Origin of the sequence: Streptomyces sp. NPDC058751 (assembly GCF_042746485.1) — a bacterium.
Classification (GTDB): domain Bacteria; phylum Actinomycetota; class Actinomycetes; order Streptomycetales; family Streptomycetaceae; genus Streptomyces.
In genome coordinates, this window is sequence record NZ_JBHYPZ010000041.1 from 1 (window position 1) to 87,315 (window position 87,315).

The 87,315-nt window shown below is 72.3% G+C and carries 63 protein-coding genes, 2 tRNA genes and 3 pseudogenes; 44 read left to right on the forward strand and 24 right to left on the reverse strand.

Going from position 1 to position 87,315, the window contains the following annotated elements; all coding sequences use genetic code 11:
- Positions 1 to 57 precede the first annotated feature (57 nt).
- The 3 genes from ACFW6B_RS31140 to ACFW6B_RS31150 form a co-directional block, all read right to left on the reverse strand.
- Positions 58 to 134, reverse strand: a tRNA-Met gene (locus tag ACFW6B_RS31140).
- 106 nt (positions 135 to 240) lie between these two features.
- Positions 241 to 933, reverse strand: a complete 693-nt coding sequence (locus ACFW6B_RS31145) for a hypothetical protein (RefSeq protein ID WP_386601232.1) — start codon at positions 931 to 933, stop codon at positions 241 to 243.
- Between the two features lie 464 nt (positions 934 to 1,397).
- Positions 1,398 to 2,039, reverse strand: coding sequence for a uridine kinase (locus ACFW6B_RS31150; protein ID WP_386601234.1), 642 nt, complete (start codon positions 2,037 to 2,039; stop codon positions 1,398 to 1,400).
- Between the two features lie 1,035 nt (positions 2,040 to 3,074).
- Here ACFW6B_RS31150 and ACFW6B_RS31155 point away from each other — a divergent pair.
- Together ACFW6B_RS31155 and ACFW6B_RS31160 are read left to right on the forward strand one after the other, a co-directional pair.
- Positions 3,075 to 3,572, forward strand: coding sequence for a hypothetical protein (locus ACFW6B_RS31155; protein ID WP_386601236.1), 498 nt, complete (start codon positions 3,075 to 3,077; stop codon positions 3,570 to 3,572).
- 284 nt (positions 3,573 to 3,856) lie between these two features.
- Positions 3,857 to 4,153 (forward strand): hypothetical protein, encoded by a 297-nt coding sequence (locus ACFW6B_RS31160; protein ID WP_386601238.1) that lies wholly within the window; start codon positions 3,857 to 3,859, stop codon positions 4,151 to 4,153.
- Positions 4,154 to 4,550: 397 nt separating this feature from the next.
- Here the strand turns inward: ACFW6B_RS31160 and ACFW6B_RS31165 are convergent.
- Positions 4,551 to 4,673: pseudogene (locus ACFW6B_RS31165) on the reverse strand (IS5/IS1182 family transposase); the annotation flags it as partial.
- Between the two features lie 340 nt (positions 4,674 to 5,013).
- On the opposite strand from ACFW6B_RS31165, the gene ACFW6B_RS31170 reads away from it, so the two are divergent.
- Positions 5,014 to 5,790, forward strand: coding sequence for an MBL fold metallo-hydrolase (locus ACFW6B_RS31170; RefSeq protein ID WP_386601240.1), 777 nt, complete (start codon positions 5,014 to 5,016; stop codon positions 5,788 to 5,790).
- A gap of 92 nt (positions 5,791 to 5,882) precedes the next feature.
- Positions 5,883 to 6,323 (forward strand): DUF4259 domain-containing protein, encoded by a 441-nt coding sequence (locus ACFW6B_RS31175; RefSeq protein WP_386601242.1) that lies wholly within the window; start codon positions 5,883 to 5,885, stop codon positions 6,321 to 6,323.
- Positions 6,324 to 6,346: 23 nt separating this feature from the next.
- Here the strand turns inward: ACFW6B_RS31175 and ACFW6B_RS31180 are convergent, their stop codons facing one another.
- A complete protein-coding gene (locus ACFW6B_RS31180) occupies positions 6,347 to 7,492 on the reverse strand; it encodes an MFS transporter (RefSeq protein ID WP_386601352.1) in 1,146 nt (381 codons plus the stop codon).
- Positions 7,493 to 7,530: 38 nt separating this feature from the next.
- On the reverse strand, positions 7,531 to 8,097 hold the full coding sequence (locus tag ACFW6B_RS31185; protein WP_386601244.1) for a Chromate resistance protein ChrB: 567 nt from the start codon (positions 8,095 to 8,097) through the stop codon (positions 7,531 to 7,533).
- Positions 8,098 to 8,276: 179 nt separating this feature from the next.
- Here ACFW6B_RS31185 and ACFW6B_RS31190 point away from each other — a divergent pair, with 179 nt between their 5' ends.
- From ACFW6B_RS31190 to ACFW6B_RS31205, 4 genes are all read left to right on the forward strand, one after another.
- The gene (locus tag ACFW6B_RS31190; RefSeq protein ID WP_386601246.1) at positions 8,277 to 8,828 is read left to right on the forward strand and encodes a YciI family protein; all 552 of its coding nucleotides are present in this window, start codon (positions 8,277 to 8,279) and stop codon (positions 8,826 to 8,828) included.
- Between the two features lie 207 nt (positions 8,829 to 9,035).
- The gene (locus ACFW6B_RS31195; protein ID WP_386601248.1) at positions 9,036 to 9,260 is read left to right on the forward strand and encodes a hypothetical protein; all 225 of its coding nucleotides are present in this window, start codon (positions 9,036 to 9,038) and stop codon (positions 9,258 to 9,260) included.
- Positions 9,257 to 9,433: a hypothetical protein gene (locus ACFW6B_RS31200; protein WP_386601250.1), complete on the forward strand. Its 177-nt coding sequence runs from the start codon at positions 9,257 to 9,259 to the stop codon at positions 9,431 to 9,433. The genes ACFW6B_RS31195 and ACFW6B_RS31200 overlap by 4 nt, the downstream gene beginning before the upstream one ends.
- On the forward strand, positions 9,397 to 9,702 hold the full coding sequence (locus ACFW6B_RS31205; RefSeq protein ID WP_386601251.1) for a hypothetical protein: 306 nt from the start codon (positions 9,397 to 9,399) through the stop codon (positions 9,700 to 9,702). Before ACFW6B_RS31200 ends, ACFW6B_RS31205 begins: the two co-directional genes overlap by 37 nt.
- Before the next feature lie 18 nt (positions 9,703 to 9,720).
- On the opposite strand, the gene ACFW6B_RS31210 is transcribed toward ACFW6B_RS31205, so the two are convergent.
- A complete protein-coding gene (locus ACFW6B_RS31210) occupies positions 9,721 to 10,581 on the reverse strand; it encodes a S1 RNA-binding domain-containing protein (RefSeq protein WP_386601253.1) in 861 nt (286 codons plus the stop codon).
- Between the two features lie 102 nt (positions 10,582 to 10,683).
- Between ACFW6B_RS31210 and ACFW6B_RS31215 the strand changes: the two genes are divergently transcribed.
- The 4 genes from ACFW6B_RS31215 to ACFW6B_RS31230 all read left to right on the forward strand — a co-directional run bounded on the left by ACFW6B_RS31215 (position 10,684) and on the right by ACFW6B_RS31230 (position 15,637).
- A complete protein-coding gene (locus ACFW6B_RS31215; RefSeq protein ID WP_386601255.1) occupies positions 10,684 to 11,268 on the forward strand; it encodes a hypothetical protein in 585 nt (194 codons plus the stop codon).
- A gap of 68 nt (positions 11,269 to 11,336) precedes the next feature.
- Complete coding sequence (locus ACFW6B_RS31220) at positions 11,337 to 12,164, forward strand: SAM-dependent methyltransferase (protein WP_386601257.1); 828 nt, start codon at positions 11,337 to 11,339, stop codon at positions 12,162 to 12,164.
- Positions 12,165 to 12,308: 144 nt separating this feature from the next.
- A complete protein-coding gene (locus tag ACFW6B_RS31225; protein ID WP_386601259.1) occupies positions 12,309 to 13,145 on the forward strand; it encodes an ABC transporter ATP-binding protein in 837 nt (278 codons plus the stop codon).
- The gene (locus tag ACFW6B_RS31230; RefSeq protein ID WP_386601261.1) at positions 13,142 to 15,637 is read left to right on the forward strand and encodes an FtsX-like permease family protein; all 2,496 of its coding nucleotides are present in this window, start codon (positions 13,142 to 13,144) and stop codon (positions 15,635 to 15,637) included. The genes ACFW6B_RS31225 and ACFW6B_RS31230 overlap by 4 nt, the downstream gene beginning before the upstream one ends.
- A 170-nt stretch (positions 15,638 to 15,807) precedes the next feature.
- On the opposite strand, the gene ACFW6B_RS31235 is transcribed toward ACFW6B_RS31230, so the two are convergent.
- Complete coding sequence (locus ACFW6B_RS31235; RefSeq protein WP_386601263.1) at positions 15,808 to 17,334, reverse strand: FG-GAP repeat protein; 1,527 nt, start codon at positions 17,332 to 17,334, stop codon at positions 15,808 to 15,810.
- Positions 17,335 to 17,583: 249 nt separating this feature from the next.
- On the opposite strand from ACFW6B_RS31235, the gene ACFW6B_RS31240 reads away from it, so the two are divergent.
- On the forward strand, positions 17,584 to 18,315 hold the full coding sequence (locus ACFW6B_RS31240; RefSeq protein WP_386601265.1) for a DUF6193 family natural product biosynthesis protein: 732 nt from the start codon (positions 17,584 to 17,586) through the stop codon (positions 18,313 to 18,315).
- Between the two features lie 89 nt (positions 18,316 to 18,404).
- Here ACFW6B_RS31240 and ACFW6B_RS31245 read toward each other — a convergent pair whose 3' ends face one another.
- Positions 18,405 to 20,675 (reverse strand): Dyp-type peroxidase, encoded by a 2,271-nt coding sequence (locus ACFW6B_RS31245; RefSeq protein ID WP_386601267.1) that lies wholly within the window; start codon positions 20,673 to 20,675, stop codon positions 18,405 to 18,407.
- A gap of 384 nt (positions 20,676 to 21,059) precedes the next feature.
- Between ACFW6B_RS31245 and ACFW6B_RS31250 the strand changes: the two genes are divergently transcribed.
- Both ACFW6B_RS31250 and ACFW6B_RS31255 read left to right on the forward strand, forming a co-directional pair.
- Positions 21,060 to 22,967, forward strand: coding sequence for a galactose oxidase-like domain-containing protein (locus ACFW6B_RS31250; protein WP_386601269.1), 1,908 nt, complete (start codon positions 21,060 to 21,062; stop codon positions 22,965 to 22,967).
- A 298-nt stretch (positions 22,968 to 23,265) separates the two neighbouring features.
- The gene (locus tag ACFW6B_RS31255; RefSeq protein ID WP_386601271.1) at positions 23,266 to 27,963 is read left to right on the forward strand and encodes a glycosyl hydrolase family 18 protein; all 4,698 of its coding nucleotides are present in this window, start codon (positions 23,266 to 23,268) and stop codon (positions 27,961 to 27,963) included.
- 265 nt (positions 27,964 to 28,228) lie between these two features.
- Here ACFW6B_RS31255 and ACFW6B_RS31260 read toward each other — a convergent pair whose 3' ends face one another.
- Entirely contained in the window at positions 28,229 to 28,825 is a 597-nt protein-coding gene (locus tag ACFW6B_RS31260) for a dihydrofolate reductase family protein (protein WP_386601272.1), read from the reverse strand.
- A gap of 224 nt (positions 28,826 to 29,049) precedes the next feature.
- On the reverse strand, positions 29,050 to 29,406 hold the full coding sequence (locus tag ACFW6B_RS31265; RefSeq protein WP_386601274.1) for a hypothetical protein: 357 nt from the start codon (positions 29,404 to 29,406) through the stop codon (positions 29,050 to 29,052).
- Between the two features lie 172 nt (positions 29,407 to 29,578).
- On the opposite strand from ACFW6B_RS31265, the gene ACFW6B_RS31270 reads away from it, so the two are divergent.
- Entirely contained in the window at positions 29,579 to 30,451 is an 873-nt protein-coding gene (locus ACFW6B_RS31270) for a hypothetical protein (protein ID WP_386601276.1), read from the forward strand.
- Between the two features lie 36 nt (positions 30,452 to 30,487).
- On the opposite strand, the gene ACFW6B_RS31275 is transcribed toward ACFW6B_RS31270, so the two are convergent.
- The gene (locus ACFW6B_RS31275) at positions 30,488 to 31,117 is read right to left on the reverse strand and encodes a cutinase family protein (protein ID WP_386601278.1); all 630 of its coding nucleotides are present in this window, start codon (positions 31,115 to 31,117) and stop codon (positions 30,488 to 30,490) included.
- A 350-nt stretch (positions 31,118 to 31,467) separates the two neighbouring features.
- Between ACFW6B_RS31275 and ACFW6B_RS31280 the strand changes: the two genes are divergently transcribed.
- Together ACFW6B_RS31280 and ACFW6B_RS31285 are read left to right on the forward strand one after the other, a co-directional pair.
- The gene (locus tag ACFW6B_RS31280; RefSeq protein ID WP_386601280.1) at positions 31,468 to 32,958 is read left to right on the forward strand and encodes a LuxR C-terminal-related transcriptional regulator; all 1,491 of its coding nucleotides are present in this window, start codon (positions 31,468 to 31,470) and stop codon (positions 32,956 to 32,958) included.
- Positions 32,959 to 33,204: 246 nt separating this feature from the next.
- On the forward strand, positions 33,205 to 34,116 hold the full coding sequence (locus ACFW6B_RS31285) for a hypothetical protein (RefSeq protein WP_386601282.1): 912 nt from the start codon (positions 33,205 to 33,207) through the stop codon (positions 34,114 to 34,116).
- A 176-nt stretch (positions 34,117 to 34,292) separates the two neighbouring features.
- On the opposite strand, the gene ACFW6B_RS31290 is transcribed toward ACFW6B_RS31285, so the two are convergent.
- Positions 34,293 to 34,769: a DUF6924 domain-containing protein gene (locus ACFW6B_RS31290; protein ID WP_386601283.1), complete on the reverse strand. Its 477-nt coding sequence runs from the start codon at positions 34,767 to 34,769 to the stop codon at positions 34,293 to 34,295.
- Positions 34,770 to 35,245: 476 nt separating this feature from the next.
- Here ACFW6B_RS31290 and ACFW6B_RS31295 point away from each other — a divergent pair, with 476 nt between their 5' ends.
- The 5 genes from ACFW6B_RS31295 (at position 35,246) to ACFW6B_RS31315 (ending at position 56,114) form a co-directional block, all read left to right on the forward strand.
- The gene (locus ACFW6B_RS31295; protein WP_386601286.1) at positions 35,246 to 36,991 is read left to right on the forward strand and encodes a fatty acyl-AMP ligase; all 1,746 of its coding nucleotides are present in this window, start codon (positions 35,246 to 35,248) and stop codon (positions 36,989 to 36,991) included.
- Positions 36,992 to 37,226: 235 nt separating this feature from the next.
- Positions 37,227 to 51,395: an SDR family NAD(P)-dependent oxidoreductase gene (locus tag ACFW6B_RS31300; RefSeq protein ID WP_386601288.1), complete on the forward strand. Its 14,169-nt coding sequence runs from the start codon at positions 37,227 to 37,229 to the stop codon at positions 51,393 to 51,395.
- 63 nt (positions 51,396 to 51,458) lie between these two features.
- A complete protein-coding gene (locus ACFW6B_RS31305) occupies positions 51,459 to 54,140 on the forward strand; it encodes a thioester reductase domain-containing protein (RefSeq protein WP_386601290.1) in 2,682 nt (893 codons plus the stop codon).
- Entirely contained in the window at positions 54,137 to 55,273 is a 1,137-nt protein-coding gene (locus tag ACFW6B_RS31310; protein ID WP_386601292.1) for an alpha/beta hydrolase, read from the forward strand. Before ACFW6B_RS31305 ends, ACFW6B_RS31310 begins: the two co-directional genes overlap by 4 nt.
- 61 nt (positions 55,274 to 55,334) lie before the next feature.
- On the forward strand, positions 55,335 to 56,114 hold the full coding sequence (locus ACFW6B_RS31315) for an alpha/beta fold hydrolase (protein WP_386601294.1): 780 nt from the start codon (positions 55,335 to 55,337) through the stop codon (positions 56,112 to 56,114).
- Positions 56,115 to 56,162: 48 nt separating this feature from the next.
- Here the strand turns inward: ACFW6B_RS31315 and ACFW6B_RS31320 are convergent, their stop codons facing one another.
- On the reverse strand, positions 56,163 to 56,555 hold the full coding sequence (locus tag ACFW6B_RS31320; RefSeq protein ID WP_386601297.1) for a hypothetical protein: 393 nt from the start codon (positions 56,553 to 56,555) through the stop codon (positions 56,163 to 56,165).
- A 134-nt stretch (positions 56,556 to 56,689) separates the two neighbouring features.
- Between ACFW6B_RS31320 and ACFW6B_RS31325 the strand changes: the two genes are divergently transcribed.
- The 9 genes from ACFW6B_RS31325 (at position 56,690) to ACFW6B_RS31365 (ending at position 66,574) form a co-directional block, all read left to right on the forward strand.
- Positions 56,690 to 56,765, forward strand: a tRNA-Arg gene (locus ACFW6B_RS31325).
- Between the two features lie 106 nt (positions 56,766 to 56,871).
- Complete coding sequence (locus tag ACFW6B_RS31330; protein ID WP_386601299.1) at positions 56,872 to 58,005, forward strand: gala protein; 1,134 nt, start codon at positions 56,872 to 56,874, stop codon at positions 58,003 to 58,005.
- Positions 58,002 to 59,915, forward strand: coding sequence for an ankyrin repeat domain-containing protein (locus ACFW6B_RS31335; protein WP_386601301.1), 1,914 nt, complete (start codon positions 58,002 to 58,004; stop codon positions 59,913 to 59,915). The genes ACFW6B_RS31330 and ACFW6B_RS31335 overlap by 4 nt, the downstream gene beginning before the upstream one ends.
- On the forward strand, positions 59,912 to 61,123 hold the full coding sequence (locus ACFW6B_RS31340) for an AAA family ATPase (RefSeq protein WP_386601303.1): 1,212 nt from the start codon (positions 59,912 to 59,914) through the stop codon (positions 61,121 to 61,123). Before ACFW6B_RS31335 ends, ACFW6B_RS31340 begins: the two co-directional genes overlap by 4 nt.
- Before the next feature lie 41 nt (positions 61,124 to 61,164).
- On the forward strand, positions 61,165 to 62,325 hold the full coding sequence (locus ACFW6B_RS31345) for a VWA-like domain-containing protein (RefSeq protein ID WP_386601304.1): 1,161 nt from the start codon (positions 61,165 to 61,167) through the stop codon (positions 62,323 to 62,325).
- A 244-nt stretch (positions 62,326 to 62,569) separates the two neighbouring features.
- Positions 62,570 to 63,346, forward strand: coding sequence for a polysaccharide deacetylase family protein (locus ACFW6B_RS31350; protein WP_386601305.1), 777 nt, complete (start codon positions 62,570 to 62,572; stop codon positions 63,344 to 63,346).
- 239 nt (positions 63,347 to 63,585) lie between these two features.
- Positions 63,586 to 64,179, forward strand: a complete 594-nt coding sequence (locus tag ACFW6B_RS31355; RefSeq protein WP_386601307.1) for a VOC family protein — start codon at positions 63,586 to 63,588, stop codon at positions 64,177 to 64,179.
- Positions 64,180 to 64,319: 140 nt separating this feature from the next.
- On the forward strand, positions 64,320 to 65,264 hold the full coding sequence (locus ACFW6B_RS31360; protein ID WP_386601309.1) for an RNA polymerase sigma-70 factor: 945 nt from the start codon (positions 64,320 to 64,322) through the stop codon (positions 65,262 to 65,264).
- Between the two features lie 113 nt (positions 65,265 to 65,377).
- Positions 65,378 to 66,574: an NAD(P)/FAD-dependent oxidoreductase gene (locus ACFW6B_RS31365; protein WP_386601311.1), complete on the forward strand. Its 1,197-nt coding sequence runs from the start codon at positions 65,378 to 65,380 to the stop codon at positions 66,572 to 66,574.
- A 113-nt stretch (positions 66,575 to 66,687) separates the two neighbouring features.
- On the opposite strand, the gene ACFW6B_RS31370 is transcribed toward ACFW6B_RS31365, so the two are convergent.
- Entirely contained in the window at positions 66,688 to 67,902 is a 1,215-nt protein-coding gene (locus tag ACFW6B_RS31370; RefSeq protein WP_386601313.1) for an MFS transporter, read from the reverse strand.
- A gap of 90 nt (positions 67,903 to 67,992) precedes the next feature.
- On the opposite strand from ACFW6B_RS31370, the gene ACFW6B_RS31375 reads away from it, so the two are divergent.
- Entirely contained in the window at positions 67,993 to 68,754 is a 762-nt protein-coding gene (locus ACFW6B_RS31375; RefSeq protein ID WP_386601315.1) for a DeoR/GlpR family DNA-binding transcription regulator, read from the forward strand.
- A gap of 56 nt (positions 68,755 to 68,810) precedes the next feature.
- Here the strand turns inward: ACFW6B_RS31375 and ACFW6B_RS31380 are convergent, their stop codons facing one another.
- The 4 genes from ACFW6B_RS31380 to ACFW6B_RS31395 all read right to left on the reverse strand — a co-directional run bounded on the left by ACFW6B_RS31380 (position 68,811) and on the right by ACFW6B_RS31395 (position 72,971).
- A complete protein-coding gene (locus ACFW6B_RS31380) occupies positions 68,811 to 70,433 on the reverse strand; it encodes a hypothetical protein (RefSeq protein WP_386601317.1) in 1,623 nt (540 codons plus the stop codon).
- Between the two features lie 331 nt (positions 70,434 to 70,764).
- Positions 70,765 to 71,001: a hypothetical protein gene (locus ACFW6B_RS31385; RefSeq protein ID WP_386601319.1), complete on the reverse strand. Its 237-nt coding sequence runs from the start codon at positions 70,999 to 71,001 to the stop codon at positions 70,765 to 70,767.
- An 88-nt stretch (positions 71,002 to 71,089) separates the two neighbouring features.
- A complete protein-coding gene (locus ACFW6B_RS31390; protein ID WP_386601321.1) occupies positions 71,090 to 72,160 on the reverse strand; it encodes a TerC family protein in 1,071 nt (356 codons plus the stop codon).
- Positions 72,161 to 72,443: 283 nt separating this feature from the next.
- Complete coding sequence (locus tag ACFW6B_RS31395) at positions 72,444 to 72,971, reverse strand: hypothetical protein (protein WP_386601323.1); 528 nt, start codon at positions 72,969 to 72,971, stop codon at positions 72,444 to 72,446.
- A gap of 249 nt (positions 72,972 to 73,220) precedes the next feature.
- On the opposite strand from ACFW6B_RS31395, the gene ACFW6B_RS31400 reads away from it, so the two are divergent.
- Complete coding sequence (locus tag ACFW6B_RS31400; protein ID WP_386601325.1) at positions 73,221 to 73,721, forward strand: hypothetical protein; 501 nt, start codon at positions 73,221 to 73,223, stop codon at positions 73,719 to 73,721.
- 142 nt (positions 73,722 to 73,863) lie between these two features.
- Positions 73,864 to 74,313: a DUF5959 family protein gene (locus tag ACFW6B_RS31405; RefSeq protein ID WP_386601327.1), complete on the forward strand. Its 450-nt coding sequence runs from the start codon at positions 73,864 to 73,866 to the stop codon at positions 74,311 to 74,313.
- A gap of 175 nt (positions 74,314 to 74,488) precedes the next feature.
- Here ACFW6B_RS31405 and ACFW6B_RS31410 read toward each other — a convergent pair whose 3' ends face one another.
- The gene (locus ACFW6B_RS31410; RefSeq protein WP_386601329.1) at positions 74,489 to 75,817 is read right to left on the reverse strand and encodes an MFS transporter; all 1,329 of its coding nucleotides are present in this window, start codon (positions 75,815 to 75,817) and stop codon (positions 74,489 to 74,491) included.
- 194 nt (positions 75,818 to 76,011) lie between these two features.
- On the opposite strand from ACFW6B_RS31410, the gene ACFW6B_RS31415 reads away from it, so the two are divergent.
- Positions 76,012 to 76,599, forward strand: coding sequence for a hypothetical protein (locus tag ACFW6B_RS31415; RefSeq protein ID WP_386601331.1), 588 nt, complete (start codon positions 76,012 to 76,014; stop codon positions 76,597 to 76,599).
- Positions 76,600 to 76,852: 253 nt separating this feature from the next.
- Positions 76,853 to 77,071, forward strand: a pseudogene (locus tag ACFW6B_RS31420) (IS5/IS1182 family transposase); the annotation flags it as partial.
- Between the two features lie 33 nt (positions 77,072 to 77,104).
- On the opposite strand, the gene ACFW6B_RS31425 reads toward ACFW6B_RS31420, so the two are convergent.
- Both ACFW6B_RS31425 and ACFW6B_RS31430 read right to left on the reverse strand, forming a co-directional pair.
- Positions 77,105 to 77,830 (reverse strand): hypothetical protein, encoded by a 726-nt coding sequence (locus tag ACFW6B_RS31425; RefSeq protein ID WP_386601332.1) that lies wholly within the window; start codon positions 77,828 to 77,830, stop codon positions 77,105 to 77,107.
- A gap of 75 nt (positions 77,831 to 77,905) precedes the next feature.
- Positions 77,906 to 79,042 (reverse strand): FAD-dependent oxidoreductase, encoded by a 1,137-nt coding sequence (locus tag ACFW6B_RS31430; protein WP_386601334.1) that lies wholly within the window; start codon positions 79,040 to 79,042, stop codon positions 77,906 to 77,908.
- A gap of 586 nt (positions 79,043 to 79,628) precedes the next feature.
- On the opposite strand from ACFW6B_RS31430, the gene ACFW6B_RS31435 reads away from it, so the two are divergent.
- From ACFW6B_RS31435 to ACFW6B_RS31460, 6 genes and pseudogenes are all read left to right on the forward strand, one after another.
- Positions 79,629 to 80,237 carry a TetR/AcrR family transcriptional regulator gene (locus ACFW6B_RS31435; RefSeq protein WP_386601336.1) on the forward strand — a complete coding sequence of 203 codons (609 nt, stop codon included), beginning with the start codon at positions 79,629 to 79,631 and terminating at the stop codon, positions 80,235 to 80,237.
- A gap of 148 nt (positions 80,238 to 80,385) precedes the next feature.
- Positions 80,386 to 80,585: pseudogene (locus tag ACFW6B_RS31440) on the forward strand (transposase); the annotation flags it as partial.
- Between the two features lie 515 nt (positions 80,586 to 81,100).
- Positions 81,101 to 81,565, forward strand: a complete 465-nt coding sequence (locus tag ACFW6B_RS31445; protein ID WP_386601338.1) for a hypothetical protein — start codon at positions 81,101 to 81,103, stop codon at positions 81,563 to 81,565.
- A 116-nt stretch (positions 81,566 to 81,681) separates the two neighbouring features.
- On the forward strand, positions 81,682 to 82,455 hold the full coding sequence (locus tag ACFW6B_RS31450; protein ID WP_386601340.1) for a hypothetical protein: 774 nt from the start codon (positions 81,682 to 81,684) through the stop codon (positions 82,453 to 82,455).
- A 68-nt stretch (positions 82,456 to 82,523) separates the two neighbouring features.
- Complete coding sequence (locus ACFW6B_RS31455) at positions 82,524 to 83,018, forward strand: hypothetical protein (RefSeq protein ID WP_386601342.1); 495 nt, start codon at positions 82,524 to 82,526, stop codon at positions 83,016 to 83,018.
- Between the two features lie 153 nt (positions 83,019 to 83,171).
- On the forward strand, positions 83,172 to 83,810 hold the full coding sequence (locus ACFW6B_RS31460) for a hypothetical protein (protein WP_386601344.1): 639 nt from the start codon (positions 83,172 to 83,174) through the stop codon (positions 83,808 to 83,810).
- Here the strand turns inward: ACFW6B_RS31460 and ACFW6B_RS31465 are convergent.
- Positions 83,710 to 84,345 carry a TetR/AcrR family transcriptional regulator gene (locus ACFW6B_RS31465; protein ID WP_386601346.1) on the reverse strand — a complete coding sequence of 212 codons (636 nt, stop codon included), beginning with the start codon at positions 84,343 to 84,345 and terminating at the stop codon, positions 83,710 to 83,712. The genes ACFW6B_RS31460 and ACFW6B_RS31465 overlap by 101 nt on opposite strands.
- A gap of 39 nt (positions 84,346 to 84,384) precedes the next feature.
- Entirely contained in the window at positions 84,385 to 85,944 is a 1,560-nt protein-coding gene (locus ACFW6B_RS31470; protein WP_386601348.1) for an acyl-CoA synthetase, read from the reverse strand.
- A gap of 237 nt (positions 85,945 to 86,181) precedes the next feature.
- Between ACFW6B_RS31470 and ACFW6B_RS31475 the strand changes: the two genes are divergently transcribed.
- A complete protein-coding gene (locus ACFW6B_RS31475; RefSeq protein ID WP_386601350.1) occupies positions 86,182 to 87,216 on the forward strand; it encodes a porin PorA family protein in 1,035 nt (344 codons plus the stop codon).
- The last annotated feature ends 99 nt before the right edge of the window (positions 87,217 to 87,315 follow it).

Consider the following 87,315-nt stretch of genomic DNA (forward strand, 5'->3'; position numbering starts at 1 on the left):
CATTTGTTCCGGGCCCGTTGGGCGGGGGCTTGACGCCTCCACCCTGGGGGCCGGTTTTGGTAGCGGGGACAGGATTTGAACCTGCGACCTCTGGGTTATGAGCCCAGCGAGCTACCGAGCTGCTCCACCCCGCGTCGGTATGTCCATCCTATGGCATCGGCGGACCCCGGGCGTACCACCCAAGGCCGACGGCCGCCCCGTCCCCGGAAGCCGTAAGGCGGACGCCTCGCAGCCCCCGGGCTACGGAATGACGTCAGTTGCGGGGGCCTCGGCCATGATCCGGAGGACGAACTGCCGGACGAGTTCCCCGAGGGGTTGTTGACCGGTCACGAGCAGTTCGCGGACCATGACCTCTCCTGGTGTCCACGGAACATCGCGACGACCCAAGCGCACCGTTACACGTGCGGGCTCCGTGCGTTCGGGAGTCACAGCGATCACGGTACGGTCCGCGCCCTTGGGGCTTGCCTGGTCGGCGAGTTCTCCGGCCAGCAGCCGGGCGGCGGTGTCCACGGGTTCTTCCCAGCTGGTGTCCGCGCCTGCCCTGGTCAGTTCGGCGTCGTACCGGGCCGCGTCGAAGTGCACCTCGGCGGGGACCGGAACCCGGGTGTCGTGGGTGTTTTCCCAGGATGTCCAGAGCACCCGGTCGCCCTGGCGCCGGATCGTGACGAAGGTGCCTCCGCAGCAGTCGGTGACGCAGTCGTTGTTGGACAGCTCGACCCGGCGCGGCTCGTTCGGGGCCGCGAAGGGCCAATTCGCGGCGGGACCGAGCAAATGCCGACTTGAGCAGCTTGACGTGCCACCTGGGTGGATTTCCGCCAGCAGATCCCGGCCGTCGACGAACGGACGTACCTCCGCCCACTGCTCGATCGCATAGGGGTCCTGCGGTATGACGAATCGCAGCCCGAAAGTGCTGATGGGTACGGGACGGTCCATGAAGACAATGATCGCCTGGCTGGTTGCCGGGCCGGTCCCCTTGCCTTGCAGCGGGTGCACCGCGTCGGAGCCGGTGCAGCGGTGGTGGAGACGTGTGTGTTCGTGGGCGGCATGGTGGCGCCAGCAGGCGTTTTCGCCCTCTTCCGCACAGTTGATTCGGGGGTGCCTCTATGCCCTTCATCAAGGCTGAGTGGTCTGCGGTGGCTGTTCCGGTGGTCCGTGGTTCGTGGAAGGCGCCGTCGCGGAGCATCCCGGAGAGCACGCCCACGCGGTGCCGGGCGAAGCGGAAGAGGGCCTGCATGCGGGTCTTCCCCTGATCCCGCCCTATGCCGCCCCTGCAGTTCACCTGGCTTGCAGGTGAACTGCATCGGTCGTGATCCGCCTGAGAGCCCGCCGGGCTCGGGCTGTGCTGCCGGAAGCGTGATCACGCGGCGTCCTTCGCCGGGGCCGGTGCCCCGGGCACGTCACAGGGCGAAAGCCGGGACCCCGGGGGTACGGGTCACACCGCGCACCCCCCGTGTCCGCGAGGGCGCCGCGGCCGGCGGCGCGAGGGCCGGCCCGATCAGCGGCATGACGGCCGCCAGCATCTCCGCCTCGCTCGCGGTCCCGTCCACGACCAGATCGGCCGCTGCCCGGGAGGGCGCGACGTGGGCTGCGTGGCGGTCCCTGCCGGTCTGCAGATAGTTGCGCAGGGACAGTCGGGGGTCCTGCCGCTGCACCTCGATCTTCCGGAGGATCTTGCGGGCCAGCCGTATGTCGTCGGGGGTGTCGACGTACACCCGCCACGCCGCCCGCCGGACCACGGACGGCAGTGACAGCGCGAACAGGCCCTCGACCACCACCAGCAGTACGCCGGGGCGCAGCAGTGCCGCGTCGATGGCGTGTGTCACCGCTGTCTCGTCGATCGACCCCGGATGGTTCCAGTCGAGGACGGCGTGCCCATCGGCACTGACCGTCCACACACCTCTCAAGGGGTCGTGCGCGGGCACGTAGTAGTCGTCCAGATGGACGAGCGCCACGCTCTCGGGACACTGCAGCGACAGGGCTTCGGCAAGGGTGGACTTGCCGGATGCGGTGCCGCCTGCGACCGCCAGTACACCCGTCATACCGGGCGCTCCTCATGTGCTCAAAGGGGGATAGACGAAGCGGCCGGACTAGCCGGGTGCAGGGACTGTACGGCGGCGTGATCGCCCATGGCAAGCAGGGAAACGCGACCCGGCTCAGCGGAGGCCGGGGCCGCGACCTTCGGTCGACCTGCGCACCGGTCTCGGCGATGCCGCGGACCTTCAGCGTGGCGTAACGGTCCTTGGATGCGGGTGTGACGTTGGCGCGCGGGAACGAGTAGTCGTCGAGGCAGCGCATCTGCGACCTGCGGCGTAGCTGTTGTGCCTGCGGGGAACTCCTAACGAAACGATCTTTGAGGTGGTTGGATCGCTCCGGGACCGATGATCCGGGGGCGGGGTGGCTCAGCCGCAGGGGACCAACCCGCGAGCCCGGCAGACCTCGGTGACCTTCGTGCCCACGGTTCGCGTCGAGGGGGTCTGGGGAGAGGCGGCCTCATGGTTCGCTGGCCGCTCAGGCCCCCTTGGCGGCTCCCCTGGCACTACATCGTTCGTCAAAGGCTGTCCGCGGTCGGCGCGGCGAAAGACGGCCATCTCCGTCGTCCTTCTCGCCCCGCATCCTGAAAGGCGATTCACCGGTCGTACCGAGACGGTCGAACGTCCTGTGGAGGGTCAGGCGATTCCCCGGGCTGCCATCCCGTCGTCCGGAGGGGTGTCCGAGGCCGGCGTGCCTGAAGGCGGCCCGAACCACCGCCCTGAGCGGAGGCCGTGCGAATTCACATGACAGTTGTGGGCCAGTTCCTTGATCATTGGCCGATGGCCATGAGACCGGACCTTCTCAGTCTGAGCATCGCGTGCCCTCCGCCCGACGAGGGCGCCATAGAGGTCCGCCCGATCGTCAATGGCCGGGATCTCCTGGCCGAGGTCGTCCCCGGTAGCGTGGGAGGCTCCAGGTACCTGGGAGTAAGCCCCAGGTACCTGCTGGGTCGGGACGGACTGTCGCGTGCCACGGCGACGCCCCACGAGGTTCGTCTCGCTTTGTCCGGGTGCGGTGTGGAGGAGTGCTGTGGCGCGCTGTACATGACGGTCACGCGTGACGGGGATCATGTCGTCTGGACGGGCTGGCGCGACCCGGCCAATCAGGGCTTCGACCTGCCGGAGCTTCGGTTCGCCGCAGGTCAGTACGAGGCCGAGGTCCTGCGCGCCGGAGAGGACCGCAGTTGGGAGTGGTCGGCAGGAGCGGTTGCGCGGCTGCTCGAGGCGGGGCTGAGGGGGCGTGGGGACTGGCTCGCCCGGTGGGACTGCGAGTTGGAAGGCGTCTGGGCCTCCCGAAAGGAACCCGATCGGATCCACGTCGTCCTGATGCATCCCCGTGACCGGGCCGATGCAGATCTGCCCTGGCTCCAGTTCGGGATGACCCTCCCGATCTCCGCGGACACCCCATCGGACCAGGCCGAGCGCTTTGAAGCGCGGCTGACCGCAGGCGATCCCCGTGCCACCGCCGAGGTCTGGGGAGGTTCGCATGATGCCGAGCAACTGGGCTACCCATGGCCGCCGGTCGACCCGCTGTCCATGTGAAGGGCAGGAAGAGGCGGGGCTGGGCCTTCCCCTGCCGTTGGGCGTCCACTCGCAACCGCCATCCCATGGGGAAGCGTGACCGTGCGGGTGGGAATCATATGGCGCCGATCATGTGGATCGTCGGGGAAGCGTGACCACTGCCGAGCAGGCCGCGCAGAAGGCCGGCGGCCGGCTTCCCGCTTTCGTGCCCGGTCCGGGCGGTCCGCGGCGACCGGTCACGCGGGCGGGCCCGCAGTGGCCCTGGGCGGGCCCGTGTTGTCGGTGGTGGCTGCGAAGCTGATCGGATGAACGGTGACGAGCAGCTGCTGAACGGCCGGGTCTACGGTGCGGACCACGAGGACCCCAATCCCGGCCCGCTTCCGCAGCGGACCTATGCCGAACTGGTCGGCGGGCCGCTGGACGGTCTGCTGCTGGACATCCACGGGTGGCGGACCGAGGAGGTCGACGACGGAGTGGCCCTGCCCACCGAGTTGTCGCGGTGGCCCGGCGGCCGCGCCCTGTACGACCCCCGCCCCGGCGAACCCCGCACACAGGGGCCCGGCGTCGCGTGCCGCTTGTACCACTCCGGCGACACACCCTGACCACAGGACCGGCCATGGCGCTTCTCGCCGAGCGCAACGTCACCACAACCCAGGCCGCCGCGTCCTGGAGGTCTACGACGCGGACGCCTTCCTCGGCGACTCAGCCGCCCTGGACACCGCCCAGCTTCCCGACGACGCCTCCGACGCTTGGCTCACCGAAGCCTGGAACAGCTGTCCGGTCACCGAACGGTACGTCCTGGACCTCGCCTACATGCGAGAACCCGAACCCGATGACGAGGAGTGGGCCCAGGCCGTTTCGTTCGGATCAGGCGGTGGGCTCCGAAGGGATGGAGAGTGAAGGAACATCTGACAGCAGGATGATCTCTCCCCAGTCTCCCCGGACCTGATAGGTGCCCTGGACCCCGTTCAGAGCGTCGACCGATCCGAAGTCCACCGTGCCATCGGGGTCGGCGGGAACGGGAATCACGACGCGGATGCCGCGGCGCCGCAGGTGCTCACGGATCGCCCGGGACGAATACGTCTTGTCCGCCAGGACCACGTCCGGCCTGGTGCGTGGCCGTCTGCGGAGCCGGTGATCCCTCCAGCGGCCACCCCGCACCGGAGTCCGGTCCGGTAGCAGCGGCTCGATCCGCGCCGGCCCGAAGCGGCAACGCTCACGGCCTGTCCGATCGGTCTGCCAGAGAGCGAGAGAGGGGTGGATGCTCTGTCCGGCCGCCGCTGACTCCGTTACCTGAGGTGCCGTCCAGGCCACAGGCTGATCAACGTTCGCGGAGTGTGGCCCAGTCAGCCAGTCAGCCAGTCAGCCAGTCAGCCAGTTCGGCGAGTTGGCGAGAGCCGTGGCGGTGAGGGCATCGAGGGTGGTCCTCGGGGCGGCGTGCCGGTCGTTCTAAGATCCCGGGATGAGCGACGAGTCCCTTCACCTCACGGTCCTGGGCAGCGCGACGCCTTACCCGAGCGCGGACAACCCGTGCTCCGGGTATCTGGTGGCCAGCGGGGACACCCGGATCTGGGTGGACGCGGGCAGCGGCACGCTCGGCCCGCTCCAGCGTCATGTACGGCTGGACGAGCTCGACGCGATCTGGATCTCGCACCTGCACGCCGACCACAGCGCGGACCTGCTCACCGCGTACTACGGTGCCCTGTACGCGGACATCGACCTCGCGGCGCCGATCCCCCTCTACGGTCCGCCCGGCACCGCCGACCGGCTGGCGGGTTTCCTGACCAACACCCCGGCGCGCAGCCCGATCGAATCCGCCTTCGCGGTCACCGAGTTGTACGACGGACACCAGGTCACCGTCGGCTCGCTCCAGCTGATCAGCCGGGCGGTGTCGCACGGCATACCGGCCTTCGCCGTGCGCATCGAGGCGGCGGGCGCGTCGCTGGTGTACTCCGGGGACACCGCACCGTGCCCGAGCCTCACCGAGCTGGCCGAGGGATGCGACGCGCTGTTGTGCGAAGCCGAGAGCGCGCAGGCGCCGGCCGAGGGCGAACAGGTGCACCACACACCCGAGGACACCGGGGAAACGGCCGACGGGGCCGGGGCGGGCCGGCTGATCGTCACGCACGTCGGCCGCTTCCTCACACCGCAGCAGGCGGTGGCGCGAGCGTCGACGCGGTTCGACGGTCCCGTCGACTACGCCGCCCCCGACGCCGTCTTCTCGATCGGCGGGTCCTAGCCTCCTGGGCCCGGTACCGGCGGCCGGTGCGAGCCGGGCCCGTTGTCAGTGGTCGGTGCGAGGATTTCCGAAGCGCACCGTTGGGAGGTCACATGGGCACCTGGGACGTCGGCCCCTTCGACAACGACACGGCCGCCGACTTCGCCGGCGACCTGGACGAGGCTGCCGAGGGCGAACGCGAGCGAATGATCCGCAGAGTCCTCGAGCGGGTCGCCGACGCAGAGGACCGTCTGGACACGCCCGATGCCGAGCGGGCCGTCGCCGCGGCGGCCCTGGTCGTCGCCCAGCACCCCGACGGCGAGCCCGCCTGTTCGGTCTACGGCCCGTCGGAGCCGCTGCCCGAGTTCCCGGCCGACTTCCGAACGCTCGCCGTCGAAGCCTTGGACCAGGTGATCGCCGAGCCGTCCGAACTCGCCGAACTGTGGGGCGAGGCCCAGGACGGACCGAAGTGGCGCCAGGGCGTCGTCCGCCTCCGCGGGATCCTCGCCCCCTCGCTCCCGCCCCAGGAGGAAACGCTCTTCGAGATCCACTGACGATCGCCCTTCGGACGTTCGGGCTACTCCGCCGCGGGTGCCGTACGGGGGCGGAGCGCCAGGGCGAGCAGTGGGCCGACCGCGAGCAGGGCGGCGAGGGCCGCGTAGCCGGTGGTGAGGGTCGAGACGGTGGCGACGCCGGCGACGAGCAGGGGGCCGCCCGCGTCGCCGAGTTCGCGGCCGAGTTCGGCCGATCCCATGGTCTGGCCCATGCGTTCCTCGGGGGTCGAGGCTGCCAGGGCGGCGAAACCGAGCGGGGTGATGAGCCCTGTGCCGAATCCGATGAGAGCGGCGGCGAGCAGGACACCGGCCGGGCCGGGCAGCATGGCGGCCACGAGGCCGGCGGCGGTGACGAACAGTCCGCCGAGCAGTCCCGTACGGGTGGTCAGGCGTCCGGCGTCGAGGGCGCGGCCGGCCTTGGGCTGGACGACGGCGGCGGTGGCCGCGAGGACGGAGACGGCGGCACCGGTGGCGATGGTGCCGAGTCCGGCCGCGGCACCGGAGACCGGAAGGAAGCCCACACCGACGGAGAGCGCGGCGGTGGCGGCGGCGAGGGCCGCGGTGGGCGCGAGGAAGGAACGGTCGGCCAGACGGCGGGCGAGGTCGGCGACGGTCTGTCGCTCGCGGGGCAGCGGCGGCACCGCGGGCACGGCGAGAACGGCCCAGAGAGCGACGGCGGCCGCGCACAGGGCCATGACCGTGAACAGCAGGCGCAGGCCTCCGGCCCACACGAGAAGGCCGCCGAGGAGCGGGCCGAGGGTGTAGCCGATGGACTTGTAGAAGCCGTAGGAGCCGAAGGCGCGTCCGCGCTTGGCGGCCGGATTGAGGCGGGCGACCATCGCGGAGGCTGAAGGGGAGAAGGCGGAGGCGGCGGCACCCTGGCCGAGGCGCGCGGCCCACAGCCATCCGGGACTGTCGGCGATCGCGTACAGGGCGGAGGCGGCGGCGAAGGCGATGAGGCCGCCGAGGAGTACGGGCTTGCCCCCGATGCGGTCGGCGAGCGAGCCGAAGACGGGCTTGAGGACGACTTCGGCACCGTCGTAGAGGGCGAGCAGTCCGCCCAGGACGAGCAGAGAGGTGACGGCGTCCTCCGAGAAGCCGCCGAGGTTGGCGGCGATCCCGTGGGCGCCGAAGGCGGTGGTGAACCCGGCGGCGTACAGGGGCCACATGGCTCGTCCCGGGGCGGCCGGGACCACGGGCCGGGAGGTCACGAAGGGTCCTCGTCGGTGGTGTGCAGCGCGTCGAAGACGCGCTCCGCGTAGTCCTCGCACGTGGCGGCGCACTGCTTGAGCCGCAGGCCGGCCTCGGCCGCTTCGGGAGCGCCGAAGACGTCCCGCGCGGTCAGGTCGCGGTGCCAGCGGCGGAGCCTCTCCAGGCTCTGCTCCTCTTCCTCCAGCTCGGCCAGGGTGAACTTGGCGATCCGGACCTCCTTGGCGATCTCCTCCTCGAACTTGGCGCAGTCCGCGAGGAATTCGGTCCAGTCCGCGGAGCGGGCGGCGGTGAACATCTCCCGGAAGCGGGCCGCGTCCTGGTCGGAGCGGCCGGACGCCTGGAGCGTCACTGCCTGGCCGCCGGAGTTGTCGGTGAGGTCGAGGGCCCGCCGGACCCCGTCGGTGAAGGCGGGCACTTCCGGCACCGCCCAGATGCCCTGCCCCAGGGAGAGGGCGCCGATCTTGCGCAGCTCCCGCCACACCGCCACTCGGTGCCGGGACGGGTCCGCGGGCAGTTTGATCACCAGGATCAGCCACCGGAAAGACTGCTCAATGCTCGTCACAGCAAAAAATGTATCAGGCGTTACATGTGCATGGGTCCTCGTGCGCGGCAATGCGTGAGCTCTCCTGGGCACCGCCGTGCCGCGCGGACTCCGCGCGGTCCCCGCCGCAGCAGGCCGGTGAGCGGCCCTCGCGGTGAAACCCGCTCGACCTGGTCACCTGCCTGAAGAGATCCTTGGGCATGGATTTCCTCTGCTACCACCGCGATCGGGCAGGTTCCCTGCCGCTGCGTGACGAGCTGCTGGAAGAGCATTGGTCCTACATGGACCGGTACGCGAAGGAGATGATCGCCCGGGGTCCGACCTTCGCCGACGACGGCGACACACCCACCGGGAGCGTGCACATCGTCGACCTGCCCGATCCCGCCGCCGCCCGCGCGTTCGCCTTCGACGAGCCGAACCACCAGGCCGGCGTCTACCGGGACGTGCTGCTGCGGCGGTGGCGCAACACGCTGGGGCGCACCATGTGGGACTTCCCCGGCGGCCGGACCGGCGGCAACCGGTACCTGGTGCTCGGCCTCGGCGCGGGACAGGCCGTCGACCTCGCGGTGCCCGCCGACCGGGACGGGCTGATCGCCTACGGGCCGCTGCTGTCCGACGACGGTGCCACCTGGCTGGGCACGGCGGCGCTGCTCCGAGCGCCGGACCCGGACGCGGCGCGCGCCGTCCTGACCCCGGACGGGTACGCCGACATCGAGGTGCACAACTGGCAGTTCGGCGGGCGTCCGTCATAGCCGAGGGCGTCCTGGTGGTCACCGGTGGCGGGTGGCGGCCAGGACGTCCCGAGGCCGGTCGGTTCGGTCCCGGAACCCGCGGCCTCGGCGGCTTATCACCGAACGGCCGGTGACATCCCGGCTTCCGCTGTTTTGATCTTCCTCGGTTCCTCCCCTCGAAAGACTTCGGACGCGGGCGCGTCGCGGTGCGCCGCTCCGGCACGCGCCGTGACGCGGGTGAGGTGCACCGCGCCCGGCCGCCACCGCGATGCGGTCTCCGCGGGACATGCCGGACTCGCCGGTCTGGCGGTCACGCGCAACGAGACCGGCCAGGTGCTCTCCCACCTCGATGCCGCCGTGACGGCCGGGTACAACGACTGCGTGGCGCTCCACATGGCCGCCCTGCGCCCGCTGCACGGCGATCCCCGATTCCGCTCCTGTACCAGCGGATGAGCGTCACCCCGGCCGACCTCGACGAGCCCTTCTGGCTGCACCAGGAGATCCAGGTCATGTCACGGGACGCCCGGCGGGCGAGCGTCGACAACATCGGCCGCCGCGACGTCGGGGTGTCGCTGCTGCCCCAGCCCCCATGCCGACCCGTACGCCGGACACCGCCGGTGTCCTGATCGCCCGCATCGATCTCGCCGCGGCCCGGACCGCGCTGCAACAGGCCGCCATGAAGTCGGACATGCAGCGCAGCTCCGGAAACGCCGGCCTCAGCATCATCGACGACTCGTGGGACCGGGGGCGTGCGAGACGCGACGCCTGGCAGGCCGACGAGCTGGAATCCCAGCGACGGCAGGCCGCCGCGGCCCGGGCGTTCGTCGAACGCCCCGGTGCCGGCACCTCGCTCGGCCCCTGCCCGCCGCTGGGCTCGATCTCGTACCCGGGCTGAAGACCGGCCCACCGGCGGTCACCCCGCCGCGCGAGGCGGTCCGGCGTCCGTGACCGGACCGGCCTCCGCCTGCCGCAGGGAGAGGGACAACGTGCGTCGCTCCCGGTTGATCTCCGTGATGACGACCGTGATCCCGTCGCCGACCTGGACCACCTCGTCCGGGGCTTCGACAGCGCTCCAGGAGAGTTCCTGCAGATGGACCAGTCCCACGATGTCCTCGGTGACCTGGACGAAAGCGCCGAACGGGACCAGCTCGGTCACCCGCCCCCGCAGTGTCCGTCCTGCCGCGGCGCTCTCGGCGAAGGTCTGGAACGGATCAGGCTGCGTGGCCCGCAGGGACAGCCTGGCCTCTCCGTTCGTGGTGTCGAAGTGGAGGAACTCGCACGAGACGCGCTGTCCCACCTGGACGACGTCCGAAGCCGTCTCGAAGTGGCGCCAGGAGAGTTCGGGAACGGTGATGAACCCGACGCCGGGGAAGACCGGGTGATCGGGGCCGTCGTCCAACGCCACGAAAACGCCGAACCGTTCGATCGACGCGATCCTGCCGGACAGGATCTCACCGCCGCGTCGGGACTTCAGGAACGCCCAGAGTTCGGGGTGCCGCGTAGCGGCCAGGGACAGCCGGACCCGGCGCTCGTCCAGGTCGACGGCGGTCACTTCGGCTGTGACGCGCCGCCCCACTTCCACCGCCGAGGTCGGCCATGTGTCCCACGACAGGTCCAACGTCCCCACGAACCCCAGAGGTTGTTCCGGGAAGTCGTCCAGGGTCACCAGCACCCCCCGCCGCGACACCTCCGCCACGTTCCCGCCGCAGAGATCGCCGACCCGGAGCGTGGTCAGGAACCTCCGGGAGGACTCGTTCTCCAGGACCCCACCCATGCGGCCCACCGTCTCACGGGAACCGCTCCTCGGTCGAGAGCTCGACACCCCCGCGCCGAAACTCGTTCGACCTGCTCGTTCCCGTGGCGAGATCATGGGCGGATGTCGTCGACCGAGTCAGCAGCCCGTGAGCCATCGACCGAGCACGCAGCCCGTGAGCTCCAGGACCGCGCCGTTCTCTGGGCGATGGGCGAGAACCGCGCGGCCGACGTCGTCGTCGCCGCCTGTGACGCACTCGTCGCCGGTCTCGACAGCCCTGCCCTGAGGATCCTGGCCGCGTGCACGCGTGCGGAGGCAGATGACGACGTCCCCGATCTCCTTCCCCCGGCACTCGACGAGTTGGGCCTGATCTTCTACCCGGTCGGCAGTACCGCCGGAGAGGAAGCCGTCGCGCGAGCACTTGCCGCCCGGATGCTGGCCGGTGAACTGACCCCGCGCGAACTGACCCTGAGGATCCATCAGCGCTTCGGGCACGGACTGCCCCCGGTCGAGCGACTGGCCCTGCTGGACGACGAGTACGACGTCCTCGAGTACGGCGACAGAACGCGGGCCCAGCTCGACGCCGAGGTCACGGCCGAAGCGCTTCGTCTGGTCCGGCCGCAGGACGCTCCGACCGGACCCGGGGACGGACCGGTCCGGAGCGGCCGTGCGAACGCTGTAGGCCCTGACCGTCGGCTTTCGGGGTGAACTGCGAAGCGGGAGTGGCCGGTTCGATGCTCCGAAGTGCTGGGCATCGGGCTCCCCCGCAGGAGAGGATGGGTGTCATGACGAGCGAAGGCACCTCGATCGACGCCACCAAGCCCAGTATCGCGCGCGTTTACGACTATCTGCTGGGCGGCAAGGACAACTACGCCGTGGACCGGGAGATCGGCGACGTGTTCAAGCGCGACCTCCCCGGCTCGGTGGCGATCGCCTTCGCCAACCGCTCGGCGCTGACCCGGGCGGTCGCGGAGATCGCGACGACCACCGGCGTGACCCAGTTCATCGACCTGGGCAGCGGGCTGCCGACCGCCGACAACGTCCACCAGGTCGCGCAACGCCATGACCCGGAGTCCCGCGTGGTGTACGTCGACATAGACCCCCAAGTACTCGTCCACGGACGTGCCTTGCTGGAGGAGAACGACAGGACCCGGGTCATCGAGGCCGATGTCCGCGACCCCGAGGCCGTCTACAGCCACCCCGAGACCCGGGAGATGATCGACTTCGAACGCCCGGTGGCCGTCGTGTTCAGCGCCATCCTCCACCACGTCAACGACGAGGAGGACCCCGCCGGGATCGTCCGCTACTGGCGCGACCGCGTGCCCTCCGGCAGCTACTTCTTCGTCAGCCACTTCCGCTCCGGCAACAACCCGGAGACCACCGAGGCGGAGAAGGTCCTCCAGAAGACGTTCGGCCGTGGCCGCTGGCGCACCGACGAGGAGATCGCGTCCCTCCTGGACGGTCTGGAGATCCTCGACCCCGGAGTCGTCCCCGCCTCCCTGTGGCGCCCCGCGGTGGTCGACAACCCCTGGAGCGACGGCGCGCGAAGGGAACTCACCGTCTGGGAACACCTCATCGCCGCGGGACTGGCCCGCAAGGCCTGAACGCGGGAGGGGACGAGCGGTTCGCGGCCGCCCGGTCTCGGGTTAACCCCACCCCCGATCCGCCAGCAGCCGCCATGGTTCCCGGGCGGCCACGATCCGTAGCGTCGAGGTATCGCTTCGCGAAGATCGTGAGAGGGCGGAACCTTGAGGCTGCGCGGGAACAGGAAACAGAAGCGCGGGAACGGGAAACAGGAGGCGGACGACAGACCGGAGGTCCAGGACGCGTCCGGTCCCGCCGTCGAACTGCGCGGCGTCCGGCGGCAGTACGGCCGCGGTGGCGGCGCCGTGCACGCCCTCGCCGGCATCGACCTCGCCCTGTCCCGAGGTACCTTCACCGCCGTCATGGGCCCCTCGGGCTCCGGCAAGTCCACCTTCCTGCAGTGCGCCGCCGGCCTCGACCGGCCGTCGGCCGGATCCGTGCGCCTCGGCGGTACGGAGATCACGGGGATGCGGGAGAACCGGCTCACCGAGCTGCGCCGCAGCCGCCTCGGATTCGTCTTCCAGGCGTTCAACCTGCTGCCGTCCCTCACCGTCGAGCAGAACGTGCTGCTCCCCATGCGCCTGGCCGGACAGCGCCGGGACCGCCACCGCGCCGCCGAGGTGCTGGCACAGGTCGGGCTCGCCGACAAGGCCGGACGCCGGCCCGGTGAGCTCTCCGGCGGCCAGCAGCAGCGCGTCGCGATCGCCCGGGCACTCGTCACCCGCCCCGATGTGATCTTCGCCGACGAGCCCACCGGTGCCCTCGACAGCAACACCGCCGCCGAGGTCCTCGGCCTGCTCCGGCACGCCGTGGACGCGCTCGGCGCCACGGTCGTCATGGTCACCCACGACCCGGCCGCGGCCGCCTGGGCCGACCGCGTGCTCTTCCTCGCCGACGGCGTCTTCGCCGGCGGCCTCGACCGCGGTTCGCCGGAGCGGATCGCGGCGCGGATGGCGGCCCTCACCTCCCGGACGGGGCCGATGGCGAGGGCCGCCGCGTGAGGAGACCCGCCCCCAACGGCCTCGCCCGCGCGGCCGTGCGCTTCAGACCCGCCTCGTTCGCGGGCACGTTCGTCGCGCTGATGATGTCGGCGCTGATCGTCGCCGCCTGCGGCATCCTCCTGGAGACGGGCGCCCGCGCCTCGGTGCCGGCCGAGCGCTATGCGAACGCGCCGGTCGTCGTGGCGGCCGACCAGTACGCCCACCTGGTCACGGGCAGCGGCGACAGCCGGTCGGACTCCCCGGGACCGCTGCCCGACCTGGCGCGCCTGAAGGCCGCGCTGGCGGACGACGCGGCCCGCGTTCCCGGCGTGAAGGCGGCGGTGCCGGACTTCACGTTCCCGGTGCGCCGGGGCGACGGCGCGCTGACCGGGCACGGCTGGGGATCGCACGTCTTCACCGGCGCCGCGCTCGTCTCCGGGACCCCTCCCCGTCACGGCGAGGTCGTGCTCGACACGGCGGCAGCCAGGGCCGCGAAAGCCGGCGCCGGCGGCACCGTCGCACTCGAAACCGCCACCGGGCGTGCCGACTTCCGCGTCTCCGGGCTCGCGAGGCCTGGATCCGGGGACGCCGCCGGGGAGGCCACGGCCTGGTTCGCCGACGCCCGGGCCCCCGCGCTCGCCGGGCATCCGGGCAGGGCCGACGCCATCGCCGTACTGGCGAGGACCGGGGCGGACACCGGCACCCTGGCCACCCGTGTGGGAAAGGCGCTCGCCGGCTCCGGCGCCGAGGTGTACACCGGCGAGGACCGCGGCGCCGTCGAGGAGCGCGGGCTCGGCTACGCCAAGGAGACACTCACCGGCCTCGGTGGCTCCTTCGGCGGGATCGCCACCGTGGTCGCCGTCTTCACCGCAGCCGGTACGGTCGCGCTGTCCGTCGCCCAGCGTGCCCGTGAATTCGCGCTGCTGCGCGCCGTCGGGGCCACCCCGCGGCAGATCCGCCGCGCGGTCGCCGCCGAAGCGCTGCTCGTCGCCCCCACCGCGGGGCTGGTCGGCTGTCTGCCCGGGATCGGCCTCGCGCACTGGTGGTTCGGACAGCTGAAGGACCGCGGAGCCGTCCCCGATGCCGTGGACCTGCACGTGTCCTTCATCCCGCTCGTCGTCGCCGTCGGCACGGGACTGCTGACCGCGCTCACGGCCGGCTGGGCGGCCGGCCGCAGGCCCGCGAGGACCAAGCCGGGGCAGGCGCTCACCGACGCCTCGGTGGAGCGGCTGCGGCCGGGCGTGATCCGTACCGGTCTCGGCATCGGCGCCCTCGTGGGCGGCGGGTTCCTCACCGGCCTCGCCGCCCGTTCGGCCGGGGACGACGCCGCCAACGCGGCCCTCGGCGTCGTCATGCTCTTCATGCTCGCCGTCGCGCTCCTCGGCCCTTCGGTGGCGCGGCTGTGTGCCGAGCTGTTCGGACTCGCGCTGCGCGGAGCCGGCGCCGAGGCCTCGCTCGCGGTCGCCAACTCCCGTACGAACGCCCGCCGACTGGCGTCCGCGATCACCCCGATCGTGCTGGCCATGGCGTTCGCCTCGACGCTCGTCTTCATGCACACGAGCGAGAGCCACGTGGCCGCGAAACAGCTGCGTGCCGGCCTCACCGCGGACCACGTGGTCACGGATCCGGCCGGACTGCCCGCCGACGCGGTCGAGAGGGCCGCTCGCGCGCCCGGCGTCGACGCGGCCGTGGGCCTTCTCGTCACCCAGGTGCTCGTGCCCGTCGGCTCCGGCGGCGACCGGTGGCTCCAGGGCGCGGCGACCCAGGGCGTCTCCGGCTCCGGCGCGCGGCTCGCGAAGGTGCAGGACCTCGACGTGCGCGACGGCAGCCTGGACCGGGTCGGCCGGGGCCGGATCGCCATCGACCGGACGCTCGCCACGTCGGCGAGGGTCGAGGTCGGCGACAGGCTGCCGCTCCACCTCCCGGACGGCACCGAAGCCGCCCCCGAAGTCGTCGCCGTGTACGGCCGCGGTCTCGGCCTCGCGACGGTGACCATGGACCGGGCCTCCCTGGCCGCCCACGTCACCTCGGGTTTCGACAGCGTGCTGCTGGTACGCGGCGGCGACGCCAGAACCCTGGCTCCCCTGGGCGAGGTCACCGACGCCTCCGGCTACGCCGTCGAGCGGGACACCGAGCGCGAGCTCAACGCCTGGGCCAACTACACGATGGCCGGCGTCCTGGGCGGTTTCGCGGCCGTCGCCGCCGCCAACACGCTCGTGATGACCGTCCTCGACCGGCGCCGTGAACTGGACATGCTCCGTCTCGTCGGCGCCACGCGGCTCCAGGTCATGCGGATGCTGCGCTGGGAGGGACTGCTCGTGGCGGTGGCGGGTGTGGTCCTGGGCTCGGCCATCGCCGCGGCCACGCTGATGCCGATGGCACGCGGTCTGACGGGGGAGTCCCCCTACGTGCCCCCGCTGCTCTACGGGGCGTTCGCCGCGGCCGCGACGGCCCTCGGCCTGCTCGCCGTCAGCCTCCCCGCACGCGCCGTACTGCGTGAGGGGCCCGCCTGAGGCCACGGGTCCGCAAGCCTCGTGCGAACGGGTCCGAGACCCGCACCCGTGCCCGCCTCCTGACCTGACCAACGGGCCGGTGCGTACCCCGCACCGGCCCGTAAGAGTCTTCCGGAAAGCTTGAGTTCTGGCGCGTTTCCGTGAACTCGCAGGCTTTCCTGGGGTGTTCGCTACTCGTCGATCGCCGCACCGAACCGTGCGTCGGCCGTCGGGGCGCCGAGGCGCGCTCCGTCGTAGGTCCACGAATCCCTGGCGGTGAGTCCCGACGGCGACGCGGGAACGACCCAGACGAAGCCGTCTCCGGTGTTCTCACCCGGTGCCGCCGCCAGCAGACCGAAGCGGCCGTCGTTGTTCGCGTCGATCAGCCGCACCTGGCCGCCCCAGCGGTCCGAGGCCTCCGCCGTGCCGGGGACACCGGAGGAGTTCTGGTCGAAGCCGCGCGCTCCGGCCGCCGTCAGGCCGCCCGGCGCGCCGCGCAGCGTCCAGACCGCACCCGCGTCGGACACCGAACCCACGTCCTCCCCGGGCGCCCCGACGGCGAGATCCGGGCGGCCGTCGCCGTCGGTGTCACCGGAGGACAGCTCGGCACCCCACCGGTCGCCGGCCTCGGCCTTGCCGGGGACACCGGGGGAGTCCTGCGTCCACGTCTGCGCGGGGGTCCGGCCGAGGCCGGAGAGGTCGCCCTTGCCCAGGTAGACGGAGACGGAGCCGCCGAGGGGCGAGCCGGCCCCCGTGTCGCCGATGGCCAGGTCGTCCTGGCCGTCGTGGTTGAAGTCGCTGGAGACGACCGCGGGACCACCGTCGAACGCGCCTCCGTCGTCCAGCGCCTCCGCGTCGGGTGCGCCGTGGAGCACCTGGGTGGCGCCGATGCCGGGCTGGTTGCCCGTGGTCACACCCGAGATCGCCAGGTCGGCCCAGGAGTCCTCGTTGTAGTTGCCGTGGCTGAGGCTCCGGAAGGCGAAACCGGTGTCCAGCGGGCTCACGTCCCGGGCCCGGACTCCCGTGTCCACCGCGCTCAGCCGGCGCGCCGCCGCCGCCGCCGTCGTCGTCGGCGTCGGCGTCGGCGCGGAGGCGAAGAACAGCAGCGCGTCGTTCTCCAGGACGGCGATGCTGTCGCGCGGGTCGGCGTCCGGGCGCGCCGGGTCCGGGGCGAAGTACCGGGCCGCCTCGATCGCCCGGCCGAAGTTCGCGCCGGCCCGGGTCCGCCCGGTGTCCTCCAGCCAGCTGCTGTCGGAACCGTGCAGGCCGCTCGGCGAGCCCCAGAGGACGACGGCGCCGCCCGCGTCGGACAGTCCGGCCAGGTCCTCGCCGGGGATGCCCACGATCGCGTCGTCGTAGCCGTCGTTGTCCAGGTCGCCGGAGGCCACCGCGCTGCCGAAGCCGTCGCCCGCCTCGGCGGCGCCCGGAACGCCGGAGGAGTTCTGGTGGAGGACGCTCTTCCTGGTGGTGCTGAGACCGCCCGACGAGCTGTACTGCACGGAGACGTAACCGGCGGCCTTGGCGCCGCTCACCGTGGCGCCCGGGGCGCCGGTCAGCACGTCGTCGAACCCGTTGCCGTCGAAGTCGCAGTTGTGCTGCTGCCAGCCGATGGACGGGAAGGGGGCCACGGCCTGGGCCGCGGGGGCCGCGATCACCGCGCCGCCACCGAGGGCGAAGAGCGCAGTGGCCGTAAGGACCGCACTGCTGATGTGACGCACAGGAGCGAACCTCCTAGGGTTCCTGGACCGCCCGCGGCGCCCTGCTCGGCCGAGGCGGACGGGGGAGGGGGCACGACGGCACCACGCCCGCCGTGAAGCGGCACGGAGTCGTACGAGGCCCCTTGTCGGACAGCGCGGCGAGAACGAAGCCTCCTTCCGCTCACCCAGAAGACACCCGAGGTTCGTCCATGGTTGTAGTCGCCGCGCGAGACGCTCTCTCCGGTACGGAACCCTGGCAGAATCGGTCGCGTGTCCGAACAGCCCTCCGGCGCGGTGCCGGACGATCCGATGCACGAGTACACGACGCTCTATCCCGAGGTGGTGCGGGCGGGTTCGCTGCGGAACGCCCTGCGGGAGGAGGCCGGTCGCGCGGGCTACGGGTTCGAGGTCGAGCTGACCTCCTCTCCGGGGTGGCGGCACGTGGCGGCACGGGCGGAGGAGCAGGGCCGCTCGGCCAATGTCCTGATGGCACTGCGGGAACGCGGTTTCAGCGTGGACTGCTGGGCCGGAGAGGTCCACATGGCCACCGGCTGGGCCGAGGACCTGTCCCAGGTCGCCGGGGCGGTGGACACCTGGCTGAGGGCACCGCGGGTACGCGAACTCGTGGAGCGGTGGCCCTTCTTGCGCACCTGGGAGCTGGCCGAGGCCCACGAGCGTGGCGAGGCCGTGCCGGTGCGATGGCGCCAACTGCGCGAAGCGGCCGTACGCAGGCAGGCCGCCGACTGGCACGAACTCGTCGAGGCCGCCTTCGAGCAGCCGCTCCTGCGGGCCCTGTCACCGGGGCGGAGCATGTACTGGCTCACCTTCAGCCGCCGGGCCGCGCCACCGATCTGCCGTGACCTGCCGGGGGCCATGCCGATCGGGAACGGCCGCTACCGGGTGCGGTTCACCGACGGCCGACTGCTGGAAGCGGACGGCGCCGCACAGGCCGTCGCGGCGATCCTGGCCGCCCTCCCCGACGACGCCGTTCCCCGGTCCTAGGGCTGCAACGGTGCTAGGTGCGGTATCCCGGCTCGGGCGCTGCCCGGGCCGGGATTCCTCGTTCGGCGGGTGCGACGGTGGGGCGGGCCTCAGGCGGTCAGGGACTTCCACAGGGTGATCGGGCGGTCCTCGACCGTGACCTGGTCGCTGTGCCCGGGGCCGTCGGCGATGCAGATGATCCGGTACTTCTGCTGGTGGAACACCCAGAACAGGCTCAGCCCGTTGATGCGCTGCATGTCCGGCACGGCGAGGAACTCGTCCACGCGGGAGACGCCGGCCAGTGACTGCCACAGGGCGAGCGAACGGTCGCCGCGTTCGATGACGTCGTGGTGCGCGGAGCCGTCGGCGATCGAGATCAGCCGGTAGACCTGCTGACCCAGGGAGGAGTGGAAGAGCCAGTAGTGGCTCTTGCCGTTCTGGCGTTGCATGTCGGGCACCGGCAGGAAGGCGTCCACCTGCGTGATCCCGTTGAACGAGGCCCAGGCCGAGATCGGCCGGTCGGGCCGGTCGACGGCGGCCGCCGCCTCGGGGGCGAGCCCGGACTCCGCTCCGTCGGCGACCGAGATCAGCCGGTAGACCTGGCGGCCTTCCACGGTGTGGAACAGCCAGTACCGGCTCCGGCCGCCCACGCGCTGCTCGTCCGGCACCGGCAGGATCGCGTCCACCTTCGACACGCCGTCGTAGCACGGCCAGGTGGACAGGGGCCGGTCGGGGCGCTCGACGACGTCCTTGTGTTCGTCGCCGTCGGCGATGGAGAGGGTGCGGCAGACCGGTCCGTCGCCGCCGGTCCCGTAGGCCCAGTACCAGCTCTTGCCCTGCTGCCGCTGACGGTCGGGGATGGGCAGGAAGGCGTCGGTGGGCCGGACCGTGTCCGGGAGCCTGTCGGTGAGGCGGCCCTCGCCCAGCAGCCGCAGCGTGGTGAGCGAGGGGACGAAGGCGTAGACCGAGCCCTCGGTGGTGACGAACTGGTGGAAGCCCAGCCCGGTCGTCGCGGCGGGGGTCTCGAAGGAGACCTCGCCCGTGGGGCCGACCATCGGGTCGGGGCCGGGCTCCGCGGGGCGGTTCGGCGGGAAGTCGACGTTGTTGATCCAGCTCTTCTGGATGAACTCGAACTGCTCGACCAGGTCGGACTGGTAGCAGACGAAGAGCAGCCCGCGCGGATGGTCGGGGCCGCCGGGGCCGTCCGAGGCCGGGTCGAAGGGCGCGCCGTAGGGGGCGCCGCGGCGGATGATCCGGCGCCGGTCCATGACCGGGTTCTCGGGGAAGGGGTCGGTGCCGGGCCTCTCCTGGAGGCCGTCCCGGGGGTTGGTCTTGCGCAGGTGGGAGAAGAGCGGGGTGGTGAACCCCTCCGGGTCGTTGCGGTAGCCGAAGTCGTTGTCCTGACCCGCGAGGGCGTTGTCCGGCATGTCGGCGTGCGGGCACTTGGCCACGGGAGTGCCCGAGCGCCAGCGGCCCACCAGCCGGGCGGCCAGCCATTCGGCGGTCGCCTCGTCCGGCACCACCTTGGCCTTCCTGAGGACCTTCAGCCGCGCGGTGACCTGGGCCCACCAGCCCGGCACGTCCTGACCGAGCCGGCGCACCACCTGGAAGCTGCCGTTGTTCGCCCACTCGGGCATCTCGTCGTACGGGATCCCGCCGACCCGGTCGTGTCCGATGACGAACTCGCCGGGCGGGATCAGCCGGGTGCCCGGGTGGTCCTTGACGTACTCCGGCTGCTTCGGGTCGGGCTCGTCGAAGCCGATGACCCCCGGCTCGCTGACCCCGTCCTTGAAGCCGAAGTGCTCCTTTCCGCGGCGGGTGCCCGGCAGCGTGGCGCCGTTCTGCTGGAAGACGATCACGATCTTGGCCTGTGCGGCCGCCTCGCGCTGGGCGGTCAACGCGTCCTGGAGCCCCTCGGCGGTGTCGGAGGCGACGGTGATCACGGCGTGCACGGTCTGGCCCTTGCCGTCCCCGAACAGCCAGTTCTCGGGTGAGCTGTCGCCCGTGTCGCCCAGCGAGCGTTTGTGGGACCCCTCCTTGAACGCCTCCAGGGTGCCGCCCTTCGGCACCGAGGGCAGGGGGTCCTTGCCGCCGATGAGGACCTTCAGGCCCTCGTAGGTGAGGCTGACGTTCGTCCAGGTGGCCTTCAGCGTCTGCGGGTCGTCGCCGCCGGTGGCCTGTCTGGCCTTGCTGAACGCCGTGTTGAAGGTGGCCACCTGTCGGGTGGTGGAGATCTGGGGGGCGAGTCGTTTCACCCAGGTGCGCGCCCGCGCGGGGTCCTCGAACTTGAGGAAGAGCAACGCCATGCGGTCCTTCTTGAAGCCCGCGATCACATCGCCCTGAATGTCGTCGCTCTGGCGCAGCTTGAGAGCTTCCGTCACGCTTCCTCCTTGCCATTCGCATATGCCGTTGAATCGTCACGATAATTGCGAAACTACGCTATGTGATCAAGGTGGAAGTCGGGGCATTCCCGGGGTGGCCGCTTCGTGCTCCTGTGGCGTAGTGCAGAACCCTTGTCTGGTAAGGGCTTTGACTCGCTTGGCCGTCGGATGATCACCCGCCTGCCCGGCATGGCGCGACAGTTACTGTTCGACGAGCGAACACTGAGGGTAATCATTTTCCCGTGTCGTGCGCCCGCACCGCATTCCTTCGTCATGTGCCCATGTCATGTGCCCACCGCCGAGGCGACGGCACGACCGAACCGATGACACGACGCGGTCACGACCCCACCGCAGCGCGCCCCGCCCTCTCTCGCAAGGAGCCCCATGTCCCCCAGGAACCTGCCCGGCCCGTCGTCCAGACGGATGCTGTACGCGGCGATCTCCGTGTGCGCCGCCTCCGCGCTGACGCTCACCGGGCTGTCGTCCGGCCCGGCCGCCGCCCACGGACACGACGGTGACGCCCACTCGGCCGACCGGGCGCAGGCCGACCCGGACGAGGCGAAGGTCATCGGCAAGGAGCACGCCGAGGAACACGCCATGACCAGGAAGGCCCTCAAGGCCGTCGGCGATTACCCGCAGACCACCCGCACCGAGCGGCTCAAGGCGCTCGCCGCCTCCCAGGCCAAGGTCAACGCGGACTTCGACGCGCTGGACGCCGGCAGGTTCCGGGAGTACTTCCAGTCCCCGGACTTCGCCGCGCACATCGCCATGCTGCCCACCGGCAAGGTGCTGCTGTTCTCCTTCGAGCGCATCGAGACCAACCCCCAGAAGGAACCGGCCCCGACCGACACCATCGGCAAGGAGAACGCCGGCCGCGCCTACCTGTGGGATCCGGCCAAGGGCACAGGACCGGACTCGTTCACCAAGGTCACACCGCCCGTGATCAACATGCCGGACGGGCTCAACCAGCCCCGCCCGGCGCCGTTCTTCTGCGCCGGCCACTCCTACCTGCCCAACGGGATGCTCGGCGTCTTCGGCGGCAACCTCGGTGGCAACGGCGGTTCCGGCGCCAAGCTCTCCCTCGTCTTCGACCCCTGGGAGGAGAAGTGGTACCTGAACCAGGACATGGCGGTCGGCCGGTGGTACCCGACGGTGGTGACCGGCGCGGACGGACGGCAGCTGATCATGTCCGGCCAGTCGGAGCTCGGCTGGGGCACCCCCACCGAGATCGTCGAGCGCTTCCCCGCCCTGAACAAGCCCGTGCCCACGGCCAGGACGGACAAGCCTGAGGGCTGGTCGGTGGAACGGTTCAAGGCCGACGCCCCGTTCAAGCGGGACTACCCGCACCTGTTCTCCCTGCGTGACGGCAAGGTCTACGGCCTGGGCCGGGACCCCGAGCAGCAGTGGCTGTTCGACCCCGTCGCGGAGACCCGCAAGGACCTGGCGCCCCGCCCGGACAACATGCCGCGCAACTACGGATCCGCCGTGCCGCTGCCCGCCGGCTTCCGGGGCCCCGACTCGGTGCTGGTCCTCGGCGGGGACCGCAACGACCCGAACACCTACCAGCTGGTCGGCGGCAAGTGGAGCAAGGAGAAGGCGAGAGCCTTCGGCCGCACCCAGGACGACACCCTGCTCATGCCGGACGGGACCCTGATGACCGTCAACGGCGCCTTCGACATCCGTGACTACGGCAACGGCCCGTACAACCCCAACTCGGACCTGAAGTACCGCCAGATCGAACTGCGCGACGAGAACGGCAACTGGAAGCTCGGCCCGGCCCAGCGGCTGCCGCGCGGCTACCATTCCAACGCCGTGGTGCTCCCGGACGGCCGGGTGATGGTCACCGGTGACGAACTCCAGCAGCTCGCCAACGACCCCGACATCACCGACGACATGAACGGCAGCATCGAGATCTACGAGCCGGCCTACCTCCAGCAGGGCGGCCGCCCCCACCTCGGTACCGTGTTCAACCCGTCCGTCGGGTACAACGACAAGATCACGGTGAGCAGCAACACCGCCTCCGAGGTGACCCGCGCGGTCCTGCTGGCGCCGACCACGGCGACCCACTCGGTCAACACCAGCCAGCGCCACCTCGACCTGCGGATCAAGAGCCGCAGCGGCAGCTTCCTCGAACTCCAGGCGCCGCCGTCGGCCAACGCCGCCCCTCCCGGCTACTACATGCTCTTCCTCCTGAACGAGGAGGGCGTGCCCAGCACCGCCGGCTGGGTCCAGATCAAGCCGGCCTCGGGCGGCCAGACCTCGAAGGCGAAGCCCTCGAAGGCGAAGCGGTGACCACCCGACCCTGAGGGGCCTGCCGCGCGTCCCGCCGGAGCCCGGCTCGGAACACGTCCGAGCCGGGCTCCTTCCGAGCGCCCACCCGACGCGACAGCCGGACGCCCGACCTGCCGTGAGTCCTAAGTCACCACCAACACCCACCGCAAAGGCTTCGTAAGCTGACAGGTCCTCATGAACGATCGAGGCTCACAGCAGAGAAACCAACTAACCTCCAACGATTCGGTCGTTCCCGATCTGTTGGACGTGAGAGACGGGGAAGCTTTTGTTCCGCCGATTAATCGCCGCGGTGGCGGTGATGGCCGGGCTGACAGCGTCAGTTGTCGTTCCGGCCGCCGCCACCGACTTCCCGGCGGCCACCACGACCTTGATCTCCTGGAACATGCAGGGGTCCAACAACGAGGCGGTGACCGGCAGCAAGTGGACCAACACGGTCAAGTTGTTGGCGATGGACTCGCCGATCGTGATGATTCAGGAGGCCGGCCCGGAACCGCCTCCGGGCAGCACCGAACAGCCCAGCCAGACCTTCACCACGACCGACAGCCAGGGCGTCACGCATCAGCACACCCTGCTGCGCCACACCTGGGTCGTCGGCAGCAGTTCCCATGCCATCCCGACCCGTGAGGTCTACTTCCTGCAGACCGACGACGACGCGCAGAACCCGCGCCGAATCGGCGGCCGGGTCAACATCGCGCTCGTCCTGGCCGAGGGGCCCGACGAGCTGCTTGTTGTCGGTAACCCGGTCGACGCCGGCCGGAACGCGCTCGGTGCGCGGTTCGGCAACGAGTGGTACTTCACCGTGCACGGCCTGTCCGGCGGTGGCGGTGACTCCGCGGCGCTGGTGGATGCCATCGACGACCAGATCGATCTCCTTGAGATCCGGCGTGGCGTCTCCTACCACGTGACGATCGGTGGCGACTTCAACGTCGACCCGGCGATCCTCGGCGACCGGAGGCACTTCCCGCCGAACATGCGGATCAACAGCTCGGGTCAGGCGACCCACCAGAGGGGTGGTGAGCTGGACTACTTCGTCACCACCCACACCGACCGCGCGCTGCCGGTCACGGTCCGGTCCGAGGGCGACTCCGACCACCGACCGGTCCAGTCCGGCCGGCTCGCCGCGGCCGGCGCCGACCCGTCGCCCAGCCCCAGCCCGTCGCCCAGCGCCCACCCGGTGATCGACGAACTCCGGGTGATGCCGACCGGTGACGGGATCACGGCCGGTGTGCACAGCACCGACGACGGTGGCTTCCGGGACTACCTGCACGGCATCGTGAAGGGTCTGACCACCATTGTGGTGGTCGGTGGCGCGACGGTGGCCACTGCCCTCTTCAAACGCACGGACTTCGTCGGCGAGCAGAAGAACGGCAAGCGCGGCGACCCCGACCACATGGGGTTCGACGGCAAGGGCATCGACGACATCAAGGCCCAGTCGGTCCCCGCGCTGAAGACGCTGCGGCCGAACATGATGACCCTGGTCGCGGGCACGGCCGACCTGGCCGGCGGCGCCGACGGTACGGCGACGGCCGGGAAGATGAAGAGCTTCCTGGACGCGATCCACCGGGCCTCGCCGACGACCACGGTCCTGCTCGGGACCCTGCCGCCGTCGACGAACCCGACGTACCAGGCCCGGATCGACGCCTACAACAGCGCGCTCCGCACGATCGCCCAGGCCAAGATCAAGGACGGCGTACGGCTGGTGCTGGTCGATCTGGGCTCGGTCACCCCGCAGGACGTCACCCACGAGATCTACCCGACCGACGCCGGCCACCAGAAGATCGCGAAGGCCTTCGGCGAAGGCACCCAGATCGCGGTCCAGCAGCGCATGATCAGCGGCCGCTCGTACGTCTGGGAGCCGATCGGCAAGATCCGGGACGCCGCCACGACCGGTTCGAAGATCGGGTTCCCCGACCTGAACGGCGACGGCAAGGCCGACTACGCGGTGGTCGGTACGGACGGCAAGGTCACCGGCTGGCGCAACGACGACCCGCGCAAGGACGCGGTCCCGCTGGGTGACATCAGCCCGGCCGACCGCGGGAACAACCCGGAGCTGGTCCACTTCGCCGACCTGGACGGTGACGGCAAGGACGACTACATCCGGATCCTGCCGGCGGCCGACTCGCCGACCGGCGTCATGGCGATGCGGATGTCGCGGAACACCAGCAGCGGCGTCGGGGTCAGATGGGACAGCGCGACGATCGTCGCGAACAACCTCGGCTACCCGCCGGAGCTGTACTTCACCGACCTCGACGGTGACGGCCGCGACGACCTGATCACGGTGGACCGGATGGGCTTCCCGACCGCCTGGCAGAACAAGGGCACGGGAATGCCGACCCCGGGCGGCTGGAACAAGGTCGAGGGCTTCGCCACTCCGGGGGAGGCGCGCGGCGCGCAGGTCGCCTTCGCCGACATCACCGGTGACGGCAAGTCCGACACGGTCCGGGTCGAGTTCACCACCGGCGAGGTCCGGGCCTGGGAGAACACCGGCGCTCCGTGGAACGTCACCGCCGGCTGGAAGTCGCTGGGCGTGATCCGCGCCGACGATCCGTTCCAGGGCACCTACGGGACCTTCGCCGACCTGAACGGCGACGGGATCAAGGACTTCGCCCTGACCCGCACCGCTACGACGGCGAAGACTGCCAAGACCGCCGTCAGGGCGGCCGTGGCGAGCGCTGCCGGTGACATCGAGGGCTGGCTGGTGCCGAGCTACGGCGACAACAGCCGCAGCGACGGCGGTGCCGGTGATCTCGGTGTCAACGGTGGTGTCGGCGACCCGATGGAGTCGCACCCCGGTGGCGACGACGGTGGTCCGCGTCCGGACGCGTCCGGCGACTGCCGGCCGGACGGTCTGGCGACCACGCCGGGCGTGGCGACGCCGTACTGCAAGGTCTACCAGAGTGACGGCCGGGAATGGCTCGGCCAGGGCCGGGGCCGCCGGGTCGTGGGCTACTTCAACGGTGGCCGCACGGGCGCCGACGGCACGCCGCACTACCTGGTGAAGAACATCCCGTGGTCGAAGGTGACCCACCTCAACTACGCGTTCGCGTCGGTGCAGAACAACCAGATCGTGGTCGACTCGAACGCCACCCGGAAGGAGTGGCCCGGCGAGGCCGGCGCCGAGATGGATCCCTCGTTGCCCTACAAGGGGCACTTCAACCTGCTGACGAAGTACAAACGCCTGCACCCGAGGGTGAAGACGCTGATCTCGGTCGGTGGCTGGGCCGGTTCCGGCGGCTTCTACGCGATGACCACCAACGCCGACGGCTCGGTCAACCAGGGCGGGATCGACACCTTCTCGAACTCGGTGGTGGGCTTCCTGCGGACCTACGGGTTCGACGGGGTCGACATCGACTTCGAGTACCCCACGGTCCTCGAGGACACCGGCAACCCGACCGACTGGGCGGTGTCGAACCCGCGTCGCAAGGGCCTGCCCACGACGTACGCCGCGTTGATGAAGACGCTGCGGGACACGCTGAACCGGGCTTCGGTCGCGGACAACAAGTACTACCTGCTCACCTCGGCGTCGACGGCCTCCGGCTACCTGACCCGCGGGATGGCGAACCAGACCGCGCTGGACCACCAGGACTTCACCAACCTGATGGCCTACGACTACCACGGCACCTGGAACGAGGTCGTGGGTCCGAACGCGGCGCTGTTCGACGACGGCAAGGACCCGGAACTGGCCGACCAGTACGCCACTCCGGAGTACGGGAAGCTCGGGTACTTCAACACCAGTTGGGCGATGAAGTACATGCGTGGCGCGATGCAGGCCGGGCGCGTCAACATCGGTGTGCCCTACTACACGCGCGGCTGGCAGAACGTCACCGGCGGTACGAACGGTCTGTGGGGCACGTCGCAGAAGCCGAGCGGCTGCCAGCCGGGTACGGGCGTCAAGCGGCCGTGCGGTGACGGCGCCTTCGGCATCGACAACATCTGGCACGACGAGACCGGCAACGGCAGCGAGCTCGGCTCCGGGACGAACCCGCTGTGGCACACCAAGAACCTGGAGAAGAACATCACGCCGGTCTACGCCCGCAGCGTCGGGCTGAAGCCGGACACCGACATCACCGACCGGCGCACGGGCCGGTACACCCGGTACTGGGACGACACCACCAAGACCTCGTGGCTGTGGAACGCCGAGAAGAAGGTGTTCCTGTCGACCGAGGACGAGCAGGGCATCGACGCGGTCACCGATCTGGTCAAGTCGACCGGCGCGGGCGGCGTGATGATGTGGGAGCTCGGCGGCGACTACTCCTGCCCGGCGGACGTCCAGCCGGACACCCCGTGCGGGATGGGGTACACGCTGACCACCCGGCTGAACGAGAAGCTGGGCAACATCGGCGCCTACGACAACAGTCTGCGTACCGGCAGCAGTGGTGTCGCGCCGACGGTGACCGCCAACCTGAGCGTCGAGATGGTCAACTACCCGACCGCCACGGCGAACCTGTGGCCGTTGCAGCCGACCGTCCGGATCACCAACAACACCGGGCGCACGCTCGGCGGTGGCAAGGACACGAAGCTGTCGTTCGACATTCCGGCCTCGACGTCATGGCTGGTCAAGGACGGCAACTGGCAGACCCATGCCCAAGGCGGCCAGTGGAAACTGGAGCCCGGTGTGACGCTCCACCGGATCAGCACGACGCTGGACTACTGCCAGATCATCCCGGCCGGGAAGTCGCTCGACCTGCCGATCATCTACTACCTCCCGATCACCGGTCCGGTGAACACGAGTCTGTCGATCGGCGGTACGGCGTACGCGCCGGCGACCGACAACCTCAAGGGACTCGGTGCGGCGACCCCGCCGGCCGGTGGCTGCAGTGCAGGGAGCTGGGACGCGACCAAGGTCTACTCCCCGGCGAGCCAGCCGATCGAGCAGACCACGGTCAAGTACAACGGCAAGGTCTGGAAGGCCAAGTGGGAGACGAAGGGCAGTGCCCCGGGCACCGGGGCCGACGCCGACCACGAGCCCTGGAAGCTGATCGGCACCGCCGGCTGAGCGTTCCCGGCCACCCGGCCTGACGCTCCACGCCTTGATCAAATAAATGGAGAGTGCTTCTGACCCGAGACGACGGGACTCGCCCAAGGCCCTGTCGGCTGCGCGGAAGGAAGCACTCTCCAGGTGAGCGAGCGCATCGGGTCGTACCCGCGTGTTCGGCCGGGTGGCGTCCGTCAGGTCAGGCAGCTTCCGTCACGGTCTTCTGCATCCGATCAGCCACGGTCCCGAGCCCGCGAGGTACGAGCACCGCCGGCCCGGCGCGGGTTCAGTCGCCGACGCGCGTGTAGGTGAGGAACACCGCGCCGCCCTTGAGGACGGTGTGGTCCTCGAGGGCCCAGGCGCGCGGGTCGAAGGCGGCCTTTCGGGAGAACAGCGGGATCCCGTCGCCCACCGTCACCGGGCCGACCTTCAGGATCAGGGTGTCGATCTCGGCGTACAGGGAGCCCGCGAGCTCGGCGCCGCCGAGCAGCCAGATGTCCTTGCCGTCCTGCCGCTTGAGCTCGCGCACGGTCGCCACCGGGTCGTCGGCGACCAGTTCGACGGCCGGGGCCGGGCTCTCCGTCAGGGTCCGGGAGAACACCAGGTGGCGCAGGTGGGGGTAGGCGTCGGGGATTCCGGCCGCGAGACCGATCTCGTAGCTGCGCCGCCCCTCGAGAACGGTGTCGAAGTGCGTGCCCTCCGCCGTCACGGACAGCGCCTGCCGGGCCTGGACGGGCAGCGTCTCGGGGTACTCGGCCACGAGATGCTCTATGTAGTCCGCCGATATGGGCCAGAAACCGTCGGGACCGGTGGGGTCGCCGCCGTCGGGGCCGGCGATGAAGCCGTCGAGGGTGGTGGCGATGTAGTGGACGAGTTTGCGCATGCGGGTTCCTTCCGCTCGTTACGACGTCACGGCGCGGCCCGTGGCCACCGGAGGACGTGCCCGGGGCGCGGGGCCACCGAATGATCATGGCATCCGGCGAAGGCATGGGTGCCGTGTCACCGAATTTCATGAACTCTCGCCGTACCGTGCGTACTTCGCCCTGCCGCGTGGTGTGCGGCACGAGGCCCGGACATCCGGGTCCCGGAGCAGAGCCGGAGGAGGCCCTAGCCTCCCATGGTGACCAGACGCCGCCAGCGGGGTTGCTCGGCGATCAGGCTGGCGGCGGCCAGTACCGTCGCGGTGACGGCGGCCCACGTCGGCCAGACCGCCCAGGAGGAGACGACGGCCGCGACCAGGTGGAGCAGCATCACGGCGACGACCACCGCACCAGGGACGGGCACGAGGATCTTCTCCCGCTCCATACCCTGGTCGCCCGGCGTGGCGAGGACGGCCACCAGGACGAGCAGCAGGACCACGGACACCACGGCGAGCGGCACGGAATGCGGCGCGAGGGCCCAGGGGGTGGCGATCCAGGCGACGAGCATGCTGAGAAAGCGGAGCGGGTCCGCCAGACTTGTCACGCGCCGACCCTCTCACAGCGCATGGCGGTGCGGGCCGGTTCCGGGCAGAGGACCGGCGGGACCGGACACGCGGACACCACGGTCCCGGATCCGGCCCGCCGAGGCCAAGGGACCGTGCCGCGACCGGACTTGCCACGGCATGCGCTCACACGAACCCGTAAGGTCGCACGGCGTGGAGTTCTTACAGAGGAAGACCGGCTCGTCCAAAAGCGCCGGGCTCGGCATTTCGCGGGCGCAGGCGGCGGTCTTCGGCCGCTTCCTGGACCAGCTCGCGAGGGGTGAGTACGAAGAGGTGGAGGCCCGGGCCCAGGCTCTCGCGGCCCGGCCGCGGCGCGTTTGGGACCGGCGTCCCGAGGCGGTGTGGATGGCGAGGACGTTCGTTCTCTCGGTCGCGGTGCTGCATGGGCGCAGAGAGCATGTGATGCCCGAACTGGATGCTCTGGCAGAGGAGTTGGAGCACACGAGTGGCGGCAATCGGGCCATACTGCTGGCGGTGAGGCTCAGTCGCGCGGTCGTTCTCCTCGGTGAGGAGCGGTACGGGAAGGCGGAGTCCGAGGCCGACGGCATCCTGCGGGAGACGGCCCGCCTGGCACACCTCATCCGGGTCGCGGACATCGAGCTGGCCGCTCTGGCGTGCCTGGCGGAAGCCCTGTGCGGACAGGGCCGGTTCGAGGAGGCGGAGGCGGTCGCGCGCGGCAATCTCCCCCGTGCGACCGGGAACAGAGCCGCCTCCTTGCGGTGTCTGCTGGTGTGGAGCCTGAACGGGCAGGGCCGGTACGAGGAGGCGCTCGCCGAGGCCCGACAGCCGATGCCGTCCGTGCCCCGGGCCGGGAGCGGGCGGCCGGCCATCGTCACCGCCACGGCCCTGTACGGCCTGGGCCGCAGGGAGGAAGCCGAAATGACGGCTCGTCAGGCGCTGGACGAGTGCGAGCGGTTCCTCCATCCCGCCCATCCCCGCCTCCGTGAGGCACGGGAGTTGCTGGCCCGTCTCACCGCCGGGGACGCTCCTCCCGGGACACCGGACGCGGACGCCGGGACTTCGTAGGAGGCCGGTCGGGGAGGTGTGCCCCGGCCGGCAGGCTCAGCTCCGGCCGATCCGGTCGGCGGCGAACCGTGCCCCCTGCTCCACACTGCCGTTGAGGTGATAGGTCAGGTGCGCGGCGGTGTTGCGGCCGTTGCCGCAGACCGGGTCGCCGGTGTTGCAGAACTCCTTGGCCTTGGCGCCGAACGGGCTGCCGGACGAGGCGATGGTGCGGCCCGACAGCCGCAGGGGGTTGCCGAACACGACGACCGCCTTCACGCGGGTGGCGAGCCCCGCGGGGATGGCGCGACCGGTGCCCAGCCGCGTCGGTATCCCCAGGGCGATGTCGGTGACGCTGCCTCCCTGCGAGTAACCGCCCAGCACGAACGACGTGTCGGGGCAGTTGGCCGCGGTTGCCCTGACGCGGTCCGTCATGTCCGTGGCGCCGGGTCCGGCACTCGTCTGGGAGAAGTTCGCCGCGTAGTCGACGGCGTACGACGACACGGTCCTGCCCGGGAGGGCACTCTTGATGTTCCTCACGAGCGGGGCTCCCGTGATGCCGAGCCCCGGGGCCTCTCCGGTGCCGCGGGCGAAGACGACCTCGACGTCGGAGCACGGGGCCGCGGACGCCATGGAGGGCAGCAGGGTGAGGCCGGCCGCGCCGAGGGCGCCGACGCCTGCGAGGGACACGAGAGTGAGACGACGCCGTGACGCATGACGGGACATGGGGTTCCTCTTTCTCGAGCGGTGGTACGAGCGCTCGTGACGGGGTCCGTCGGTGAGCACCACAGCACCGTAGGAAGCGGCGCGCCCCACGCGTATCGGTGGAATCACCGGTCGGCCACCGGTGCGGTCCTGGTGGACGGACGGCCGGCGGCGCCCGGTGAGGGAACCCGTGCCGCCGGTCGTTCGTTGGCATCGGCACGGCAAGAGCACAGAGAACGGTGGTGCGCGTGGGGCATGAGGCGACCGGCACTGAACCCGGCCGGCAGGAGGTTCCCGCTGCGCGAGCCGAGCAACCGCCGCCCGCACAGGAGGAGATGGCGCTCGGCCTGCGGCTGCTGCGCGACGGCCCCGTCTCCGACGCCCACAACCTTCTCCTCCTCGCCTCCAGGGCCCTGCGGACGACGGACGCGGCCCGCTCGCGCGAGGCGGCCGTCCACGCTTCCCTGGCGGCATGGTCGGGAGGTGACCGCGACGGCTACCTCACGGCGCTCGACGCGTTGTGCCCTCCGGCCGTAGCCCCCGACGGGGGACGGTCCGGGGAAGCCGGGAACGACCCGGTCGAGGTCTTCTGGCGTGCTTACCGAGACGGCATGCACAGCACCCTGCACGGCGACTTCGAACGCGCGAACGCGCTGCTCGGCCCCGTACTGAACGTACTGCGGGCGCAGCAGGACGCCTCCCGCCTCCTGTCCGCGGGCACGATCGCGCTCATGCTGGGCGACCTCGCGGCGGCACGGCAGGTCCTCGGTCTCGCGCTGGCCACCGCCCGCTCCGAGGCGACGCCGACGATCCTTCCCCGCGTCCTGGAACACCTCGCCTACGCCGAACTGCGCGAGGGCAGGTACCACCAGGCCCGTGTGCACGCGGAGGCCGGTCTGGAGGCCTCCGCGGAGCACCCGCAGAGCAACGTGACGGCCGGCCTGTCCGCGGTCCTGGCCCTGGCCGCCTCCATCGCGGGCGACCCGGCCGCGGTCGCCACGCACGCGCGGTCGGCCCTGCACGTCGCCCACGCCCACGGACTCGGCCAGGCGAGAACGCTGGCCGAATGGGCCAGGGCCCGCGCCGACCTGGGCCACGGCAACGCCGAACACGCCGCCGCGCGGCTGGCCCCGCTCGTCCGGACGGGGCCGCGGCAGGGCCATTTCGGTCTGTGGATGATGGCGGTCCCCTGTTACGTCGAGGCCGCGGTCCTCGCCGGTCACGACGTGGACACGGACGTCGAACCCCTCATCGACCAGTACGCGCGGTGGGCTTCGCGGGGCGCGGACCCGCAGGCGCCCGCGGTCGTCCTGCGCTGCCGGGCCCTGGTGGCGGGCGACGAACACAGCGAGGACCTCTTCACCGGGGCCCTGGCCCGGCACGAGAAGGTCGACAGCCCCTACGAGCACGCCCGGACCCACCTCGCGTACGGGATGTGGCTGCGGCGCCGGCGCCGTCCCGTCGAGGCGCGCACCCAACTGCGCAGCGCCGTCATGGGGTTCGACCAATGCGGTGCCGACGTGTGGACAGGGCAGGCCGACGCCGAGCTCAGGGCGGCGGGAGAGACGCCCACCGCCGTGCCCTCCGCCCGGTCCGGGGCGGGGCCGCTGCCGCCGCTCACCCCGCAGCAGTTGCGCATCGCCCGGTCGGTGGCCCAGGGCGCCACCAACAGTGAGGTGGCACGCCAGTTGTCGATCAGCACCCGTACCGTCGAGTACCACCTGCGCAACATCTTCACCCAGCTCGGGGTGCGCTCCCGGGTGGCCCTCGCCCGTCACCTCGATCCCGACGTCCCCCCTGCCCGTACCGGCGGACACCTCCCCTGACCGCGCCCTCGCGGGTTCGACGGGGGGAACCCTCCGTCGCGGTGGCTGTGTTCAACCCGTGCAGAATTGACGGGAGTTGTGGAAGACGACAAGAATACGGCTCACTTCGCTGTGTCTGAAGAGAGCGAAGTGACGCGAGTGACACAGGCGACCAAGGCTTCTTCGGCCGTGCCTTCATGGCATCCGCCCGTGTCGGCTGCTCGCACTCCGCCACCTCCCACACCTTGACCTTCACAGAGGCTCATCTTGTCGCGTTCGCAACAAACAAGGATTCTCGCCACCCTCGCCGCGACGGCTTTCGCCGGTGCCGTGGTTCCCCTCGTCGGCGCGGGGGCCGCCAGTGCCGCGACGTCCGGCGACTGCCAGTCCGCCACGGTCCAGTACCGCATCGTGGACGCGGACGGAAAGCCCGTGGGCGCGGACTGGTCCTCCCAGGGCGGGTTCCACCAGTGGGACGCCGTTCCCGGAACGGTGGAGGTCCGGCTGGCCCCGGGCCAGAGCGTCGGCGACGGCTGCAAGTACCCCGTCTCCCTCGCCGAGTACACCACCGAGGGGCCGAACTGGTTCGTCTCCGGTCACCAGAGCCTCGTCGACAAGGCCACCGTCTACCTCACCGCCGAGGACGTCGCCGGCTCGGACGACGCGAAGCGGACCTGGCAGAAGCTCGAGGTGCCGGCGCCCGACTGCTACGGCCAGATCGACCTGTACGGCGACGACGTCTCGTACGACGGGAAGACCGGGGAGGGGCACGGTCCCCTGCCCTACCAGCCCGACAACGTCAACACCCCGTACCACCTGATAGCCGCCTGGAACGGTGGCGAGGAGCCGTGCGCCCCCGCGACGCCGGACTCGCCCGCCACCCCGTCGGAGTCCGCCCCCGCCACGCCGGAGACCCCCGCCTCCAGCGAGCCGCCGGCCGACGAGACGACGAAGCCCGCCGAGCCCAAGCCGTCCAGCACGCCCACCACGACGTCGGACGTGCCCCCGCTGACGTCGACGCCGCCCGCCACCCCGGCGCCGGCGCCCAGCGACAGCACGCCGCCGCTGGCGGAGACCGGTGCGAGCGGCCCGATCGGCCCGATCGCCGCGGGCGCGGCCCTGGTGATCGTCGCCGGAGCCGGTGCGGTCGTCATGTCCCGCCGCGCGCGCCGCTCCTGACGAAGACCCCCGGGAGCACTCCCGTCCTCTAGGGCACACCGCCCGCTCCGCCCGCAGGCCCCCGCCACCCACCGGCACCGGCCCGCGGGCGGAGCCGTTCGGCCGGGAGCCGGGAGCCGGGAGCCGGGAGCCGGGAGCCGGGACCGCCGGGTCTGTCCGCGGTTTCGGGAGCCCTTTCAGGAGGGCCGGTAGATCCCCGCGGGATCGTCGTGCGCCCATCCCGCGTACTCCTCGAAGCCCAGGTTGCCGATGCTGAGATTCGCGTGGACGTCGTGGAGCCCCGCGGGGGTGGTGCGGAAACCACTCCCGAACTCGGTCAGTTGCTCGTAGTCCTCGTCGTCCGGGCACTCCTCCCGCGTCAGTGTGGTGACCGCCAGCAGGGGGCGGCTCCCGGACCGCATGGTCGTGCCGTCGGCGAGGAAGACGACGGCCAGGCGGTCGTCGTCGCGCACCGCCGTCAGTACCTCGTCGACGGTCGCCTCCGCCCAGGCGGGGTCGTCGACGAAATGGACGTGTGCCTCGTACGGCCCGTCTCCCCAGGGCTCCGTCAGGGCCGCCGTCACGTCCTGCCACGCCTCGTCGTCGTGATAGTCCGTTCTGACGACCAGGGCGGCGAACTCGTCGCGTCCGGTGACGGTGGGCAGCGCTCTCATGGGTCCTTCTCCTCGGCGACGACCGGTGGCCGGTCGGCGCACCGTGCCCGACTGTCTCATGCGCCGTCTTCGAGGACGCGGCTCCGTGGGAGCCCGGCGACCGGGACGCCGGGCGGTTCGAGTGTCGTCCGGGGCGCGTGACGCGTCCCACATGTTCCTCCCGTGCGTCCCGCGTACCAGCCACTTCGCTGGGTTCATGTGTGGTGACAGACCGTCAGGTTGCCCAATTCCCCATTTAGTACCCGGGGTTACACCTGCGGAGCCGAGCGGGCTTGCTATCGTGTTACTCGTTGGTAGCAATCCGTGGGGGGCTACGGGGAGCCGGTGCGAGCATCGCCGCCGATTCCCGGACGGATTGGTCGAGACGGACGTTCTGGCAAGGGGGCCAGGCGGACGCGCCATCCGCGCGTACTCATGACGCGGCCTTCGAACTACGGTCTTCCCGCTCACTCGTCCGAACAGGTGAGACTCGTCCTATGGCTCGTTCCCTGGTCGATCTGTTGACCATGCACGCCTGCCGGCAACCCGGCCGGACCGCGTACCGGTACCTCGTCACGGGGGACTGCGACGGGGAGATCCAGGAGATCTCCTACGGGCGGCTCGCCGAGCGGTCCCGGGCCGTGGCCGCCTGGCTCCAGGAGCGCGGCCTGGCCGGCTCCCGCGTGATGCTGCTGTACCCGCCCGGCATCGAGTTCATCTGCGGCTATCTCGGCTGTCTTTCGGCCGGGGCGGTCGCCGTACCGGGCCTGCCGCCGCACGGACGGTCCCAGAACCATCGCGCCCTGCTCCGCATGAAGCGCCTGATCGCCGACGCCGACGCCAAGGTGATCCTGGGCGGCCGCGAGGTGATCGCGGCCCTCGCCGCCCTGTCGGAAGACCTGCCCGAACTGGCCGACATCACCTGCGTCGCCACCGAGGACATCCCCGACGAGGCGGCCGGTTCCTGGCGCGAACCCGACCTCACCGCCGACTCGGTCGCCTTCCTCCAGTACACCTCCGGCTCCACCTCCGCCCCGCGCGGAGTGATGGTGACCCACGGGAACCTGCTGGACAACGAGCGGGTCATCACGGAGCGGATGGGGCACACCCCCGACGTCATCGAGGAGTACGACCACGAACTCTTCGTCAGCTGGCTGCCCGTCTACCACGACATGGGCCTCATCGGCCCTGTCCTGAACGCGGCCTACCTCGGTGTGACCGCCACCCTCTTCTCCCCGCTGCACTTCCTGCAGCGTCCCGAGCGCTGGCCGGCCGCCGTCAGCCGGTACCGTCCGCACACCAGCGGCGGCCCCAACTTCGCCTACGAACTGTGCCTGAAGCACGCCACGCCCGACCTCCTCGACGGCCTCGACCTGAGCCGGTGGAAGGTCGCCTTCAACGGCGCCGAACCCGTGCGGGCGGCTACCCTGCGCCGGTTCGCCGAGACCTTCGGCGCGGCCGGCTTCCGCCGGGAGGCCCTGTATCCGTGCTACGGCCTGGCCGAGGCCACGCTGATCGTCACCGGCGGATCGGTGCAGGCCCCGCCCGCACCGGCCACCGCCACCACCGACGGGGCCGGTCCGCACACCGGCCCGGCGAAGGCCACGCCGACGGACGCGGCGGCGGTCGGCTCCGGCCGGCCCGGCCCCGGTATCACCGTCGTGATCGCCGACCCCGAACGGCGGGAAGAACTCCCCGACGGAGAGGTCGGCGAGATCTGGGTCTCCGGCGCGAGCGTCGCCAAGGGGTACTGGCGCAACGCGCTCGCCACCCGGGAGACCTTCCGCGCCACCCTCGCGGGTCACGAGGGCCGCTTCCTGCGCACGGGAGACCTCGGATTCCTGCGGGACGGCGAACTCTTCGTCACCGGTCGTCTCAAGGACCTGATCGTCGTCGAGGGACGCAACCACTACCCGCAGGACCTGGAGCTGTCCGCCGAGATGTCCCACTGGGCGCTGCGGCCCGGCTGCACCGCCGCCTTCCCCGTGGACGACGGGGGCAAAGGCGAACTGCCCGTCCTCGTCGTCGAGACGGCACCGGAGGCGGCGGGCGAGTCCGAGAAGATCATCGACCTGATCCGCGGCGCGATCGGCGAGGCCCACGGCCTTCCGGTGCACGACGTCGTGCTCGTCCACCCCGGAACCATCCCCAAGACGTCCAGCGGGAAGATCCAGCGCCGCGCCTCCCGGGCGGCGTACCTCGACGGCACCCTCTCCCCGATCGGCGTGCCCGCGACGGAATGACGGTCCCGGCCGACCGCGTGCCCCCACACCACCGGCGGCTCGACGGCGGCCCGCGACAGATCCGTTCGGCGCGGCCTCAGGTCACGGGCCGTGGTCCGTCGGCGCCGCGCCCCGGTTCCGTCGGGGCCGTGGCCGCGCCCGCCGTGGATCCGCCGGATGCGCCGCACGCCGCCCGGACCCGCCGTCCGCCGTACGGAATCCACCTGAGCCCGAGTTCACGAGGACACCAGCCCAGATGCCTGCGAACGATTCCCCGAAGCAGTACCCCGAGACGTCCCCGACGACCCCCGAGGGGGTACGGGCCTGGTTGACCTCAGCCGTCGCCGAAGCGACCGGACTCGCCCCGGCAGCCGTCGTACCGGGGCGCCCGATCGCCGAATTCGGTCTGGGATCGGTGCAGTTGGTGACCCTGGCCGCGCGCCTGTCCGAGTGGACCGGACGGCCCCTGGAGCCGTCCGTCCTCTTCGACCACCCGACGATCGCGGGGATCTCCGAGGCGGTCTTCGGCGAGCAGCCCCCGCCCACGGCCGGTCCGGGCCCGCTCCCCGCGTCGGCCGCCCCGTCCGCGCGGAGCGGCGACGACATCGCGATCATCTCCATGGCCTGCCGGTTCCCCGGCGGCGCCGACGACCCGGAAGCCCTGTGGCGGCTGCTGGAAGCGGGCGAGGACGTCGTCGGCGAGGTGCCCGCGGGCCGGTGGGAGACCCAGGGGCTCCACGACCCCGACCCGGAGGCCACCGGCAAGGCGTACACCCTGCGCGGCGGCTTCCTGACCGGCATCGACCGTTTCGACGCGGCCTTCTTCGGCATCTCGCCGCGCGAGGCGGCGGCCATGGACCCGCAGCAACGGCTCCTGCTGCAGACCGGCTGGGAGGCCATCGAGCGCGCGGGCATCGTCCCGGAGACGCTGAACGGCAGCCGGACGGGCGTCTACGTCGGCCTGTACGACAGCGGATACCTCGCCTCCGCCCCGCTGGACCGGCTCGACGGACACGTCGGCACGGGCTCGGCGTCCAGCGTGGCGTCCGGGCGCATCTCCTACACCCTCGGGCTCCAGGGGCCGGCCGTCACGGTCGACACCGCCTGCTCCTCCTCGCTCGTGTCCCTGCACCTCGCGGCCCGGGCACTGGCCGACGGCGAGTGCGACCTCGCGCTGGCCGGTGGCGCCACGCTCCTCGTGACACCTCGCGGGCACGTCGAGTTCAGCAGGCTGCGGGCACTGTCGCCGTCCGGGCGGTGCAGTCCGTTCTCCGCCGGGGCGGACGGGGCGGTGTGGGCCGAGGGCTGCGGTCTGGTGCTCCTCAAGCGGCTCGCCGACGCGCGCCGGGACGGCGACCGGGTCCTCGCGGTCGTCAAGGGCTCGGCGGTCAACCAGGACGGGCGCAGCCAGGGCCTGAGCGCGCCCAACGGCCCCGCGCAGGAACGGGTGCTGCGCGCCGCCCTGGACGACGCCGGGCTCCGGCCCGACGACCTGGACTACGTCGAGGCGCACGGCACGGGCACACGGCTCGGCGACCCCATCGAGGGCCGCGCACTCGCCTCGGTGTTCGGACCGGGACGCCCGGTGGACCGGCCCCTGGGCGTCGGCTCGCTGAAGTCCAACATCGGGCACACGCAGGCCGCCGCGGGCATCGGCGGCGTCATCAAGACCGTCCTGTCCCTCGACCGGGAACTGCTCCCCGCGTCCCTGCACGCCGAGACCCCGACCGAGCACGTCGACTGGGCGGGCGGCGGACTGCGCGTGCACAGCCGCGCGGAGGCGTGGCCACGGCGCGCCGACCGCGTACGGCGGGCCGGGGTGAGCGCGTTCGGGATCAGCGGCACCAACGCGCACGTGGTGCTGGAGGAATCACCGGACGACCTGACACGACCGACCGCGCGGCCGACGCGGTCCGCACCGGCCGTCACGCCCGCGCCGGCCGTCACATCCGCACTGGCCGTCACATCTGCACCGGCCGCAGGTCCGGTGCCCGCCGGACCCCCTCGTACCGGCGAGCCCGCCGGACCTCCCCACCCCGGAGAACCCACCCTCTTCCCCCTGTCCGCCCGCACCCTTCCGGCCCTCCGGGGGCAGGCGGCCCGCCTGCTCGACGCGCTCGCCGCGCGACCGCGTCCGGCACTGTCCGACGTGGCCGGGACGCTGGCCCACCACCGCACCCACTTCGAGCACCGCGCCGTCGTCCGGGCGGGCGACCACGACGAACTGACCGGCGCGCTCCGCGGCCTCGCCGAGGGGAAGCCCGATCCCGGCCTGGTCGTCGGGCCGCAGCAGACCCTCTCGCCGGGCAAGTTGGCGTTCGTGTTCCCCGGCCAGGGTGCCCAGTGGAGCGGCATGGCCCGTGAACTCCTCGACCGTTCAACGGTGTTCGCCGACGAACTCGACCGCTGCGACGCCGCGCTGCGCCCGTTCACCGCGTGGTCGGTGGCGGCCGTCCTGCGCGGCGACGAGGGCGCCCCCTCCCTGGAACGGGTGGACGTCGTCCAGCCGGTCCTCTTCGCCGTCATGGTGTCGCTGGCCGCGGTGTGGCGGGCCCGCGGCGTACGGCCGGACGCGGTGATCGGGCACAGCCAGGGCGAGGTCGCCGCGGCCTGCGTCGCCGGCGCGCTGAGCCTGAGCGACGCCGCGGCGGTCGTCGCCCTGCGCAGCCGAGCCCTGACCGAGCTGTCCGGCACCGGCGCCATGGCCGTCGTCGCCCTGCCGCACGACGAGGTCGAGGCGCGTCTGGCCGGACTCGGCGGCCGGGTGTCCGTCGCCGCCGTGAACAGCGGCCGCTCGACGGTGATCGCCGGTGACGTGGAACCCCTGGACGCCCTCCTCGCGGACCTCGACCGGGAGCAGGTGTTCGTCCGCCGCCTCGACGTCGACTACGCCTCCCACAGCACCGGCGTCGAGCCGCTGCGGGCGACGGTCCTCGACGAACTCGACGGCGTCACCACCTTCCCGGCCTCCGTCGCCTGGTACTCCACGGTCACCGGCGAGCCGGTCACGGAGGAGCTGGAGGCCGACCACTGGTACACGAACCTGCGTGAACCCGTGCGCTTCGCGGCCACGGTGGAACGCATGATGGCCGACGGCTACCGCCACTTCGTCGAACTCAGCCCCCACCCCTCCCTCGTCACCGCCGTGCGCACCGTCGCCGAGGACCACGGTCACGAGGACCTGGTCGTCGTCGGATCGCTGCGCCGCGACGAGGACGGGTTCGCCTGCCTGGACCGGGCCGCTGCCGAACTCCACGTCCACGGAACGCGGATCGACTGGCGCCGCGTCGTTCCCGACGGCGCGGTGGCCGACCTGCCCACGTACGCCTGGGACCCGCAGTCCTACTGGACCGAGCCCGGGACCGGGCCGGGACCGGTGGCCTCCGGTCTCCTCGGCCGCGCGACGCACCCGCTGCTGGGCGTCCATCTGCGGTCGGCGGACGAGACCCGCTGGACCTTCCGCAACGAATGGTCCCCGGCCACCGCCGACTGGCTGTCCGACCACACCGTGTTCGGGCGGACCGTGGTGTCGGGCACGACCGTGATGGAGCTGTGCCGCGCCGCGCTCGCCGTGGCCCGCCCGGACACTCCCGGCGACGTGACCGATCTGCTCCTGCTCGCGCCCCTCGTGCTGCCCAGGGCAGGCACGGTCGAGGTGTCGGTCGACGTGATCACCGCCGGAGCCGCGCCGGAGATCACCGTGCACAGCCGCCCGCGCGACGGGGAGGCCGCGGGCTGGACCCTGCACGCCACCGCGTCGGCGTCCGCCCCCGCCCCGGTGACGGGGGAGACACCGCCGGTGTGGCCGGAGGCCGCCGAGTCCGCGTGGAGCGCGCAGACGTACGAACGGCTGGCCGCGCTCGGTCTCGGCTACGGCCCCTCCTTCCAGGGCGTCCGTTCGGCGGTCACGACCACCGCCGACGGCGAAGTGCTGGCCCGCCTGTCGCTGCCGCCCGCGGCCCGGGGCACGGCCGACCCCTACCCCCTCCACCCGGCCCTGCTGGACGCCGCACTGCACGTGACCGCGGCCCTGGACGCCTCCGGCGGCCGGGTGCTCCTGCCGGTCGCGGTGGGCCGCTGCGTCCTGCCGCCCGGCGGCGCCCGCGACCTCACGGCGCTGGTACGGCGTACGGGCGGCCCGGCGACGGACCTCGTCCTCGACGTGACCCTGTGGGACGCCGACGGCCTCCCGGCGGGCCGGCTGGAGGACGTACGGCTGCGGGCCGCCGACCCGGTGGACCTGAACGCCGCCTCGGAGAACGGCCGTCACCTCTACGAAGTGGCGTGGACGGCCGTGACCGGACAGCCCGCGCCCGAGCCGCAGTCCACGTGGGCCGTCCACGGCGACCGCTCGGACCCGGAGGCCGCGGCCGTCCTGCGGGGCCTGGCGGCGGCGGGCGTCCAGGTACGGGAGACGGGCGCCGACATCGTCGTACGGCTCTGGCCGCGTCCTGCACCCGATGCCGAACCGGCGGCAGCCGCACATGAGTTGGCCGTCCAGGCACTGGCCGAACTGCGCGAGCTGAGCGCGCTCCCGCAGGACCGGCTGCCCGCCCGCACCCTGTGGGTGACCCGGGGTGCGGTCGCGGCAGGTGCCGGGGACACCGTGCCCGGCCTGGCCCAGTCGGTGCTGTGGGGCCTCGCCCGCAGCGCCCGCGCCGAACACCCACGGCTCGGACTCGCCCTGCTCGACCTCGAGGACTCAGGTCCCGCCGACCTCCTGCCGACGGCCGTCGCCCACACCGACGAGCCCGAACTCGCCTTCCGGGACGGCTCCTTGCTCGCTCCCCGGCTGGTGCGCGCCCGCCCGGCCGACGCGACCCCGCGCGAGACCGCCGTGAGTCGGACGCGTCCGGACCGACCCCAGGTCCTGCCCGTGCCCACCGACGGCACCGTGCTGATCACCGGCGGACTCGGTGCCGTGGGACGGAACATCGCCCGGCTGCTCGCCGAAAGCGGCGTGCCCCGGCTGCTTCTGACCTCACGTCAGGGACCGGGGGATCCGCGTGCGGCCGAGGTCGTCGCCGAACTGACCTCGCTCGGGACCGAGGCGGAGATCGCGCGGTGCGACGTCGGGGACGCGGCGGCCCTGGCCCGCGTACTCGCCCGCGTCGGTGACGCGCTGCCGCTGCGCGGTGTCGTGCACTGCGCCGGGGTCCTGGACGACGGGGTGATCGCCGAGCTGACACCCGAACGCCTCGCGCGGGTACTGCACCCCAAGGCGGACGGCGCCGCCCACCTGCACCGGCTCACCGCGGACACACCGCTCGACCTCTTCCTGCTGGTCTCCTCGGCGGCCGGCGTCCTCGGCAGCCCGGGCCAGGGCAACTACGCGGCGGCCAACGTGTTCCTCGACCAACTGGCCCACCACCGGCGGGCCTCGGGCCTGCCCGGCGTCTCGGTCTCCTTCGGCGCCTGGGCGGGCGAAGGCCTCGCCGCGGAACACGCCGACCTGGACCGCATGGCCCGCGCGGGCCACCGCGCCCTCAGCCCCGACCAGGGCCGCGAACTCGTCGAACTCGCCCTGCGCCGGGGCGCACCGCACCTGATCGCCGCTTCCCTGGACCTGCCCCGGCTGCGCGCGGCCACGGCCGGCACGGACGACGCCACCGCGGCCCTGTGGCGCTCGCTGCTGCCCGCGCCCCGCGCCGACCGGCACGGCGGTGCCGCTCTGGCGGACCGGCTGGCCCGGCTCCCGGAGGCCGACCGCGCCGCCCGCGTCCTGTCCCTGGTCCGTGAGGAGGCGTCCCGGGCGCTCGGTCTGAGCCCGGCGGAATCCGTGGGTCCCGATCAGCCGCTCCGGGAGCTCGGCATGGACTCCGTGACGGCCGTGGAACTGCGCAACCGCATCGGCGCCCGGATCGGCGCCCGGCTCCCCGCCACCCTGCTGTTCGACCATCCCACCGCGGCCCGCCTCTCCGCCCACCTGCTGGCCACCGCACTCGCCGGGGACGGCCGCGCCCCCGGGCGCGGCACAGCCGGCCCGCGGCCTCCTCGTACCCCGTCGGTGGCGCCGGACGAGCCGCTGGCCCTGGTCGGCATGGCCTGCCGTCTGCCCGGCGGCGTGAACGACCCCGAGAGCCTGTGGCGCCTCGTCGCCGAGGGCCGCGACGCCGTGGGCCCGTTCCCGGCGGACCGCTGGGACGTGGAGTCGCTCTACGACTCCGACCCCGACGCCCCGGGCACGTCGTACGCCAGGGAGGGCGGCTTCGTCGACGGCCTGGACTCCTTCGACGCCGGCTTCTTCGGCATCACCCCGAAAGAGGCGGCGGCCATGGACCCCCAGCAGCGCATGCTGCTGGAGACGGCCTGGGAGGCACTGGAGCACGCCGGGATCGTGCCGGCCGAACTGGCGGGCAGCGGCACGGGCGTGTACGTGGGCATGTTCGGCAGCGACTACCTCGCGGGCTCCCGCCTCGACGAACTGGACGGCTACGTCGGCACGGGTACGGCACCGAGCGTGGCCTCGGGGCGGCTCGCGTACACGCTGGGCCTGGGCGGACCGGCCCTGACGGTGGACACCGCGTGCTCCTCGTCCCTGGTGGCGCTGCACCTGGCCGCACAGGCGCTGCGCTCGGGCGAGTGCGACCTGGCGCTCGCCGGAGGCGTGACGCTGATGGTGACGCCGGGGACCTTCGTCGAGTTCAGCCGACTGCGGGGGCTGTCCCCGAGCGGCCGCTGCCGTTCCTTCTCCGACGACGCCGACGGTGCCGTCTGGGCCGAGGGCGCCGGCACGGTCGTACTGAAGCGCCTCGCCGACGCCCGGCGCGACGGCGACGAGGTGCTGGCCGTGCTGCGCGGTACGGCCGTCAACCAGGACGGCCGCAGCCAGGGCCTCTCGGCGCCGAACGGTCCGGCCCAGGAACAGGTGATCCGGCGGGCACTGGAACAGTCCGGTCTCGAACCCGCCGACATCGACTACGTCGAGGCGCACGGGACGGGCACCACGCTGGGCGACCCGATCGAGGCGAACGCCCTCGCCGAGGTCTTCGGCGCCTCGCGCCCCGAGGGCCGCCCCCTGTACCTCGGCTCGCTCAAGTCCAACATCGGCCACACACAGGCGGCTTCGGGCGTGGCCGGTCTGATCAAGGTCGTTCAGTCCCTGCGGCACCGCTCCCTGCCGCGCACCCTGCACGCCACGACGCCCAGCCGCCATGTCGACTGGGACGACAGCGGGCTGCACCTGCTGCGGGAGACGGTCGACTGGCCGGCGTCGGGCGGACGCGTACGGCGGGCCGGGGTGAGCGCCTTCGGGATCAGCGGAACCAACGCGCACCTGATCGTGGAGGAGGCCGAACCGGCCGAGGCACCGCGGGAGAGGGGAACCGCCCCGGGCGCGAGGCTGTTCGTCCTGTCCGCGCGCGGCGAGACCGCCCTGCGGGAGCAGGCGGCACGACTCGCCCGCCGCCTGGACGGGGGCGCCGCCCTGCCCGACATCGCCCACACCCTCGCGCGGCACCGCAGCCACTTCGAGCACCGCGCGGCGATCGTGGCCGACGGCCGGGACGAACTACGGTCCCGGCTCGACGAGTTGGCGAACGGACGGACACCGCGGGACCTGCCCCGCGCGGAACGCGCCGGCAAGGTGGCCTTCGTCTTCGCCGGCCACGGCGGTCAACGGCCCGGCATGGGAATGGAGCTGGCGTCCGAGTCACCGGCGTTCCGCGAGGAACTGGCCCGCATCGACGACGCGGTGCGCCGTCAGGTCGGCTGGTCGGTGCTCGACGTGCTGCGGGCGCCGGAGGAGTTCGCCCCGCTCGACCGCACCGAATACCTGCAACCGGTGCTGTTCGCGGTCAACGCGGCCCTGGCCGCCGCCTGGCGTGCGCTCGGGGTCCGCCCGGACGCCGTCGTCGGGCACAGCCTCGGCGAGATCGCCGCCGCCTACGACGCGGGCGCCCTCGGCCTGGACGACGCCGTGTCCGTGGTGACCGGACGCGCCCGGGCGGTCGCCCCACTGGTCGGACAGGGCGGCATGCTGGCCCTGGAACTGCCGCGCGCGGAGACCGAGAAGCTGCTCGTGCCCCACGCGGGCCGGCTGTTCGTGGCCGCCGTCAACAGCGCGCACTCCACGGCCGTCTCCGGCGACACCGGAGCACTGGCCGACCTGCGCGCACAGCTCGAGGCGCGGGACATCCCCGTACGGCGGCTGTCGACGCCGTTCGCCTCCCACACCCCCCTGATGGAACCGGTCCGCGCCGATCTGCTGAACCGGCTCGACGGCATCCGCGGCACCCGCACGCCGACCCCGCTCTACTCGACGGTGCCGGCCGAACCGGTGCCCGGCGACCGGCTGGACGCCGGCCACTGGTGGGCGAACCTCGGGCGCCCCGTCCGCTTCGCCGACACGATTCGGCGGATGCTGGACGACGGCTACCGCTACTTCGTCGAGCTGAGCCCGCACCCCTCGCTCACCGCGTCGGTCGAGGCGGTGGCGGAGGAGGCGGGAATCGACGCGGTCGCGGTCGGCTCGCTGAGCCGCGGTCGGGAGGAACGGGACGTGCTGCCGGGCCGGCTGGGGGAGTTGTACGAGGCCGGGTACACGCCCGACTGGCCGGTGCCGTTCCCCGGGGGACGCCGGGTCGACCTGCCCACGTACGCCTTCACCCGCGAACGCCACTGGCGCGCGCCCGCCCCGGCCACCGGGACCGCCGGCGGTTCACCGCTCCTCGGCACGCACGTCGAGGCCAGCGACACACCCGGCCGGCACATCTTCCAGAGCGACGTCGACCTGCGCGACAGCCGCTTCGCCTACCTCGGCGACCACCGGGTCACCGGCGAGGTCTGGATGCCCGGCGCCGCCTTCCTCGACCTGGCGCTGGAGGCCGCGTCCGCGCTGCGGGACGGCGGTGGGGCACGACTGGCCGACGTGAGGTTCGTGCGGCCCCTGGCCCTCGACGCGGACAGGCCCGTACGGCTGCAACTGGTGCTGCGGCCCGCCGGGGAAGACGGCTCACGGGACTTCACCATCGCCTCGGCGGCCACCGGGAAGCGGGGCGCGGACTGGGAGCTGCACGTCACCGGACGGGTCGTCGACGGCGCCGCCGGACCCGCGTCCGTCGCCGAACCGGTGCCCGCCGTCTCCGGACCCGGCACCGGTGACGAGCTCGCCGTGCTGCGCGAGCGGTGCGGGCGAGAAGCCGACCTGCCCGCCGTCTACGCGGGACTCGCGGCCCTGGGCATCGACTACGGCCCCGCCTTCCGCCTCCTGCAACAGGGCCACCGCACGGACACCGCCGCGATCGGCCGGCTCGCCCGGCAGCCCGCCGCCGGACATCTGCTGCACCCCGCCGTCCTCGACGCCGCCTTCCACACGGCGGCCCTGCCGGCCGAAGCGCCCGCGGGCCGGGCCTTCGTGCCCTCCGGCGTCGGACGGCTGCGCTTCACCGGTCTGCGTTCCGCGCCCGCCTGGGTGACCTGCCGACTGCGCTCCACGGACGGGGACACCGCGCTCCTGGATCTGCGTCTGTGGGACGAGAAGGAACAACTGGTCCTGGAAGCAACGGAGTTCGAACTCACCGCGCTCTCGCCGCTGGACGGCGCGCTCTTCGAGACCCGCTGGAGGCCGCGCCCGGTCGCACAGGAGCGGCCCGCCGACGGCGGCTGGCTCGTCCTGGCCGACGCCACCGGAGTGGCCGACTCGCTCGCACAGCGGCTGACCTCGGCCGCCGTACCCCATGTGATCGCGCGCAGGGGCACGGCGTTCGGCGCCGAGGGCCCCGGCCGCTACGTCCTCGACCCGGCCGATCCGCGGCAGTTGGCCCGGCTGCTCGACGAGGCCTTCGCCGACGGGCCGCCGGAGCGGGTGGTGCAGCTGTCCGCCCTCGACGCCCCGGCCGTCGAGGACCCCGCCACGGCCGAAGAGACCGCGCGTTGCTGCGTCCTGAGCACCCTGCACCTGGTACGGGCGCTCGCCGACCGGCCTCGGAGCCGCCCCCCGCGCTTGTTCACGGTCGTACGCGGCAGCCAGGCCGCCGGTGACAGCACACAGGTGACGCACCCTCAGCAGGCGCTCGCCTGGGGCTTCGGACTCTCGGTGGCCCAGGAGTACCCGGAACTGTCGACCACGCTGATCGACCTGCCGGCCACGGGCGGCGACGACGCCCTGTGGACGCAGCTGCGGCACGCGGACGACGAACGCCTGGTCGCACTGAGGGAATCGGGCCGGCTGGTACCACGGCTGACCCGCACCCGCCCCGACGACGGCGGCCACGACGCGATGAGCGCGGACGGCGTGCACCTGGTCACGGGCGGTCTGGGCGGCCTCGGCCGGGTGGCCGCCGAGCGGCTGGTCCGCCGGGGCGCCCGCCGACTGGCCCTGCTGAGCCGGGGCGCGCCCGACGCGGCCGCGCGGAGCTGGATCGAGGGGATGGAGGCGCACGGGGTCACCGTGCACCTCGCCCGCGCGGACGTCGCCGACCGCGCCGTGCTGACGGCCGCCCTGGACGCCGTACGGCGTGAGGCCGGACCGATCGCCACGGTCGTCCACGCCGCGGGCGTCCTCGACGACGCCACGGTGGCGAACCTGACCGACGAACGCGTCCTGGGCGTGCTCGCCCCCAAGGTCCTCGGCACCACCCTGCTCACCGAACTGGCCCCGGAGGCAGAGAGGTTCGTCCTCTTCGCTTCGGCGGCCGGTGTCCTCGGATCGGCGGGCCAGAGCCCGTACGCGGCGGCGAACGCCTTCCTGGACGCCTGGGCGCACCACCTCTCCCGCACCGGCCGCCGGGCGCTCAGCCTGGACTGGGGCGCCTGGACCGAGGTCGGCATGGTCGCCGCCTCCGGCACCCGGGCCGCCGAGACCAGCCGTTCGGGGCTGGCCGCCTTCACCCCGGCGGAAGGCGGCGACCTGTTCGAACGGGTGCTCGCCACCTCCCGCCGCCAGCTCGCTCCCCTCGCCCTGGACACGGCCGCGCTGGAATTTGACCCGGACACGGTGCGCACCCGACCGGTCCTGGGCGACCTGATCACCCCCGCCGACACCCCCGCGGGCACGGACGACCTCGTCGCGCGGGTGTTCGCCGCGACGACGGACCAGGACCGGGCCACACGGCTCGAGGCGTACGTACGGGCCAAGGTCGGCCAGGTCTCCGGCGGTGCCGCGGACGTGTCCGCGACCACGGCCCTCAAGGAACTGGGCCTGGACTCGCTCATGCTGGTCAGGCTGCGCAACGCCTTCACCCGGGAGCTGGGCGCCGAGCTCCCCGCCGCCACCGTCTTCTCGGCGGCCGACGTCCGCGGCCTCGCACGGGCCCTGGGCGAGGCGCTGCCCGAACAGGGCACCGGGCCACGGAACGAGGACCCACGGCCCGACGCCGCCCCCGAGGTGCCCGAGAGCGAGCTGCGGCCCGCGACCCGGGACGTCGTACGGCTGCTGCGCAGCGCCCAGCCGGGGATGCCGGGTGCGGCGCACGCCGTCGGCCTCGCCGTCCGGCTCACCGCGCCGACCAACCGCGAGACGCTGACCGGCATCGTCGAACGGCTCGCCGGACGGCACGCGGCCCTGCGCACGGCGATGGCCCGGGACGGCGGACGGAACCGGCGGCTGCGTGTGGAGCGGGAGCCGGCCGAGCCCTTGCTGCGCTGGACGGACGTGCCCGCCGACGCCGAACCGGACGCCGGCGACCGGCTGTCCCGGCTGCTGGAGCCGCCGTTCGACCTGGCGAGGGCGCCCCTGTGGCGGTTCGAACTGCTCGACGCCGGCACGCGTGGCCAGACCCTGGTGTTCGGCGCGCACCACGCGGTGAGCGACCTGCAGTCGCTGCTCCTCGTCGCCGGGGAGATCGACGCCGAACTCTCCGGCACCCCGCTCGGAGACACCGTCACCAACCGCGACATCGACCTGCTCGTCGAGGCCCAGCGGACCGGTGACGCCTCCGGAACCGCGGGCATCGCCGACAGGGAGTGGCGCGAGGCATTCCACGGCAGCGAGCGCCTCGACCTGACGCTCGCCCGGCCGCGCCCCGCGACGCGCTCGTACCGGGCCGGGAGCGTGACCGTGGCGCTGCCCGACGGGCTGATGGAACGGGTGTCGGCGGCCGCGAGCAGGCTCGCCGTCACACCCGCCGCCTTCTGCCTCGGCACCCTGACCGTCCTGCTGGCCCGGACGCGCGAGCGGGAGCGCTTCGTGCTCGCCGTGCCCGTCGACACGCGCATCCACGCCGACGCCCACGACGCGGTGGGCTTCTTCGGCGTACCGGTGCCCTTCCCGGCGCGGGCGGCGGCCGGGGAGCGGATCGAGGACGTGCTGAGGCGCACGGACGCGCGACTGGACCGGGTCCTCGCGAAGGGCGCCATGTTCTCGGACGTGCTGTCCACGCTGGCCGGGCAGGGACTCCACCGGGCGAACGCCCCGCTGGTGGAGGTGTACTTCAACTACGTACGCTCCTCGGCGGCCCGGCTCGGCCGGCTGGAGGTGCTCCCGGCCGGAACGGGGTACTCCGACCTCGACCTCATGATCACCATGACCCCGGACGCGGGCCGCGTGCGGTTCGACCACAACCTCGACATCCTGGACGCGGCGGCCACCACCGGGCTGGCGGAGGAGTTCCTGCGGCTGCTCGCCGAGGCGGCCGGCGACCCGACCACGGCGGTCCGTACGACGGGTACGACGGGTACGACGGCCCCCGCCACGGCCGCCGTCCCGGCCACTGCCGGGACCCGCACGACGACGGCTTCCATGGAGAAGGCGACTCCCGTGGCGACCGCGGCTTCGGCCGTGGCGGCGACTCCGGCCGCGGCGGAGCCCCGCGTCGACACGGCCGCTCAGGTCGCGGAGGCCGCTCCCGCCGGGCGGGACACCGACGCCCGACCGCGCCGCTCGCTCGCCCTCGCCGCCACCTTCGCGCTCGGCAGTCTGCCGCTGCTGTGCGGGGCGGCGATGGAGGACGGCGCCGGGGAAGGAGCGGGGGAGCGGACGCGGGACGCGGGCCCGGCGGTGGCGGAGGCGCCGTACCACCAGGTGCTCACCGCCCTGCGCGATCCCTCGGGCGTCTTCACCGATCCCACGACGGCGGTGGGCGTGGTGCTCCTGCGGGCCGTGGACCTGGAACGCTTCGGCCCGGTCACCGACGCGGCGCTGGCCGAACTGGGCACCGCCTACCCGGCCGCGCTGCGAGCCCTGTCCGAGCGGACCCGCGGACCACTGATCGTCGGCGTGCTGCCCTCGGCCCGGCAGGACGACCGCTTCGCACGGTGGGAGAGCGGCCTCGTCGCCGAGCTGGCCGGCACGCCCGGCATCGCGGTGCTCGGCCCGGACGACTGGACCCGCCACCACGCCGTCGCGGAACGCTTCGACGAACGGACCGAGCGGCTGGCCCACCTCCCCTTCACCCCGCGTTTCCAGGCGGCCGTGGCCCTGGAGCTGGCCCAGGTGGTGCGGGCGGTCCTGCGTCCCGCGCCGAAGGTGATCGCGGTGGACGGCGACGAGACCCTGTGGGGCGGGGTCGCCGGGGAGACCGGCCCCGAGTCGGTCGACCTGACCGGACCGCGCGCCCTGCTGGCACGGACGCTGCTGAGGTGGCGGGCCGCCGGCACGCTGCTCGCACTGGTCAGCAACAACGACGAGGACACCGTACGGGCCGTCCTGGACCGCCCGGACAGCACGCTGAAGGCGGAGCACTTCAGCGTGCTGTCCGCCGGCTGGGGCCCGAAGCCGGGCCGGCTCACGGAGGCGGCGCGGGCCCTCGGCCTGGGGCTGGACAGCTTCCTGTTCCTCGACGACAACCCTGTCGAGATCGAGAAGGCGCGGTCGGCGCTGCCCGAGATGCTGTCGGTGACCTGCCCTCCGGCGGACGGACTGGACGGTTTCCTGCGCCGGTTGTGGCCGCTCGTTCCGGCGGCGGCCACGGCCGAGGACGAACTGCGGGCCGGGTTCTACGCGCGGGAGCGGGAGCGGGACGCGGCGCGCGAGCAGGCCGGGTTCGAGGAGTTCCTCGCCGGGCTGGAGCTGGAGGTCGACGTCCGGGCGCTGTCCGACGCCGATGCCGAGCGGGCCGAACAACTCGTGCGCCGCACCAATCAGTTCACCCTCCACCGCCGGTCCGCCGACGGCGGTGACCTGGCGCGGTGGCGGGAGCACGGCGAGGTCTGGACGGCCGCGGCGCGGGACCGCTTCGGCGACTACGGCCAGATCGGCCTGCTCGCCCTGCGCGCGGACGGCGACCGGCTCGACGTGCTCGCCTGGAGACTGAGCTGCCGCGCGCTCGGCCGGGGCGTCGAGGAACGGCTGTTGTGCTGGCTCGCCGACCGCGCCGAGCGACTGGGCTGCGTGAAGGTCCGGCTGACGGCCGAGCGCACCGACCGCAACGCACCCGCCCGCCGTCTGCTGGCCGCGCTGGGCGGCGGGGACCAGGACGACGAGCACCTGGAGACCGTGGTCACGCCGGAACACCTGCGGGCCTTCCGCTCCTGGCGGCGGCGGTGAGCGGGCGCGGCCCGGACCGCGGAAGCAGTACGGAACAGACAGTGCACAGGGGGAAGGACTCTCATGCGTGACGTGAACGAGGGCGCGCCGCCGTACGCCGGACAGCGGGCGACCGGTGAGGCGATCGAGCGGGGTGACGACGGGCCGGGCGTCGAGGCCCTGCTGGCCAGGATCGGACAGGCCGCCGCACCGGCGGCGCCCGGAACCGGGACGGGTCCGGATGCCGGGACCGGGACGGCGGACGCTGCGTCCGGCGCCGGGACGGCTACCGCCCTGTTCGGCACCGGGACCGTTGCCGCCGGGTCGGGTGTCGCCCCCGGGGCGGCTGTCGTCGGGGCGGGCGCGGGTGCCGGGGAGGCTGCCTCCGCGTCCGGCGCCGCCCCCGGCGCGGCTGTCGTCGAGGCCGACACCGGCCTCGGGGCGGCCGCTGCCGGGTCGAGCGCCGGTGCCGCGATGGACAGCGGCGTCGGCGTCTCGTCGACCGCGGCTGCCCCGGCCGCCGTCCAGGTCGCTCCCGCCACCCCCGACGCGGACGGCCTGGCCGCCGTCGTGGCCGCGGCGGCCGCTCGCTTCCTCCCCGGAGGACAACTCTCACCCGACACCGACTTCTTCGACGCCGGCGGCACCTCCGTGGGCGCCGTGGAGCTCGTCGCGGCGCTGGAGGAGGAGCTGGGCGTGGAGATCGACCTGGACGAGGTGTTCGCCGACGCCCGGCCGAGCAGCCTCGCCCGGCGCTGGCTGGCCACCGCGGATGCCGCGGCGGCCCTCCCGGCACCGAGTGCGTCGGCGATCCCGGCGACCCCGGCGGACACACGCACCCCGGCCCCGGCCCCGACGGCGGCCGACGTGACCGTCGTGGCACCCCGGGCGACGCTCACGGCTCGGACCACCGGTGGTGACCCCTCGTACGCCACGGCCCGCCCCGAAGACCTCGACCAGATCCTGGCCGACCTCGCCCTCGCCGACCGCCTGCCCTGGACCGGCTCGCCCGAGCCGGTGCCGCCCCGCCGGATCCTGCTCACCGGCGCCACCGGCTTCCTCGGCGGCCACCTGCTCCTCGACCTGCTCAGGCACAGTGACGCGCACGTCCACTGCCTCGTGCGCGCCGCCGACGAGGAGGCGGCCACGGCCCGCCTCGGCGAGGCGCTGAAGAGCCACGGGCTGCCCTGGTCGTCGGAGGTCCGCCGCCGGGTGACGGTGCTCCCCGGCGACATCGGCCGGCCTCGCCTCGGCCTGTCCGACAGCGGCTGGAACAAGCTCGCCCACGAAGTGGACAGCATCGTGGGCGTGGCGGCGGCCGTGGACTTCCTGCGCGGCTACCGGTCACTGCGGCAGAGCAACGTCATCGGCGCGCTGACCCTCGCCGAACTCGCGGCGACCGGCCCGCCCAAGCCGCTGCACCACATCTCCTCGATCGCGGTCTTCAACGAGGTCGGCATCTCCTCCATGGGCGAGGACGACCCGCTCGCCCGCGTCGACCGTCTCGTCGCGGGCTACGACCAGACGAAATGGGCCGCCGAGGTCGCCCTGCGAAGGGCCCGCGACCACGGACTGGTCGTCACCGCGATGCGCCCGGGAGGCATCGGGGGCCACACCCGCACGGGCGCGCACAACCCGCAGGACCTCAGCAGCGGCCTCATCGCCGCCTTCGGCCGCTTCCGCACCGTTCCCGCCTTCCACCGGCTGAACGCGGCCCCGGTGGACTGGGTGAGCCGGGTCGCGGCGGCCGTCGTCTGCGAACCCGACGCCTGGGGCTTCGACTACAACCTGACCGGCGTGCCCAACACCCTCGACGACGTCGTACGGGACATGGCGTTCGGCGGCATGCACGTGCGCGTACAGGACTGGGACGAGTGGCGCACCGACGTCCTGGCCCGCCTGGAGGCCGAACCCGTTCCCGAACTCGGCTTCCTCACCAGGGTGCTGCGAAGTCCCACAGCGCTCAAGCTGTGCGAGGCGACCCTGAAGGGGCCGGCGGCCGGAGACGGACGCACCGCGGCACTCGTCGAAGCACTCGGACTGCGCCCCGCCGCCCGCTACGACGCCCGGGCCCAGCTCAGGACGTTCGAGCGGCTCGCCCGGAACGGCCTGGCCCGGCTTCCCGCGAAGGACGATCCGCCGTACCTGTGGTTCTCCGAGACGGCCGAGGGCGCCGTGGGCCCGGCCGGTGCCGCCGCCGACACCCCCTGCTCGGCGGCGCTCACCCTCTCCATCGCGAGCATGCACCAACTGGTGAGGGAACGCAGGGTGGACGTCGGCGGCGAGGTGGTGTGCGCGGCGGCCCACCCCGCACCGCTGCTCGTGGAACGCGGTGACGTCTGGGTGCGGCCCGAGGAGGGCATCCCGCAGCGGCACGGGATGCGCCATCAACTTCTGCGCTACCGGCTGACGTTGCGGGACGCCGACGGAGGCCGGTGGTGGCTGGAGGGCCACAAGTACGCCCGCGCCCGCCGTGACGTGTGGCGGCAGACCCGCGCGCTGGACGTCGAGATCGGTCGCGAGGGCGAACCCGCGTGTCTCGCCGGTGAACTCGTCGTACCCGCGGACTCCTACGTGCGCGACCAGATCGACGGCATCGAGGTGGACCCGCGCCTGACCGGCCGGGAGAAGCGCGCCGCCAAGCTGACCTGGCTCGCCTGGTTCGGCGCGGAGATGGGCCGCGGCCTGCTGGGCCCCTTCACCCGCGCCGCCGCGGACCTCCTCGACCTCCGCCCCGCCCGGACCACCTCGGAGCGCCACCGATGATCTTCAGAACCGCCAACTCCCTTACCAGGCCGACGATCCGCAAGGTCAGGACGGGCACGGCCCTGCGGCCGCTGCGCCACCGCCTCGACCCGGCGCGGGTCGAGGAGATCCCCTTCCACGCCGGGGACGGCGTACGCCTCGGACTCACCCGCGTCGACAGCGGGGAGCGCGACCGGCCCGCGGTACTGCTCCTGCACGGTCACACCGCCTCCGCCGACATGTTCCTGCTCCCCGAGACCCGCAACCTGGTCGACGTGCTGCTCGACGACGGCTACGAACCCTGGCTGCTCGACTGGCGGGGCAGTTGCCGGCTGCCCTACAACGAGACCGGCCGGAGGTACACCTACGACGACGTCGCGCTCCACGACATCCCCGACGCCGTCTCCCGGATCCGTGAACGCATCGGCGACCGGCCGCTGTTCGTGGTCGCCCACTGCATCGGCTCCCTGGCCCTGTCGCTGAGCATGACGGCGGGACTGGTGCCCGGCCTCGCGGGCGTCGTGTCCCAGGGCGTGTTCCTGACGCCGAAGCTCGCGGGACGTACCTCGCTGCGGATGACGGTGGCGGGCGAGCTGCTGAAGAACCGGATCGACCACATACCCGTCGACTTCCGCAAGGTGGGGCTCAGGTCGCGGTACACACCCCTGTTCGCGCTGGCCTCCCGCGGGGCCGCGTGCCCGGATCCGACCTGCCAGATCCTCCACAACTCGGCCTGGGGATCGGGTGCTTCGCTGTTCCTGCACGAGAACCTGTCCGACGCCACCCACGACCGGCTCGCCGAACTCCTCGGGCCGGCGCCGCTGTGGATCCTGCCGCACCTGCGCCGTATCGAGCTGGCCCGCAGCGTCGTCCGCTGGCACGACACCGACCACCGCTACCGGGCGCTGCCGCCCAACGCGCTGGACGCGGCCGCCCGCATCGACACCCCGGTCCTGCTCCTCGCGGGAAGCGAGAACGGACTGTGGCTGGACTCGCAGAAGCTCTGCCACGAGGTGCTGGCACACCGCCGGCCCGAGCTCGACGTGTCGTACACCGAGATCCCCGGCTACGGCCACCTCGACACGTTCCTGGGCCGGGGCGCCGCCCTGGACGTCTTCGGTCACATCCTCGAATTCCTCGGCGGACGACGGTGACGCGGGCCCCCGCGGCCGGTTACCGTACCGACCAGTAACCAGACCGCACCCAGGAGGCACCATGCCCCAGCTCGAAGTCGACGGCGCCGTGCTGACGTACGACGACGAGGGCCCCCGCGACGGCGACGGCGCGCCCCTGGTGTTCATCCACGGCTGGACGGCCGACCGGCACCGCTGGGACCACCAGATGGAGCACTTCGGGCGGAAGCGGCGCGTCGTACGACTGGACCTGCGCGGGCACGGAGAGAGCGGGGGGTCGGGACGGCGGACCGTGGCGGAGCTGGCCTCCGACGTCCTCGCCGTCCTCGACCACCTGGAGCTCGACCGGTTCGTGCTCGTCGGCCACTCGATGGGCGGGATGATCGCGCAGACCCTGACGCTCGCCCACCCCGAGCGGGTCGAGCGGCTGGTGCTGGTGAACTCGATCGGCAGGATGGCGTACAGCCGGGGGAGGGGCCTGCTGATGGCGGCCTCGACCATGGTGCCGTTCAAGCTGTTCGTGGCCGCCAACATCCAGCGCGCCTTCGCCCCCGGCTACCCGCGCGAGAGGATCCGCGAGTACGTCCGGGCCTCGGCGGGCACGCCCCGGGAGGTGGTCATGACGTGCTACGGCGCCATGCGGTCCTTCGACGTCCTCGACCGGCTCGGTGAGATCAGCGCCCCCACCCTCCTGATCCACGGCTACCACGACATCCAACTGCCCGTCTCCCAGATGCTCCGGATGGCGAAGGCGTACCCGGACGCCGTGGTGCGGATCGTGGACGCCGGCCACGAACTCCCCGTGGAGAAGCCGGCCGAACTCACCGCCGCGCTCGACCGGTTCGTGACGGACAAGCCGTAACCGGCCGGGGGTACCGGCGGGCCACGGCCGACGCGATTCTGCGGGGCGTCATCTCGGCGTCGCGTCCTCGCAGCCCTCCGAAACCTCCACCACCTCGAAGACCACCGGGAAATCGGTGATCTGCTGGTTCGGACCCGGCCGGGAGCCGCAGATCCTCCACCCGGCCGGGTCGTCCACCGGACGCCCCCGTCCGCTCGCGTCCTCGAACTCCATGTCGAGCCTGGAGCCCATCTGCTCCAACGCGCGCCCCGCGTTGCCGCCGACGACATCGGGCATGACGGCGCCGACGGGCTCGGGGCGTGTCGAACGGCGTGCCTCGGCGGACGCCGGACCGCTCGTGCCGCCCGCCGACGCGTCCGGCACGGACGACGTGCCGCACGCGGTGACCGGGGCCAGCAGTGCGGCGGCGAGCACGGCACTCGGAATCCTGGCGACGCGCATGTCAACTTCCTTCTGCTCGACGGTGGTTGCGAACAGTTGCGAACAGTACTGCCCCGCCTCTACCGGGCTTTCCGACCCTGATCCGTCCAACCGGGTTCGAATACGGGCCCGACCATGGTTATGATCACCGCGGCAAGGCCGTAGCGCAGAGGTCGTCGCGCCCAAGCATCGAGCTGGAGGACGTCGGTTCGAATCCGACCGGTCTTGCCACCCTTTTCGTGGAGGAATGTCGATTGGCGTCGGTTCACCCCCGGAGGGCGGAGGGCGATGCCGCCCTCGGCGCGCCGGGCACCGGCGATGGACCGGTGGAGTGGTGATGACGCAGCCGACGCCCGTACGCTGCCCCGCGATCGAGCACCCCGACATCCCGATCAGCGAACCCGCCGCCCTGGAACCGCTGCTCGCCCGGCTGCGCTCCGAACGGCCGGTCGAGGCCGACGAGACGTTCCCGCTCGGCACCGTGCGCGCGGACGGACGCGTCGACCTGTGCAAGCAGGGACTCGGCGCGGGCGGCGCCGCCCGGCTCATGCCCGTGGCCGCCGCCTCCCCGCACGCCGCGCACGTGCTGCTCGGCACCAACGCCATCGGCGACGAGGGAGCCCGCACGGTCGCCGACGCGCTCACCGACGGCCACGGCCTGCACACGCTCTACCTCGGCTGCAACCGCATCGGCCCCGAAGGGGTCACCGCGCTCGCCGGGACGCTGGCGACGGACGACACCGTCCGCGCCCTGTGGCTCAAGCGCAACCCGGTGGGCGACGACGGCGCCCGCGCGCTCGCCGGGATGCTCCGCCGCAACACCGCGCTGCGCACCCTCGACCTGGTCAACACCGCTCTGGGCACCGACGGTCTGCTGGCCCTGTGCGAGACCCTCGTCAGCCGGCCGAGCCCCGTGGAACGGCTCTTCCTCGGCGGCAACGGCCTGACCGCCGCGGCCGCCCCGCTGCTTGCCGTGCTGATCCGCGAGGCGGGCGTGCGCGAGCTGTACCTCCCCGCCAACCACCTGGGGGACGAGGGCGCCGCGATCCTCGCCGCCGCGGCCGACCCCGCGCGGCCCGTACGCCTCGGACTGGGCGGCAACGGCATCGGCCCCGCCGGTGCCCGGGCGCTCGCCGACTCGCTCGGCGGCATCGAGGTGCTCGACCTGGGCCGCCCGCTGTCGGAACGCAGCCTCGGCGCCCCCGCCAACACCACCGGCGACGAAGGCGCCCACGCGCTGGCCGCCGCCCTGCCCGGCAGCCCCCTGCGCCGACTGGAGCTGTGCCACACCGGCCTGACCGGACGGGGCGCGAAGACCCTGCTGGCCGCCGTGCCCGACGACTCGGCCCTGGAGTACGTCGGTCTGGGGCCCGGACTGCCCCGCAAGGTCAAGCGGTCCTTCACCCAGCGCCTGCGGCCCGTGGGCAGGGCACACCCCGACCTGCGCGCGATAGGGAGCGTCTACCGTTGAGCCCTCGTGGCGAACTCCGCTGCTTCCCCGCGGACGAGGCGTCGAGCCGGCGCCGGATCCGCCGGTACGCGGTACCCCGCTGGATGATCGAACGCGCGACCGCGGCCCGGCTGGCCGGCGACTGGCGGGGAGCCTGCGCGGCGGCCGGCGTCGACATCGCCTTCGAGCTGTCCGAGGTGGCCGGACACTGCGGCGACGACGTCGCCGCGGCCCTGGAGGACGACCTCCGTCACCTCGCCCCCGACCTGCTGCGCTGGCACCTGCCGCGCATCCTCGGCGGGCGGACCACGCTCGTCACGGGGCAGACGGTCGTCCTGGCGCGCTACCGTCCGAAGACGGCCGACGAGGACCGCTCCACCACGCCGTACTTGCACGTCACCACGCCCGCGATGATCGACGGACCGCAGCGGATCGCCCTGCGGTTCGGCACCGTCGAGGACGAGTGGGCCGCGGGAGTCTTCGGTCCGGGCGCCGAGGACTGGCGGTACGCGCGGCACCTGTGGGACGCACGGCACACCGCCGAACTGCTCGAACGCTGCGGCGGATCGGACCGGCCGCCGTTCTTCCACGCCGACGCGACCCCGCGCGGCACGGACGAACTGCCCACGGCCGACCCCGGCGCCGCCGACCCCGCGGCGCGGGCCGAGTGGGCCACGCTGCTGCACCAGAAGGGCGAGACGGTGGCCGCCCTCGCCGCCGCCGGCATCGAGGCGGACCTGACCCGCACCCGGAACTCGCGCTATCGCCAGGTGGGCCTGACCGAGCTCCTGGGCGGGATCGCCCTCGGACACACCGGCCTGGAACCGGAGATCCGCCGACAGGCCGCGGCAGGCCTCGGCGACCGCTTCGTCATCGCCGCGCACTGGCGGACCCACATCCTCCTGGAGCTCACGGACGCCGGCGGACTGCTGATGCGCGCCGTCGACCGTGAGGAGGTCAAGTTCGAGCCCGTACTCGCCGAGGCCCTGTGGCGCAGACTCCCCGACCTCGATCTGATGCGCGTCGGGGGCGTCACGGCGGAACATCTCCACCCGCTCGTCCGCGAGGCCCTGTTCCCCGCCCTTCCCGTCCCGGCGGGTCCGGCCGGTCCTCCGGGACCGACGCCGCCCGAACCGGTGCGGGTCAGATGCCGCGAGGAATGGCACGAGGTGGGCTTCCGTCCCGGCGGCCTGCTCGCCATGCCGCACAGCGACGAGGAACAGCAGCGCGAGCGCGCCCTGCGCGCCTTCGGCGGCGCCGTCTCCGGATGCTTCGCCGTGGAACAGACGTGGACCTCCGGAGAAGGCCGCCTGCCGAAGGCACTGCGGGCGCAGCGCGGCGAACTGTTCCTGCGCGCCCAGCACGGCGACACCCCCGGTGTGCTGGAACTCCTCGACGCCGGTGTCGACCCGCGCGTACGGGACGCCAAGGGCCGCAACCTGCTGCATGTGCTGAACCTCCTCGACCACGAACCGCTCCTGCCGCGGCTGCTGGCGGCGGGAGTCGACCTCGAGGCCCGCGACCAGCGTGACCGCACACCTTTGTTCGTGGCGGTCAACGACCTCGGTTCGAAGGCGCTGGTGGAAGCACTCGTCGCTGCCGGGGCACGGCTCGACGCGGTCGACGAGTCCGAACTCTCGCTGGCCCAGATCGTCCGCCGCTACAAGCGCCCCGATCTGACCTTCCTCCGGGAGCGCGTCCAGGCGGAGCACCCCGGTATCGGCGCCGAGTGGTGGGACGAGTGGATGGACGAGCAGGACGAGTACCACGCCGAGGAGGACGAGGCGGACGAGTCCGAACCGTACGAGTCCGAGCCCGGCGACACCGGCGTCGAGTGGACGGACGAGCAGTACTACGTCGACAAGGCGGACGAGCCCGACGACGAGCCCGAGCCGGACGAGTTCGACGACGAGGAGAGGCAGTCCCTTTGAGCACCGACGGGACCACCGTCATCGCGCCCTCCGGCCCGCTGGCGGCCGCGGACGACCTCAACCGCCGGCTGCGCACGCACCGCACCGAACCCGCCGCGAACCCCCAACTGGAGGCGCTCGCCCTCGCCGTGACGGCCAACCAGCCCGTCCTGCTGTGGGGAGAACCGGGAATCGGCAAGTCGGCCGCCCTGGAACAGCTCGCGGCCGGACTCGGCCTGCCGCTGGAGACGGTCATCGCCAGCGTGCACGAACCCTCCGACTTCGCCGGACTGCCCATCGTCGGTGAGGACCCGGCCGCGACCGGCGTCCCGATGGCCCCGCCGGACTGGGCGGTCCGCCTCGCCGGGGCCGGACAGGGCCTGCTCTTCTTCGACGAGCTCTCCTCCGCGCCGCCCGCCGTGCAGGCGGCCCTGCTGCGCGTGGTGCTCGAACGACGGGTGGGCAGCCTCGTCCTCCCGGAGGCGGTACGCATCGTCGCCGCCGCCAACCCGCCCTCCAGCGCGGCCGACGGCTGGCACCTGAGCCCGCCCCTCGCCAACCGGTTCGTCCACCTGGAATGGACCCACGACCCCCGGACCGTCGCCCGCGGCATGGCCGGCACCTGGCCGGAGGTGAGCGTGCCCGTCGTCGGCGCCGCGAAGGTGCCCGGCGCGGTCGCACGGGCCCGCGGCGCGATCTCCGGCTTCCTGACGGCCCGGCCCGGCCTGGTCCACCACATCCCCGGCGACGCCGAGAGCCGGGGCCGGTCGTGGTCCTCGCCCCGCACCTGGGAGATGGCGCTCAAGCTGCTCGCCACCGGATACGCGGCCGGCGCCGGCCGCGAGGCGCTGGCCGCCGCGCTCACCGGGGCCGTCGGCGACGGGGCGGGCCTCGAGCTGCTGTCCTACCTCGAACACCTCGACCTGCCCGACCCCGACCGCGTCCTCGCGGACCCGGACGCCTTCGCCCTGCCCGACCGCGGCGACCGTCAACTGGCGTTCCTCATCGCGGTCGTCGCCGCCATCCAGAGCGACCTCACCCGGCCCCGCTGGGAAGCCGGCTGGACGGTCCTGGCGAAGGCCGTGGACGCCGGTGTCCCGGACGTGGCAGCCCGGGCCGCCACCGACCTCGCGTCGATGCGGCACCTCGACTGGCCCGTACCGCCCGGCATCGACGGGTTCCTGGACCTGCTGCAGATGTCGGGGGCGCTGCCCGGCGGCGGCCGGTGAGCAGGACGGGGACCACGGGAGACGCCCGAGGCTCCCTCGACATGACCAAACTGCTCGCCGCCCGCTACCGCGCGGCGAGCGACCGGCCCTATCTGGCGGCCGCGTTGTACTCCCTGACCGTCGTACCGAGCACACAGGTGCCCACGATGGGGGTGGACCGGCACTGGCGCTGCTACGTGTCCCCTGCCTTCGTCGAGGCGACACCGGTGCCCGAGCTCGCGGGCGTGTGGGTGCACGAGGTGGCGCACCTGCTGCGCGACCACCACGGCCGGGCCGACCGGCTCCCCGCCGCCGCCCAGCGCGACTGGCACCGCGTCAACGTCGCCCAGGACTGCGAGATCAACGACGATCTGCTCTCGGACGGCCTGCGGCTGCCCGAGGGACGCATGGAACCCCGCCTGTTCGGCCTTCCCGAGGGGCAGCTGTTCGAGGCGTACGTGGACCGGCTGCCGTCGCACGTGCGGACGCCGGACTGCGGATCGGGTGCCCACGGCAGGCCCGCGTCCTGGGAGCTGCCGGGGAGCGCCGGGCCCGCGCGGATCGGGGAGATCGAGGCACAGGCGCTCAGACGGCAGACCGCCGACGCGATGCGCGCCCACCAGCGGGCCCGTGGCTCCCTGCCCGGGGGCTGGCAACGCTGGGCCGAGGAGATCCTGGAACCCACGGTGGACTGGCGGCAGGCGCTGTCCGGCGCGGTCCGGGAGGCCGCCGCATGGGCGGGCGGAGCCGTCGACTACACCTACCGCCGCCCCTCGCGCCGCACCCCGGCGCTGCGCGGTGTCGTCCTGCCGAGCCTGCGCAGACCGCTGCCGAGGGTGGCCGTGGTCATCGACACCTCCGGTTCGATGGGCGACGACGAACTGGCCGCCGCCCTCGCCGAGGTGACGGGTGTCCTGCGCGAGGTGGGGGTCCGCGGCAACCGCGTCACCGTGCTGGCGTGCGACGCCGACGTCCAGGCCGTGTCCCGGGTGGTGGCCACCGAGCAGATCACCCTGGGCGGCGGCGGTGGCACGGACATGCGCGTCGGCATCGAGGCGGCGCTCGCTACGCCGGACCGCCCGAACATCGTCGTGGTCCTCACCGACGGGCTCACCCCCTGGCCCGACGAGAGCCCGCCCTGCCGCGTCATCGCGGCCCTGATCGGCTCCGGCGCACCGCAGCCGCCCGGTTGGGTGGAGACGGTACGCGTTCCCGCCACCTGACACGTCCGGTCGGCCGGAGCCGGGAATCGGGCGCTCGGGGGCCGACGCCGCCCACGGAATCAAGGGAGTTCACGGGGCAGGAGAGGGAGCGGAGGGTGGCCGCGGCGCTGACGTGGGCGATTCAACGGCGGGTCGCGGCCGAGGCGGCGCCGCGGCTCACTTGAAACGCGCTGCACACACGTGTCCTGCCTCACTATCGAGGCCGCTGAGCCAACCCTTTTGGCGCTGAGATCTTCTCCTTGGGATGAAGATCCTGAAGAGACGGCCCCGCTTACTCATACTCCTGACCCTGGCCGTCATGGCGGCCGTGACGGTGACCGCCGCCATGGTCATCCGGGCGAACAAGATGGAGACGCTCTCCCCGCGCGAGGAACGTGACCGGGCCGCGTCCGGAGCAGTCGTACCGTCGGGGCAGGCGGACTGCCGGAAGGCCAAGTGCATCGCGCTCACCTTCGACGGCAACCCGGGCGAACCCACCGGCCGGCTGATGGACCTCCTGAAGGAATACAAGGCGCCGTCGACGTTCTTCCTCGAGGGCCGACGCATCCACATGTTCCCGGATGTGGTGCGGCGGATCGCCGAGGAAGGCCACGAGATCGGGGACCACACCTGGACGCACGCGGTGCTGACCGATGTCTCCGATGCCCGGATCCGCGACGAGCTGCGTCGCACGGCACGGGCCGTCTCCGGCATCACCGGCAGCGAGCCGACGCTGATGCGCCCGCCCCAGGGCCGCACCGACGACCGCGTCTCCAAGGTCTCGAAAGAACTGGGGATGGCGCAGGTGCTGTGGACGGTGACCGCGAAGGACTACGAGACGGACGACCCCGAGCTGATCACCAAGCGCGTGCTCGCGGGCGCCGATCGCGACGGGATCATTCTGCTCCACCCGCTGCACAAGGGCACCGTGCCGGCCATGCCTTCCGTCCTGAAGTCGCTCAGCGAGCAGGGCTACACCTTCGTGACCGTCTCCCAGCTGCTCGCTCCGGCCAAGGCCGAGCCCGGCAAGATCTACAAGTGACCGACTGACGCGCGAAGCGTCCGTCTCCTTCGGTCCCTCGCCACCACGGGAGCGGTGGCCACCGGTTCCGCCGAACTCCGGCGAATCGCCCCATGGCGGACGATCGCCCGTCGGCGATCACGCCACCGACCGGCACGAGCACCACCGCGATCGGCCGCACCAGACCCGTGGCCGGCGACTTCGGGATGAAACGATGCCCATGAGGAACTGACGGGTTCGACGGCTCAGGGGGACACGGGATGCTGACGGGGATCGTGATCGACTCGGTGGACGTCGAGCGCATGGACCGCTTCTGGCTGGACGCGACGAAGGGCCGGACGGGCGGGCTGCGGCTGCGCTTCGTGCCGGTCACGGAGCCCAAGGCGCCGCACAAGAACCGGCTGCACCTCGACCTGGCCGGAGGACCCGACTGGGAAGCCGAGGTGGAACGCCTGCTCGCCCTCGGCGCGACGCGGGCCGACATCGGTCAGGGGGACGTCCCGTGGGACGTGCTGGCCGATCCGGAGGGCAACGAGTTCTGCGTGCTGCGGCCCGGTCACCCCGGCGTGCTCGCCGACTCCGGCCTCGTCGCGATCTGCCTCGACGTCGCCGGGGAGCACCGCCACGCGCAGTCGGCCTTCTGGCAGGCCGAGGCGGACTGGCACGCGGTCGAGTACCACGACTGGGGTGTCCGGCTGCGCCGGAGACGCTCCAGCGCGGTCTCGCTGGTGATGGGGCCGCCGGCGGCGCCGAAGACGGGGCGGAACAGGCTGCGCCTGGAGGTGACCCGGCCCGAGTGGGAACCCGGCGAGTTCCTCGACGCGGGCGGGAACGAGTTCCACGTCACGGGCTGACCCGCCGACGGCTTCTCCAGGGGCCGTCCCGTAATCCCCGGCCGGTCCGGCCGTCCGTCCGGGGCCCGCGGTCGTGCCGGCGTCCGGAGGAGGCACCCCTCGTCTGCCGCTCGGGCGCGAGGGCGCCTAAGATCGCGGGCATGGCCCTGAGCGTGAGTGACGTGGACCGGTTCGAAGCCGCGAGGCCGCGGCTGGAAGCCATCGCCTACCGGCTGCTCGGCTCGGCGGGCGAGGCGGAGGACGCCGTGCAGGAGACGTTCCTGCGCTGGCAGGCGGCCGACATCGGCCGGATCGAGGTGCCCGAGGCCTGGCTGACCAAGGTCCTCACCAACTTCTGCCTCAACCAGCTGACTTCGGCCCGCGCGCGGCGTGAGACGTACGTGGGGCAGTGGCTCCCCGAGCCGCTGCTCGCCGGGGACACGATGCTCGGCCCCGCCGACACCGCCGAACAGCGCGAGTCCGTGTCGTACGCCGTCCTCGTCGTGCTGGAGCGACTGTCTCCCAAGGAGCGTGCGGTGTACGTCCTGCGGGAGGCGTTCGACTACCCGCACCGGGAGATCGCCGAGATCCTGGACATCACCGAGGCGGCCGGCCAGCAGATCTACCACCGGGCCAGGAAGCACGTCGCCGAGGGCAGGGCACGCACCGAGGTCGACGAGACCGCCGCCCGGCGGATCGTCGAGGAGTTCCTGGCCGCGGCGACCAGCGGCCGTACCGAACCCCTCGTCCGCCTGCTCACCCAGGACGCCGTCTCGGTCGGCGACGGCGGCGGCAAGGTCCCGGCCCGCGCGAAGGCGTTCGAGGGCGCGAAGGCGGTCGCCACCTTCCTGCGCGGACTGTTCAAGCCCAGCGACGCCAAGCGGAAGTACATCGGCGGCGCGCCCGACATGTACGCCACCACCGCCAACGGCGGACCCGCGATCGTCGCGGTCGTGGACGGCCGGGTCGTCGGGATCACCTGCCTGGAGGTCACCGCGGACGGCATCGTCGCGGTCCTCAGCCAGGTCAACCCCGACAAACTCGTCCGCGCGACCGAGCAGTGGGCGGCCATGGACCACGGGGAGGGCCCGCTCTACACCCTCTGAGGTGGATGTGACGCAGGACACATCCGGATCCTGTCAGGAAACGCGGGGCTGCCCGGTTCAAGGGGCGACAGCACGCCGGACAACGGCGGGCCCGCCCAGACAGGAGCCCGGACATGCAGCACCGCATCGTCGTCATCGGAGCCGGATACACCGGAGCCACCGCCGCCGGCCGCCTCGCCAAGCGGCTGCACCGCCAGGACGCCACCATCACCCTCGTCAACCCCGAGCCCGACTTCGTCGAGCGCGTCCGGATGCACCAGCTCGCCACGGGCCAGGACCTCAAGCCCCGGCCGTTCGCCGAGATGTTCGCCGGTACGGGCGTGGAGCTGAGGCTCGCGAACGTCACCGCCGTTGACGCGGACCGCAGGACGGTCTCTCTGACCGGTGCCGACGGCCCGGAGGAGCTCACGTACGACACCCTGGTCTACGCCCTCGGCAGCGGCTGGAACGACGGAGACGTCCCCGGCGTCGCCGCGCACGCCGACGAGGTGGCGAGCCGCCCGGGCGCCCTCCGCCTCCGCGACCGCCTCGCCGCCCTGGAGGCCGGCAGGCCCGTGGTGGTCGTGGGCGGCGGTCTGACCGGAGTGGAGGCCGCGACCGAGATCGCCGAGGCCCGGCCGGACCTCGACGTCGCCCTGGCCGCCCACGGCGCCCTCGGCGACTGGCTCTCGGCCAAGGGCCGCGCCCACCTGCGGAAGGTGACCGACCGGCTCGGCATCGAGGTGCACGAGCACGCGACCGTCACCGCGGTGGCGGCGGACGCCGTGACCACCGCCGACGGCCGGAGCCTGCCCGCCGCGGTCACCGTGTGGACCACCGGCTTCGCCGTCCACCCGATCGCCCGGTCCAGCGCCCTGGAGGTGACCGAGCGCGGCCAGATCGTGGTCGACGCCACGATGCGCTCCGTCTCCCACCCCGACGTGTACGCCGTCGGCGACGCCGCGATGGCCGTCGGACCCGAGGACAAGCCCCTGCGCATGTCCTGCGCCTCGGGCGTCCCCATGGCCTGGCAGGCCGCCGACGCCATCGCCGCCCGGCTGGCCGGCGTCAAGGTCCCCCGCGTCCCCATCCGCTACTACCAGCAGTGCGTCTCCCTCGGCCGCAAGGACGGCCTGATCCAGTTCGTCACCGCCGACGACCGGGCGGTCGACCGCGCCCTGACGGGCCGCACGGCCGCCCGCTACAAGGAACTGATCTGCAAGGGCGCGGCCTGGGGCGTCGCCAACCCGACGATGGGCCTGCCGTCCCGGCGCCGCCGCGTCGTGCGGCAGGAGACCCCGGATCTCGCTCCGGCCGAGGCGACCGCCTGATCCGGACCCCGGGGAGAAGGTGCCTCGCGTCCGCGGCGGGCTTCCTCCTCCCCGGTCCCGGTGGCCGGCCGTACGGGAGTGGCGCGGCGTCGGGTGCCGCGCCGCGCGCCGGGTCAGCGGCCGGCGGACGCCAACTCGTCGTGGGGCGCGCGGTCGGAGTCGGTGCGCAGGATCCCGGCCGCCGCGGCGGTGGCCACGCACAGCAGGCTCAGCAGGACGAAGGTGTGGTTGAGGGGCACGAGGTGGGTCAGCCAGCCGATGACGGCGGGACCGGCGAGCATGCCGACGTAGCCGAGCCCGGCGACACGGGAGACGTTGGCGCCGGCGGCCGCGGGGTCGGCGTGCCCGGCCGCGCTGAACAGCTGCGGGACGGTGCCCGACAGGCCGAGGCCGAACAGCGCCCAGCCCGCGAACGCGGCCCACATCCACGGGCCGAGCGCCACGAGCGTGATGCCGACGGCCGCCGTCGCCGCGCCGTGGCGCAGAACCGCCATGGAGCCGAACCGGGCCACGAGGCGGTCGGCGAGGAGCCGGCCGGTGGTCATGGCCGCGGCGAAGGTGCCGTAGGCGAAGGCGGCCGTGCCGGCGGGCGCGCCGAGGACGTCCTTGAGGTGCAGGGCGCTCCAGTCGTTGGCGGCGCCCTCGCACAGCATGACCATCAGCGCCAGGACGGCGAGAAGCCAGATGCGTCCCTTGGCGCCGCCGGGCGTGAGGCCCGGTGACGTCCCGGTCTCTTCCGGGGAGCCGGAGCCGGTGCTCTCGGCGGTGGGGGAGGTCGGCAGCAGGGAACCGGCCGTCACCAGGGCGACGACGACGCCCGCGGCGCCCATGGCGGCCATGCTCGCGACCGGACCCAGCCCGACGCTCGCGGCCCCGGCCGCGACGAGCGCGGCGAGGACACCGCCGACGGAGAACGTGGCGTGGAAACCCGACATGACGGGGCGGCCGTACGCCTTCTCCACGTGGACGGCGTGGGCGTTCATGCTCACGTCCACGCAGCCGTTGCAGAACCCGAAGACCAGCAGTGCTCCCGCCAGTGTCCACGGAGTCTCGGCCAGAGCGGGCAGCAGCAGGGCCGCGCCGCACAGCACGCCACTGGCGGGGGCCACGACGCGTGCGCCGAGGCGGTCGGTCAGGGGGCCGGCCACCTGCATCCCGGCGAAGGCCCCGAGCCCGAGCAGGACCAGCAGGCCGCCCAGTGTCGCGTGGCTGACGCCCACGCGCTCCTCCACGGCGGGAATGTGTACGACCCAGGCGCCCATCAGGGTGCCGCACAGGACGAAGTAGACATAGGTCGCCACGCGGGCGGCTCGAAGCGATGGTTCCATGCCGCTCACCGTAACGAACGAATTTGATGTTCGAAAGACTGGATATTGAACACGTTGAATGTTCGTTGTGCGGTGGTGTTCAATCCCGGTATGAGCAACGCAGAGCGGCACGGGCTGATCGCGAAGGTCGTCAGGGACTCCGGTGGTGCCACGGTCCAGGAACTCGCGGAGCTGACCGGCGCCTCGGAGATGACCATCCGGCGCGACCTCGACACCCTGGCCGCGCAGGGCGTCCTGGAACGCGTCCGGGGTGGCGCGCGCACCCTGCTGCTCCGCGGTGAGGAGCCCCCGTTCGCGCTGCGCACCAACGAGTCGGTCGACGCCAAGCGCCGGATCGCCGCCGGGGTCTCCGCGCTCGTCGCCGACGGCGAGAGCGTGCTGCTGGACAGCGGTACCACCTGTCTGGAGGTCGCCCGCCTCCTGCGTGAGCGCCCCGTCACCGTGATGCCCCTGTCCCTGCAGGCCATCCACCTGCTCGGCGAAACGCCCGGCCGGGCGACGCTGGTGGTGCCCGGAGGGCAGCCCCGAGCCGCCGAGGGAGCCCTCGTCGGCCCCCTCACGCTCGCCTCCCTGGCGGCCCTGCGCTTCGACACCGCCGTCCTCGGCTGCTGTGCGCTGAGCGCGGCCGACGGCCTGACCGCCTACGACCTCGACGAGGCCGCGGTGAAGAAGGCGGCCATCACCTCGTCGCGCCGCGTCGTCCTCGCCACGGACGGCAGCAAGTTCGGCCGCACCGCCTACGCCTACGTCGGCCCCTCCGCGCTCGTGCACACCCTCGTCACCGACACCACCGCACCCGCCGGGGAGGTGGCCGCGGTCGAAAGCGCCGGCACCGTCGTCAAAACCGTCTGACCGCCCTGCCGCGCGGACCCGCCCTCCACGGGCGACGGACAGCGGCAGCGGTGGGGTCACCGGCCGGCGGGCCCGTCGCCGCTCGGTGGTTGCGAGCGGGTGACAGTGCCGGCCACCGGTTCACGTTCCGGAGCGGGGAGCCAGGCCACCCGGCCGCCGGGGAGCGCGACCGGTGTGCGACCCCTGGCGAGAGCGGGCCGGGACCGGCCCGGTGCGGTGAGGACGACCAGAGGCATCGTCCGCCCCAGGGCGAGCAGTCGGCCGGTGGTGATGCTCGCGTCGTGACCGCCGGGCTGACGCGAGGAACAACCGGTGTAGTGGGCTACGGGAACGTAGTCACCGCCGGTGATCACACAGGGCGGCCGCACTCCGTGACGGCGCAGTTCGGCGGCGGCGGTGGTCAGTTCCCGGTGCTGGCGGCGGCTGCGCTCCCCGGTCTGGGCGAGGACCGCGTACTGGACGGCGAGGTGCCCGAGGACGGCCGCCGCGAGTGCCGCGCCCGCCGAGGCCCGCCACCACCGCCGACCGTGCCGGGCCGGACCGGCGGCCCCGGCCCCGGTGACCGCCATGGCTCCCGCGACGACGCCCTCGGCGACCGGGAGGGCGAGCAGCGCGTACGCGGGCAGCAGGAATCTGGGCGCGGCGTAGTCGATGGTGAGCAGGTACGTCACGGCGAGGCAGCCGGCGACGGCGACCGCGAGGAGGGCGGTGGGCCCCCGCCCGGCACGGCGGGCGCACCGCACCCCGACGGCGGTGAGCACCGGCAGCGCGAGCCACCAGGCGGCCGTCCAGGGGTGGGCCCAGGGCACCTCGCAGGGGCGGCAGAGGGTGCGCCCGGCGAGGCTGCGCAGCTGGTCGTCGACGGCTAGGTGCAGACCCATGCCGCCCTGGATCTTCCCGGCGCGCTCCAGGCGGGCGAGCGGTCCGCCGTAGGAGGTGTACGCCTCGATCAGCCAGGGTGCTGCGCCCGCCACGAAGGCGACCGGCGGCACCAGGGCCGGCAGGGCCCGTCGCCAGGGCCGTACCAGGATCGCGGCGGCGGTGAGGGGCAGCGCCAGCCAGGCGCCGTCGCCGGGGCGCATCACGGTGACGAACGCCACGGCGGCACCGTTGAGGAGCAGGGCCCGGCGGCCGGCGGGGGTGTCCCGGTCCGGTCCCACCGCCCGCAGGAACCAGCCCGTCGCGGCGAGGGCGCCCAGCGCGCACCACAGGTTGGGCATCGCGCGGGGGCCGTAATAGAGGGTGATCCAGAGACTGGTGAAGAGGAGCCCGGCGCAGCCGAGGACGGTTGCCGGGAGGAGGCGCCGCCATGCGCGCAGGGCGACCAGCAGGCCGAGCCCGGAGAGGAGGGCGAGGAAGACCCGGAGGACGGCGGGGTGGGTCGCGGAGTCGGCGAGGACGGCGGCCGGGGCGGCGAGCCAGGTGATGCCGCGGGCCCGGGGCGCGGAGAAGTACGCGGTCGGGGTACCCGGTTCGACCTGGCTGACGTACACGATCTCGTCCCAGCCGAGACCGGCCCCGGGGATCACCAGCAGAAGCTGGACCAGGACGAACACGCCGGCCACCGCGGCGGGCGCGTACCGGCCCGCCGTCCGCGGCCGGCTGACCGTGGCCGGCCTGCTCGCCCTGGCGCCGTCTGTTCGCCGGGGCCCGAGCCGTTGTCCCGCTCGCTGTTCCATGCCCCTCCCGGCCGCCGCCGCGTACCGCCTGCCGCGGCCCGCTTCCCCGCCACCCTCCGGCGGAGCATCACGCCTCGCCACCTGGAGGAGCCGTCCAGGGCAATCCGGTGGGCGCGTGCGCGGCCTCGACGGCGAAAGTCCGGACCGCGACGAAGGCATGGCCGCCCGGAGGGCATGGCATTCCGACGGCCGGGCCGCCACCGTCTGTGGTCCGCCCGTTCCGGCCCTGCGCCCTACCGGCTCTCGGGGCCGGCCGTCCGGGCAGGGCGGGTCTCGGCGCGAACCGGCAGCGGAGCGCGCGGCCGGTTCGCGCCTGTCGTCGTCGCGCGGGTCAGCGGTGCGTCCGGCCGGTGAGAGTCCGCCAGGTGGCACCGCGTACGGAATCGATGGTCACCTGCTCCGGGACGTAGTACTCGCAGTCGGGGTTGTGGCAGGGTCCCGCCGTCCAGTGGGGGACGTAGACGCCCATGGTCTTGTGCCGTTCCACGACGCTTTTCACCGGCTGCCGGCAGGAGTGGCAGAGGCGCGCGGGGGGTGGGTTCGTCCTGTGCTTCGGCTGGCCTTCCATGACCCCACTTTACCTTCGCTTTAGATTTTTTGTCTTCCTTTGGTGATCGGGAAGCCCGCTTGAGGCGGGCCGGTGCCGCGGAACCGCGTCACGGGGCGTCGGGTGGTTCCCCGGTGCTGCGGGGATTCGCCGGATCCCGGGATCCGGTCTCCCCGGCGCCCCCGCCGCCGGGGAGACCGACGCCTGACGCCCCGACACCATCGGGGGCCGGCGCTCCGGATCCGCCGGGTGGCGGGCGGAGCAGGCTGAAGGTGATCGAGACGGCGAGTACCGCGACGATGACGGCAAGGCTGACCAGGGAGGGGATCTCCGGGATGGAGGAACTGATCATCTTGTGGGATGCCTGGAGGATGAGCTTGAAGCCGATGAACGCCAGGATGATCGCCAGGCCGGTGCCGAGGTAGTGGAAGCGGTCGAGCAGGCCCGCGAGCATGAAGTACAGGGCGCGCAGGCCGAGGATGGCGAAGGCGTTGCTGGTGTAGACGATGAAGGCGTCGCTGCTGACGGCCAGTACGGCGGGCACGCTGTCGACGGCGAAGACCAGGTCGGCGGCCTCGATCGCGGCGACCACCGCCAGCAGCGGTGTGGCGACGAGTCGTCCTGCCTCGCGGACGAAGAAGTGGGGTCCGGAGTACTCGTCCCGGACCGGGATCACCTTGCGCAGCAGCCGTACGGCGAAGCTCTTGCCGGGGTCGAAGCTCTCGTCCTCTCCCTTCAGGATCTTCCAGGTGCTCCAGAAGAGGACGGCGGCGAAGACGAACAGGACCGCGGTGAAGCGGCTGACGACCGCGACACCGGCGGCGAGGAAGATCCCCCGGAAGACCAGGGCGCCGAGGACCCCGAGGAAGAGCACGCGGTGCTGGTAGGCGCGGGGAACCCTGAAGTAGCCGAAGATCAGCGCGAAGACGAACAGGTTGTCCACCGACAGGCTCTTCTCCAGCAGCCACGCGGTGGTGTACTCGACCCCCGCGTCCGTGCCGACCACGAAGTAGACGACGCCGCCGAAGACCATCGCGAGGCCCACCCAGACGCCGCTCCAGGCGGCGGCCTCGCGGAAACCGATGACGTGGGCTTCCCGGTGCGCGAGAAGGTCCACCGTCAGTGACACGATCACGGTGAGGGCGAACACCAGCCACAACCACAGCGGCACGTCATGCACGGCCTTGCCTCGCAGACGCGATCGACCGGAACTCTTCCTTCGAGTCTGGGGGACGCTGCTGTGGTTGTCGCCCGCACCCGGCGCTGCGGGGCGGCCCGACGACGGTGCCGCCCGGGAAGCGGCCGACGCCCGCAGCCGCCTCGGGGCCGGCCCGGCTCGGTCGGTTCGGGCCCTTCGGCGAAGCGGAGACGCCCCGGGGCGGGGCGGCGGAAGCCGAACCGCTCGGGTCGACCGGCCTGCGGGGGCAATGCGAAGGGCCAGGACGTCTGTCGGGCAGCGGCGGTCAGGGACCGGCCGGGAACTCCTTCTTGGCGACGGCGCGCCACGCGGCGCTGCCCACGCGGTGGGCGTTGTCGTGGTAGCCGGTGATGCGGAGCCGGCCGCCGGCCTTGAGGTGGATCACGCAGTGCACGTCGGTTCCCACGAGCCGTGCGGTGGGCCGGTCGTTCTCCCGGTAGACCACCCGGGCGATGTCCGGCCAGGGCAGAGCGCGTTCGGTGCCGGCCCGGCGGTGCACCAGGCCGCCCCCGTGCAGTCGGAACACCTCCGCCCGCCGGGTGACGCTGCGGGTGAGCAGGGTGCCGCCGACCCAGAGTCCGACGAGGCCGATGCCGAGCAGGACGCCGGGCAGCGGGCTGAAGCCGCTGTTCCCGGCGGCGGCGATGTAGGCGATGGTGACGGGGACGCCTATGCCGGTGCCCAGCACGCCGACGACGAGCCAGCCGACGGCATTGCGCCGGGCCCGTTCCCGGTCGTATCCGCACTCGCTGATCAAGGGGCCCAGCCCATCGGGTCCGGCCGGATGCGCCACGGTGGTCCTCCTGTCGCCTTCACGTCGCAGGACGCTGTCAACTAGCAGCTTAGGAAAGGCAGTTGGTGGGGTGAAGGGGTATGGACGTCCCTGGCGCCACCACATCCGGCAAGGGCGGGAGCCGACGCAGGGACAACGTCTCCGGCCCCGTCCTGTACTCGGCTGTACCCGGCCTGCGCGCGGTGGGAAGTTGGAGGATCCGTGCCGCTCGGGCGGCAGGCCCTCCAACTGCCGTAGAGAGGATCGATCATGACTTCGGACCACGACACGCTGTGGTGTCGCTGCGCGTACCTGGGCCGCGTCCTGCTGCCACTGCTGGACCAGGAGCCGTGGCGTCGGGACCGCCGCCGAGAACGGCTGCGCTCCTGGGGTATCGACGTGCCGGTGGGAGAACGTCTCATGGAGGTCTTCACGGCCTTGGCCGCCCACGCTGTCGCGGTGGACACCTCGTTGTCCGCGCCAGAGTTCGAGACCTTGCCCCTCGGTGCCGTGGCCGACGCGGTGACGGGCAAGGAAGACTTCGAACTGCTCGCGGGGCTCCCGGACACCTTCGCCGACGACCGGGACGAAGTCGCGGTCAAGGTCTTCCGTCTGTTCGCCTACAAGGGCGGCGGGACCAGCCTCCAGCTCCTTCGGTTGAGCACGGAAGTACGCCATACGCTGGCCGTCCTCGCCGCTCGCGAGCCGGTGTCGTCCCCCACGTGCGCAGACGTCTTCCGCCAGGCGGACGCGGTCGACATGCCGCAGTAGGCACAACACACACCCGCTTCGAACCGTGGCCGTCGGCCATACAGCCTGACGCACTGCCCCCGTACTGCCGAGTGCCGACGCACGTGCATGATGACGAGAATCGATGCGAGCGTGGGGAGTTGGCGTGGCCGAGGACGGCACTGTGGGTCTCATCCGTCTGACCGACGGGGAGAACGCTCTCGAGGTCAGGGTTCTCGGCCGGACGATGGCCGGGGTGCTGACCCTGCACGATTACCTCGATGCGGAGATCGTCGTCACGAGCGGGTTCGCCCGAGGACGTCTCGACGTGTGTCTGACCCCGGACGACCTGGACGGCTGGTCACAGGTCCTGACGGAGCTCGCGGCCGGGCGGAACGCCGTCTGGATGGATGACGGGCGCAACCCCGAGATCCGGTTCGAGCCGGCCGGGCAGGGCGGACTCGCCGTGTTCGTGGTGAAGGACGTAGCCGCATCGGGGACATCCGTCCGTGTCCCGGTGCGCCTGGCCGACGGATGGGCCGACGAGCACCACGAACGGCTGCGGCGCGTCCGCTCCGCGTGGCCCGAGGAGGTCGTGGAAACCTCCCCGGGAACCTACGAATGGCGGCGCTGACCTGCTGAACCGGCGAGCCCGACAACGCGGTCGACCGGTGCGCCGGTGCTCTCGCCCGGTGCCTCCGATGCTGCCGAGCCAGGCATCAGGCATCAGGTGTCAGACATCAGGCGTCAGGCACCGCGGTGTCGCGACGCCTGACGCCCGACGGATGATCCGCCCGTTTGTCACGCGGTCATCGGGTGGCGACCCTCTCCACGGTCTCCGGCTCGTCCGCGACGGCGGGGGCCGAGTCCTTCGGACCGCGAAGAGCGAGGCAGGCGAGCAGTACGCCCATGACGGCGACGCCTGCCCACATCGCCTGCTGCCACCCCTCCACGAAGGACTGCTGTGCGGAGCTGATCAGGTCCTGGGAGTGCGTGCCGGTGCCGGGCGCTGCCTCGACGGCACCGGCGATGCCTTCGCGTGCGGCGTCCGCGGCCCCTCGGGGGACGCCGTCGAGCCTGTCGTCGATGGCGCTGCGATATCCGGCCGACAGGAGCGCGCCGAGCATGGCGACACCGAGGGCGGTGCCGAACTCGCGGGTGACGTCGTTGAGCGCGGAGGCGACCCCCTGCTCGGCGCGGGGCAGCGAGCCGGTGATGGCCTCGGTGGAGGGTGTCATCGACAGGCCCATGCCGATGCCCATGGCGAGCATGCCGGCCAGGACGGAGAGGTAGCCGCCGTCGACGGAGACGAACAGGGCCATCAGGGCCAGGCCGAGGGTGGCCAGGGCGACACCCACGGTCATGGTGGAGCGGGTGCCGACGCGTGCGGCCATCCTGGGGGCCAGGCCGGACGCCGCCATCATCATGACGGCCATCGGCATCATCGCCACGGTGGACAGCAGCCCGGTCCAGCCCAGGACGGCCTGGAAGAACGGGAAGAGGACCACGGCGATGCCCGCCTGGACACCGAAGACGACCAGCAGGGTGATGGAGCCGCCGGCCAGGCCGCGCTCACGGAACAGGCGCACGTCCAGCAGCGAGGCGTCACGGCGGTGCAGCTCCCAGAGCGCGAATCCGACAGCGGCGATGACACCGGCGATCAGGCTGATCAGGATCACCGGGGCGGTCCAGCCGCGTTCCGGACCCTCCTGCAGAACAAAGATCAGACCGCCCACGGCGACGGCTGACAGCAACGCGCCCGCGGTGTCGAAGGAATGAGCGGAGTGCTCACGGGAGTCGGGGACCGCCTTCAGCGTCATCGCCAGCGCTACGACGGCCAGGACCACGGGCAGGACGAACAGCCGGCGCCAGTCGGCCACGTCGACCAGCAGCGCGGAAAGGAACATTCCCAGGATGCCGCCGCCTCCGGCGACGCCGGTCCACACGCCGATCGCCTTGCCCCGTTGCTCCTCGGGGAAGGTGGAGGTGATGACGGCCAGGGTGATCGGCATGATCATCGCGGCGCTGATGCCGGCGGCCAGGCGCGCGGCGATCATCACCCCGGCCGACGGGGCCAGTCCCGCGACGACGCAGGCGATACCGAAGACGGTGCCGAAGGCCCGAAGACCTCGCCGCACTCGACGAACCACCCGGCACCGGCGCAACCGGGGCCGCGCACCGGCACATGACGCCCGGAGCGGCGGTGAGGGTGCAGCCAGTGGCTCCGCTCGAATCGGCGGCCGGGTAGCGGGACTCTCCGGGCCTTCCGATCACGGCGGTTGCCGCGGAGGAAATCCGCGCGGGGTTGTCGCGGGTCGTGTCAGTGTGAGGTGTGGCGAAGAACGAGATGACAGATGTGTTCGAGGCCGGACGCGACGGTGGGCGTGCGGGTCTCTACGCATATCGGGTGCGCGGCCTCGGCCGCAGCGCGGTGGTCCTGTGGATCGGTGGCAGGGGCGACGAAGCCGACCGGGTTCTGGCGTTGCCGGAGGCTGGTCGCTGTCGGGTGCCGGTGTTCACGACCGTTCGACAGGCACGGACGTATGCGAGCCGACGAGGGTGGGAGCCTGACACTGCCGAGGTCGACGTCCTGGAACTCCAGCGTGTCCAGCATTGGCTGGAGGACCCGGTGCGTCGGCGCGTCCCCGCGGGTGTGGTGCTGGATGCGTGGAACTTCTTCGAGGATCTGGCCCGAGGGCTTGGTGAGGTCCACCGGCTGCCCCGGCAGAGCGCGGTGCATGACGGCGCCTACGAGAAGCTGTTCGCAGGTGAGTGCGTGGCATGGACCCCCGCGGAGCAATGCGCGGTACTGGAAGTGATCACGGCCGGGGTGGAGCTGTGGAACTCCTGCCCAGTGATCGTGAAGCCCCGCTCGAGCGTCGTCCTCGACGGTGGGCGAACCGTCCCCCGGGGCTCGTGATTCGTGCGTCGGTTGGCTCGCTGACGTGCTTTTGCGCGGCCTCGGCCGGGTACTCGGTCCGTACTCGTCCGGCCGCTCCGGTGACCGGTCCGCGTCCGGGCCGTTGACGTGGGCACGGGGATGAGACGTCCTCTGGAGCCGGCCGAGTTCGACCGCTGCACCGTGGCGGGATGCCGCACACGGCGCAGCCGATCGGGGCTGCCGGGTGGCCATCGCCGGATGCTACACCCCCACCGCGCCAGATCGAGCACACCAGCCCGGAGGCCGGCGTGCCAACCGCCGGCGGCGAGGTGGTCAAGGCGGCCGTCCGGCCGGGTTCTACAGGGAGATCTACCGGCGCCGCAACGAAGTGGAGCGGACGACCAGTCGACTGAAGTCCTTCCGTGCGGTCGTGACTCGCTATGACAAAAGGGCTTGCATCGTTCACGGGACGGTCGCCGTCGCCTCAGTCCGGCTCCGGCTTCGTGCGTGAGGCGTGGCCGGGACGCTGTCGGTTTTGTGCGGCTCATCGCACGACCGGACAATTGGCGGAGGCGTACTCGTCCGCGACGTTGAAGACGCTGGCGCAGAGCGGGCATTCCGCACGTCCGAACAAATGGGCAATCCCGTCGGCGAGTGCTTCCTGACCTGCGTGGACGGCCATCTCGAACATCCACCCGCCAGTTCCGGTCAGCTCCTCGGCGGCCACCGGCCGCAGGTCCCTTCGTTCCACATCACCCAGGTTCCAGTCCTGGGTCGCCGAGTACCGCCCGTAGTTGCCGATGGCGATCCTGACCCCGACGCCACAGTGCGGACACGTCAAGGGATAGAAGTCATCCTCGAAGTCGCCGAGGACCGCCGCCCAGTGGTACTCCTCCTCGACCGCGAGCAGGGCGCGCAAGGACACGAGGAAGTCGGCCGGCCGCGACCGCAGGTGCCGACCCAGCACCTCGCGGAACTCCGCAATGGCGCCGGCGCAATCCGCCAGGAGATCGTCGCAGCCATGGTGGCCTGCCGCACGCTCGAGGATCTCCCCCGCCAGGTGCCGCGCCTTCGCGCTGCGCGGCGCGAGGCGCACCAGGCGCGGCAGGGCAGCGAAACTCGCCGGGGACACCAGGTCATGCTCGAGAACGAGCCGCCATCCCAGTTCCTTCCACGCTGCTGGGTCGTCGTCCTGCTCGACCTGCTTCAAGAGTTTTGGAACACGACCGACCTCGAACCGGCAGTCATGCATATCCACCCAGGTGACCACTCCGGCATTGAACCTTGCCCAGGTGGTCGGGGGCGAGTCCGCGACCCAGCGTTCGTTCGTAGGCGGGGCGTGTGGTCAGTCGGCGTCCATCTGGCTGGGGTCGAAGGTTTCGTCGGCCAACAGGCCGACGGCGGCGCCGTCCAGCATCTTCTGCATCTCGTTGGATCGGGGCAGCATGGTCTTCTCGTACGCGCGGATGGCGTCGGCGATCGTGTCGTGGCCCGCAACGGCGAGGGCGAGTTCGCTGGCGTCGAGCATCGCGAGGTTGACTCCGACGCCCAGCGGGGGCATGAGGTGGGCGGCGTCGCCGAGCAAGGTGACGGTGGGGTCGGACTCCCAGGTGTGTGGGACGGGCAGGGCGTAGAGGGGGCGGTCGATGTAGGGGCCGTCGTTTTCGGTGACCAGGCGGAGGAGGCTGGGCGCCCAGTCGCCGAAGCGCTCCAGGAGCAGGGCGCGGATGCCGTCGGTGTCCTGGCTGTTCAGGCCGGCCTGTGCCAGCCAGTCGGCGGCAACGGCCTGGATGATGTAGACGCGAATGTGGCCGCCGCTGTTGCGCTGAGCGAACAGGCAGCGCTCGCCGTCGGCTGCCATGGCGCTGCCCTGGCCGACGAAGTCGGCGATGAAGCGGTGCCGGGTTTCGACGTCGTTGAACCAGGCTTCGAGGTAGTTGATGCCGATGTGCTGGGGGGTGGCGTCCGAGAGGACGCGCCGGACCTTGGACCAGGTGCCGTCGGCGCCGATGACGAGGTCGGCCTCGATGATGGTGCCGTCTGAGAAGTGGAGCCGACGGGGGCCGTTGTCCGGTCCTTCGACGCTCTGCAGGGCGTGGTTCCAGCGGACGGTGCCGGGCTCGAGTGAGTTCAGCAGGAGGTCGCGCAGCTGGCCGCGGTCTATCTCGGGGGCGAAGAACTGGTCCTCGGCGGGGCGCTGGTGGAAGCGGATCGTTGCGTCGGCCGCGTGGAACTGGCGCATCTCCTGGCCCTCGGGGCGGGCGAGGCGGGTGAACTCCTCCATCAGTCCGGCTTCCTTCAGGGCGACTTGGCCGTTGTCCTCGTGAAGGTCCAGGGTGCCGCCCTGGTTGCGGTCGTCGGGGCCGGAGGCGAGGTCGTAGACGGCCGCCTCGATTCCGTGCCGCTGGAGGATGCGCGCGCAGGTGAGGCCGCCGGGGCCGGCGCCGATGATGGCGATGCGGGGCTTGGGGGTGGTGGACATGGTGGTGCTCCGTTCTTGTGGTCCGGCACGGGGCCGGGCGTTTGCCGGCAGGGGTTGGCGGGTTACGCGCTCGTGACGGTGACGGTGACGGTGACGGTGACGGTGGTCTCGTCCGGGTCGGCGGCGGGCGCCGGCCCGGCTGCCTTGAGCGGCACTTCGATCACGAAGAGCGCGCCGATCAGGGCGAAGGCGCCCGTGCCCGATACCGCCGGCGCCGATGGCCTGTACGACGCGGAAGGCGATCGGCTGAGTCATCGACTGCGCAGCCCCACAGGGCGCGGAGCCGGCGACGGAGATCGCGATCGCGGCCAGGCAGACGGATTCGCGGTCGGCCAAGTCGCCGAGCTTGCCCCGGACGGGAGCGGTGCGAGTCGCCGAGCATCACCCAGCGCACGTTCTTCGCCGACACGGGCGGCCCGCCAGCGGGCGTCGAGGCGGTTGTGGACATGGCTGATCACTGCTTTCGGGCAGGGAGTGGGTAGGGCGGCTGGCTTCCAGCGGCCGCAAACCCAGAAAACCACACCGATCCAATAAGTGCAATGAATCAACTTTTGGGATCGATACACAAGTGGTGTAGGTTACTGATATGCACGCTGAGAGTGAGACCGCTCCCGCGCCGGTGGGGCGCCGCGAGCGCAAGAAGGCGGCCACCCGCCAGGCCATCGCCGACGCCGCCCTGCGCCTGTTCCTGGAACGCGGCTACGACGGCGTCAGCATCCGCGAGATCGCGGACGCCGCCGACGTGTCCACCACCACGCTCTTCAAGCACTTCACAGGCAAGGAGGCCCTCGTCTTCGACCGGCAGGACGAGATGCGGACCCGCCTGCTCGACGCCGTACGCGAACGCCCCGAGGGCCAGTCCGTCCCGGCCGCTCTGCGCGAGCACGCCCTGCAGTACCGCCTGCACGGCCCTCATGACGAGCCCGGTGTCGCAGCCTTCGTCGCACTGGTCAACAGCACCCCGGCCCTGCTCGAGTACCAGCAGGCGGCATGGATGGATTACACGGCCGACCTGGCGGCAGCCATCGCCGAGGAGAGCGGCCTCACCGCCGACGACCCCGCCTGCACCGCACTGGCCCACTTCGCCCTCGAAGCCCCTCACGCCTTCCGCGGACACGCGGACAGCGCCGACGCCGTCCGCCGCGCCTTCGACCTGCTCGACAACGGCTGGCAGAGCGTCGCCTCGAAGGCGTGACGCATCCCTCGGACGCGGTGCCGCGCCCCGCGAACTGCTCCTGCACCCGGGAGTCCGGGTGCGCGTGCGCTGCTCGCTTCACCGGCGCTTCAGGATGAGTCGTGCCGCGGGTCTCCTGATCCACGATCTCGGTCGGCAGGATCTGAAGATGCGCGCTGATCCTGTTCCTGACGACCTGTGGAGCAGGTCGCTCCGCTGCTGCCGCCGGCTCCCGGGCGGCGCCGCCGCCATCCGGGACGGCTGCGCATCCCCGGCCGGGCTGCGCTCGCCGGTGTCATGTATGTGCTGCGCACCGGCGTTGCATGGCGGGATGTTCCCGCCCGGGCCGTGGGCTGCTCCGGGGTGACGGCCCCGCCGTGAGCCCCGCCGCCTGTACGCCGACCGGGGCTACGACTTCGACAAGTACCGCCGCCTGCACACCTCGTTCTGAAACGATCGGTCAGTCGTGACGACACCCCCCGAGCGACCCGTCGGACAGGACCTGGTCGCGCCTGCACCGAGCTGATACATCCCTTGCCGGGCCCTGCCTGACGAATGAGCGTTTTCCACGTCTGCGACTTGGGCCGGTGGCCTTGCCGTGGTGGGCTGGGGCGTTGATGCTGATCCTGTGCCAGGACAGCGGAAGAGGAAACGCAAGGAACGGGACTCACGGGCACGGGCTGCCGCTCGCACCGCTCCGGACAGGGGTCACTGGGAAGTGGTCTTCGAGACCAGGGACGGGTCGGAATTCAATGCTCACCTCCGTGGCCGGCGTGCCGGGAAGGAGAGGTCCGACACGGAGCTGGTCCGGATCGACACGCTCTGCGGGCGTCTGACGCGTCCGACCGTCTACCGGCTGAGCCTGTTCGTGCCGTATCCCGCGGGTGATCCTGACCGCGATTGCCTCGATGACGGATCTTGTGGTGGGCCGGGGTGAGTTGATGGACGGAAACGGCCCGATCCGGCGACGTCCATGGGAGCTGGTGGGGGACGTGGTGGTGGAGACCGTCTTGCTGGAACTCGTCGGTCTCGCCTTCTTCGGGGTCGGCACCCTGGTGGCGTGGCTGTTCGGCTGGCCGCCCGAGCTCAGTCTCGCCGCGTTGCTCGCGGGCATGCTCGGGGGCCGGCCTGCGGTTGATTTGTACCGTGCGGGGTCGCCCCGACGGCTTGCCGTTGTTGCCGCTGTCCTCGCGCTGGCAACGGTGACACCGCTCGTGGCTGCGGCAGCGAACCGGGCCCTTCCGGCGTCTGCCGACTCAGGCGTCGGTATCCTCATCGGCTTCCTTGTCGCGATGCCTGTCAGCGCGGCTGTGCTCGCGTGGTGCCTCAACAGGGCGAACGTCGTCTGATGCGGCACCAGCTCCGGCAGACCCTGCTGGTGCCCGGGCCGCCGGACTGTCACACCCGTCCGGCATGCTCTGTGACATGAACGAAGACGTCTTCCGGCAGCTCGTCGCAGCAGGCCGTGAGGGTCGGCGAGGAGGTGTCGGTGGTGTGGGACGAGGCATGGGGCGAGTGGCTGCGGCAGTCGCCGTCGGGAACCGAACTGCTCGCGTGGTGGCGGCGAGCGCGGGACGAGACGAGTGGTGCCGGCCGGGACGCCTACGGGGAGCGCTTGGCCGCTCTGCTGTCCGCCGCGTCCCCGCGTGACTGCGCGGCGGTGGGGCTCGGGTGCACACGGCGCATCGACCGGGAGTGCCGTGAGCCGTCGGTGTGCCGTCTGGATCCTGCTGTGCCGTCGGCCGACGGGGAGGCCCCGCGCGGTGAGCGCGAGGGGCCGGTCCAGGGCGCCTGCGGCGGATTCCACGGTCTCTGGGGCGACTTCGATGTCCATGTGCGGTTCAGTGGCGGCGACGACCGGCATCGCGCGGTGTTCTGGCGCGACACGACGTCGGCGGTTCGGCTGTGGGTGGACGGGGTCCCGGTCGACGCCGGGGCCGACCTGGACTCGTACGGGCACTGGCTCGGCGGCAGGTTCCTGGTGGTTCAGGCGGAGGGGCCGGACGATCACCCTTGGCAGTCGTACGGGCCGGGGACGCTGGTCACCGGGATCGTCTCCGTGCTGATCCACGACGCCGCCCACGGCTCCACCCGGACGCTGATCCCAGGGCCCCAGGAGACATGGACCGATCCCCAGGTGGTCCTGGCCGGTGGGACCCTGCGGGTGTACGCGACCCGCGAGGCCCTGGCCGACGACGTACCCGACCGGATCCTGTCGGCCCCGTCGGCTCCGAAGTGACGGCGGGAACCTTCCGCGCCGTCCGCACCGAACCACGACACCCACCCACCGGCGGGAGCATGGCACCCATGACCGATGAACTGAGGCCGGGCCAGGCCGAAATGATCAGACTGACCACGACGCTGCGCATAACCGGCGAACCGGCGTCGGTGGTCTCGATGCAGGCCGGCCATCAACGGCAGGCCGTCTGGCGCGGCTCGGATCCGTCAGGCAGCGGCGACCCCCGGCTGCAGGTCGACTTCAGCAGCGGATCGGCCCTGCTGTACGCCGACAGACTGCAGAGGCGGCAGGTGGGTGAGCGTCAGGGCAACACCGTGCGACTGTGGTCCCAGGAGTACCGCATCCACCGCCAATGGCTCTGGCCGAAGCTGCTCTTCACCGTGACCGCGGGCGAGCGCACCGTCCTGCGAGTCCGCGAACGGTTCAAGGACAACGACGGCGCCCGCGTCTTCGACACGCGCAGCGACGCCGCACTCGACCCGGTCGTCACCCTCGCCCTGCTCCTGCTGGAGGGACGCCCCCACGAGATGAGCTTCGGCCGCGGCGACTCCACCCCGCCCTGAGCCGCCACCCTCCCTTCCTCTCCTCGCACGGGCGAGCGTGCCCGGTCCTGCGGGACTCGCGCAGGTCTCCACGGGACTGCGACGGGCACCAGGGCGTCAAGGCGTCGGAGCAGGGGGTTGTGGCAGGCTTCCGTCCCGAGCCGGCGGAGAGGGGTGGCGATGGTGTCGGGCGGTGCGGTGCCGGCGGACGATCCGAACGGGGACCCGGACGAGCACGTGCGGTTCGCCCGCTACCGGAGGGCGTTCGCCGAGGTGGCCCCGGCGGACGCGGCCGCCCTCGTCGCCCGGGTACTCACCGATCCCGACAAAGGGATGGCGAACAGTGCCGTCTGCGAGTACCTGGACAGGCGAGCCGCAGAGCTGCTCACGGATCCCGGCTACCCCTCCTGGTGCCTGGAGATGGCCGGACCTGTCGCCGTGGACGACTTCTCCGCACGCCGCCTCGACGAGTGGACCCTGCTGCGGGTGATCACCTTGAGCGAGCCGTGGGACGCCGAGGACCTGCTCGCGGCCTCCGACCGGCTGCAGCTCCACACCTCCGAGAACTCCTCGGCCGTGACCGCCCTGGAAGTTCTGGCCGAGAGCGGCCGCACCCGCCGCATCCGCAACATCGCCAAGTCCCGGCTGCCCGCCGCCCGGCGGCCGATACCGGACGCCGAGCGCGTTCGACCGCGCGGAGCCGAGCCGGGCCTCAGCGGCGTGTCCGGTGGCCCACCGTGGACAGGGCCAGGGTCACGTACCGGTCGGCCAGGGTCGCCGGGGTCAGGGGGCCGTCGGGGCGGTACCAGTTGACGACGCCCTGGCACATGGTCAGCACGGCGCGCGCCGCGTCCACGGGGTAGGGGGTGGTGAAGGCGCCCAGATCCACGGCGTCCTGCACGCTGTGCCGCAGCATCGCCTCCAGTTCGTCGCGCAGCGCGACGTAGCGCGCCCGGTTCTCCGGCTCCAGACTGCGTATCTCGGTGTCGAGGAAGGCGAGCGGACCCCGGTGCGCCATGTACAGCACCACGCACTCCACCAGGATCCTGAAGCGGGCGACCGGGTCGGCGTCGGCGTCCCTGGCCGCGTCGCGGCAGCGGCCGAGCACCGCCCGCATCGAGCCCATGAGCAACTCGACGAGCAGCGCCTGCTTGTTCTGGAAGTGGTAGTAGAGGGTCGGCACGGTGACCCCGATCCGGCGTGCGATGTCCCGCACGCTGGTGCCGTGGTAGCCCTGCTCGTCGAAGGCCTCCAGGGCGGCGGCAAGGATGGGCGGCAATTCCAGTGGCTCGTACGCCCGCCAGTCCTGGTGCCCGTCCGCACGCAGTGCCGCCACCGCTTCCGCCATCACCGGTGCCTTCCGTCCGCCCGCTCCCCGGCACCGAGTCTATCGATCATCCGCGCCGTTTCCGCCGGGCCGCCGATATCGGTCGGCCAGAACGCGCTTGACCAGCTTCCCGGTCGGCGTGCGGGGCAGTGTGCCGACGAAGTCCACGCGGCGCGGCGCCTTGTAGTGGGCGATCCGCTCCCGGACGTACGCGATCAGCTCGCGTTCCAGGTCCGGCCCCGGCGTGGCGTCGGGCTCGGCCACCACCACGGCCGTGACCCGCCCTCCCATCTCCGGGTCGGGCACCCCGATCACCGCCACGTCCGAGACCGCGGGGTGCAGGGCCAGCGCGTTCTCGGTCTCCTGCGGATAGACGTTGACCCCGCCGGAGATGATGACGAAGTCCCGCCGGTCGGTCAGGAAGAGGTAGCCGTCCGCGTCGACGTGGCCCACGTCGCCCGTGGTGGCCCAGTTCGGATGGCGCGGGTGCTGGGCCCCGCGGGTCCGCTCGGGGTCGCCGTGGTAGACGAACGGCAGCTCGTCGCGCTCGAAGTAGACCGTCCCGGTCCGGCCCGGCGGCAGCTCGCTGCCGTCGTCGGCGCAGATCCGCACGGTGCCCAGCAAGGACCGGCCGACCGAGCCGGGTCTGCGCAGCCACTCCTCGGTGTCGATGAACGTCGCCCCGATGCCCTCGGTCGCCGCGTAGTACTCGTGGATCACCGGTCCCCACCAGGCGATCATCGCCCGCTTGACGTCCACCGGGCAGGGCGCGGCGGCGTGCACCGCGACACGCAGCGAGGACAGGTCGTACCGGTTCCGCACCGCGGCGGGCAGCTTCAGCGCCCTGACGAACATGGTCGGCACCCACTGGGTGTGGGTCACCCGGTAGCGCTCGACGGCGGACAGGGCCTGCTCCGCGTCGAAGTGCCGCATCATCACCACGGTTCCGCCGTACGCGTGCACCACGCCCCCGAAGCGCAGCGGCGCGGCGTGGTAGACCGGCGCGGGGGAGAGGTAGACGGTGTCCGGGCCGAAGCCGTAGAGCGGGCCGAACAGCGCGGCCGGGATGTCGCCGGGTTCGTGCACCTGACGGTCGGGCAGCGGGCTCTTGATGCCTTTGGGGCGGCCGGTGGTGCCGGAGGAGTAGAGCATGTCGGCGCCGCGCGGCTGGTCCGACGCCGGTACGGGGGACGCGGCGGCCAGCGCGTGGGCGTAGGAGCCGTGCCCCGGGACGTCACCGCCGAACGCCAGCCGCAGCGCGACGCCGGGCGTGTCCTTCGCCACCGCCTCCGCGGACTCGCCGAGGGCGGAGGAGACCACCAGGGCCCGCGCCCCGCAGTCGTTGATCACGTAAGCCACCTCGGCGGGCGCGAGATGACGGTTCACCGCGGTGACGTACAGGCCGGACCGCAGGGCCGCCCAGTAGACCTCGAACACCTCGACGGCGTTGTCCGCCAGCAGGGCCACCACGTCGCCGCGGCACATGCCGGCCGCCCGCAGCGCGTTCGCCAGCCGGACGGAGTTCTCCTCCAGCTCGCCGTACGTCAGCGTCCGCCCGGTCTCCGCGACGACGACCGCGGGCCTGCCGGGGGATGTGCACGCGTGCGCACCCGGATACACGAGGTACCTCCTCGACTCATCGACTACCTAGCGATCGCTAGACCGTTGACGCTCGGGATTGCAGCGTAGGGCGAGCCCGTCCCGCTGTTCAACGGGCGTGCAAGAAAGAACTCGCAGGGGTCATGCCTGAAGTATTGACTACCTGTCAGACCCTCCCTAATTTACCTAGCGCTCGCTAAGTACGGCTGATCGCACGCCGAGCGGCAGCCCGCCGGCATCCCGCCTGAGGAGAACGCCATGCGCAGAAGCAGCTGGATCCTGACCGGGTCGGCCGTGGCCTTGGTGGCCGCGTCGGCGGTGATGCGGTTCAGCGTCTGTCCCGCCCTGCACCAGATACCGTCCGACGCCGACGGCACGTTCCACTACAAGGGCACCGCCTCCCTGCTCAACGCCCCCGCCCTGGCGGCCGGTGACCGCGCTCACGCGTTCCTGCGCGACCTGCCGGTGACACTCGACCGGCGCATCACCGTGAAGGACACCAGCGGCCGGACCGCCGTGGTCCTCGACTCCGCCGTGCTGCGAGGTCCGGACGGCAAGCCGCTGAACGCCGCGAAGCACGTCTGGGCCGTGGACCGGCGCACGCTCGTGGACCGCCCGGCCCCCGCGGGCTCCGGGGCCGAGAAGCACACCGGACTGGTCTTCTCCTGGCCGCTGGACCCGGAGAAGCGCGACTACCGTTTCTGGGACTCCGGCATCCGCAAGACGGTGCCCGCCCGGTACACGGGCCAGGAGACGGTGAACGGCCGCGACGCCTACCGGTACGACATCGAGGCCACCGGTCCGCTCGCCGACCCCGCCACCGTCGAAGCCCTGCCCAAGGTGCTTCCCCGGAGCGCGGTGGCGGCCCTCACCGCGGTGCTTCCCGCGGCCCGAAGGCCAGACGAGGCCGTGCTGGCGGACCTGCCCGAGGCCGTACCCCTGACCTACGTCTCCACCACCGTCCGCACGGGCTGGGTCGACGCGAACACCGGCCTGAGCCTGAACGGAGTCCTCCGCCAGACGGTGCTCGCGCGGACACAGGGCGCGGGCGGTCCGGTCACGCTGTTCCCCGTGACCGATGTCGCCGTCAAGGGCACGGCCGCGTCGGTGCGCGAGCAGGCCCACGACGCCTCCACCGCGCAGCGGGTGTGGTGGTGGCTGAGCACCGGCGTCCCGCTGGGGCTGCTCGTCCTCGCGGCCTTGCCGGCGGGGCTCGCGGTCCGGTCCGCCCGCCGCCCGGCCGCCGACCGCGGGACGGCGGGGGACGAGCACGAGGGCACCCCGGCCGCCTGACACCGGCGCCAGCGCATCGGCCCCCGGCCCCGGGACCCGGAGGCCGAAGCGCTGGCGACGCGTGACGCGTACGGCGGGACCCGTCACGGAGACGGGTCC

Coding starts and splice junctions, on each gene's coding strand:
- ACFW6B_RS31295 (WP_386601286.1), top strand. CDS start 35,246: ATGGCTCGTTCCCTGGTCGATCTGTTGACCATGCACGCCTGCCGGCAA.
- ACFW6B_RS31200 (WP_386601250.1), top strand. CDS start 9,257: ATGAGCGTCACCCCGGCCGACCTCGACGAGCCCTTCTGGCTGCACCAG.
- ACFW6B_RS31170 (WP_386601240.1), top strand. CDS start 5,014: ATGAGCGACGAGTCCCTTCACCTCACGGTCCTGGGCAGCGCGACGCCT.
- ACFW6B_RS31250 (WP_386601269.1), top strand. CDS start 21,060: ATGTCCCCCAGGAACCTGCCCGGCCCGTCGTCCAGACGGATGCTGTAC.
- ACFW6B_RS31385 (WP_386601319.1), bottom strand. CDS start 71,001: ATGGAAGGCCAGCCGAAGCACAGGACGAACCCACCCCCCGCGCGCCTC.
- ACFW6B_RS31365 (WP_386601311.1), top strand. CDS start 65,378: ATGCAGCACCGCATCGTCGTCATCGGAGCCGGATACACCGGAGCCACC.
- ACFW6B_RS31150 (WP_386601234.1), bottom strand. CDS start 2,039: ATGACGGGTGTACTGGCGGTCGCAGGCGGCACCGCATCCGGCAAGTCC.
- ACFW6B_RS31345 (WP_386601304.1), top strand. CDS start 61,165: ATGACCAAACTGCTCGCCGCCCGCTACCGCGCGGCGAGCGACCGGCCC.
- ACFW6B_RS31315 (WP_386601294.1), top strand. CDS start 55,335: ATGCCCCAGCTCGAAGTCGACGGCGCCGTGCTGACGTACGACGACGAG.
- ACFW6B_RS31205 (WP_386601251.1), top strand. CDS start 9,397: ATGCCGACCCGTACGCCGGACACCGCCGGTGTCCTGATCGCCCGCATC.
- ACFW6B_RS31360 (WP_386601309.1), top strand. CDS start 64,320: ATGGCCCTGAGCGTGAGTGACGTGGACCGGTTCGAAGCCGCGAGGCCG.
- ACFW6B_RS31355 (WP_386601307.1), top strand. CDS start 63,586: ATGCTGACGGGGATCGTGATCGACTCGGTGGACGTCGAGCGCATGGAC.
- ACFW6B_RS31350 (WP_386601305.1), top strand. CDS start 62,570: ATGAAGATCCTGAAGAGACGGCCCCGCTTACTCATACTCCTGACCCTG.
- ACFW6B_RS31330 (WP_386601299.1), top strand. CDS start 56,872: ATGACGCAGCCGACGCCCGTACGCTGCCCCGCGATCGAGCACCCCGAC.
- ACFW6B_RS31215 (WP_386601255.1), top strand. CDS start 10,684: ATGTCGTCGACCGAGTCAGCAGCCCGTGAGCCATCGACCGAGCACGCA.
- ACFW6B_RS31280 (WP_386601280.1), top strand. CDS start 31,468: ATGGCGCTCGGCCTGCGGCTGCTGCGCGACGGCCCCGTCTCCGACGCC.
- ACFW6B_RS31160 (WP_386601238.1), top strand. CDS start 3,857: ATGAACGGTGACGAGCAGCTGCTGAACGGCCGGGTCTACGGTGCGGAC.
- ACFW6B_RS31400 (WP_386601325.1), top strand. CDS start 73,221: ATGACTTCGGACCACGACACGCTGTGGTGTCGCTGCGCGTACCTGGGC.
- ACFW6B_RS31255 (WP_386601271.1), top strand. CDS start 23,266: ATGGCCGGGCTGACAGCGTCAGTTGTCGTTCCGGCCGCCGCCACCGAC.
- ACFW6B_RS31210 (WP_386601253.1), bottom strand. CDS start 10,581: ATGGGTGGGGTCCTGGAGAACGAGTCCTCCCGGAGGTTCCTGACCACG.
- ACFW6B_RS31180 (WP_386601352.1), bottom strand. CDS start 7,492: ATGTGGCCCCTGTACGCCGCCGGGTTCACCACCGCCTTCGGCGCCCAC.
- ACFW6B_RS31370 (WP_386601313.1), bottom strand. CDS start 67,902: ATGGAACCATCGCTTCGAGCCGCCCGCGTGGCGACCTATGTCTACTTC.
- ACFW6B_RS31475 (WP_386601350.1), top strand. CDS start 86,182: ATGCGCAGAAGCAGCTGGATCCTGACCGGGTCGGCCGTGGCCTTGGTG.
- ACFW6B_RS31145 (WP_386601232.1), bottom strand. CDS start 933: ATGGACCGTCCCGTACCCATCAGCACTTTCGGGCTGCGATTCGTCATA.
- ACFW6B_RS31375 (WP_386601315.1), top strand. CDS start 67,993: ATGAGCAACGCAGAGCGGCACGGGCTGATCGCGAAGGTCGTCAGGGAC.
- ACFW6B_RS31305 (WP_386601290.1), top strand. CDS start 51,459: ATGCGTGACGTGAACGAGGGCGCGCCGCCGTACGCCGGACAGCGGGCG.
- ACFW6B_RS31435 (WP_386601336.1), top strand. CDS start 79,629: ATGCACGCTGAGAGTGAGACCGCTCCCGCGCCGGTGGGGCGCCGCGAG.
- ACFW6B_RS31300 (WP_386601288.1), top strand. CDS start 37,227: ATGCCTGCGAACGATTCCCCGAAGCAGTACCCCGAGACGTCCCCGACG.
- ACFW6B_RS31260 (WP_386601272.1), bottom strand. CDS start 28,825: ATGCGCAAACTCGTCCACTACATCGCCACCACCCTCGACGGCTTCATC.
- ACFW6B_RS31190 (WP_386601246.1), top strand. CDS start 8,277: ATGGATTTCCTCTGCTACCACCGCGATCGGGCAGGTTCCCTGCCGCTG.
- ACFW6B_RS31175 (WP_386601242.1), top strand. CDS start 5,883: ATGGGCACCTGGGACGTCGGCCCCTTCGACAACGACACGGCCGCCGAC.
- ACFW6B_RS31465 (WP_386601346.1), bottom strand. CDS start 84,345: ATGGCGGAAGCGGTGGCGGCACTGCGTGCGGACGGGCACCAGGACTGG.
- ACFW6B_RS31320 (WP_386601297.1), bottom strand. CDS start 56,555: ATGCGCGTCGCCAGGATTCCGAGTGCCGTGCTCGCCGCCGCACTGCTG.
- ACFW6B_RS31430 (WP_386601334.1), bottom strand. CDS start 79,042: ATGTCCACCACCCCCAAGCCCCGCATCGCCATCATCGGCGCCGGCCCC.
- ACFW6B_RS31290 (WP_386601283.1), bottom strand. CDS start 34,769: ATGAGAGCGCTGCCCACCGTCACCGGACGCGACGAGTTCGCCGCCCTG.
- ACFW6B_RS31310 (WP_386601292.1), top strand. CDS start 54,137: ATGATCTTCAGAACCGCCAACTCCCTTACCAGGCCGACGATCCGCAAG.
- ACFW6B_RS31380 (WP_386601317.1), bottom strand. CDS start 70,433: ATGGAACAGCGAGCGGGACAACGGCTCGGGCCCCGGCGAACAGACGGC.
- ACFW6B_RS31220 (WP_386601257.1), top strand. CDS start 11,337: ATGGGTGTCATGACGAGCGAAGGCACCTCGATCGACGCCACCAAGCCC.
- ACFW6B_RS31155 (WP_386601236.1), top strand. CDS start 3,075: ATGACGGTCACGCGTGACGGGGATCATGTCGTCTGGACGGGCTGGCGC.
- ACFW6B_RS31455 (WP_386601342.1), top strand. CDS start 82,524: ATGACCGATGAACTGAGGCCGGGCCAGGCCGAAATGATCAGACTGACC.